The sequence below is a fragment of the Actinosynnema sp. NPDC037264 genome (assembly GCF_055603705.1).
Map to the genome: position 1 here is coordinate 1 of NZ_JBVJVK010000005.1, position 90,715 is coordinate 90,715.

Below are 90,715 nucleotides of genomic sequence, written 5' to 3' on the forward strand. Positions count from 1 at the left end.
CGCCTCATGATCGAAACGGTGTTATGAAGCAGATTCTATAAACGCCGCAAGGGTTTTCGACTGCGCCACTCGCGATTCCTCGTGGACGTACATCATGTGGCCCGCCGGGTAGTACGCGGCCTCGATGTTCGCGTGCAGCTCCCGGGGGATCTGCAGGTGCGCCACCACGTGCTCGGCCGCGTAGTACGGCGTCGCGCCGTCCAGGTAGCCGTACGCGACGTGCACCTTCAGGTGCGGGTTGGCGCGCATCGCCGACGCCAGCTTGTTCGCCACCGTCACGTGCGTGCCCTCGAACTCCTTGTACGACCACGGCCGCACGTTCATCGTCAGGATCTCGTACGGCAGGTCGTTCTCGTACTCCAGCTCCGCCCGCACGTAGTGGTTGAGCGCCGCCGTGTACGGGCCGAGGATCGCCGAGTACGACGGGTCCTCGCTGAAGTGCTCGCGGCCGTAGTCCGCGTCCGCGCCGGTGAACCGGGAGTCCAGCCGGCCGACGACCTTGCGCTGCGACCGCAGCAGCTCGGTGAAGAACCGCACGTGCTCGACCCGCAGGTCCACCCGGTCCACGTAGTCCTCGCTGAGCCCGGTCAACCCGGCCAGCCGCGCCACCGCCGCCGCGCGCTCCTCAGTGGACAGCCGGTTGCCGCGCGCCAGCGCCCACGGGTAGTCGCGGGAGGCGAAGTCCTCCGCGTCGGCCAGCACGTCCTCCAGCGAACGGTCGCCGTGCAGCCCGTGGTAGTGCGCGATCGCCGCGTAGGTCGGCAGGAACAGCGTGTGCGGCAGGTCGTTGCCCTCGCTGAAGTCCAGCGTGGTGAAGTCCAGCACGGACGAGATCAGCATCAGCCCGTTGAGGTACATGCCGTAGCGCGACTGGAGGTAGTCGGCCAGGCCGGCCGCGCGCGTGGTCCCGTACGACTCGCCGGCCAGGAACTTCGGCGACATCCACCGCCCGTTGCGCGAGGTCCACAGCCGGATCACCTCGCCGACCGACTCCAGGTCGCCCTGGAAGCCGTGGTACTGGCCGGGCTTCTCGCCCTTCACCGCCCGCGAGTAGCCGGTGGACACCGGGTCGATGAACACCAGGTCGCTGTGCGCGAGCAGCGTCTCGGTGTTGTCGACCAGGTCGTACGGCGGCGGCGTGAGGGCGCCGACGTCGCCGGAGACGACCCGGCGCGGTCCGAGCAGGCCCAGGTGCAGCCACACGCTCGACGAGCCGGGGCCGCCGTTGAACGCGAACGTCACCGGCCGCTTCGCCGGGTCGGCGCCGTCCAGCGTGTACGCGGTGACGAAGACCTCGGCCTTCGGCAGGTGCCCGTCGAACTTTCCCTCGGTCAGCACCTCCTGGCGCAGCACCACCCGACCGGTGGTCGTGGTGTAGTTCAGCTTGCGCCGCTTGACGGTGATGCTGTGCTGGGTGGTGACGAGGTCGTCGGCAGGGAGGTCCTTCTCGTCGCCGTTGTCCGCGGCGGCCTGCTCGTCGCCGTTGTCCTTGTCGGTCATGGTCGAACTCTACGATCGGAGTCGCCGCCGGTGCTCCCGCTTTCCGCTCTTGACGAACGGGTTACCAGTTGCCGGGCGTGCCCGCGGCTGGTGGCGTGGCGCGAGGAGGTGGCGCGGGTCAAGCGGGCGGCGTTCCGCGACCAGGAGTACTGGGGGCGTCCGGTGCCGGGGTTCGGGCCGGCGGACGCGTCGCTGGCGATCATCGGCCTGGCCCCGGCCGCGCACGGCGCCAACCGCACGGGCCGCATGTTCACCGGCGACCGCTCGGGCGACTTCCTGTACGCGGCGATGCACGCGGTGGGCCTGGCGACCCAGCCGACGGCCGCGCACCCGGGCGACGGGCTGGAGCTGATCGGCACCCGGATCACGGCGCCGGTGAAGTGCGCGCCGCCGGAGAACAAGCCGACCCCGGAGGAACGCGACAACTGCCGCCCGTGGCTGATCCGGGAGCTGGAGCTGCTGCGGCCGACGTTGCGCGCGGTGCTCGTGCTGGGCGCGTTCGGCTGGCAGGCGGCGCTGCCCGCGCTGGCCGCGTGCTGGCAGGTGCCGCGCCCGCGCCCGGTCTTCGGCCACGGCGTGCACCTGACCCTGCCCGCGCAGGACGGCGGCGAACCGCTGCACCTGCTCGGCTGCTACCACGTGAGCCCGCACAACACGTTCACGGGCAGGCTCACCGCACCCATGCTGCAAGACGTCCTGCGCGCCGCCGGGACCGCTGCCGGCGTCCTGTAGCCCGTGGGCAGCCGGGCCGACCACGCGATCGTCGGGCCCGACGGCTCCGAGCCTCTCGGCCCGGACGCGGTCACGACGCTCGTCGTCGGGGACGGCGCGGACCAGGCCGTTGACCCGGTTGGCCGTGTCGGGGTCAAACCACCCGCACCGGACGTGGCCGACAGGCATCCTTGGTCCATGAAGCCCCGGCTCGCGCTCGTCCTCGCGGTCGGGTCCGCGCTCGTCCTCATCGCGCTCGCGGCAGGCGGCACGTCGCCGGTGCGCTACCAGGACCGCCCGGCCGGTGGCGACGACGCCCCGCCGCCGACCGCCGACTCGAGCCCGCCGCTCGACACCGAGGTGGGACCCTCCGCGGCGGCCGGGTCGCTGCTGGTCCTCGTGATCGTCTTCATCGCGGTGGCGGTGGTCGGCGTGGTCTCGCTGCTCATCTCGCTCGGCGTGTTCCGGCGCCGACGGCGGCGGCGTGGCGTGGGCGCCGCGGTCGACGCGCCCGACCTGCCCGAGGCGCACGCGACGCCGCCGCCGATCCTCGTCCGCCGTGCCGCCGAGGCCCTCGAAGAGCTGCGCGAGGGCACGAGCGGACCGCCCGGCGACGCCGTGATCGCCGCCTGGCTCACCCTCGAACGGGCCGCGCAGGACAGCGGCGCGCCCCGCGAGGGCCACCAGACGGCCACCGAGTTCACCGGCGACCTGCTGCGCCGCTACCAGGTCGACGAGCACGCGACCGGCACGCTGCGCCGCGTCTACCAGCGGGCCCGGTTCGGCACGGCCGAGGTCACCGCGGCCGACGCCCGCACCGCCACCGAGGCGTTGGAGCACATCGTGCGGGACCTGCGGTGAACGCCCTCGTCGGCGGGATGGGACGCGCGGTCGTGCTGGCGGTGGCGGTCGCGGCCGTCACGGCGTTCGTGCTGGTCCGCGTGGGCGCGCCGTGGCTGTGGGCGGTGGTGCTCGCGCTGCCCGTCGGCGGGTTGGCGCTGCTCGTCGCACGCCTGCCGCGCGCGACGGACGTCGTGTGGGCGCAGCAGCCCGCCACCCTCTCCACCGCCACGTCCGTGCAGGCCAGTACTCTCGCGAGCCGCCTCGCCGAGGCCGCCGTCGACCAGGACCGGTTCACCGTCCGCGTCCAGCCCCGGCTGCGCAGGCTCGCCGAGGCACGGCTGCGGCAGGTGCACGGCATCCACGACCTCCACCACCCGCGAGCCCGCGAGGTGCTGGGCCCCGACCTGCACCGCCTGCTCACCGACCCGAAAGCGCCGCTGCCCGAGCCGTCGAAGCTCGCCGACCTGTTGGAGAACCTGTGACCGGAACCGACGTGGGCGTCGAGGCGATCGCGGCCGAGGCGAAGGCGGTGCTGGCCGCCGTCGGCACGGTGGTCGTGGGCCGGGAGCGGTCGCTGCGGCTCGCCCTGGCGGCGATCCTCGCGGGCGGGCACGTGCTGCTGGAGGACGTGCCGGGCCTGGGCAAGACGTTGATGGCGCGGTCGCTGGCGCAGGCGTTGAAGCTGGACTTCAAGCGCCTGCAGTGCACGCCCGACCTGCTGCCCGCCGACGTCACCGGCTCGTTCCTCTACAACCCGGGCGACCGCGAGTTCACCTTCCGCGAGGGTCCGCTGTTCACCGGCCTGCTGCTGGCCGACGAGATCAACCGCACCCCGCCGAAGACGCAGTCCGCGCTGCTGGAGGCCATGCAGGAGCGGCAGGTCACGGTCGAGGGCCGCACGTTCGCCCTGCCCCGCCCGTTCCACGTGCTGGCGACCGCGAACCCGGTGGAGTACGAGGGCACCTACCCGCTGCCGGAGGCTCAGCTGGACCGGTTCCTGCTGCGGCTGGACATCGGCTACCCGCCGCCCACCGAGGAGGTCGAGGTGCTGCGCCGCAGGCTCACCCGGCAACGCGAGGAGACCGAGGTCGAGCCCGTGCTGGACGCGGCCCGGCTGCGCCGGCTCCAGCACGGCGTCGAGCAGGTGTCGGTGGACGACGACGTGCTGCGGTACTGCGTGGACCTGGCCGCCGCGACCCGCGCGCACGGCGCCGTCGAGGTCGGCGCGTCACCACGCGGCGCGCAGGCGTTGGTGCTGGTCGGACGGGCTTTGGCGGTGCTGGACGGGCGGGACTTCGTGCTGCCCGAGGACGTCAAGGAGTGCGCCGTGCCCGCCCTCGCGCACCGGCTCACGCTGCGCCCGGAGACGTGGACGTCCGGCGTCACCGGCGTGGAGGTCGTGACCGAGCTGCTGGGCCGGGTGGCCGGGCCCGCGAGCGCCCGGTCGTGAGCCGGGCGCAACGGCTGCGCGCGGCGTTCACCAGCGGGCGCGGCGCGCACTGGCACCCGACCGACGCGTTGGTGCGCGGCCTCGCGCTGGGCGTCGGGATGGTGGTGCTCGGCGGCCTGCTGCACGAGGTCGAGCTGGTCCTGTTCGGCGCGCCGTTGCTGATCTCGACGCTGGTGGCCCTGGTCACGCCCGTCGTCGGCACGCCGCAGGTCCGGGTGCGCGGGTTGCCGCGCACCGGCGAGGTCGGCGCGGCCAAGTCGGTGGTGGAGGTCGACCCGGGCCAGGGCGCCGAGGTGATGGCGATCCGGCTGCCCGGTGTCGGCGAGGGCATCGGCCCGGTGCACCTGGTGGCCGCGTCGGCGCGGGAGATCGAGGTCGTGCTGCGCCGTGACGCGTGGGGCGAGGGCGTCGACCTGCGGCCGGACCACCTGGTGGCGGGGCCGGACGCGTTGTTCGTGCACGGTCCGGTGACGGCCCCCGAACGCGGTCGGGTGATCCTGCCGCCCGTCGAGGCGCTGCCCGCCGGCCTGCTGCCCGCACGGGCGGTCGGCCTGGTCGGCGCGCACCGGGCGCGGCGGCCGGGCGACTCGGTGGAGCTGCGCGACATCCGGGCGTTCCAGCCCGGCGACCGGCTGCGGCGCATCGACTGGCGGGTGTCGTTGCGCGCCGCCGGCATGGCCGGGTCGGCCGAGGGCACGAACCTGCACGTCCGCGAGCACCACGCGGAGGCGGACGCGGACGTCGTGCTGGCACTGGACACGCGGCAGGACGTCGGCGCGGAGCTGGGCGACTGGTCGTCGCCGGTGCGGGCGAGGGCGGGCCTCGTCTCCGGCCGGTCGCTCGGCGAGTGGTCGTTGACCTCGCGCGGCACGACGGCCCGGCCCGGCGGCAGCCTCGACCTGGCCGTGCGGGCGGCGGCGTCCCTGGCGGCGGGGTACCTGCGGCAGGGCGACCGGGTCGGCCTGGTCGACCTCGGCCGGCCGCAGCTCGGTGCGCGGCCGGGCGCGGGGCGGCGGCAGCTGCTGCGGCTGCGCAACCAGCTCGTGGTGTGCGCGCGGTCGGCCGGGTGGGCGCAGCGGCCCGTGCTGCGGCCCGAGCAGGTGCCGCACGGCGCGCTGGTGGTGGTGCTGTCGCCGTTCCTGGACGGCGAGGTGGTGGAGCTGGCCGTGCACGCGGCGCGGCGGGGCAACCTCGTGCTGGCGGTGGACGTGCTGCCGTCGCCGTTGCGCGCCGACGGTGAGACGCCGTGGGGCGAGGCGGTGCTGAAGGTGATCCGGCTGGAGCACGACGTGCGGCTGGAGGCGATGCGGCAGCACGGCGTGGCGGTGCTGCCGTGGGGCGCGCCGATCGCGGGCGTGCTGCGTGCCGCCCGGACCGCGAGGAGGGTGTCCCGGTGACGCGAACGTCGAACCCAGGCCCCGCGTCTCGAACGCCCAGGACGGCCGTGTCCTCCGTTCGGGTACCCCGAGTCGGACGCCCGGGACGGGGGAGCGGTGCGGGCTGAGCTGGGCGCCGGGCTGCCGGCGTGGGTGTTGCGGGCGTCGATCGTGCTCGTCGCGGGCGGTGTGGCGGCGGTACTCGCGGTGCACGGGGTCGAGTGGCCCGCGCTGGCGCTGTACGGCGCGCTGGTGGTCGTGGCGGCGGCCATACCGGCGTCCGCCGCGGTCGCGCTGGTCATCGGGTACCCGGCGGCGGCGATGGTGGTCACCACCGACGAGCCGTCGTGGCCCGGCGTGTTCGCGCTGGTCGTGCTGCTGCACCTGCTGCACGTCCTGTCCGCCTACGCGGCGGTCGTCCCGGCCGGCTCGCGCGTTCACCCGGATGCGCTCAAGGCCCCCGCGAAGAGGTTCGCCGCCGTGCAACTCTCCGTGCTCGCCCTCGGTGTCGTGGTACTCCTCCTGCCGGGCGGCCGAACGGACGCGGCGGTCGAGGTGGTCGGCCTCGTGTGCGCGGTCGGACTGGTCGTCGGAACGGTCCTGCTGATGCGTCGGAAAGGCTGAGAAACACCCCCTCCGGGCTCAGCGCGAGCTGACCGTCTGGATCGTTCCTCTCAGCACGTTCACCCAGCCGCGCAGGTCAGCGGCTGCGTGTCGGCAATCACGCGGCGACTGTGGTCACAACGGGCCTGCTCGATGCGCCGGAAAGCCCTGCCCGGTGCGACCATGTGTGTATGGCTGCTGTGAAGTCGCAACCCACACGGATCGTGATTGTCGGCGGTGGGTACGTCGGCATGTACACCGCGCTGGGATTGCAGAAGAAGCTGCGTTCCGGCGAGGCGTCCGTCACGGTGATCGACCCCCAGCCGCACATGACCTACCAGCCGTTCCTCCCCGAGGCGGCGGCCGGCTCCATCGAACCGCGCCACGTCGTCGTGCCGCTGCGCAAGGTCCTCAAGCGCTGCCACGTCGTCACCGGCCGCGCGACCCGCATCGAGCACGAGCGCAAGGCCGTCACGGTCGAGCTCGCCGACGGCCACGTCGAGGAGTTCGAGTACGACGTGCTGGTCTCGGCACTCGGCGCCATCTCGCGCACGCTGCCCATCCCGGGCCTGCCCGAGGTCGGCATCGGCATGAAGACCATCGGCGAGGCCATCTACCTGCGCAACCACGTGCTGTCGCGGCTCGACCAGGCCGCCAGCACGAACGACCCGGAGCTGCGCAAGCGGCTGCTGAGCTTCGTCGTCATCGGCGGCGGCTTCGCGGGCATCGAGACGCTGGCGGAGCTGGAGGACATGGCCCGCTACGCGCTGCGCTACTACGAGGGCCTCAAGCAGTCCGACATGCACTGGGTGCTGGTCGAGGCCACCGGCCGGATCATGCCCGAGGTGAGCGCGCGGCTCGGCGTCTACACCGTCGAGCAGCTCGAGAAGCGCGGCATCAAGTGCTACCTCGACACGCGCGTGAAGAGCATGGAGGGCGGCCACGTCGTCCTGGACGACGGCACCGAGTTCGACTCGGACACAATCATCTGGACCGCGGGCATGAAGGCGAACCCGATGCTGCGCAACACCGACCTGCCGCTCGACGAGCGCGGCCGGGTCCGGTGCACGGCGGCGATGCAGGTCGTCGGCCTGCCGGGCGTCTGGGCCGCGGGCGACTGCTCGGCCGTGCCGGACCTCTCGCGCACCGAGGAGGACCCGACGGCGACCTGCGTGCCCAACGCGCAGCACGCCATCCGGCAGTCCAAGCTGCTGGCCAAGAACATCATCGCTGCCCTGCGCGGCAAGCAGCCCAAGGACTACTTCCACAAGTACCTGGGCTCGGTCGCGGGCCTCGGCCTCTACAAGGGCGTGGCCGACGTGTTCGGCCTGCGGTTCAAGGGCGTCGTCGCCTGGTTCATGCACCGCAGCTACCACGTGATGTTCATGCCCACGGTCAACCGCAAGTTCCGGGTGTTCGTCGACTGGACCCAGGCGCTGTTCTCGGGCCGCGAGGTCGTCGCCCTCGGCCAGATCCACGAGCCGAAGGCCGAGTTCGACCGGGCCACCAAGAGCTGAGCGCGAACGGCCCCGCGCACGCTGCGCCGTTCGGGCGCGGCAGGCGTGGGGCCGTCTGGACCAGCCTTCTCACTTGAGCCCCCAGACGGGCTAACGCGCTGCGCGTCGCCTTGACATTGCGTAACGTGAACCCGAGAATACAGCTGGTGTATCGCCTGAATGTGTGATGCATCAGTGGGGAGAGAGGTGACCGCGATGTCTCTCGAGGAGCTGGCCGCACAGCTTCGCCGCGGTGAGATCGAGGATCGTGCGCTGGCGGAGTACTCCGCGGAGTACGCCACCGCCGAAAAGCGTTTTTGCAGCAAGAAAGACGACTGAGTCATGACCGTCTCCGGGTGGGGGAACGAGACCGTCCCCCCACCCGAGGCCGCCAGACCGGTGAAACCCACCCCGCTGTTGCTCCAAGGCCAGGACTACCTCTTCCGGTCGCAACCCAAGTGCCTGGACTTCCAGGAGCAGGTCCACCGCCTCGGCATGGTGGACGAGGGCGACGGCAGCCCCGTGCCCTGCGTGCTGGTCCTCGCCCGGGCCGCCGACATGGAGATGAACGAGCTCTCCATCGCGCTCGCCGAACGCGGCATCCGGATGGCCCGCATCGACGCCGACCGCTCGGTCGACCTCCCGCTCACCGTCTACACCGACCAGCCGCTGCTGGAGCTCGACCGCTGGCTGCTGCGCCCGCTGCTGGTGTGGCGCAGGCACTTCGAGCTGACCGCGCTGCCGCTGGAACCCGGCACGCTGGCCGGCGCGTACGCGGTGGACCAGTGGGGCGCGGTCGCCGACTGGCTCTCCAGCCGCGGCGACTGGGCGCACGTCAACCCCAGCCGCAACACCTCCCACCTCAACCGGCTCACCCAGCTCGCCGACGCCGCCTCGTTCGGCCTGAAGGTGCCGCGCACCACGGTCACCACCCGACCCGGCCGCACTCGGCCCGGCGGCGGGCGGTGCATCGTCAAGACCTCCGGCCGCCACCTGCTGGAACCGCGCCCGGGGATGCAGCACGGCCTGTTCCCGCGCCCGCTGGAGACCAGCCGCTCCGGTGACGTGCCGGAGTCCGCGCCGGTGATCGTGCAGGAGTACGTGCCCTCCGACACCGAGCTGCGCGTGTTCGTGGTCGGCGAGCGGTGCCTGGCGTTCCAGGTCGACAAGCTCGACCCGGCGCAGCTGTGGGTCGACCCCGAGGCGGTCCGCGTCACGCCCGTCGACGTGCCCGGCGGGCTGGCCGACCGGCTGCTCGCGCTGGCCAGGCACTGGCGGCTCCAGGTGGCCGCGTTCGACCTGCTCGTCTCCGGCGGGGACCACGTGTTCCTGGAGGTCAACGTCAACTGCGACTGGCGGTGGTTCGAGCACCGGGCGCAGGACTCGCGGGTGTCCGACGCCGTGCACGAGTGGGTCGCGGCGCGCTTCAAGGAGCTGCTGGGTGCGGGCAAAGGTCGCTGAGCACGCGACGCTCTTCTACTCCGACGGCGCCGTGGTGTGGGACGACTACCTCAACCACCGCCAGTTCGCCATCAGCGAGACCGCCGAGCTGCTGTGCCGCAAGTTCACCGGGTTCACCGACGTCGACGAGCTGCTCGCGCCGCTGGCCGAGGGCGATCAAGTCGCGCTGCGCAAGGTGATCGAGGAGCTCCTCGAAGCCGGGGTGCTGATCGTGGAGGGCTCGCCCGAGCACGAGCGGGAACGGCGGCTGCTCGCCGGGTGGCGCGACTGGGGCACGTCGGCCCGGCACTTCCACTTCGCCAGCCGCACCCTCGCCGACGCGCCGTACCAGGGCACGGAGGAGCACGACGCCGTGCTGGACGCCAAGCTGGCCGCCGAACCGCCGCCCGCGCCGTTCCGCCGCCTCGGCCGCACCGCCGTGCTGCTGCCGCGCCTGGACGGCACGTCGAGGTGGGCGTCGGAAGGGCTGCTCGACGTGCTGCTGGCCCGCCGCACGACCCGCGGGTTCGGGCCGGGGCCGATGTCATTGACGCGGGTCGCCGAGCTGCTGGCGGTGCTGGCGGGTCCGTCGCCCGCGCGACCGCGGATCGGGCGCTCCGGCACGGTGTTCAAGACCAGCCCGTCCGGCGGCGGGCGGCACCCGGTCGAGCTGTACGCGCACGTGGGGGTGGCCTCCACCGGAGGTGGCGATCAGGCGGTCGAGGCGCTGGAGCCGGGCTGGTACCACTACGACGGGCTCGCGCACGCGCTGGAGCCGATCGGGGTGACGTGGGGGCCCGCCGAGATGACCGCCGCGGCGGGTGACCAGGACTGGGTCGGGCAGGCGCCGTTGGTCCTCGCGTACACCGGAGTACTCGAACGGACTAGATGGCGTTACGACACGTCACGTGCTTACCGTGTTGTGCAAATGGACGTAGGACACCTGTCCCAAACGGCTTATCTGGTTGCTACGGCAATGGGTTTTGGTATCGGCTTCACCGCAGCATTGCGGGATGAGCTCGTCGAACAAGCACTCGGCTGTGATGCTTATCACGAAGTCGTACTCGGTCTGAGCGCCTTGGGGCCATTACCCGAATGAGCGCAATAGCGGATCGCATTGAGCCGTGCGGGCGACTTCTTCTGAAGTAGCCCCACGAACGCTCGGTAACCGCTTAGGCTCCCCGCTGCCCCCGTAGCCCAACCGGTAGAGGCAGGCTCCTTAAAAGAGTCACAGTACGGGTTCGAATCCCGTCGGGGGCACGTTCGGCGCCACAGCGACTTCACCCATCTGCCGGGTGAACCCAAAACGGTGCGTCGTGCCGGTCGACATCGAGTCGGCATCGCGTCACCCGATCGGACCCGCGAACGCGGTGCGGCGGCCGTGAACAGGCACACCACATCGGATGAGTCGCGGATGTCCGATCGGATGACGCGCGGGTTCAGCGGTCCCGCACCCATTCCGCGACGACGTCGGCCAGCACCGCCAGTGGCAGCGGCCCGCCGCCGAGCAGCACGTCGTGGAACGCGCGGATGTCGAAGCGCTCGCCCAACGCCTCCTCGGCCGCCGCCCGGATCCGCAGGATCTCCAGCCGGCCGACCATGTACGCCAGCGCCTGGCCCGGCGCGGCGAGGTAGCGGTCGACCTCGTTCTCGATCTCGACCAGCGCCAGCGGCGTGTTCTCCCTCAGGTACTCGACGGCACGCGCGCGGCTCCACCCGTGCGCGTGCAGACCGGTGTCCACCACGAGCCGGCCGGCGCGCATCGAGTCCATCGCCAGCATCCCGAGCCGCGCCACGTCGTCGGAGTACAGGCCCATCTCGTCGGCCAGCCGCTCGGTGTAGAGCCCCCAGCCCTCCAGGTACGCGGTGACGTGCGCGACCCGCCGCAGCACCGGCAGGTCGGTGAGCTGCTGCGCCAGCGTGATCTGGAAGTGGTGCCCCGGCACGGCCTCGTGGAACGCGATCGCCTCGGCCTGGTAGCGGAACCGCTCCTCGACCCGGTGGGTGTTCGCGTAGTAGACGCCGGGCCGCAGCCCGTCCGGCGTCGGCGGCGAGTAGTAGGCGATCGGCGCGCCGGGCGCGTCGGCCGCGGGCACCGGCTCGACCTGGCACCGCTGCTCGGGCACCCGGCCGAACCAGCGCGGCGCGGCCTGCTCCGCCCTGGTCACGGCCTCGCGGGCGGCGGTGATCAGCTCGTCCTCGGTGCTCCAGCGCAGGGCCGGGTCGGTGCGCATCCGCTCCAGCACCTCGGCCACGTCGGAGGTCCCGAACACCCGCTTGCCCAGCTCGGCGTACTCGTGGGCCAGGCCCGCCATCACGTCCAGGCCGGTCTGGTGCAGTTCCGCGGGCGTGCGGTCGGTCGTGGTCCGGGTCCGCGCGAGCGCCGCGTACATCGCCTCGCCGTTCGGCAGCCGGCTCAAGCCCGCCTGGTCGTCCGGGCGGCCCTGGATGCCCGCCACCACGTCCCGGTAGGCCGCGAACGCGGGCCGCACCACGTCGGCCAGCAGGCGCTCCCGCTCGGCGGCGAACGCCTCACCGCCGACCGGACGGGCCAGCGGGTCCTCGTCGGCGGCGAGGTAGCGGTCCAGGTGCGCCACGGAGGCGTCGACGAGGTGCTGAACGGGCGTGCGGCCCGCCGCCGCGCCCGCGAGGTGCCGTTCGGCGATCCGGCGCAGGAAGTCGGGCACCGCGGCGAGCCGCTCCAGGTAGGCCCGCTCGGACTCCGGCCCCGACAGCACGGTCGTCGGCATGACCGACAGCAGCTCGCCCGCGGGGGCGAAGAACGAGTCGGTGATCGTGTACTCGACGCCGAGCGCGTCGATCTCGTCCACGATCGCCTCGGCCTGCTGCACGATCACCGCACGCGTCACCGGGTCGTCGTCCGCGGGCAGAGCGCGCGCCCGGTCGGCGATGTCGACCGCCCGTGCCCGCGCGGATTCGTCGGTCTCCACCCGGCGGTCCGCGAGCAGGTGGTCGTATCCCGGCACGCCGTAGACGGTCGCGCTCAACGGCTCCCGCGAGAACATCAGGTCGAGCAGTTCGTCGGCCAACTCCGTCGTCGTGCCCATGCGCACCCCCTGGTCGTCGTGAAACCAAGATGGTACTTAGCCTAAGAAACGATTTACACCCGGTCCAAATAGGCCAGCACGGCGAGCACGCGCCGGTTGTCGTCCTCGGACATCGGCAGGTCCAACTTGCCGAAGATGTTCGCGATGTGTTTGCCGACCGCTTTCTCGGTGACGAACAGCCGGCCCGCGATCGCGCCGTTCGAACGGCCCTCCGCCATCAACGACAGCACTTCCCGCTCACGCGGCGTCAACGTGGTCAGCGGCTGGTCGCGCGCGCCGCGCGCGAGCAGTTGGTCGATGACCTCGGGGTCCATCGCGGTGCCGCCGGCGGCGACCCGGCGAATGGCGTCGACGAACTGCTTGACGTCCGACACCCGGTCCTTGAGCAGGTATCCCACCGCGCCGCCCCGGTCGGACAGCAGTTCGCGCGCGTAGAGCTGCTCCACGTACTGCGAGAGCACCAGCACCGGCAGCCCCGGCACCCGCTTGCGGGCCTCGATCGCGGCGCGCAGCCCCTCGTCGGTGAACGTCGGCGGCAGGCGCACGTCGACCACCGCCACGTCCGGGCGGTGGTCGACCAGGGCCTTGAGCAGGGCGGGACCGGAGTCGACCGCCTCCACCACGTCGAAGTCGTAGGCCTCCAGGAGCCGGATCAGCCCGTCCCGGAGGAGGACGAGGTCTTCACCGAGGACAACTCGCACGGCAGCTCCATGGTCACGATGGTCGGCCCGCCCACCGGGCTCGCGATGCCGAGTGTGCCGTCGAACGCCGCGAGCCGGCGCTCGATCCCGCGCAACCCACCGTTCTCCGACGGCTCCGCGCCGCCGCGCCCGTTGTCCCCGATCATCAACGACAACCGGCCGTCGTCGTGCCGCACCCGCACCCACGCGCTCGTCGCGCCGCTGTGCTTGGCCACGTTCGTCAACGTCTCGGCCACCGCGAAGTACGCGGCCGACTCGACCGGCGCCTCCGGCCGGCCGGTCAGCTCCAGGTCGACCTCCACCGGCAGCGGGTGCGCCAGCGCCAACGCGCGCAGCGCGCCGTCCAGCCCGCGGTCGGCCAGCACCGGCGGGTGGATGCCGCGCACCAGGTCCCGCAGCTCGGCCAACGCCTGGGAGGACGACTGGCGCGCCTCGGCCAGCAGCTCCTGCGCCGCCCGGGGGTCCTGGGCCAGCAGCTCCTCGGCCATGCCGAGGCTGAGCCCGAGCGCGACCAGCCTGGCCTGCGCGCCGTCGTGCAGGTCCCGTTCGATCCGGCGCAGCTCGGCGGCCTGCGCGTCGACCGTGTCGGCCCGCGAGTCGGCCAGCACGCGCACCCGGTCGGTGAGGGCGGCGGTCGCGCTGGGCGCGAGCAGCCGCCTGGCGACGGTCGCGTGCAGCCGGGCGGCGCGGGGCGTGGCCCACCACGCCAGCACCAGGAAGGCGATGCCCAGCAGCGGCGCGAGCACGAAGTTGCCCGGGGTGTCGCGGCCGATCGCGACGTACTCGACGTCCCCGCGGTCCAGCCAGATCAGCGGCACCGCGAAGCCCAGCACGCCGTTGATCCAGAACCCGACCGGCAGCACGCCGCAGAGCACCCCGGTGATCGCGTTGACGGGCAGGAACGCGAGGTCGCGCCACGTCGCCGGGTCGGTGGCGATGGTGCGGACCCTGGTCATCGGGCCGCGGTTCGCCGGCACCCGGTACGGCGCCGGGATCTCCACCTCCAGCACCCGCGAGGCCCACCAGCGGAAGAAGCCGGTGTAGCGGCGGGCCAGCGCGGTGAACACCAGCAGCAGCGGCACGCCGACGGTCACCAGGATCAGCGGGTAGGCGTAGAGCTGGAGCGGGATCAGCAGCAGCCCCGCCACGCACAGCGGCGTCCGGGCCAGCCCCAGTCCGGCCTGCGTCAGCCGGGTGCGGGCGGCTCGTACCAGGTCGCGGTCCGTCATGGCGCCGATTCTTCCGGCCGGCCCCCGGTAAATCGGTGGGTTTAACCCCCCAAAGCGATCTACAGATCGATCACGGTCCCGTCCGCGACGACCTCCACGCCCGCCTCGGCGATCTTCGCGTGCTCCGGCGACGCCGGGTCCAGCACCGGGTTGGTGTTGTTGAGGTGGGTGTAGATCCGCCGGGTCGCCGGGTGCCCGCGCAGCTCCGGCAGGCTGTGCGCGATCGGCAGGTGGCCCATCGCCGCCTGCCCGCTCGGCCTGCCGGTGGCCGCGCCCATCTCCGAGGGCGCGTAGAACGTGCCGTCCAGCAGCACCACGTCGGCCTCGGCCACCAGCGCGTCGAACCCGGGCGGCCAGGACGCCAGGCACGGCGCGTACAGCAGCACCCCGCCGGTGGCAGGGTCGCGGAACCGGTAGGCCACCACCCAGTGGCCCGCCACCGGCGAGTCGACGGCGTAGCGCGGGCGCTTGCCGCTCACCGGGAACGCGGTGACCTCCAGCCCGCCCACGAGCACCACCGCCTGCTCGGGCTCCACCTGCCGCCACGACCACTCGCCGTACGTGGCCAGGACGGCGCGCGTCGGCGCGAGCGCGTGCAGCACGGTCGCGGGCGCGTGCACGCGGAGCCCCGGCGCGCCCCGCAGCACCGCCAGGCCCAGCGTGTGGTCCAGCTCGGCGTCGGTGAAGAGCACCCCGCGCACCGGCGTGTCCCTCGGCCCGGGACCGGGCGCGAGGGCGGGCGTGGCGGCGAGCTGCGCGCCGACGTCCGGCGAGGCGTTGACCAACCACCACTCCGCCCCGTTCCCGCTGACCGCCAACGCGTCCTGCGTGCGCGCCGGCAACCGACCGGCCCGCACCGCCTCGCACGGCCCGCACGCGCAGTTCCACTGCGGCGCACCGCCGCCGGCGGCCGTCCCGAGCACGACCGCCCTCACCGCACCACCGCCCGGTGCTCCGCCTCGGCCGGCGGTCCCGCGAGGATCAGGTCGACCAGGCCCCGGTGCGGCGAGAGCGTGCACACCGGGTCCGTCGCCGACGCGTCGCCGGTCAGCTGGAACGCCTGGCAGCGGCACCCGCCGAAGTCCACCTCGCGCCGGGCGCACGAACGGCACGGGTCGCGCATCCAGTCGAAGCCCCGGAACGCGGTGAACGCGGGCGAGGTGTGCCAGATGTCGGCCAACGACCGGTCCTTCACGTTCTCCACGCCGAGCCCGTCGATCACCCCCGCCGCCGGGCACGGCAGCACGTCGCCGTTCGGCGCCACGGTCAGCTGCCGCGCGCCCCACCCGTGCATGCACGGCTTGGGGTGCGCCTCGTGGTAGTCGGCGATCACGTACACGATCTCCATCGCCGACCGCGCCTGCGCGGCGGCCACCACCTCGCCCGCCCGCGCCAACTGCTCCCTCGTCGGCAGCAGCGCGGCCCGGTTGCGCAGCGCCCAGCCGTAGTACTGGGTGTTGGCCAGCTCCAACCGGTCCGCGCCCATCCGCTCGGCGAGCGCGACGATCCCGCCGACGTGGTCGAGGTTGAGCCGGTGCAGCACCACGTTCACGGTCAGCGGCAGCCCCGCGTCCCGGATCGCCTCGGCCGCGCGGAGCTTCGGCTCGAACGCCTTCACCCCGGCGATCCGGTTCGCGCCCGCCTCGTCCGCGTCCTGCACGGACAGCTGCACGTGGTCGACACCGCGCAGCCCCGCGAGCCGCTCGGGGGTCAGCCCGAGCCCGCTGGTCACCAGGTTCACGTAGCAGCCGAGCCCGGCCGCGTGCTCGACCAGCTCCGGCAGGTCCTTGCGCGCCAACGGCTCGCCGCCGGACAGGTGGACCTGCAGCACGCCCAGCGCGCGGGCCTGGTCGAACACGTCGCGCCACCGCGCGGTGTCCAGCTCGTCGCCCCGCCCGACCAGGTCGACCGGGTTGGAGCAGTACCCGCAGCGCAGCGGGCACCGGTGGGTCAGCTCGGCGAGCAGCCCGAACGGCGCGTCCGCCCGAGGCGCCTCACCCATCGACGTCCACCACCCGGCGCGCCACCAGCCGTGCGACGAGCTCGGCCACGTCGTCCGCCTCCACCCCGTCGAACTCCTCGGTCAGCCGGCGCGCGATGCCCTCGACGGACGTGCGCCCGTCGCACAGCGCGACCACCGCCGCCGCGGTCTCGTTGAGCACCAGCACGCCTTCCGGGAACAGCACCACGTGGCTGTCCCGGGTCTCGTCGTACGCCGTCTTCACGCCCCGCCGCAGGCGCGGCACCGCGTCCAAGCCCGTCATGGTCGGCTCCGTCACGAGTAGTAGTCCACGGCGTCCAGCACCGCCCGCAGCACGTCGCACTTGAACGCCAGCGCGGCGACCGCCGCCTCCTGCTGCTCGCGCGTGCGGCAGTTGCGCACCACGATGTCCACAGTGGACTTCCCTTCGTCGGCGATCACCTTGAGCCGGGTGGTGAAGTAGGTGAAGCCCTCCTCCGCGATCCACGGGTAGTGCTCGCGCATGTCCACCAGCCGCCGCGCCATCAGCCCGCGGGAGAACATCTCGGTCAGCCCGGACGCCACCGCCTCCACCCACGGCCGCGTGCGGGCGAACGTCACGTAGGCGTCCACGGCGAACCGCACGCCCGGCAGCACGTGCCGCTCGTCCAGCACCTCCTCGCGGGTCAGCCCGACGGCCTCGGCCAGGCGCAGCCAGTTCTCCGCGCCACCGTCGCCGGGCCCGCGGCCGTCGTGCCAGACGATCCGCTCCCGCCACACCCGCCGGACCTCGACGTCCGGGCAGTTGGCCAGGATCGCGGCGTCCTTGCGCGGGATCGCCTGCTGGTAGTACCAGCGGTTGGCGGCCCAGAGCTGCAGCTCGTGCTTGCTCAACCGGCCCTCGTGCAGCCGCAGGTGGAAGGGGTGGCGGTCCCAGTAGAGGGGTGACAGGGCGCGCAGGCGCGCGGTGAACTCGTCCGGCGTCAACATCGGGGAGCCGGACGACTCGGGAGTGGGCACGGCGGCGGGCACCTCTCGGTACGCGGGCGCCGCGCCCCGCCGACGCGCGGCCGGCGGGGCGCGGCGGCGGGCTCAACTGCGAGCGGCGTAAGCGGTGACTTCCATGGGGGTGTCGACGTCCCGGAAATCGGGCTTGACCCAGGTGCGCTTCTCGGGCTCGGTGGTCATGCGCTCTACTCCTCGGATGCGTGGTGCTTCTCCGTGGGGCGGCGGTAACCCACCGTAGAGCTTGCGGCGGCTACCGCGCTAGTTCCAGTTCCGTGCGGCGGGTATGCGCCTCAACTGTTCCAGCACGACCGGATCTTGCAACTGCATCCACTGGATCACCTCTGTATAGGTGGCGCACACCGTTTCGGGCTTGACGCACACCTCGCCGAGGAACCCCTCCACCGCGTTGCTGAACGCGCCGCCCGCCCACTCGTTGAAGTGGTTGCCGATCACGATCGGCGCGCGGTTGCCGTTGACCGCGGACTGGTACACCGAGCGGTAGGTGTCCAGCACGATCCGGGTGTAGTCACCGGCCTTCTCGGGCTCCTCCTTGGCGCCGTTGAGCGCGTACCAGAGGTTGAAGTCCATCATCACGACCTGCTTGCCCAGCGCGGGCACGCGCACCTCCGGCATGGGGAACTCCCACAGGCCCTCGTGCACGAACGGCCACACCACCCCGAGGCTCACGTGGCTGGTGTCGTAGGCCAGGCCGTGACCGCGCATCGCCGGGAACGCCTGGCCCCACTGGCCCTCCAGGCAGGGCGTGCGCCCGCCGCGCACGGCCGTCGGGTCCAGCTTGAACCCGCGCTGCCGCGCCTTCTCCACGATCGCGAAGAACTGGTCGAGCTCCCGGTTCCACTGGTCGGTGTTCCAGGTGCCGACGTTCGGCTCGTCGCCGAGGCAGTAGTGGCCGTTGTAGTGCGTGCCGATCTCGTGGCCCGCGTCGATGGCCGCGTTGAGGTAGCCGATCCGCAGGTCCACGTCCGCGCGGCTGCCGCCGAACCCGATGGAGGAGTAGCCCGGCTGGTGCCCGGGGCCGGTGTAGGTGCCGCGGTCATCGGTCGGCACCAGGTACACGCCCGACAACAGGCCGGTGACGTGCGCGTTCGCCTGCGCGGCGATCGGCATGATCCGGTCCCAGTGCGGTTTGGACGCGGCGCCGTCGAACGAGAACAGCACGAACTGCGGCGGCTTCTCGCCGGGCTGCATGCGCCGCATCCACGCCGGGGGAGAGGCCGCGGCGGGCACGGCCGGCGCGGGGGCGGCGCTGGTGCCGCTGGTCGCGCGCGGCGCCATCGGCAGCGGCGCGGCCAGGTCGCCCACGTCGTTGCCCGGTCTGGATTCACGGGCTCCCAGGACGGCCAGCACCACCAGGGTGAGTGCCAGCGCGACGCCCGTGCTCAGCCAGCCCCATCGCTTCACAACCACAAGACGACGAGAAGTAGCGGGAGGTTGCCTCGCTGTGACAAGACCGCCGACCGCGCCCGGGTCAGGGCACGGGCGTCGCCGTCACGACCTGGTTCTCCTCGTAGCCGGTGTCGCCGCCGACCCACCGCCCGCCGCACGTCACCAGCACCAACCGGTGCCCGCCGCGCGGACCGAACAGCTCGACCGCCCGTGCCGGCAGGGCGTCCTTGCGGACCGCCTCGACCCGGCTGACCCGGAACCGGAACGCCCGGCCCGCCGTGTCGACCACGGTCACCTCCTGCCCGACCGCCATGCGCCACAGCTCGTCGAACGGCCCGGTCACGCCCTTCCAGTCCACGTGCCCGGCCAGCACCGTCGCGCCCTCGGCCGCGCCGAGGTCGACGCCCCACCACGTGGCCTCGCCGACGCCCTCCGGGATCGGCAGCGTGCCGTCCGCGGTGACCTCCTCGCGCACCAGGGTCGCCAACCCGCCCTCGGGCAGCCGCACCGTCCCCGGTTGCTGCTTGGGCGGTTCGGCGGGCGGCGGAGGAGTCGTGGTGGTCGTCGCCGGCGGCGGTGACGCGGGCGGGTTCGCGCCGGCCGGCATGCCCGCCAGGTCGACGCCGCGCCCGGAGCGCGCGCTGTCGCCCAACGGGTGCGGCACGACGGCGTCACCGGGGACCGGCCGGCCCGCGAGCACGACGTCCGGCGGCCGGGTGGAGACGAGCGCGGCGGAGGCGAGCAGAGCCGCCACCGCCGCGCCCGTCAGCAGAGCCTTCATCACGGACGCGGACCTCACCGGCGGGCGGTCGCCCGTCGCCGCACGAGCAGGCCGACCAGCGTCGCGCCGATCAGGACCACGCCGCCGAACCCGACCAGCGCGCCGGTCGACACCTCGGTGGTGTACGCGGCCCTCGCGACCACGCCCGCGCCCTGCGAACCGGCCTGGATCGTGATCGGGACGACCGGCTTGTCCGGCTTGTTGGTCAACGCGAGCGCCAGCGTCTGACCCGGTTCCACGGTCCCGCACACCTTGGGCGGCGCGTTGGGGTCGAAGAACTCCTCGTAGCCCTTGGCCGGCGCGACCTCGATCAGGCAGACCTCCTGCGGCGTGCGCAGGTCGGGCACGGTCGCGGTGCCGTCGGCGGCGGTCTGGAGCACGACCGGCGTGCCCTCGGGCCCGGTCAGCGCGGTGTCGTCCTGCCGCTTCGCGGGCTGCGAGCCGTCGGCCGCGGTGACCTTCAGCGCCACGCCCGCGATCGCCTTGCCGGTCTCCGCGTCGGTCTTGGCGACCTTCACCACGCCCGGCGGCGTCTTCGCGGTCGTCGACGCGTTCGCGGTCAGCTTCTTCTCGCCGCCGGTGGTGACGATCCGCTGCATGTCGTCGTCGGCGGGCACGTGGACCTTGGGCCGGTCGGCCGGGCTGTCCAGCTTCACCGTGAAGGACGGGTTCGGCCCGGTCGGCACGACCCGCACCGCCAGCGCCTTGCCGTCGGTGGAGGTGGTGAGCTCGCCGGTGGCGGCGCCGGACTCCAGCGTCGCGTCGGCCAGCTCCACGGTCACGGGCGCGCCGGCCACCTGCGCGCCGTCGGTCTTGGTGATGTCCACCACCCACGTGTCGGGGGTGCCGATGACCTGCGCCTTCTCGGGAGCGCTCACCTTGGCCGCCCACGGGCCGCGGTTGGCCGCCGCCTCGGCCTCCAGCCTGCCCACCGCCTGCTGGGCCTGGCCGAAGCGCCCGAGCTGCTGGAAGTGGAAGTCGGCGTGGTAGGCGATGTGCCGGAAGTCGCTGTTCGGGTCGAGGGAGATGCCGCGGGCCGGGTCCTCGTACGCGGTCCACGTGTGCAGCAGGTGCGCCAGCGCCGCGGCCTCGTCATCCGACCGGGTGTTCGCGTACCTCAACAGGAGGTACGAGATGCTGCCCGCGACGTCGTCGGCGAGCCGCGCGCCGCCCTTGGAGAGCAGCTCGTCGCCCTCCTTGTACTCCACCCTGCTGTCCGGCGCGAGCAGCGAGTACTGCACGCACCACACGAGCTGACCGCGCCACTTGTAGGCGCCGAGCCAGTCGCCGCCCGCCGGCTTGTCGCGGTACCCCTGCGCCTCGGTCTCGTGCCCCGGACCCTTCTCCACCACGGGCTGAGCCCCGGCCGAGGGCGCGGTCACGGGCGCCGCCAGCAGGGCCAGACCGGCCGCGAGCGCCGCGCCGGCGAGTCGTCTCCACACCATGTCGTCCTGAACCCCTCGGGCGCGCCGCTGGGCGTCGCCGGTCGGTGAGAGCTGCCGGGACTGAGCCTTACGGGTCCGAGATCACGTCGACAAGCCACCAGCGGGGTGGAACGGCGACTACGCTCCGCAGCGCGGGGTGTGGATTCGAGATCGACAGCCCGAGTAAAGTCGCTTTTACCCGACGGGAACCGATCGACTCGTGTGGTCGTTGAACCCCGTGACGGCGTCAGCACGCCACAGGAGGACGAGGTGCGTACCACCAGCAACCCCGCGTTCCGCAACCTGCCGACCAGCGGCGGTGGCGGTAACTACGCAGGCTTCGGCCAGCCCTACGAGGCGCAGCAGCACGGCGGCTACCAGGGCGCGCCGCCCACCACCGGCGAGCGCCCCATCACGATCGACGACGTGGTCACCAAGACCGCGACGACGCTCGGTGTGGCCATCCTCACCGGGTTCGTCTCGGCGTGGCTGGTGCTCTCCGGCCAGGTCGCGCCGTTCGCGCTCGCCGTGCCCGGCATGCTCATCGGGCTGGTCCTGGCCCTGATCATCATCTTCAAGCGCACGCCCAGCGGTCCGATGGTGCTCGCCTACTCGGCGGCGGAGGGCGTGTTCCTCGGCGCCATCACCGGTGTGTTCGAGGCGATCTTCCCGGGCATCGCCTGGCAGGCGATCCTGGGCACGTTCGGCGTCTTCGGCGCGATGCTCGTGGTCTACAAGACGGGCGCGATCCGCGTCACCCCGCGCCTGACCAAGTGGATCATCGGCGCCACCGTCGGCGCGGTCGTGCTCATGCTCGGCAACCTGGTCATGGGCATGTTCGGCGTGAACATGGGCCTGCGTGACGGCGGCACCCTGGCGATCATCTTCAGCCTGGTGGTCATCGGCATCGCGGCGTTCAGCTTCCTGCTGGACTTCGAGGCGGCTAACGAGATGATCCGCGGCGCGATGCCCGCCAAGTACGCCTGGCTCGCGGCGTTCGGCCTGATGACCACGCTCGTCTGGCTGTACCTGGAGATCCTGCGCCTGCTGTCGTACTTCCAGAACGACTAGCACCACCCGCGCACCCGAAGGGCGCCCCGGCCACCGCCGGCGGCGCCCTTCGCGCGTGTCGGGCGTTCAGTCGCCCCAGGCCGTTCAGCCGCGCCAGGTGTGGTCGTCCTCCATCGCCGAACCGACCTCGACCAGGCACGGCACGCACAACGTCTCGCTCCGCGACCGCAGCACGTGCTCCGGCGGCACGGAGTGGGCGCAGGCCGCCTCGAAGTACGCCTCCGAGGCCTGTTCCACGGCGAACGCGTGGCACAGCCGGTCGTACCCGCTGTGCCACCACACGTACGGCATCGTCACCCGACACCTCCCTACTCAAGGGTAGGACGACGGGTAACGGTAATCGTGACGCGGTTCAGCTCAACCGCTCGACGACCATCGCCATGCCCTGGCCACCGCCGACGCACATGGTCTCCAGGCCGAACTGCTTGTCGTGGAACTGCAGCGAGTTGATCAACGTCGTGGTGATCCGCGCGCCGGTCATCCCGAACGGGTGACCCACGGCGATCGCGCCGCCGTTGACGTTGAGCCGGTCCAGGTCGATGCCCAGGTCCCGGTAGGACGGGATGACCTGCGCCGCGAACGCCTCGTTGATCTCCACCAGGTCGATGTCCGAGATCGACATCCCGGCCAGCGCCAGCGCCCGCTTCGACGCCTCGACCGGCCCGAGCCCCATGATCTCCGGCGACAGCCCGGACACGCCGGTCGACACGATCCGCGCCAGCGGCGTGATGCCCAGCTCCTTCGCCTTCACGTCGCTCATGATCACCAGCGCCGCCGCGCCGTCGTTCAACGGGCAGCAGTTGCCCGCCGTCACCCGGCCGTCCGGCCGGAACACCGGCTTGAGCCCCGACACGCCCTCGATCGTCACGCCCGGCCGCGGGCCGTCGTCGGCCGACACGACCGTGCCGTCCGGCAGCGTCACGGGCGTGATCTCGCGCGCCCAGAAGCCGTTGGCGATGGCCTTCTCGGCGAGGTTCTGCGACCGCACGCCGAACTCGTCCATCTCCTGCCGCGTCACGCCCTTGGCCAGCGCCAGGTTCTCCGCCGTCTGGCCCATGGCGATGTAGATGTCGGGCACCTGCCCGTTGCGCCGCGGGTCGACCCACTCCGACGCGCCGGACTCCGCCACGGCCGCCGTGCGGGCCTCCGCGTCGGCGAACGCCGGGTTGTGCGTGCCCGGCCACGAGTCGGACGAGCCGCGCGCGAAGCTCGACACCGTCTCCACGCCGGCGCTGATGAACACGTCGCCCTCGCCGGCCTTGATCGCGTGCAGCGCCATCCGGGTCGTCTGCACGCTCGACGCGCAGTAACGGGTCACCGTCGTGCCGGGCACGTTGTCGTAGCCCGCCAGCACGGACACCACGCGGCCCATGTTGAAGCCCTGCTCGCCGCCGGGCAGGCCGCAGCCGAGCATGAGGTCGTCGATGTCGTTCGGGTCGAGCTGCGGCACCTTGGCCAGCGCGGCCTTGAGGACCTGCATGGTCAGGTCGTCGCCCCGCACGTCCTTGAGCGAGCCCTTGCCCGCGCGCCCGATGGGCGACCGGGCGGTGGAGACGATCACGGCCTCAGGCATTACGGAACTCCTTTGTTTCGCCGCAACGTGTGACGTGCAGCCTAGTTAACGCCCGTTCAGCGCGGCCACCACTCGTGACGAAGGACGCCGCACAGCGGCGCCAGCAGGATCGAGGTCGCCGCCTCGTACCCGGCCGCGCTCGGGTGGAACCGGTCCCGGCTGAAGTAGTCGGCGTGCCGCGCCCGGAACTCCGCCGCGAGCAGGTCGCCCATCGCGACCGCGACGCCGCCCGCCCGTTCCACCTCGACCCGCTGCGCCCGCGCCAACCGCCGCGACCACTCCCGCGCCACCGACCGCGCCGGTTCCGCGATCGGCCGCACCGTGCCCAGGTCAGGGCACGTGCCGACGACCACGCCGACCCCCGCCGCACGCAGCCGCCGCACCTGCGCGCCCAGCAACGCCGCCGACCCCGCGATCGACAGCCGCGTCGTCACGTCGTTCGCGCCGATGATCACCAGCGCCACGTCCGGCGGGTCGGCCACCACCCGGTCCACCTGCGCCGCCAGGTCGCGGGTCGTGGACCCGGAGATCGCGTACGTCTCCAGCCGCACGGGCACGCCCACCTCGTCGGCCATCCCGGTCGCCAGCACCACGCCCGGCAGCTCGGCCGGGTCGTCCACCCCGAGCCCGGCCGCCATCGAGTCGCCGAGCACGGCGAACCGCACCGGCGTCCCGTCGCCGTCCCCGTACACGGCGTCGGCGCGCAACGGCGGCTCGGCGGGCGCCCCGATCACCACCCGCGCCCGCCGCGACTGCTCGCTGACCAGCCCGTACGCCACTCCGGTCAACCCGCCCAACGCCCCCGCGACCACCGCGAGGAGCCGAAACCCCCGCATCGGACCCTCCGCTCTCCCGATGCCCATCGTCCACCGGGCCGGGCGCCGCGCCACCGATATACGCTCAGCGAGTCATCTCAAGAAGTGGAAGGTCCGTCGTGGAGTACGTCGAGAGCGTCGTAGACCTGGTCGGCAACACGCCGTTGGTGAAGCTGAACGCGGTGGCCGAGGGACGCCGGCCGCTCATCCTCGCCAAGGTCGAGTACCTCAACCCCGGCGGCAGCGTGAAGGACCGCATCGCGCTGCGCATGGTCGAGGCGGCCGAGCGCAGCGGCGAGCTCAAGCCCGGCGGCACGATCGTCGAGCCCACGTCGGGCAACACCGGCGTCGGCCTCGCGCTCGTGGCCCAGCAGAAGGGCTACAAGTGCGTCTTCGTCTGCCCGGACAAGGTCAGCGTGGACAAGCGCAACGTGCTCAAGGCCTACGGCGCCGAGGTCGTGGTGTGCCCGACCGCGGTCGCGCCGGAGCACCCCGACTCCTACTACAACGTCTCCGACCGCCTGGTCGCCGAGATCCCCGGCGCGTGGAAGCCCAACCAGTACGCCAACCCGGAGAACCCGGCCAGCCACTACCACGGCACGGGTCCGGAGGTGTGGCGGCAGACCGAGGGCCGGATCACGCACTTCGTCGCGGGCGTCGGCACCGGCGGCACGATCTCCGGCACGGGCCGCTACCTCAAGGAGGTCTCCGAGGGCCGGGTGAAGATCATCGGCGCGGACCCCGAGGGCTCGGTCTACTCCGGCGGCACGGGCCGGCCGTACCTGGTGGAGGGCGTCGGCGAGGACTTCTGGCCGGACGCCTACGACCGGGACGTGTGCGACGAGATCGTCGCGGTGAGCGACGGCGACTCGTTCGAGATCACCCGGCGCCTGGCCCGCGAGGAGGGGCTGCTCGTCGGCGGCTCGTGCGGCATGGCCGTCGCGGCGGCGTTGCGGGTGGCCGAGACCGCGGGCCCGGACGACGTGATCGTCGTGCTGCTGCCCGACGGCGGGCGCGGCTACCTGTCGAGCGTGTTCAACGACAAGTGGATGGCGCAGTACGGCTTCCTGTCGCCCGACACGTCCGGCGCGACGGTCGGCGACGTGTTGCGGCGCAAGGACGGCACGGTGCCCGACCTCGTGCACGGCCATCCGAATGAGACGGTCGCCGAGGCCGTCGCGATCATGCGCGAGTACGGCGTCTCCCAGATGCCGGTGGTCAACGCCGAGCCGCCCGTGATGGCGGCCGAGGTGGCGGGCGCGGTCAACGAGCGCGACCTGCTCGACGCGCTGTTCACCGGCAAGGCGCAGCTGACCGACCGGCTCGACCGGCACATGTCGTTGAAGCTGCCGACGATCGGCGCCGGCGAGTCGATCAGCTCCGCGATGTCGGCACTGTCCTCAGCGGACGGTGCGCTGGTGCTGGAGGACGGCAAGCCGGCCGGAGTCGTCACCCGGCAGGACATCCTGGGTTTCCTCGCCGGTCGCTGACCGGTTGCCGGCCGGCCCCCGGACGCGGTCGACGTGTCCCGTTCCTCATCGCGGATCGGGACAGGTTGACCGGTTGTGCGTGGCCGGGGGACCGGCATCCGCTAGCGTTGGCCACCGACTCATACACCTACGGCCCGTGCCAAGGGGGTTGGAAACTCCGATGAACGCTCCGCAGCCGCCAGGGAACCAGCAGTTCGGCGGTCAAAACCAGCAGGAGCAGGGGCAGGGTGCCCAGCCCCCGAACGCCGACGCGACGCAGGTCGTGCCAGGCGGCGGCCAGCCCCCTGCTTTCCCGCCGCCGGAGGCGACCCAGGTCGTGCCCTCCGGACCGCAGCAGCCCCAGTCGAACCCGGACGCGACCCAGGTCGTGCCGCCGGGCGCGACGCAGCAGCCCGGGTCCAACCCGTACGGTCAGCCGGCGCAGCAGCCCGGCTCCGGCGCGTTCCCGGCCCAGCAGCCGCCGCAGTACGGGCAGCAGCAGCCCGCCCAGTACGGCCAGCAGCAGGCGTACGGGCAGCAGCCGCCGTCGAACCCGTACGGCCAGCCGCAGCAGCCTCAGCAGTACGGCCAGCAGCAGCCCAACCCGTACGGCCAGGCGCCCGCGTCGAACCCGTACGGCCAGCCGCAGCAACAGCAGCAGGCGTGGGGCGCCCAGCAGGCGTACGCCGCGCAGCCCGCTTACGGTGCGCCGTCAGGGGGTTACGCGGAGTGGGGCAGCCGGGCGATCGGCGCGTTGATCGACTACGTCGCGCCGGGCGTGATCGTCGGCATCCTCGCCGGCATCGGCGCGGCGACCGGTGACCCGACGCTCGCGCTGATCCTCAGCGGCATCGGGTACGTCGGCCTCATCGGCTTCATGATCTACAACTCCTGGTACCTGGCCGGCACCACCGGCCAGTCGATGGGCAAGAAGGTCGCGAAGATCAAGCTCATCAAGGAGGAGACGGGGCAGCCGATCGGCTTCGGCAACGCCTTCGTGCGCCACCTGTGCCACTTCGTCGACTCGCTGCCCTGCTACGCGGGCTGGTTCGCGCCGTTGTGGGAAGCCAAGAAGCAGACGTGGGCCGACAAGATCCTGGGCACCATCGTGGTCAACGCCCCCGCGGGCGCGGCTCCCGGCGGCTACCCCGGCGGCTACGGCCAGCAGCAGGCCAACCCGTACGGCCAGGCGCCCGCGTCGAACCCGTACGGCCAGCCGCAGCAGCAGAACCCGTACGGCCAGCAGCCGCCGCAGCAGTGGTGACCTAGGTCGGACACCGATTCACCCGACCGCCCGTCGGCCTTCCGGCCGACGGGCGGTTGCGTTTTCCGCCGCCGTACCCTAGACGCATGACGGACACCGGCCACTACGGTTTCGCGACCAGGGCTATCCACGCCGGGCAGGACCCCGACCCGACCACGGGCTCGGTCATCGTGCCGATCCACGCCACGTCCACCTACGCCCAGGACGGCGTCGGCGGGCTGCGCGGCGGTTTCGAGTACTCCCGCACCGGCAACCCGACCCGTGCCGCGCTGGAGGAGTGCCTGGCGGCGCTCGAAGGCGGGCGGCACGCGCGCGCGTTCGCCTCCGGCATGGGCGCGACCGACGCGGCCCTGCGCGCGATGTGCCGCCCCGGCGACCACGTCGTCATCCCGAACGACGCGTACGGCGGCACGTTCCGGCTGATCGACAAGGTGCTGTCGCACTGGGGCGTCGAGCACACGCCGGCCGCGCTGTCCGACGTGGACGCGGTGCGCGCGGCGATCCGGCCGAACACCAAGGTCGTGTGGGTCGAGACGCCGACCAACCCGCTGCTCAACATCGCCGACATCGCGCTGCTCGCGCAGGTGGCGCACTCGGCGGGCGCGCTGCTCGTGGTCGACAACACGTTCGCCTCGCCGTACCTGCAGAGCCCGCTGGAGCTGGGCGCGGACGTCGTGCTGCACTCGACGACCAAGTACGTCGGCGGGCACTCGGACGTCGTCGGCGGGGCGTTGATCACGTCGGACGACGAGCTCGACGCGCAGTTCGGCTTCCTGCAGAACGGCGCGGGCGCCGTGCCGGGGCCGTTCGACGCGTGGTTGACGCTGCGGGGCATCAAGACGCTCGAAGTGCGCATGGAGAAGCACTCGGACAACGCCGAGAAGGTCGTCGAGGCCCTGGTCCGGCACCCGAAGGTGACCCGCGTGTACTACCCGGGCCTGCCCGAGCACCCCGGCCACGAGGTCGCGGCGAAGCAGATGCGCCGGTTCGGCGGGATGATCTCGTTCCGCGTGGCGGGCGGCGAGCAGGCGGCCCTCGACGTCTGCGCCCGCACCCGCCTGTTCACCCTGGCCGAGTCGCTGGGCGGCGTCGAGTCCCTGATCGAGCACCCGGGCCGGATGACCCACGCCAGCACCGCCGGCTCCCTGCTGGAGGTCCCCGCCGACCTGGTCCGCCTCTCGGTGGGCATCGAATCGGCCGACGACCTGGTCGCCGACCTCCTGGCCGCCCTCGACTGACCCGCGAGCCGAACCCCGCGTCCCGCGTGTCGAACCCTCAGCCCTCGCGAGGGTTCGACACGCGGGGTCAGCGGGGGCCGTAGCGGGCGGCGGAGCGTTCCTTCGCCTTGGCGGCCTCGACCTCGCGGTCGCGGGGCGGGGCCTGCGTGACCAGCGATTCGAGCAGCACGCGGGTGGCCTCGGCCACCGCCTCGACGGCCGCGTCGAACGCCGCCTGGTTCGCCGCCGACGGACGCGTGGACCCGCTCACCTTGCGCACGTACTGGACGGCCGCCGCGCGGACCTCGTCCTCGGTGGCGGGCGGTTCGAAGTTGTGGAGCACCCTGATGTTGCGACACATGGGTCCACTATCGCCCACGCGCCCGCGAACGTCAGGGCTTGACGTCGTACCGCGCGTTCTCCACCCGCGGCACGGCGGGCAGGTCGTGCCCGTCCACGCACCCGCCGACGAACTCCACCACGCCGTCGCGCTCCACGAACCGGCCCGTGTCCGCGCACCCCGCGTGGGCCACGGTGAAGAACGCCGCGCCGGTCAACGCCGCGGCGGTGGCCACCGCTCCGACGAGCGGGAGCACCGCGGTGACCCGTGCCGCGAGCGCCATGCCACCCTCCAGGTGAATGCTGTGTGAGACGACCCCGCACCGAGGGTACCGGTCCCGGCGCGTGCGGTACGGGCTTCGTCAGCGTTACGACAGGATCCGACGCGAACGGGCCGGCCGGGGGTGCCCGGACCGGCCCGTCGCCGTCACAACGCGAGGCGTCGCCCGGCGGTTCCCGCCGCGGCGGAGCCGAGGAGCTAGAGGTTGCCCCGGCGCTCCTGCTCGCGCTCGATCGCCTCGAACAGCGCCTTGAAGTTGCCCTTGCCGAAGCCGAGCGACCCGTGCCGCTCGATCAGCTCGTAGAACACGGTCGGCCGGTCGCCGATCGGCTTGGTGAAGATCTGGAGCAGGTAGCCGTCCTCGTCCCGGTCGACCAGGATCCGGTGCTCCTTGAGCACCTCGATCGGCACGCGCACCTCGCCGATGCGCGCCCGCAGCTCCGGGTCGTCGTAGTACGAGTCGGGCGTCTCCAGGAACTCCACGCCCGCCGCGCGCATCGCGGTCAACGTGGCCACGATGTCGTTGGTCGCCAGCGCGATGTGCTGCACACCGGCGCCCTCGTAGAACTCCAGGTACTCGTCGATCTGCGACTTGCGCTTGGCCACGGCGGGCTCGTTGAGCGGGAACTTCACCCGGTGGTTGCCGTTGGAGACGACCTTGCTCATCAACGCCGAGTAGTCGGTGGCGATGTCGTCGCCGATGAACTCCGCCATGTTCACGAAGCCCATCACCCGGTTGTAGAACTCCACCCAGTGGTCCATCCGGCCGAGCTCGACGTTGCCCACGCAGTGGTCGACCGCCTGGAACAACCGCTTCGGCGCGCCCGCCGGCCGCACGACCGTGCTCTCCCGCGCCTCGTACCCGGGCAGGTACGGCCCGCGGTAGCCCGACCGGTCGACCAGCGTGTGGCGGGTCTCGCCGTAGGTCGCGATGGCCGCGACCCGGACGGTGCCGTGCTCGTCGGTGAGGTCGTGCGGCTCTTCGAGGACGGTCGCGCCCTGGGCGCGCGCGTGCTCGATGCACCGGTCCACGTCGGCGACCTCCAGCGCGAGGTCCACCACGCCGTCACCGTGCTTGCGGTGGTGGTCGAGCAGCGGGCTGTCCGGCCGCACGCCGCCGTTGATCACGAACCGCGCCGAGCCGGACTTGAGCACGAAGGACTTGTGGTCCCGCTGCCCGGTCTCCGGCCCGGAGTACGCGACGAGCTGCATCCCGAAGGCGACCTGGTAGAACCACGCGGTCTGGGTCGCGTTGCCGACCACGAAGACCACGGCGTCCATAGAGCGGACGGGGAACGGGTCGCGCGTCCCGTCGTAGTCGACCAGGCCCACGAGTTGGCGGAGCTGGTCGTAGCTCACGTCGTCAAGCTGCTGCGTCATATCTCACAGCATGTGGAATGCTGGTCAGGGTGCGCAACAGTCCAGTGTTCTGCTGGTCATCTTGTACAGTGGTTCATGCCTTCGGACCCGCAAGCTGAACACTCTGACCAGGCCGTCGACGCTCTGGACGCACGGCTGTTGCTGCTGCTCACCGACGAGCCCAGGCTGGGCGTGCTGGAGTGCTCACGGCGCCTCGGCGTGGCCCGCGGCACGGTGCAGGCCCGGCTGGACCGGCTGGTGGCGCGCGGCGTGCTGACGGGCTTCCCGCCCGCGCTCGACCTGGCCGCGATGGGCTACGGGCTGACCGCGTTCGCCGTGCTGGAGATCGCCCAGGGCCGGCGGCACGAGGTGTCGCAGGGGCTGGCCGCGATCAACGAGGTGTGCGAGGTGCACGCGACGACTGGGCCGGGCGACCTGTTCGCGCGGGTCGTGGCCCGGTCCAACGCCGACCTGCAACGGGTGATCGACTCGATCGTGGACGTGCCGGGCGTGCAGCGGCTGTCCACGTCGATCGCGCTCTCCACCCCGGTCCCGCCCCGCGTGCGGCCCCTGCTGGAACGCGTCACGTGACCGGATCAGGTGACGGACAGTAGAAGGGCGGCCACCCCGCGTGGTGGCCGCCCTCCCGGTGTCCTGGGGGTCAGCCGGCGTACGGCACGGCCTTGATCAGCGTGACTTTCATCGTGCTGCCGTTGGGCAGCTCGTACTGACGAGCCTCGCCCTCCTTCGCGCCGAGCAGCGCCTTGCCCAGCGGCGACGACGGGGAGTAGACCTCGAGGGCGCCGTGCGCGCCCTCTTCACGGGTGGCGAGCAGGAACTCCTCCGTCTCGTCATCACCGTCGTAACGCACAGTGAGCACCATGCCGGGCGCCGCGACGCCCGTCACCGTGGGCGCCTCGCCGACCTTGGCGACCCTCAGCAGCTCCTGCAGCTGGCGGATGCGGGCCTCCTGCTTGCCCTGCTCCTCGCGGGCCGCGTGGTACCCGCCGTTCTCGCGGAGGTCACCCTCCTCGCGACGCGCGTTGATCTCCGCAGCAATGACCGGGCGATTCTCGATCATCTCGTCCAGCTCCCCCTTGAGCCGGTCGTAGGCCTCCTGGGTCAGCCAGGTCACCTCAGTGTCGCTCACGGTCACCAACTCCTCGTCTTGCTCCGGCCCACGGCGTGGGCTGGCAGTTCCCGGGCGCACCAGCCCGGAACGGAAAAACACGGCCCGCGTCGGGGCCGTGCTGAAAGGCCAGAGTAACAGACCCAGAACGTTCGGCGACGGCGTTTTGTTCCCGGATCCGCCCCTAAAGCCGCAGATCACCCGCTTGGCCGCTACCTCGTGGACAGGTACGCCGGAACCTGGTAGGAGCAGCCGAAGACCTCGCCGGTGACCGGTGGTTTGGACGTCCGCAGCACGGTCGTCGCCCGCACGGTGTCGGCTCCCGGCGCGACCAGGACCTCCCGCCGGCCGGCCTCGTCGCCGTCCTGGGAACGCGCGCGCACGATGCACACCACGGGCTGCTCCGGGGTCTGCCTGACCACCTCGAACGTGATCTCGACCGTGCTGTCGTCGACCACGGTGAACGCGGTCTGCTTGGCCTCGACGGGCATCGTGCCGAGGTTGCGGTAGCCGACCCACGCGACGACCCCGCCGACCAGCACCGCGATCACGGGGAGTGACCACCGCGCCCACCTGGGCAGGGACCTGCGCGGTGTGCCGTACCGACCCTCCGGCAGTGCCACTGTCCGAAACCTTCCCGCCCGTGGGGAACAATGTCCCTCGACCACCGCGTTGAGTGTCGCAGGGGCCGGACCAGACAGGTTCGGCAGGGGCGAGGAGGAGCACCACCGTCATGGTTGAGAAGCTGCGCCTGATGGCGGTGCACGCGCACCCCGACGACGAGTCCAGCAAGGGCGCCGCCACGATGGCCCGCTACGTGGCCGAGGGCCACGAGGTCATGGTCGTGACCTGCACGGGCGGTGAGGCGGGCAGCATCCTCAACCCCGCCATGGACCGCCCGGACGTGCTGGAGAACATCGCCGAGATCCGCCGCGGGGAGATGGCCCGCGCCGCCGAGATCCTGGGCGTGCAGCACCGCTGGCTGGGCTTCGTCGACTCGGGCCTGCCCGAGGGCGACCCGCTGCCGCCGCTGCCCGAGGGCTGCTTCGCGCTCGTGCCGCTGGAGGAGTCCACGCCGCCGCTGGTCGAGGTGATCCGCGAGTTCCGCCCGCACGTGATCGTCACCTACGACGAGAACGGCGGCTACCCGCACCCCGACCACATCCGCTGCCACGAGGTGTCGGTCGCCGCGTTCGACGCGGCCGGCGACCCCGAGCGCTACCCCGAGCTGGGCGAGCCGTGGCAGCCGCTGAAGCTGTACTACTCGCACGGGTTCTCCCGCGCGAAGCTGATGGCGTTCCACGAGGCCCTGATCGCGGTGGGCGAGGAGTCCCCGTACGCCGAGTGGCTGGCGGGCTGGGACGCCGACAAGCCGGACGTGATCGAGCGGGTCACCACCCGCGTCGAGTGCGCCGACTACTTCCCGGTGCGCGACGAGGCCCTCAAGGCCCACGCCACCCAGATCGACCCTGAGAGCCGCTGGTTCGCCGTGCCGCTGGAGATGCAGCGCTCGGTGTGGCCGACGGAGGAGTACGAGTTGGCGCGGTCGCTGGTCGACAGCACCGTGCCCGAGGACGACCTGTTCGCGGGCGTCCGGGAGAGGGTGACCGCGTGACCTCGTTCGACCCGATCCCGTGGGAGCAGACCACGGCGGTCGTCCTGGCCCAGCAGCCGTCCACGGACAAGGACCCGGGCGGCCAGCAGGAGGACTTCGGCAAGTCCTCCCCGCTGGGCCTGCTGGTGCTGGTGCTGTTCTTCATCGCCGTGGTCTTCCTGGTGAAGTCGATGAGCAAGCACCTGAAGAAGCTGCCCGCGTCGTTCGACGAGCCCGAGTCCGGGGCCAAGTCCGAGCCGGAGGCCAAGCCCGAGGCGAAGGCGGGCAACGGCAACGGCGGCGCGAAGAAGGACGACTAGCCGAAGTCGAACCGGAGCACCCCGGAGGGGCACCACACCACGAGCGTGCCGTCCGGGTGCCAGATCAGGTCGGTCACCGGCGAGTCCAGGTCGACCGCCGCGAGGGTGCGGGCCGGGCCACCGGACGGGCAGGACCACACGACCACCGTCCCGCCGTCGTCGCCGATCGCGACGAACGCCCGACCGCCGCGCAACGCCGTCGCCGCCTTGGTGCTCGGCCCGGCGACCCCCGCCCACGGTGGCGCCCACGGCGTCAGGTCGTCGCCGGTCCACGTGTACAACGCAAGCCGGGCGGTGACCGGGATCCAGGCGGGGTCGGCGGCGGCGAAGTCGACGCGCTCCGCCAGGGGGACGAGCTCGCGCGGCCGGTCGTGGTCGGACAGGGCGAACAGCCGGAGTTCCGGCCCGCCGCGGTGCGAGCGCGGCCGTACGACGTCTCGTCGCGTGAACCGCCGCCACGACGCCGTGCGCAGCGGCGGCAGCCCCGGCTCGGCCAGGACGGCGTGCGAACCGTCCCACCAGGGGGTCGGCGCCGCCGCGACCCGTCCGTCGTCGGTCGTGAAGAGCACCACCGATGGGAGCATCGCCGTCGGCGGCAGGGGAGAGCGGCGCTCGTCCGGCTCCGGTGGGTCGTCGTCCACTTCCCATAGGTGGACCCGGTGGTCCGCGTCCACCGACAGCACCACGGGACGTCCGCCCGGTCCGAGGCCGGCCGCGATCTTGCCGACGCTGATCGCGTCGTTGCGCCAGACGGGGCCAACCTGGCTCAGGTCGTCGCCCAGCGCCCAGACCGAGATGGCGCCGAACTCGTCCCGGATCGCCACGACCACCCGCCCGTCGGCCAACCGCGCGTCGGCGAACTCGCCCGCGAACAGCCGTCGGACCACCGATTCGCGGATCAGGCCTCGGTCGCCGACCCCGTAGCAGGTCACGCGCGCCTCTCCCGCCCACAGGAGCAGCAGGCGACCGTCGGGACGGGTGACGAACCGCAGCGGGTACGGCTGCCACGTGCTGTCGAGCGGCTCCCCGACCGGCGTCAGCCGGTCGTCCACCACCCGGTACAACCGCAGCGCGGTGTCGCCCTGGTGCGCCACGAACACCGCGCCGTCCTGTACATCCATCGCGACGAGCCCGGACACCGCGTCGCGGACGACGACCCGGTCCACGACGACCGGCGCGTCGGCGGTCCAGTCGACCAGGAGCACCTCCTCCCGCTCGGCGACGACCGCGAGCAGCCTGTCGCCCGAGCAGACCGCGGCCAGGCTCCGCACGCGCACGGCGTCCAGCGAGCCGTTCACCCGCAGGCCGCCGGTGAACGACCACTTGCGCAGCTCTCCGCTGAAGGAGGCCGTCAGGGCGAACTCCGCCCCGTCCTCGCGCACCACGTGAGCGGTCGCGTGGGGCAGGACGCCGACGTGCGCGGGCGCTTCCGACACCGGGACCAGCCGGTGATCGCGGAACCGGTGGAGCACCGCGCGGTCGCGGTGGAGGGTGAACGCGGCCGGCTCACCGGAAGCGTCGAGCCACAGCACGACGTCGTCGGCGGCCGGCAACCGGGCGAGCACCTGCTGGGAGCCCTCGTCCTCCCACCCGAGCACGTCCGCCCGCCACGGCGGCTCGAACCGCGCCACGAGCCGGTCGGCGAACCGCCCGTACCCCAGCTGCCGGGCCGTCAACGCGAGGCGTGCCGCGCGCTCGCGCGGGTCGAGGTCGGCGAGGTGGTGACTGGCCTTGCGGTAGACGCGCCCGTGCACGCGCGCACGCTCGGAGGTCACGCGCGCCAGGTGCGGCACGAGTCGTTCCGGCGGCGCGACGACCAGGAACCCGGGGTCCTCCACCAGTTCGTCCAGCCGACCGGCGGCGGCGGCGTGCTGGACCAGGTGCGTCCGCACGTACTCGGGCGCGTCCTCCCACTCGGTGACCTGCGCGCGCAGCGTCCGGTAGACCACCGGCTCCACGCCCGGCCGCTCGGCGCGGAACGCGTCGTCCAATGCCTGGTGGAACAGCCGGTACGAGCCACCCGCCTGCTCCACCAGGTAGCTCGCCGCCGAGGTCAGCACGGCACGCAGGTCGCGGGGCGTGTAGTCGGCCCCACTCAGCGCAGTGGCCAGCGCCAACCACAGCGGACCTTCGGGCAGGCCGCCGCCCTCGGCGTGGGCGAGGGGCAGCAGCAGGTCGCGCGCCACCCGAGGCTCCTCGAACCGCACGGTCAGGTAGTCGTCCACGGCCGCGCCGACGCTGGTCGGCAGCCGGTCCGAGTCGGTCAGGCACGCCAGTTGCGCGATCAGGAAGTTGCCGCCCGCGTGCGCCGCGATCGCCGCCGCGCGCACCGGGTCGCCGACCCGCCGTTGCGCGTAGGCGACCACGTCCCGGTGGTCTAGGTAGGTCTCGGAGTCGAGGTCGAGCACCACCGGGTTGCCGAGCCTGGCCTGCAACGCGTGCGACGCCGACCCCCGCGCGCCCACCCGCGTACCGACGACGACGTGCCGCCCGGGGTGCGCGGCCAGCCGGTTCAGCAGGGTGGCGATGGCCATCGGCGCGTCGCCCGCCGCCTCGTCCAGCGCGTCGACCACGACCGAGACCGGTCCGCAGCGCTGGAGCAGCTGGGCCGCGTCGACGGCCTCCACCTCGGCCGCGTCGGCGATCGCCCGCACCACGTCGGCCACCGTCCTGCCGCGCGCGTGCACGGCCACCGTCACGCTGCCCACCGGCGGCAGCGCGACGTCGGGCGGCAGGCTGTCCGGCGGCACGAGGGGCCGGCCCGCGCGGTCGGCCAGGACGACGGTCCGGGCGAGCACGGCGCTCTTGCCGCTGCCCGGGCTCCCGACCACCGCCCGCACCCGGCCGTCGGCCGGTCCGCCCAGGTAGGACGCCAGCTCGGTCAACGCCCGGCGCCGGCCGACGAAGTGCCACGCGTCCGTCGCCTCGTGCGGCTCGACGCCCCGCGCCCGCGGCAGCCAGTGCGTGTCGAAGGCGTCGTCCAGGTCGACCCGCCAGCCGGTGAACCCCGCGCCGGGCGGCCACCTCCGGGTGATCTCCTCGACCGGGATCATGGCGCCGCCGCCCACGGCCTGGTGCGCGGTCACCACGATGCCGACCACGGCCCGCAGCACGTCGTCCCACACCGGCGCGCCCGAGAAGCCCCGGTCGATGCGGTGGCCGGAGGTGTGTTCCAGCTGCGCCCAACCGGGACCGACCCGGCCGCCCAGCCGCCCGCGCGACTCGGTGTGGTGACCGCCCGCGAACCCCTGCACCACGTACGGGTGGTCGCTCAACGCGGGCGGCGCGCGCAGGGGCGCGCACACGGCGTCCACCGGCCGGTCCAGGCGCAGCACGGCCAGGTCGCCGTCGTCGTCCCGGAACTCGACCGACGCGGCGACCGTCACCCCGGCGTGGACCAGCGTCACGTCCACCCGGTGGTGCGGCACGACGTGCGAGCACGTGAGCACCAGCTCCGGCGCGACGAGCACGCCGGCACCGGTGTCACCCACCCGGCCCAACCAGGGCGGGCGTTCCCGGTAGCTCGCGCGCACCCCGTCGACCCTACTGCTCGTACCAGGTCCGACGGGCGGGCACGGAGACCAGTTCGCGTTCGGGGTAGCGCAGCGCGGTGAGCCGGCCGCCGAACACGCAGCCGGTGTCCAGGCACAGGGTTCCGTTCACCCACCCCGGTTCCTCGACCGGCGTGTGTCCATAGAGGACCATGGCGGCGCCGCGGTAGTCCTGCGCCCACGGGTAGCGGACGGGGAAGCCGCGCGCGTCGCGCTCGCCCGTGCTGACGCCCCACAGCGCCAGCGACCGCATCCGCTCCGACTGGCGGCCGTGGTAGCGCTCGGGCAGCCCGGCGTGGGCGATGACGAGCTTGCCGCCGTCCAGGACGTAGTGCGGCACCAGGGCGTCGCAGAACGCCAGCACCTCGGCCCGGAACCGCGCGGTCTCGCGGGCGAGTTGGTCCAACGAGTGCTCCAGGCCGTGGCTGACCTGGACCTGGCGCCCCTGCAACGCCCGCACCAGCTTCTCCTCGTGGTTGCCGCGCACGCAGACGGCGTTGCCCGCCGCCACCATGGCCATCACGAGCCGCAGCACGCCCGGCGTGTCCGGGCCCCGGTCCACGAGGTCGCCGAGGAACGCCACCTTGCGCCCCTCCGGGTGCGCCCCTTCGGCGGAGTAGCCCAGTTCGCCCAGCAGGTCGACGAGCTCCTCGCGGCACCCGTGCACGTCGCCGACCACGTCGAACGGCCCGGTCTCGTGGCGCAGGTCGTGCGGCAGTGGCTCGGCGGAAGGCTCCATGACCCCAGTCTGATCGACGAGTCCGGCGGTTGTCCGGGAATTACTGTGGAGCCATGACGAACCGGCTCGCGTCCTCGACCAGCCCGTACCTCCTGCAGCACGCCGACAACCCGGTGCACTGGCGCCCGTGGTCGCCGGAGGCGTTCGAGGAGGCGCGCGAGCGGGACGTGCCGGTGCTGCTCTCGATCGGGTACGCGGCGTGCCACTGGTGCCACGTGATGGCGCACGAGTCGTTCGAGGACGAGGCCACCGCGGCGTACATGAACGAGCACTTCGTGAACGTGAAGGTGGACCGCGAGGAGCGGCCGGACGTGGACGCGGTCTACATGGCCGTCACGCAGGCGCTCAGCGGGCACGGCGGCTGGCCCATGACGTGCTTCCTCACGCCCGACGGCGAGCCGTTCTACGCGGGCACGTACTACCCGCCGACGCCGCGCCAGGGCATGCCGTCGTTCCGCCAGGTGCTGGAGGCCATCGAGCACGCGTGGCGCGAGCAGGGCGACGAGGTGCGCGAGTCGGCGGCGGGGATCGTGGCGCAGTTGGCGTTCAAGCCGCTCCCGCAGTCCACAGTGGACGAAGAGGTGCTGGCCGGTGCGGTGGTGTCGCTGCTCGGGCACTTCGACCGGACCAACGCCGGTTTCGGCGGCGCGCCGAAGTTCCCGCCGTCGATGGTGCTGGAGTTCCTGCTGCGCCACCACGAGCGGACCGGGTCGGTCGAGGCGCTGTCGATGGCGCGGACGACGTGCGACGCGATGGCGGACGGCGGGTTGTACGACCAGCTCGCGGGCGGGTTCGCGCGGTACAGCGTGGACGCGGCGTGGGTCGTGCCGCACTTCGAGAAGATGTTGTACGACAACGCTTTGCTGCTGCGCGCGTACACGCACCTGAGCCGCCGTGACGACAACCCCCGGTACCGCCAGGTCGTCCGCGGGACGGCCGAGTTCCTGATCCGCGACCTCGGCACGGCCGAGGGCGGGTTCGCGGCGTCGTTGGACGCGGACACCGAGGGCGTCGAGGGTTCGACGTACGTGTGGACGCCCGCGCAGCTGGTCCAGGTGCTGGGGTTGGCGACCGGAGCGCGCGCCGCCGAGCTGTACGGCGTGACGGACGAGGGCACGTTCGAGCACGGCACGTCCACGTTGCGGATGCTCGGCACGCCGGACGACGAGATCGCGGCGAAGCTGCTGGAGGCGCGCGACCGCAGGCCGCAGCCGGGACGTGACGACAAGGTCGTGACGGCGTGGAACGGCATGGCGATCGTGGCGCTGGCGGAGGCGGGGGCGGTGTTCGGCGAGCCGCGGTGGGTGGAGGCGGCCGTGCGGGCGGCGTCGCTGGTCCTGGACCTGCACCTGGTCGGCGGTCGGCTGCTGCGCACGTCGCGCAACGGCGTGGCGGGCACGGCGGCGGGCGTGCTGGAGGACTACGGCTGCTTCGCCGACGGCCTGCTCGCCCTGCACCAGGCGACCGGCGACGTCAAGTGGTTCACCGCCGCCTGTGGACTGCTGGACACCGCGCTGGCCCGGTTCGCGGGGGAGGAGGCCGGGGTCTACTACGACACGGCGGACGACGCCGAGGCGTTGGTGCAGCGGCCGTCGGACCCGTCGGACAACGCGAGCCCGTCCGGCGCGTCGGCGCTGGCCTCGGCGCTCGTGACGGCGTCCGTGCTGGGCGGGCCGTCGACCTACCGCGACGCGGCCGAGGCGGCACTGGGCCGGGCCGGCCTGCTGGCCGCCCGGGAGCCCCGCTTCGCCGGGCACTGGCTCAGCGTCGCCGAGGCGTTGGCGCTCGGGCCCGTGCAGGTCGCCGTGGTCGGTGACGCGTCGGAGCTGGTCAGCGCCGCGTGGAGGGGTGTGCACGGCGGCGGCGTGGTGGTGGCGGGGTCGCCGGACTCCGCGCCGCTGCTGGCCGACCGGCCGCTGGTGGACGGCCGTGCGGCGGCCTACGTCTGCCGGGGGTACGTGTGCGACCGGCCCGTGACGTCGGTGGCCGAGCTGACGGAGGCCCTGGCTGTCCACCGCTAGCGAACCGCCCACCGGTGCGGTTGTGGTCGGCGTAACGTCGGCATCGTCGTAATCATGTAATCGAGGTGGTGCGAGATGCGACGTGGATGGGGAGGAAGGGGCGGCTGGCAGCAGGCCGAGCAGCCGCCCGCGGACGACGCGGCGGGCTGGTTCGGCGGCAGGCTGCCCGACGGCTGGTTCACCGGGGCGCCGGTCGTGACGGTGGACCGGGAGGAGATCCTGGTCGTCGGCACGCTGCCGCCGTTGGAGGGCACGTTCGCGGACGACGCCGAGCGCACGGCGGCCGAGTCGGGCCGCATCAGCCGCTTCCGCGAGCAGACGAGGGACGAGCGGATCGAAATCGCCCGCCAAGCCGAACACCGCTACCGGCGCAAGGTCGCGTGGGGTGCCAGGATCGGAAATACGGAAGAACTGTTCACCACCCTCTCGGTGCCGGTGATGACGCGGCTGCGGCAGCCCGAGCGGATGGTGCTGGACACTCTCGTCGCGGCGGGCGTGGCGCGTTCACGTTCCGAGGCCCTGGCGTGGGCCGTGCGCCTGGTGGGCGAGCACGCGGACTCGTGGCTGACCGAACTGCGCGCCGCGATGACCCGCGTGGACGACCTACGAGCCCAAGGCCCCGACCTGGCGTGAGAACCACCCGTTTCCCGGCGAACCCGGGAAACGGGTGTCCACGAATCCGCCTCCACCGGGCGTCTCGACGCCCCAGAGCTGCCGGGTCGAGATCGTCAGCACCTCTTGTCACGTGGTGCCCGTTCACATGCCTGCGCCTGGTGTTCCCAGCCGTGCAGTCTCGCGTTGGCGAAGGCCGCGCCTCGGTGTCCGGAGCAGTCCGAGCCAAGCCATTTCAGCAGGTCGCCGGCCCGCGACCGTTCACGGTGGTTCGACGCGGCACGCGCCCGTTGCTACACCGGTCGCTACACCTGCGTAGCGCGGCTCTGCCCGTCCTCGATGGCTCGCTCCTCGGCGGTCAAGGCTCGCTCCACCCAGTCGAGGAACGCGGGAAGCTGCCGGTCATCGCTGAAGCAGTCCCGCTCCGTGCCCGCGATCTCGTGCTGAAGGTGCGGCCACTCCAGCCGTAGGGCGTTGTAGTGGGCCTGTCCCGTCCGCTCCTCGGGGTGGCTGCGCATGTAGTCGTTCACCAGGTCGAGGTACCGGCTGATCAAGTCCATGACACCCCCTCGCCCGGAACGCTAGCCGCTCCACCTAGCCGTGCCCAGCTCGGTCAAGCCGCGGAACCGCGCGACCGTCGCCGCCAAGGGGACGGCCATCGCGGAGGTCAACACGGGGCCCGGTCGGATTCACCACAAAACCGCCGGTCAGGAGTAGATCGCGAACCAGATGGCGATGATCTGGTCACCGGTCGGACGGCTCGTGCCTGGCAAGCCTGGAAGTAGCCTCTGACCAGGCCAAACGTCACTCGTCATTTCTCACCTGTTCTTGCTGTCTCCTGACGTCCGACGGCCTGGAGACGGCCTGGCCTCGACTCGTTCGCACTCGGGCACCACCTTGGCACACGCGCCGGGGTGGTGCCCTCTTCGTGTCGTGGGCCTGGCGCTCCTCGCCGGGTGGCCTCCCGATGGCAAGGCGGCGTCAGCCGTCGCGGCAGCCGATCGCCGTGCCCAGCCCGACCAAGCCGCATAACCGCGCGATCGTCCCGCCCTGCGCCCCTGCCGAGCTGCTTCCCGTCGCGCCTCCAGCCTGGCCGCGCGCCGCCACTCGACCACGTGCACCGACTCCGCGCCCGGCCGACGGGCGAAGCGGAGCGGGAGCCCGGCGTGCCGGGATGCGGGGAGTCGGTGCCAACGTGAGTCGGACCTGGCCGCGCGCCGCCGCAGGCGGCGCGCCTTGATCTCATACAGCACAATTCGGCAAGTTGTTACACAGGTGGCTGGATGGTTTGTAGATCTGGGCTGAACTCACTGCCGTGGTTGGCGGCAAGGAGCATCTGTGTAAGCCGGTGAACATGCTGGCGAAGTTCCTCTGGCCAATTCTTTTTATCCCAATTCGCGCAAACACCTCTGGCGGCGCGTATCTTGTCCGCTTCTTTGTCGGGCGCGTCGATAAACTTGAGCGGATTGGCCCAACGGTTTGCGGTGCCGACAACCTCTCTGCCTCTGTGGTTCTTTCTGCATACTTCTTTCAGGAGTTGGTCAGGGACGTAACTCTCGATCGTGTACCAGTCTGTCACCCAGGCGAAAGATGAAGGGTCATCACCGGAAAGTGCGTCTACCATCCGCTGTTTCGTAGAGTTTATCTTCGCGTCAGAAGACTTCTTGTCCGAGTCGATCAGAATTGCCACATTCCTGTTTAGTCGACGTAGCGAGATGAAATCGTCAACGTCGACAGGGTCATCCGCCGTCAAGGCGTTAAGCAGTTTGCCGCCGTAGAACATAATCGAGTAGTGAATACCCTCTATGAGTCGGTTTTCACTCTCAGAGTCGATCCAGTGGCGAACATAAACCCGATCCGAGGGGCCCTCCACCCATACGGCCGCGTTGGTTTGCAGCAAGTCGGATGGTCGGTAACCCAGGTCCACGCAGACGTTGGACACTTGAGCCGCTGTCTGAGCTGTCTCGACCCGACTTCCTGCGCCAGCAGTCCGCTGCACTGAAAAAACCGAGGAGCGCTCGTAGTCAAGCATGTGTGCGGAATGAGTGGCGATCAGATACTGATTGTTAGTCTTCGTTCGGAGATAATGGAGCAGCTTTCGTTGCAAGATGGGATGGAGGTTTACTTCTGGCTCTTCAATGCATACCAAATGCTGATCGAGTATAGTCGCCGCAGCGGCAATGACGATTACCTGATGTATTCCCGTGCCATAGTGCTCGAGTGGCAGCATCTCGTCGTTGCGGGATATGTTAATGGTGGACAAATTGTGTGGTATCTCGATCTGTGCATCGCGATCCTCGAAAACGGTCTGCACGAATCGGTTAATTTCCGCGAATTTCGTACGATCGTGCCGTCGTTCGGCCGTCGGGCTCTGAAGCTTTTGTAGCGAAGCGATGAGTCCGCTGCCGTCGTAAACGGGTGTATCCAGTTCGCGATTGTCGGCTCGGCGAAATGCGCCGATGGTTTCTACCGGCGGTAACCACTTGCGGGCATCGAGGAAGTTGATGATTCTCTGCGCATCTGCGGCTTCTCCGCCTCCGGAGGTCTGGGTCAAAACGTTCGACAAGTGTTGGACAGCCGATATGCCAACTTGGTTAGTCAACTCCCTGCATTGGTCAAGGCTCACCGCTTGTCCGTTTGTGCCTGGGGATGACATATCCATCCGAACCCATATCAGGTTATCTGACGTAACCCTGAACTGCGGAGCCTTCAGCAAGTTTATGAGTGCTTCACCCGCGCCGGAGCGCCGTTGATTGGCGTTCTCGATTTTTTCGGCTATCCGTGGATCGTCATCCCGGATCGCTATAGCATAGGATAGCGTCGACGTATCTCCATCAGAACGTTGAGGTACGTCCAGTCCTACGGGTGCAGGTGTACTTATCTTGTGGTTGAGGTAACGATAGGCGAAAGTCAGAAGGTTCGACTTTCCCGAGTTGTTTTGACCAGCAAGGAGTGAGATTTTGCTGAGTGGTGACACCGAAGCTTGAGGCGTTCCGTAAAGGCTCCGAAAGCCTGAGACGGCGAAGCCGGCGAGTAGGACCGGGTCATCTTCCATGTCATTCCTATGGTGAGTCTAAGTGTATTGATTTTATGGCCTTATGCGCGGGTATCGAGTAGATTGATGCCGTCGTGCGGCCTACTCTGTGCTCGGTCGAGAAATGCATCCATCACTCGCACGCTATATGCGGCTGACATACTGGATTTGACCTCTTCAATGGTCATCCAGCGGATTTCTGTGGCCTCTTCGGTGAATCGCTGAGGCATGTTGACCGGTGTGCAAAAGTAGACAAGGGCGACAATTCCCCTCGTCATGTTTTTGTATACTCCGGTCAACTGGTGGACATGGACTCGAACTCCAGTCTCCTCGAAGACCTCCCGCTGCACTCCATCCTCGAAGGTCTCTTGTAGTTCGAGCACGCCGCCTGGTGGTTCCCACTGTCCGTTGTCTCGGCGGCGGATGACGAGGACTTCGCCTGCCTCGTTCACGACGATTCCGGCGACGCTGACCGAATGGCGCGGCGTGTCTGTCATTGGTCCGCTTTCGTTCGTGAGGCCACTGTGGGACGATGTACACGTCTAGTCGTCTGTGGGAGTAGGAGACCATGCTCGATCTAGGGACTATAGACAGAACGGTGGATCGTCCGCCGTATCGGCAGATCGCTGACATCCTGCGTCAGCACATCGAGCGCGGTCGCCTGGCTCCTGGTGAGCAGTTGCCGTCCGAGGCCGTGATGATCGAGCACTACGGCGTGGCTCGGATGACGGTTCGTGAGGCCATCAAGGAGCTGCGAACCGAGGGCCTGGTGGTGGCGCAGCACGGTAAGGGCGTGTTCGTGCGATCGGCTCCGCCGGTGCGTCGGTTGGCGTCGGACCGGTTCGCGCGGCGGCATCGGCAGGAGGGGAAGTCGGCCTTCCTGGCTGAGGCTGAGGCGGCTGGGCATGTGCCGGGGGTCGATCAGATCCGGGTGACCAACGAAGCGGCGTCGGCTGAGGTGGCGGAGCGGTTGGGGTTGAAGCCTCGGGAGCGGGTGATCGTGAGGTCGCGGCGGTACCTGGCGGACGGACGGCCGGTGGAGGTGGCCACGTCGTACATCCCGGAGTCGATCGCCAAGGGGACGGCTATCGCGGAGGTGAACACGGGGCCTGGTGGCATCTACGCGCGGATCGAGGAGGCTGGCCACGAGCTGGCGCGGTTCACCGAGGAGGTGTCGGCGCGGATGCCTACGCCGGATGAGCGCAAGGCGTTGGAGATCGGGTCGGGGTCGCCGGTGTTGACGTTGGTGCGCACGGCGTTCGACACCGAGGGGCGGCCGGTGGAGGTCTGCGACACGGTCAAGGTGGCCACGTCGTTCGTGTTGGAGTACGACGTCCCGGCCAGGTAAGGCACGTTGCAAAAGCGAAGAAAGGAGCGGACTGGTTGAACTCCTCTAGACAACTAGCTACCGTGAACTTGTCTAGAGGACTAGGTGAGCTGATCGGCTCCGGTCAAGGAGCCCAACGGAAGATCGAGAAAGGTCTAACGATGGCTATTGCTGCTGGTCACAGGTTTCCGATCACCTTCGACGAGCTGTTCCCGCAAGGGTTCTTCGTGCTGAAGGTGGAGCGGGCGCAGGAGTTCAACGAGGGCAAGGCACCGCACCCGGCCAACGACAAGGTGACGGGCCTGCCGGTGTGGACGGTGCAGGGCACTGACCCGTCGGCGCGGGGGAAGAACACCGGGGCGGTGGTGAAGATCGCGTCGGAGTACCAGCCGGTTCCGCCGGAGGTGCTGCCCGGTACGCCGTTCCGCCCGGCGGTGTTCACGGGGTTGAAGGTGTCGCCGTACGTCCGGGACGGCTGGGTGAACTACACGATCTGGGCCGAGGAGATGGTGTCGCCGCAGGAGGCAGCGGCGAAGGGGCGTCGGGGCAACGGCAAGTCGGACTCGTCGGCGGGCGCTCCGCCGGTTGCGGCCTGAGAGGGGGCGGATCGTGGAGATCGAAGGACTGTTGACGCCTGGCCCGAGCGCCAAGCCGGAAGTGGTCACCAAGCCGGGTACGGACTGGTACGGGCTGCGGCTGGTGATGGACCCCGGTGAGGTCGTGTTGGGGCTGCCGGAGGACGAGGACGGGCGAGCGAGGCTGGCGACCTTCCTGACCGAGCTGGGCAGGGCCGCGTACTTCCTCGCCGGAGTGCTCGATCCGTCGCCGAACCACGTGTTGATGCCGGGAAGCGGCACGGTGTGGTCGGACGCCTCGATCTACGGGGACTCGGGGCCGGGGAGTCGGCCGCGATGACCGCTGCCGCCGGGGCAAGGCCGAAGTACGCGGTCTTCTTACGGGCCAACTCCTTCGGGCGGGCCATGGCGTTGGCGGGTTTCCGTTCCGATTACGCGCTGGCCAAGGCGATGGGGCTCAATCGGTCGACGGTGAAGCGGGTGCGGACCGGTGAACTGATGCCGGGGCCGGGGTTCATCGCAGGTGCGCTGAAGGCGCTTGCTCCGATGGCGTTCGAAGACCTGTTCGTGGTCGACGTCAGCGAGGAGTGACCGTGCCTGCGGGTGCGTGACAACCGAACAGATCGCGGCTGGTCGGTGTGGTCGCGGGGAGACAGTCCAAGTCTTGGCGGGCTCCGGCTGTCTCCCTGCGATTCACCTGACTGGCTTCGCCATGCACTTTTGTTGACACACAAGGGATTCCAGTCATGCAGAGGGTATCTCGTCGCCGGGGACGTGCGTCAAGTCGGGCCGTCGCCCCGTCAGGGTGGAAGCTGTCCAACGGTTCGAAGTGCCAGCGGTGCAAGCGGTTCGGTGTGTTTGCGCCCGGACAGCTCGCCTGCTGCGCCTGTCTGGGGTGGCTCGCGCTGATCTTCGCCCCGGCAAGGGGTGTGGCCTGATGGCGCGATGGGTTGATCCGGCTCCGTTCGAGGGTGCTCGGCCTCGGGTGCCGTGGTGGGCGTTGGTGCCGGGCAAGCTGAAGTGGCTGGCGCTGATGGTGGCCGTGGTGTGGCTCCTCCTGATCGGCATCGTGCGCCTGGTGCTCGTCGTGGTCCGGTACCCGGTGGTCACGCTGGTGCCGTTGACGGCGGCCTGGTGCTGGCTGCGGTTCGGGCTGGCGCCGCTGGTCCTGGCCTTGCTGAGCCTGACGGCAGGGCTCGCGGTCTGGGCTGGCCTGGATCGGGCGTCGTTCCTGCGGCACGTGTGGTTCCGGCTGGTCACCGAGTACCGGCGGGCGACGGTGTACGTACCGCGTTGGCGCACCACCATGCGCCTGGCTGAGCTGGCCAAGGACAACCGGGGACGCGAGTACCGGCCCAAGCTGCGGCGCGTCCGGTCCGAGGGATGGCGTGACCGGGTTCGGGTGCGGATGATCCCGGCGCAGGCACCGGAGGCGTGGGAGCTGCGCCGTGACGGCCTGGCGCACTCGTTCGGGGCGCAGTCGTGCCGGGTGCGGGTGCTGAGGCCGAAGGTGATCGAACTCGACCTCATCCACTCCGACCCGTTGGCTCGGTCGCTGCCGGTGCCATCCCTGGCCGACGATGCGGACGCGGTCGATCTGAAGCGGGTAGTGGTCGGCCGCACGGAGACCGGTAAGCCGTGGCGGATTCGCTTGCAGGGCAACCAAGTCCTCGGCGTCGGCGTGCAGGGTGCGGGCAAGGGGTCGGTGCTGTGGTCGATCATCTGGAACCTTGCCCCGGCGGTGCGGGCCGGTCTCGTGCGCCTGGTGGGCATCGACCCTAAGGGCGGTATGGAGCTGGGGCAGTGCCCGGATGCCTTCACACGGCTCGTGTTCGACAACGGTCGTGAGGCGGTCGAGCTGCTGGAGGAGCTGGCGGCGGAGGTCAAGGAACGTGCTGCCCGGTACCGGGGTGTCCGGCGGCTGTGGGCTCGGTCGAACGGTGAGCCGTTCACGGTGCTGGTGGTTGACGAGCTGGCGGACTTGATCGCCTACCAGCCGGACAAGGGCCTGCGGGAGCGGGCCACCCGCGCCATCCAGACCATCACCTCACAGGGCCGCGCTCCTGGCTTCTGCGTCCTGGGCTTGGTGCAGGACCCGCGTAAGGAGGTCGTGGGCTTCCGGCACCTGTTCGGTACTCGCGTGGCGCTGCGCCTGGACGAGTCGGCGCAGGTGGACATGGTCCTTGGTGACGGTGCGCGTGCCCGTGGCGCTGCGGCGCACGAGATCAGCGAGCAGACACCCGGCGTGGCCTGGGTGAAGACCGATGGGCGCGGTGAGCCGGAGCGCGTGCGGGCCTTCCACGTCACAGACGCGGACCTGGTCGAGCTGGGTGTCTACCTGGCTGATGCCACGGTGCACGACTTCCCGACTCGGCCGGATGGCAGTGGGGAGGTGGCAGCGTGAACACCCCTGTCGTCCCTGCGGTGCCGCTCGACGTGGCGGGCATGACCTCGGCCGAACGTGCCCGGTTGCCGCTGTCCCTCGACGTGGTCAAGGCGGCGGCCGAACAGCACGGCGTCTGCACTCGGCCCGTGCTGAGGGAAGTCGTGGACCTGGACACCGGAGAGGTGCGGATCGTCGGCATCCGCTGCAACTCCACCCAGGCGTCCAAGTGCCCGACCTGCGCCGAGCGCAACCGTCGCTCCCGCATGGCCCAGTGCCGAGAGGGCTGGCACCTCGACCACGAGCCCGTGGCCGAACGGCACGCGCCCACGGCCGACCAAGTCGAGCTGGTCACCTACCGCTCGGACCTGACCGCCGAGTACCGCCGTGCCGTGGGTGAGGGCGCGGTCGATCAGGTGGAAGACCTGCGCGAGGGCATCCGGGAGGCGGACGCGGACCTGAAGCGGGAGGGAGTCCGCGGGAACCTCCCCAACGTCGAGCGGCCTGGGCGAGCGGCGCCAGTCAGGTCGACTCGTCGCAGGCAGGACGCGCCCAACCTGCCTCGGCGGAAGGTCGCCAAGCGCACGGTGGGGCGGGAGTTCGCGGGCAAGTACCGGCCCTCGACCTTCGTCACGCTCACGCTCGACTCGTACGGCAAGGTCGGGCCGGACGGTTCCTCAGTCGACCCGGACACCTACGACTACCGGCGGGCGGCTCGGGACGCGGTGCACTTCGCCTCCCTGGTCGACCGGTGGTGGCAGAACCTCCGCCGGGTCGTCGGCTGGGACGTCCAGTACTTCGGCACGGTCGAGCCGCAGCGCCGGATCACGCCTCACGCGCACTTCGCCGTACGCGGCTCGATCCCGCACAAGGTCGTCCGCCAGGTCACGGCGGCCACGTACTTGCAGGTCTGGTGGCCACAGCACGACCGGATGATCTACGGCGGTGACCGGCTGCCGGTCTGGGACATGCGCACCAAGGGCTTCGTGGACCCGGACACCGAACAGCCGTTGACCACCTGGGCCGACGCCGTGGCGAACCTCGACGCACCCGCCCACGTGGTCGAGTTCGGCCGCCAGGTGCACTCCAAGGGCATCCTCGGCGGCACCGAGGAGTCCGGGCGACACATCGGTTACCTGACCAAGTACCTCACCAAGTCCATCACCGAAGTGGTCGACGCCGACACCTCACCACGCCTGGCCGACCACGCCGACCGCCTGGCCGCCGAGCTGGCCGTCACCCCGTGCTCCGAGCGCTGCTCCGTCTGGCTGCTCTACGGCGTCCAACCCAAGGGCGTCACGTCCAAGACCACGCCCGGCCACTGCAAGGGCAAGGCGCACCGCCGAGACACCCTCGGCCTGCCCGGCCGCCGTGTCCTCGTCTCCCGGCGCTGGTCCGGCAAGACGCTGGCTGAGCACAAGGCGGACCGGGCCACGTTCGTCCGCGAAGCGCTCAAAGCCGCTGGCATCGCCAAGCCGGAGGACGAACGCGCCCGACTTCAGTGGGGACCGGTCCGGCCCGGTGACCCACACGCCCCGTCCCGAACCGAGCTGCTGATGCACATGATCGCCCAGCGGCTCGCCTGGCAGGCCGAGTACCAGCAGGCACAAGCGGCGCTGGCACCTCCGCCGGAAGTTTCAGCAATCGCAGCTTGATCAAGGGGGAGTCGTGGGGGAGATCGAACCGCTGTGGGGAGTGGAAGAGGTCTCGGCGTTCCTGGGAGTGCCGGTCAAGACGCTCTACCAGTGGAAATGGCGTCGTTACGGGCCGCCGGTGCGGAAGGTCGGCAAGCACCTCCGCTACGTGCCTGCACAAGTCCGTCGATGGGTCGAAGACCTCGCCGCCTAGCTGTTTCAGCAGTTCAACCGACAGGAGGAGTTTGCCGTGGGTCACATCCAAGATCGCTGGTGGAAGGAGGAGCGCGACCCCGTGACGCAGCAGGTCACGCGGGTCAAGACCTCCTCGTACGGCAAGGGCCTGCGTTACAAGGTCCGCTACCTCGACCCGCAGGGCACCGAGAAGAGCAAGAGCTTCCCGGACAGGCAGAAGAAGCGGGCGGAGGACTTCCTGCTGGCGGTCGAGTCGGACAAGCGGGAAGGCAAGTACGTCGACCCGAAAGCCGGAGAGATCAAGTTCTCCAAGTACGTCGAGACCTGGTACGGCGGCCAGTCCCAGGACGCCGCCACGCAGGAGAACCTGCGCAGCCAGGTGGACAAGCGACTGGTCCCCTTCTTCGGCGGGATGGCCATGAAGTCGATCACCATCCCGAGGGTCCGGGAGTGGTTGGGCTCGATGGGTGAGGCCGGTCTGAGTCTCCGCTACCAGCAACTTCTGTTCGACCGGCTGTCCTCGATCCTGAACGCGGCGGTGGAGGAGAAGATCATCACTGGCAACCCGTGCAAGGCCCGGAGCGTGCAGCGGCCGTCACCGCCGGAGCGGCGCATCAAACCCTGGCCGGAGGCACGGATGCGGGCCATCCAGCTCGCCTTGCCGGTTGAGTACAAGATCGCCTTGGTGCTCGCTGCGGGCACCGGGCTGCGCCAAGGGGAGATCTTCGGCCTGGGCGTGGACGAGATCGACCGGGACGCGCGTGAGCTGCACGTCGTCCGTCAAGTCCGGATCGTCGGCAACCAGCTCGTCTACGCCTTGCCCAAGAGCAAGAAGGCACGGACCGTGCCGCTCGGTGACGGCGTCCTGGACGCGCTGGACGACCACATGGCGGCTCACCCGCCGGTTGACGTCACCCTGCCGTGGGACCGGCCTGGAGGTGATCCGGTGACCGTGCGCTTGGTGCTCACGATGGACGGCGGGGCGGTCAGACGCCAGGTGTTCAACATGGGCATCTGGCGTCCGGCCTTCACCACAGCGGGCCTGGAGTACCGGCAGCAGGAAGACGGGATGCACGGACTCCGGCACCTCTACGCGTCCAGCCAGCTGGAGAACGGCGTCTCCATCAAGGCCCTGTCCGCCCACCTCGGCCACCACGATCCGGGCTTCACGCTCCGGACCTACACGCACCTGATGCCGACCAGCCACGACAAGAGCCGCAAGGCCGCCAACCGCCTCTTCAAGCCCAAGAAGCGACGTGACGGCCTGGAGACGGCCTGATCATCGAAAACGACTACCGCCCGACCACAAAACCGCTGGTCAGGAGTAGATCGCGAACCAGATGGCGATGTAGTGGCACAGCGCCGCCAGCACGGTGGCCGCGTGGAAGAACTCGTGGTAGCCGAAGACTTCCGGCCAGGGATTCGGCCAGCGGGAGGCGTAGAAGACGGCGCCCACGGTGTAGAGCAGGCCGCCCACCAGCAGCAGGACCAAGGCCGCCACGCCGACGTGGTGCAGCAGGTCGGGCAGGACGAAGACCGCCACCCAGCCCAGGGCGATGTAGATCGGCACCCCGAGCCACCTCGGGGCGTGTGGCCAGGCCAGTTTCAGCGTCACGCCGCCCAGCGCGCCGAGCCAGACCACGAGCAGCACGACGTTGCCCGTGTCCGGCGGCATGGCCAGCAGCGCGAACGGGGTGTAGGTGCCGGCGATGAAGACGAAGATCATCGAGTGGTCGAGGCGCTTCATCCACGTCCGCGCCCGCACGCTGACCCAGTTCACCCGGTGGTACAGGGCGCTCACGCCGAACAGGCCGAGCACGGTCGCCCCGTACACCGACGTCGCCAGCGCCGCCTTCGCCGACACGGTGGCCGCGGCCAGGGCGATCAGCGTCGCGCCCGTCGCCACGGACACCACGAACGACCAGAGGTGCAGCCACCCCCGCAGGCGGGGCCGCAGCGCGGCCTGCGGGCTATGAGTCGACGTGGTCACGCCCTGAGGTTACGGGAGCGTAGGTGACCCGGTCAGCACACGACGGCGTGACCGCGCCCACCCGGCGTACGCTCTTCCAGCGTGGGTCTTCGCGAACAGGTCAAGAGCGTCCTGCTCAAGGGTTACGAGTTCCGCCTCAACCGATGGCTCGACGGCAAGCAACGACCACGCCACGTCGGCGTGGTGCTCGACGGCAACCGCCGGTGGGCCCGGGAGGCGGGCTTCGACGACGTCGCGCACGGCCACCGGGCCGGCGCGCGCAAGATCCTCGAACTGCTGAGCTGGTGCCGCGAGGCCGAGGTCGAGGTCGTCACGCTGTGGATGCTGTCCACCGACAACCTCAACCGGCCGGCCGAGGAACTGGACCCGCTGCTCGGCATCATCGCCGACATCGTCGACGAGCTCGCCGAGCCCGGTAACCCGTGGCGCATCCGGCACGTCGGCGCGCTGGACCTGCTGCCGACCGAGACCGCCGCCCGGCTGTCCGCGGCGGCACTGCGCACCAAGGGCCGCACGGGCCTGGAGGTCAACGTCGCGGTCGGCTACGGCGGCCGGCAGGAGATCGCCGACGCGGTCCGCAAGCTGCTGCAGAAGCACGCCGAGTCCGGCGGCACGATCGAGGAGCTCGCCGAGGTCCTGGACGTCGACCACATCGCCGAACACCTCTACACGTCCGGTCAGCCCGACCCCGACCTGCTCATCCGCACCTCGGGCGAGCAGCGGCTGTCGGGCTTCATGCTGTGGCAGTCCGCGCACTCGGAGTTCTGGTTCACCGAGGCCTACTGGCCCGAGTTCCGCCGCACCGACTTCCTGCGCGCCCTGCGCGACTACGCCGTCCGGCACCGCCGCTTCGGCTCCTGACGCCGGGCCGGGTGACGGCCGGTCGCCCATCGCCGGGGAACGCCCGAGGGCGGCACCCCCCGACCGGGAAGTGCCGCCCTCGAGAACATCAGGCCGGGCTCAGTCCTCCGAGTGGTTGTCCCCGGCGTCTTCCGAGTCGTTGTCGTCGTTGTCCGTCGCGATGCAGTAGCTCTCGTCGTTGTTCGAGAGGATCGGGATCGCGAGGACGTTGACCTCGACCTCGCAGATGTTGACCTGGCTCAGCAGGTCGGAGTCGTTGCCGAAGTTGATGAGGCCGAACTGGTCGGCGACCGTGTCCTCGTCCGAGTCGTCCTCGAAGTACTGCTGGTTGTGGTACTCGCCGACAGCGGTGTAGTGGCCGTCGTCGTAGTCACCGTGCGGCGTCGCGAACGCGGGGGAGCCCAACAGCATGAGACCGGCCGCGGCGATGGCGACGGCACCTGCCTTCTTGAACATGTAAACACACTCCTCTAGTGGGGAATTGATGTGACGCCCATAACCTTGCTCGCGCGTTCCGAGCATTCGGGGAGTCTGCGGCTCAGGCGGTTTGCCCTCGCTCCGGTAATTTACTTGCTGGCGTTGTGGATTGCACCCGGATGAACACCATCGTGTGAACGATGTATATTCGGCATGGCTCTCGGGGTAGAAATCCGGACATCGCGCCCACGTACTCGCGTCGTCATATCCAACGGTATTGCGCGCTATCCGGTTATTCGGCGGTGCGCACGTCCTCGGTCGTCGTTCGGCGACCTCGGCGCGCCCGTCGGCCTGGCGGAGGGGAGGGACCTCAGTTGCCGTCGTCGTCCGCGACGGCGCACAGGCTCTCGTCGTTGTTCGACAGGATCGGGATGCCCAGGACGGCGTTGACCTCGATCTCGCAGACGTTCAGGCCGCTCGCGACATCGGAGTCGTTGCCGAAGTTGAGCAGGCCGAACTGGTCGACGACGTTCCCGCTGCCGTCGTCGTCGTTCACGAGGGTGAAGCCCTGTTCGGATCCGTGGCCGTTCTCCTCCTCGTGGGGTTCGCCGCTCACGGCGAACGCCGGGGCGCCGATCAGCGTCAGTCCGGCCACGATCGCGGCGAGCGTACCTGCCTTCTTCAGCACTTCACACTCCTCTTTGCGGGTTTCCCCGGACGATCCGGCGCGGCCCGGAAGCCGGACCTGCCGTCTGATCGGCAAACTACCGAACATCCGCCCCCGTGTGGATCTCGATAACACGATTGTGTGATCCGCCGAACGTGGGCGTCCCCCATTGTGGTGTCTTTTCGGGTCTGAATTCGTCCGCGCGGTTCGGCTGTGGTAAACCGGGCGGTCATCTCGTATGGTCTTCAGTCCGTGGACGGCGACCGGATCGTGCGTGAGTACCTGCTGCTCGGGCTGAGGCTGGACCGGCTGTCGCCGGGGCTGGTCGACTCGTTCACCGGCGACCGCGCGCTGCGCCGGGCCGTCGACGTGGAGCCGAGGCCGTACCCCGTGGCGTTGACCGAGCGGGCCGCGCTGCTGCGCCGCGAGCTGCCCGGCGCCGACCTGGAGCCCGAGCGCAAGCGCTTCCTGGACGCCCACCTGGTGGCCGCCGAGACCATCGCGCGCAAGCTCGCCGGGGTGCGTGTCGGCTTCGTGGAGGAGGTGCGCGCGTACTTCCAGGTCGACATCCGCCCAGGTCACACGGACACCTACCGCCGCGCGCACGCCGCGCTGGACGCCCTGCTGCCCGGCTCCGGCTCGCTGGCCGAACGGCTCGCCGACCACCGCGCGCTCGACGAGGTGCCGCCGCGTCGGCTCAAGGACACGGTGCACGCGCTGTCCAGCGCGCTGCGCGACCGCGTGCGGCAGCGGTTCGAGCTGCCCGCGAACGAGGTGGTGGAGTACGAGGTCGTCACCGACAAGCCGTGGAGCGGCTTCAACTACTACCTGGGCGGCTTCCGCTCGCGCGTGGCGATCAACGCCGACCTCGGCCACCGGATGTCGAACCTGCCGCACCTGGTCGCCCACGAGTCCTACCCCGGCCACCACACCGAGCACTGCCGCAAGGAGGTGGGCCTGGTCGGCAAGCGCGGGCACGCCGAGCAGGCGTTGTTCCTGATCAACACCCCGCAGTGCCTGATGGCCGAGGGCATGGCCGAGCTCGGCCTGCACGCCGTGGTCGGCGCCGGCTGGGGCCGCTGGGCCGAGGAGATCATGGCCGACCTCGGCCTCCGGATGGACGGCGAGCTGGCCGAACGGGTGGAGAACGCCCTCTCCGGGCTGCTCACCGTGCGTCAGGACGCCGCCCTGATGCTGCACGACCGGCGTGCCCATCCGGATGACGTGGTGGACTTCCTGTGCCGGTGGCTGCTGGTTCCCGAACGCCGTGCCCGCCACATGCTGCGGTTCCTCGGTGACCCTCTGTGGCGGGCGTACACGACGACGTACGTCGAGGGTGTGCGCCTGGTCCGCGCGTGGCTCGACCTCCGCGCCCGGACGGACACCTTGAGCGACCGCTACCTGAGACTTCTTGACGAACCACTGGTGCCGGCGACGTTGGCGGCAGAGGTCTCGGCCGGGGTGCCCTGGTTGTCCCGCGACCCTGGGTGACGGACCGCGCCACGTCCGGCCGCACGTGCCCTGAGCTGCGTGGACGACGTCGGATTGCGCCGATGTGACGGCCCCGGGTCCTCCGCGCGCACCCTCCGCGGCCGTCTTTCGCCAGTTTGCGGCGGGGTGACGAATTGACGAATCACCTGTGTGGCTGCCTGCATAAGAGGGACCTGCGGAGGTAACTTCCGGTTGGCGGGACGCGTCCACTGCGGACCGCGCAGGGAGGCCCTGATCGTGGCTGTCGTCGTATCGCCGGTTCCGCCGGCGGTGATGAGCGCGAGGGGGCCGGCACCCGGCCCTCGTGACCGGCGCGCCTCCAGCTAGCGGAGGCGGTCCGGTCGATCGGGGTGGTGCCTGGCCCAGCGAGGAGCGGACGCGGGTGCCGCGTTCGTGAGGGAGTTGCCGTGAACGCACGACGACCCGCGAGCCGTTCCTCAGGCTCATCGCGCAGCACTTCCCGGCGCCGTGGCGCGCCGACGACCAACACGTACGTGGTGGACACGTCCGTGCTGCTCTCCGACCCCCTGGCCACCACGCGGTTCGCCGAGCACGAGGTCGTGCTGCCGCTCGTGGTGATCAGCGAGCTGGAGGGCAAGCGGCACCACCCGGAGCTGGGTTGGTTCGCCAGGGAGGCGTTGCGCCTGCTCGACGACCTGCGACTGCGCCACGGCCGGCTGGACCACCCGGTCCCGATCGGCGAGGACGGCGGCACGTTGCGCGTCGAGCTCAACCACTCCGACCCGGAGGTGCTGCCCGCGGGTTTCCGCACGGACTCCAACGACGCCCGCATACTGGCCTGCGCGCTCAACCTCGCGGCCGAGGGCAACGCCGTCACGCTGGTCACCAAGGACATGCCGCTGCGGGTCAAGGCGGGCGCGGTCGGCCTGGCCGCCGAGGAGTACCGGGCGCACGACGTCACGTTGTCCGGCTACTCCGGGATGTCCGACGTGGACGTCGACCAGACCGTGGTGGACGCGCTCTACCGCGACACCGTGATCGACCCGGCGCTGTTCGACCTCGCGCACGTGGCCGAGCTGCCGTGCCACAGCGGGTTGCGGCTGCTGGCGGGCACGTCGAGCGCGTTGGGCCGGGTCACGCCGGACAAGCAGCTGCGGCTGGTGCGCGGCGACCGCGAGGCGTTCGGGCTGCACGGTCGGTCGGCCGAGCAGCGCGTGGCGCTGGACCTGCTGCTCGACACCGAGGTCGGCATCGTCTCGCTGGGCGGACGGGCCGGCACCGGCAAGTCGGCGCTCGCGCTGTGCGCGGGCCTGGAGGCGGTCATGGAACGCCGCCAGCACCGCAAGGTCGTGGTCTTCCGCCCGCTGTACGCGGTGGGCGGCCAGGAACTGGGCTACCTGCCCGGTTCCGAGAGCGAGAAGATGCAGCCGTGGGCGCAGGCGGTGTTCGACACCCTCGGCGCGCTGGTCAGCCAGGACGTCGTCGAGGAGATCATGGACCGCGGCATGCTGGAGGTCATGCCGCTGACCCACATCCGCGGCCGGTCCCTGCACGACTCGTTCGTGATCGTGGACGAGGCGCAGTCGCTGGAGCGCAACGTGCTGCTGACCGTGCTGTCGCGGTTGGGTGCCAACTCGCGGGTGGTGCTCACGCACGACGTGGCGCAGCGTGACAACCTGCGCGTCGGGCGGCACGACGGCGTGGCGGCGGTCATCGAGAAGCTGAAGGGCCACCCGCTGTTCGCGCACGTCACGTTGACGAGGTCGGAGCGCTCGCCGATCGCCGCGCTGGTCACCGAGATGCTGGAGGACTACGCCTCCTGACGGTCCGACGCCGAGGCCGCCCCGGTCGCCGTGACCGGGGCGGCCTTCAGCTTGTGGTCGACGAGCGCCGCGAGCCAGGCCAGGACCGCGGCGGCGACCAGCACGAGCAGGGCGTTGCGCAGGGCGGCGGCGAAGCCGAGCTCGGTGGCGTCGAGGAACGGGTACGGGTACCAGTCGGTGATCGCGCCGTGGGCGAACGTGTAGGCGATCCACAGGACGGGCCAGACGAGCAGCGCCTGGGCGACGGTGGCGCGGTCGACCCGCGGTCGGGGGCCGAACAGCAGCCAGCCGAGCACCGCCAGCACCGGCGACAGCTGGTGGAAGCCGAGGTTCACCCACCAGGCGATGCCGACGGGGTCGTCCACCAGCGGCGCGATCACGAGGGCGAACACGACGCCGGTGATCGTGATGCCGAGGAGCGCGTCGAGGCGGGCCACCCGCCAGCCGCGGCCGTCCCGGGCCGGGTCCAAGACCAGGGTGATCGCGACGACGAGCACGAACAGGTTGCTCTGGATGGTGAAGTAGCTGAACAGGCGGACGAGACGGACACCCAGCGTCACGTGGGCCGTGGTGTCGCCGGTGTTGACGTCCGCCCCACCGGTGAACAGCAACACCAGTTGGGTGATCAGGGACGCGGCGATCACGGCCGCCAGCACGCCGTGCCACACCCGTGAGCCGGTGTGCCGGGTGGTGGGGCGCGGTGCGGTGCTCATCGCCCGATCATCGGGTCGGGGCACCGGTCCTGCTAGTCGAGCCGCTTCCCACCAGGGCCGCGCCGGGCGTCGGCGGGGCCCTGGTGGGAAGCCGTGCGCCGCGGTGGTCGTCCACGGCGGTCGATCGGGTGTGGCGGGATCACCAGCCCGAGGGGAGCGGGCGGCCTTCGGCGAAACCGGCCGCGCTCTGCACGCCGACGGTCGCCTTGGCGTGGAACTCCTCCAGGGTCTGCGCGCCGGCGTAGGTGCAGGAGCTGCGGACGCCCGCCGTGATGGCGTCGAGCAGGTCCTCCACGCCGGGGCTGTTCGGGTCCAGGCGCATGCGCGAGGTGGAGATGCCCTCCTCGAACAGGCCCTTCTTGGCGCGGTCGAACGCGTTGTCGGTGCGGGTGCGGGCGGACACGGCGCGCTTGGACGCCATGCCGAACGACTCCTTGAAGAGGCGGCCCTGCTCGTCGCGCTGGAGGTCGCCGGGCGACTCGTAGGTGCCGGCGAACCAGGAGCCGATCATGGCGCTGGACGCGCCGGCGGCGAGGGCGAGGGCGACGTCGCGCGGGTGGCGGATGCCGCCGTCGGCCCAGACGTGCTTGCCGAGCCTGCGTGCTTCGGCGGCGCACTCGGCGACGGAGGAGAACTGCGGGCGGCCGACGCCGGTCATCATGCGGGTGGTGCACATCGCGCCCGGGCCGACGCCGACCTTGACGATGTCCGCGCCCGCTTCGACCAGGTCGCGGACGCCTTCGGCGGTGACGACGTTGCCGGCGACGACCGGGACGGTGGGACGTGCCTCGCGGACGGCCTTGAGGGCGGCGAGCATCTTCTCCTGGTGGCCGTGGGCGGTGTCGACGACGAGCGTGTCGACGCCGGCTTGGAGGAGGTGCTCGGCCTTGGCGGTGACGTCGCCGTTCACGCCGATGGCGGCGGCGACGCGGAGCTTGTTCGCGTGGTCGAGGGCGGGTTGGTAGACGTCGGCGCGCAGGGCGCCCAGGCTGGTCATCACGCCGCGGAGGCGTCCGTCGGCGTCGACGCCGAGCGCGACCCGCTGGGTGCCGCCGTGGAGCCGGTCGAAGACTTCACGCGGAGGGGTGTCCAACGGAAGGGTGACGATGCGGTCGTCGGCCACGTCGTGCAACCGGGTGAACCGGTCGACGCCCGCGCACGCCGCCTCGTCCACGACGCCCGTGGGGCGGCCGTCGTCGTCGATCACGACCACCGCGCCGTGCGCCCGTTTGTGGAGGAGGTTGACCGCGTCGGCGACCGAGTCGCCGGGGTGCAACGTCAGCGGGGTGTCCCACACGGTGTGCCGTGCCTTGACCCACTGGACGATCTCCGCGACCGCTTCCGGCGCCACGTCCTGCGGGAGGACCACCAGCCCGCCGCGTCGCGCCACGGTTTCCGCCATCCGGCGTCCCGCCACCGCGGTCATGTTCGCGACCACGATCGGGATCGTCGCCCCCGTTCCGTCGGAGGTCGACAAGTCGACGCCGAACCTCGAGTCGACGGCCGATCGGCCGGGCACGAGGAAGACGTCGTCATAGGTCAGGTCGTAGCTGGGCCGATGCCCTTCGATGAACCGCACGAGAACTTAACGGTACTCGCGTCGGGGGGAGTTCGCCCTGGTTGTACGCACCATCGGGGGGATCGTTACGGGTCTGCGGTTGTAGCTTCCTCCAACCCGCAATCCTGCGGCCGTCCCGCCGCCTGCCGGTGGGCACACGAACGGCGTACGCCCACTGCGGCTGTCCCGGCTGTGCGCAGTGTGCGGCCCAAGTCATCGGCGGCAGGCCCGGCCACGTCGGGCTCGCGGCAGGCGCGGCCACGTCGGGCTCGATGTGCTGGGTGGGCTGCGTGACGTGGCGGGTTGGGCCTGGCGGCGCGGTGGGCTAGGCCGGGTCTGTGCGGCTGGGCGGGGCGGCTGGGCGGGGCGGCTGGGCGGGGCGGCTGGGTGGGGTGGCGGAGTGGTCGGAGGCTGGGTTGGCGGGGTGTGCTGTGGTCGCTGGTCGCTGGTCGCTGGTCGCTGGTCGCTGGTCGGGTTGGCGGGTGGCCGGTGGGTGGGTGGTCGAGGGGTCGGGGGGTGGATGGCCGGGGGTCGGGTTAGTGGGTGGTCGGGGGTCGGGGGTTGGGTTGGTGGGGGTTGCGGCGCGTGCCGGGGTTGGTTGGTTTCCTCCTCGTTTCAACCGAGGGCCGGTAACAGTGTTTCCGTACATTTTCCGGCCATGATCACTCGATCGTGTTTGGTCGGGTGGGTCTGGTCTGTCGCGTGGGTCGGGTCTGCGGGGTGGGTCTGGTCTGGGGAAGCAGGGCGCGGACGGCGTCGATCGTGTCCGCTTCGCCGGCGTCCTTGTCCGGCCGGTAGCGGAGGACGCGGGCGAAGCGCAGGGCCACGCCGCCCGGGTACCTGGGGCTGACCTGGACGCCGTCCAGCTCGATCTCGATCACCAGCTCCGGCCTCACCATCACCACCCAGTCGGTCTTCTCCGTCGCGATCGCCATCAACTCACGCGTCTGCCACGCCAGCAACTCGTCCGTCAGCCCCTTGAACGTCTTGCCGACCATGATCGGCGCACCCCCGTCGGGATCACGCGCGCCCAGGTGCAGGTTCGACAGCAGCCCCCGCCGCCGACCGCTGCCCCACTCGACCCCGAGCACCACCAGGTCGAGCGTGTGCACCGGCTTCACCTTCTGCCACGCCCGCCCGCGCCGACCAGCCGCGTAGACCGACTCGAGCGACTTCACCATCACGCCCTCGTGCCCGCCGGCCAGCGCCTCGTCCAGCACCCGCGCCGCGACCTCCTCCGAAGCCGGCGACACCACCCCCGGGATGACGTGCGGCCCCGCCACCCGGCGCAACGCGTCCAGCCGCACGGCCAGCGGCTCGTCCAGCAGATCCACGCCGTCCACGTGCAGGCAGTCGAAGAAGAACGGGCTGAGCAGCAGCTCCCGGACGTCCTGCGCCCCGAACCGGCTCATCGTCTCCTGGAACGGCCGGGGTTTGCCGTCGTCGTTCAGCGCCAGCGTCTCGCCGTCGAGCACCACCGACGTGCACGGCAGCGCCCGCACCAGCTCCACCAGCTCCGGCACGGTGCCGGTGATCTCGCGCAACGTCCGCGTGAAGACCCGCACCTCGTCACCCGACCGGTGCACCTGGATCCGCGCGCCGTCCAGCTTGTGCTCCACCACGCACGACCCCAGCTCCGCCAACGCCGAGGACAGCGACTCCGCCGGCGACGCGAGCATCGGCCGCACCGGCCGCCCCACCTCCAGCCGGAACGCGGCCAGCGCCGCCGACGCGCCCTCACCGCTCATCGCCGCCACCGCCGTCCCCGGCAGCGATCCCGACAGCATGAACGCCCGCCGCACCACCTCGCCGGGCACGTCACCGGCCCGCGCGATCGCGTCCAGCATCACCCCTTCGAGGGCGCCTTGACGCAGCTCACCCGTCAGCAGCCGGCGCAGGAAATCCTGCTCGGCCGCCGTGGCCCGGCCGAACAGCGAGGTCAGCGCCTCCGCCCGCCGAGCGGCGGACCCCTTCCCGCCGATCGACGCGAACGCGCCCAGCGCCGCGTCCACCTCGGACACCGTCAGCGAAGGCTCCGGCGCGGGCGGGACGTCCAGGTCGAACACGGTGCGCCACCCCGCGCCGATCCGACCCTGGCTGGGCACGCCGACGAGGAACGACACCACCGCGGGCGTGCTCATCCGGCGCACCAGCTCGGCCAGGGCGGCGACCTTGGCCAAACGGGAGCGCGTCGCCGCCACGGCGGCGGACGTCTCGACGACTTCGGCGAACAGCACGGTGACCATGGTGCACCCGAGCACCGACAAAAACCGGTCAGCCGGCCGCGCGCAGCTCCGCGACGGCCTCCCGCAGCCGGTCCGGCGTCAACGCCGCGTACCCGAGCACCAGCCCCGGGAACGTCGGCGTGCGCGCGTAGTCGGCCAACGCCGGCGCGTTCACCCCGCGCCGCGCCAGCCGCTCCCGCAACGCCACGTCGTCCGTCCCGTCGGGCAGCCGCACGACCACGTGCAGCCCGGCCGCCACCCCGATCGGCTCCCACCCCGGCAGCACGGCCCGCAGCGCCGCCAGCAGCGCGTCCCGCCGCGCCCGGTACAGCTGGCGGGTGCGCCGCAGGTGCCGGTCGTACCCGCCGGCGCCGAGCAGCCGGGCGAACGCCGCCTGGTGCAACGTCCCCGTGCCCAGGTCGTCCAACCGCTTGCGGTCCACCACGACGTCGCGCAACGCGGGCGGCAGCACCAGCCACCCCAGCCGCAACGCGGGCGCGAGCACCTTGCTCGCACTGCCCTGGTACACCACCCGCGTCGGGTCGAGCGCCTGCATCGCGCCCAGGGCCGGCCGGTCGTAGCGGTGCTCGGCGTCGTAGTCGTCCTCCACCACCAACCCGTCGCACGCGCGCGCCCACGCCAACAGCGCGCGCCGCCGTTCCGGATGCAGCACGACGCCCAACGGGAACTGGTGCGCCGCCGTGACGAACACCGCGCGGCAGTCCGTTGTGGACAGCACGTCGACGCGCAACCCGTCCGAGTCGACGGGGATCGGCCGGATCGCCAGCCCGTGCGACGCGAGCATCTCCGAGGCCCCGAAGTGGCTGGGGTCCTCGACGGCGACGCTGCGGTGCCCGGCCGCGTGCAGGACCCGGCCCAGCAACGAGATTCCCTCCGCCGCGCCGTTGGTGACGACCACTTCGGACGGTCGCGCCGCCACCGCGCGCACCCGGCCGAGGTAGTCCGCCAGCTCGCGGCGCAGGGGGCCGAAACCGGCCGGGTCGGGGTAGCCGAGGTCGTCGGTGGACAGGTCCGCCAACGCCGTCTTCTGCGCCTGCGACCACTCGTCGCGGGGGAACGCGCTCAGCGCGGGCACGCCGGGCTTCAGGTCGTAGCGGAACCTCGGCGCGGGCTCGGTGTCGGCGGCGGCGTCCGGCCACGTGACGGTGGCCGTCACGGTGGTGCCGGAGCCGCGCCGCGCGGTCAGGTAGCCCTCGCCGATGAGCTGGGCGTAGGCGGAGGTGACCGTGCCGCGGGCGACGCCGAGCTGGGCGGCCAGGTCGCGGCTGGACGGCAGGCGGGTGCCCGGCGCGAGCCGCCCGTCGCGCACGGCGCGGCGCAGCTCGGACTCCACCGCGCGCCTGCCGTTCGGGGCGGGGAGGAGGAGCTCGCGGTAAGTGGTCCAGTTGGCAGCCATTGAAGTGGAGCTTAAGCCTGGACCACTGGTCGGCGAGAGTCCTGGTCATGGGAAAAGGTGGAACCGCGATCGCGGCGGGTGCGCTGTCGTCGGTGATCGTGGGCGCGTCCGTGCCGGTGACGGGCATGCTCCAGGCGTATCCGCTGCTCACGGGGCAGGCGATGCGGTACGCGCTGGGCGGGGTGGCGCTGCTCGGGTGGATCTGGCTGCGGGGCGGGCGGCTGCCGGTGCCGGGGCGGCGGGACTGGCCGGCGCTGATCGGGCTGGTCACGACCGGGATGCTCGGGTTCAACGCGTGCGTGCTGTACGCGCAGCGGTACGCCGAGCCGGGGTTCGTCGCGGCGGTGCTGGGGGCGAGCCCGCTGGTGCTGGCTCTGGTGGCGCCGCTGCTGGCGGGGCGGAAGCCGGCCGCGGCGGCGGTGGTGGGCGCGGTGGTCGTGGTCGGCGGGGTGGTGGTGCTGTCGGGCGGTGGGTCGTGGCACGGGCCGGGGTTGCTGCTGGCGTTGTTGACGATGGCGGGTGAGGCGTCGTTCACGCTGTTCGCGGTGGGTGTCGTGCGGCGGATGGGCGGGCTGGCGGTGGCGACGTGGTGCTGCCTGGTCGCGGCCGGGGCCGGCGCGGTGCTGGGGACGGTGTTCGGCGGGTGGCAGGTCCCGACGGTGCGCGAGGGCGTGGCGCTGGTGGTGCTGGGGGTCGTGCTGACGGCGGTGGCGTTCGGGCTCTGGTACTTCGCGGTGGCGCGGTTGGGCGCGGACCGGGCCGGTGTGCTGATCGGGCTGATGCCGGTGGCCGGGCTGGTGGCGTCGGTGGCGCTGGGGGCGCAGGCGTTGACCGCGGTGGGGTTGGCGGGTGCGGTCGCCGTGGCGGCGGGGTGCGTGGTCGGGCTGCGGGGGCGGGCGGCCGACGTCGACCACCCGCCCCTGGTCGAGCCGAACGCCCGGGTCGTGCGAGCCCAGGGGTCCTGAACGCGGGACGCGGCCGGTCAGTGGGGGTTGGCCATGCGGAGGACGTCGAGGGCGCGGTCCAGGTCGGCTTCGGAGAGCTTCGAGGGGACGTGGCCGCGCTCCAGGACGACCTCGCGGATCGTCTTGCGCTCGCGGAGGGACTGCTTGGCGATCGAGGCCGCTTCCTCGTAGCCCAGGTAGCGGTTGAGGGGGGTCACGATGGACGGCGACGACTCCGCGTACTCGCGCATCCGGTCGATCTGCGGTTCCGCGCCGGTCAGGACCTTGTCGGCCAGCAGGCGGGCGACGGCGGCCAGGAGGCGGGACGATTCCAGGACGTTGCGGGCGATCACGGGCAGCATCACGTTCAGCTGGAAGTTGCCCTGCGACCCGGCGAACGCCACCGCCGCGTCGTTGCCGACGACCTGCGCGACCACCATCATCGTGGCCTCGGAGATCACCGGGTTCACCTTGCCCGGCATGATCGACGAGCCGGGCTGGAGGTCGGGCAGCGCCAGTTCGCCGAGCCCGGCGCGCGGGCCGGAGCCCAGCCAGCGCAGGTCGTTCGCGATCTTGTAGAGCCCCACGGCGGTGGCCCGCAGCTGCCCGGAGATCTCCACCACGCCGTCCTGCGTGGCCTGCGCCTCGAAGTGGTCGCGGGCCTCGGTCAGCGGCAGGCCGGTGACGGCGGCCAGCTCCGCGGAGACGGCCGCGCCGAAGCCGGCGGGCGCGTTCAGGCCGCTGCCCACCGCCGTGCCGCCGATCGGCAGTTCCGCCAGGCGGGGCAGTGACGAGGTGAGGCGCTCGACGCCGTAGCGGACCTGGGTGGCCCACGCGCCCGCCTCCTGGCCCAGGGTGATCGGCACGGCGTCCATCAGGTGCGTGCGGCCCGACTTGACCAGGGAGGTCCAGTCGGCGGCACGGGCCTCCAGCACCGAGAGCAGGTGCTCCAGGGCCGGGATGACGTCGCGCGCCACGGCCTCGGTCGCCGCGACCCGCAGCGTGGTCGGGAACGTGTCGTTGGACGACTGCGAGGCGTTGACGTGGTCGTTCGGGTGCACCTCGCGGCCCAGCGCGCGGGTGGCGAGGGTGGCGATGACCTCGTTGGCGTTCATGTTCGACGACGTGCCGGAGCCGGTCTGGAACACGTCGACCGGGAAGTGCTCGTCGTGCTCGCCCGCCGCGACGGCGTCGGCGGCCGAGGCGATGGCCGCGGCGACTTCGGGTTCCAGTACCCCCAGCCGCTCGTTCACCCGCGCCGCGGCGGCCTTGAGCAGGCCGAGCGCCCGGATCTGGGCGCGCTCCAGGCCGCGCCCGGAGATCGGGAAGTTCTCCACCGCGCGCTGGGTCTGCGCACGCCACAGCGCGTCGACCGGCACCCTGACCTCGCCCATCGTGTCGTGCTCGACGCGGTACTCCTGTTCAGCCATACCACCGAGTTTGGACCGCCTTTCCTTACTGGGCACAGTGGCCTGGAACACCTATGGTCGAAGGATGGAGCTTGAGGTCGACCTGCTGATCGTCGGTGCGGGCCCCACGGGCCTGTTCGCGGCCTACTACGCGGGGTTCCGGGACCTGTCCGTCGCGCTGGTCGACGCGCTGCCGGAGGCGGGCGGCCAGATCACCGCGATGTACCCGGAAAAGATGATCTTCGACGTGGCCGGGTTCCCGGCGGTGCGCGGGCGTGAGCTGGTGACCGCGCTCGTGCAGCAGGCGGACCAGTGGCAGCCGACGTACCTGCTCGGCCGCCAGGCCCGCACCTTGTCCGATGTGGACGGTCGGCTGGAGGTCGGGCTGGCCGACGGCGGCGTGGTGCGCGCCGGCGCGGTGCTGATCACGGCGGGCATCGGCGAGTTCAAGCCGCGGCCGCTGCCCGCGGGCGACGGCTGGCTGGACCGGGGCATGGTGCACTTCGTGCCCAAGCTCAACGTGCACACCGGCCAGGACGTGGTGGTCGTGGGCGGCGGCGACTCGGCGTTCGACTGGGCGCTCGCGCTGCACCCGATCGCGGCCAGCGTCACGCTGGTGCACCGCCGCGCGACGTTCCGGGCGCACCCGCCGACCGTGCGGCAGGTCCGCGAGCTGGGCGTGGAGATCATCACCGACGCCGAGGTGCTCGAGTTGCGCGGCGACCCGGACCTGGCCGAGGTGGAGCTGGGGCTCAAGGGCGGCGACCGCAAGGTGCTGCCGGCGCAGGCCGTGGTGGCGGCGCTGGGCTTCACCGCGGACCTGGGGCCGATCGAGTCGTGGGGCCTGGAGCTGGACCACCGGGCGGTGCTGGTGGACACCACCATGCGCACCGCCCGGGATCGGGTCTACGCGGCGGGCGACGTCGCCCAGTACCCCGGCAAGGTGAAGCTGATCGCCACCGGGTTCGGCGAGGCCGCCACCGCGGTCAACAACATCGCCGTGCTGCTCAACCCCGAGGCCCACTTGTTCCCCGGGCACTCCAGCAACGCGAGTTAAGCGACTACTTGGACCTGTTCCCCCGGGAACAGGTTGTCGTAGAACACCAACGACTCCTGCGGGCCCAGGCGCACGCAGCCGTGCGACTGCGTGTTCGTGTCGCCCTGGTGGAACGCGATGCCGTTCGTGGTGAAGTACACCGCGTTCGGCATCGGCCCGTTGTAGGGCACGCTCCAGTCGTCCTTCACCTTGCGCAGCACGGGATAGGTGCCGACGGGCGTCGCGTAGCCGGGCATCCCGTGGGACACCCGGACCGGCCCGTAGCTGGCGTTCCCGTTGTAGATCAGCCACGCCTCGTTGGTGGACAACCGCACGCACGCGCCGTTCTGCACGGAGCACGGCGTGCCGGTCGCAGCGGAGGCGGGAGCGGGAGTCGCGAGGCCGAGGGTCAAGGCCGCCGCGGCTAACGCCGTCGTGCCGAGCGTCTTCCTCATCGCTATCACTCCTCGGTGTCAGGATTACCCACCGAGGAGTGATCCGACACACCGCGTTACGCGGTCACCTGGACCTGGTCACCCACTCGGAGGGTGTGGAAGTACTTCGCCGCCGCTTCGCGTGACAGGTGGATGCAGCCGTGCGACGGATCCGTGAGGCTGCCCTCGTGGAACGCGATGCCGTTGCTCACGAAGTAGGTGGAGTACGGCATCTCGGCCATGCCGAAGTCGCGGCTGTAGTCCAGCTCGACCTTCCACAGCACCGAGTGGTAGCCGACGGGCGTCTCGTAGCCGGCCATCCCGGACGTCGTCGGCACCGGCCCGTAGCTGATCTTGCCGCCGCTGATCAGCCACGACTCGTTGGTCGACAGCCGCACGCACGCGCCCTCGGTGATGTCGCAGGGCGTGCCGGGCACGGTCACCGGCGGGGGCGGCGGCGCGGGCTGCGGGTCCGGCGTCGTCTCCGTGGTCTCGGTCGCAGGCGCGGGCGTGGAGGCCGGGGCGGGGGAGGACGGCTCCGACGTCCGTGAGGCGGAGGAAACCGACGAGGAAACCGACGAGGCCGCCGAAGACGGGGCCGCGGCCGGGCCCGAGGCCTCGGACGTCCCGCAAGCCGTTGCCAGGAATGCGATTGCCACCAGTGCTGCCTTGCGCATCGCGCAAACCCCCCAGAGATCGTGCTGTGTGCTGACCCTGGAGACGCCGTCCCGGAGGTTGTGGTTGCAGGCCGCCCGGTAACGAATTGGGAAGGGCCGCCCCACCCGGAGGAGGGACGGCCCTTCGAACGCGAGGACGAGCGGCCTAGACCGCGCCCGCGTACTGGCTGATCCACGAGCGGAACGCCGGCACGTCCATGTAGATCGACGGGCCGGTGGCGCAGGTGGAGCTGTTGTTGCCCGCGCGGCTGGTGGCGCCGACGAGCTGCCACACGCCGTTCACGGACTTGACCTGCGGGCCGCCCGAGTCGCCGTAGCAGGCGCCCGAGTTGCCGTTCGGGTTGTTCGTGCAGATCTCCACCGAGCCGTAGATGCCCAGGCAGCGGCTGTCCTCCACGATCGAGGTGTTCAGCTCCTGCAGGGTGATCGGCGCGCCGCAGCCGCCGCGCGGGGCGCACGTCTGGCCCCAGCCGATGATGCGGGTGGCCGTGCCGACCGGACCCGACGTCGACGCCACCGCGATCGGCGTCTGGCCCACCGAGGTGGACAGGCGCACCAGCGCGATGTCGTAGGACGAGTGGGTCACGACCTGGGCGCCGGACGCGACCGTGCCGCCGCTGGTGCGGTTGGTCGTGCCGATGCGCGCCCGGATGGAGGACGCCGACCGGCCTTGCACGCAGTGCTTGGCGGTGACGACCCAGTTGGCCTTGATCAGCGAGCCGCCGCAGAAGTGGCTGCCCGTGGTGCTCTGCAGGGAGACCATCCACGAGTAGGTCTGCGTGGCGTTGCCGCCGCCCACGATGAACGGGGTGACGCCGCCGTCGGTCGCCGGGGCCGCCGCCGCCCCGGCCGCCGAGGCGAGTGCCGCGCCGACCGCCACCGCGAAGGCGGTGAACAGGGTACGAACCTTCATCGCTTCCTCTCCGTCCCCGGCGCAGGGTGCTCGGGGACGGATCGGAAACTAGGGATGAACGCGGCGTGATCACTACAGCCGATCGGCCGGTAACGCTGGGTTCACAGTTGACAGCGCTGGGTCGCGAACGGCAGCGGTGGGTCGCGAACGGCAGCGGCGAACGCGCTAGGGGAGCGGCGGGAGGGCGTCCTCGCCGGTCGACGGGATGTCGAAGTCGACCGACGAGTACTCGCGCAGCTTGGTCAGCCGGTGGAAGCCGTCGATCATCCGCACCGTGCCGGACTTCGAGCGCATCACGATCGACTGGGTCGTGCAGCCGCCCGCCCGGTAGTGCACGCCGCGCACCAGGTCGCCGTCCGTCACGCCGGTGGCGCAGAAGAACACGTTGTCGCCGCGCACCAGGTCGTCGGTCAGCAGCACGCGGTCCAGGTCGTGGCCCGCGTCCAGCGCCTTCTGCCGCTCCTCGTCGTCCTTGGGCCACAGCTTGGCCTGGATCGCGCCGCCCATGCACTTCAGCGCCGCCGCCGCGATGATCCCCTCCGGCGTGCCGCCGATGCCGACCAGCAGGTCGATGCCGGTGTTCGGCCGGGCCGCCGAGATCGCGCCCGCCACGTCGCCGTCGGAGATGAAGTGGATCCGGGCGCCCGCCGCGCGCACGTCGGCGACCAGCGACTCGTGCCGCGGCCGGTCCAGGACGCACACCGTCACGTCGGAGGCGTCGCTGTGCTTGGCCCGCGCCACCCGGCGGATGTTCTCCGCGATCGGCGCGGTGATGTCGATGACGTCCGCCGCCTCCGGCCCGGTGGCGAGCTTCTCCATGTAGAACACGGCCGACGGGTCGAACATCGCGCCCCGCTCGGCCACCGCGAGCACCGCGAGGGCGTTCGGCATGCCCTTGGCCATCAACGTGGTGCCGTCGATCGGGTCGACCGCCACGTCGCACTCGGGGCCGTTGCCGTCGCCCACCTCCTCGCCGTTGAACAGCATGGGCGCCTCGTCCTTCTCGCCCTCGCCGATCACCACGACGCCGCGCATGGACACGGTGCCGATCAGCTTGCGCATGGCGTCCACCGCCGCGCCGTCGCCGCCGTTCTTGTCGCCGCGGCCAACCCAGCGCCCGGCGGCCATCGCGGCCGCCTCGGTCACCCGGACGAGCTCCAGCGCGAGGTTCCGATCGGGTGCTTCGCGACGACGCTCGGACGGGCTGCTGGCTGTGACCATGAGGTTCCTCCTGCGACTGCGATTACCGGCCGGTAGACCAATCCTCGCACGTCATCACGCCTCGGCCACGTCCTCCTCGGTCACACTGAGTGCTTGATCGATCCGTTCCCGGGCGCCCGCGAGCTGCCGCTCGCAGGTCTTCGCCAAGGCCTCGCCGCGTTCCCACAGCGCCAGCGACTCCTCCAGCGACAGGCCGCCCGCCTCCAGCCTGCGGACCACCTCCACCAACTCGTCCCTGGCCTGCTCGTAGCCCGGCTCGCTCACGTGGACAACTTCCCCAATCGGTTCTGGACGTGCACCACGACGGTCGCGACCGCCTGGTCGTACCCGATGAACGCCTCGGCGAACTCCGCGCCGTCGCCTTCGCGCACGGCGTCGTCGATGCGGTGCTCGGCGGCGGCGACGCGCTTGCGGTGCACCGAGCCGTGGCCCAGCCACCACCGCATCCCGGCGTAGCCGGAGGTCGCCTCGGACAGGTCGTGTAAGCGGTTGATCAACGTCTGCCTGCCCGACGTGCAGCCGGCCACCAGGGACAGCCAGCAGTCGGCGGCGGCCTGGTCGGCCGACACGGCGCGGCTGCGCACGGCGCTCGCGCCCTCGTCGTCGGCTTCGCCCGCGGCGGCCACCGTCAAGGGCAGGAACGTGGGCTCACGTGCGGGGTTCGGCACCACCGCCTCCTTCTTGGGCCGCATTGCCGTCTCCGCCGGCGTGCGCCTCGGCGCCGTCCCCGTCGGAGGTGACGACCGCGTGCACCGCGCCGTCGGCCACGCGCACCCTCAGCCGGGTGCCCGCGGGAGCTTGGGAGGTCGAGCGGAGCACACCGTCGACCCCGTCCGGGGTGACGAGCTGGACCACCGCGTACCCCCGCGCCAGCGTGGCGGCAGGCCCGAGGGTCGTCAAGCGCGCCGTGGTGGCGACCAGCCCGGCCGTCTCCGAGTCGAGCCGGTTCCGCACCGCGCGCCGGGCGCGTTCCCGCAGCCGGTCGACGTCCTCCGCGCGCCGGTCCAGCGGACCGTGCGGGTCCGAGAGCGCGGGACGGGTGCGCAGCGCCGCGAGCAGCTTCCGCTCCCGGTCCACCCAGCCGTGCAGGGCGCGCCTGCTGCGGTCGCGCAGCTGGCGGATCCGCTCGCCCTCCTCCGCGACGTCCGGCACCACCCGCTTGCCCGCGTCGGTCGGCGTGGAGCACCGCAGGTCCGCCACGTGGTCCACCAGCGGTGTGTCCGGCTCGTGCCCGATCGCGGACAGCACCGGCGTGCGGCACTGCGCCACCGCCCGGCACAGCGCCTCGTCCGAGAACGGCAGCAGGTCCTCCACGCTGCCGCCGCCGCGGGCCAGCACGATGACGTCCACTTCGGCGTCGCGGTCCAGAGTCGACAGTGCGGTGAGGATCTGCGGCACCGCCAAGGCCCCTTGCACCGCAACGTTGACCACCCGGAACCGGGCGCCCGGCCAGCGGGCCTGCGCGTTGGTCAGCACGTCCCGCTCGGCGGCCGACGCGCGCCCCGTGACGAGGCCGATCTTGTTCGGCAGGAACGGCGGCTTGCGCTTGCGACGCGGGTCGAAGAGGCCCTCGGCGTTGAGCAGCTTGCGCAGGCGTTCGATCCGGGCCAGCAGCTCGCCGATGCCGACCTGCCGGATCTCGTCCACGCGCAGGCTCAGCGTGCCGCGGTTGGGGAAGAAGTTGGGCTTGCCGTGCACCACCACCCGGCTGCCCTCGGACAGCTGCAGCTCGCGCACCATGCCGACGGGCGCGGTCAGCTGCATCGACATGTCCACGGACGGGTCGCGGAGGGTGAGGAACGCCGTCGCCGTGCCCGGACGCGCGCTCAGCTGCGTGACCTGGCCCTCCACCCACACGTCGCCGAGCCGGTTGATCCAGTCGAAGATCTTGCGCGCGACCGTGCGCACCGGCCACGGGTTCTCCGGGCTCGACCTGTCGACCTGGGGTTTCTCGGTGCTCGTCCGCTCGGGGTTCACTGGTTCTTGAGGTTCGCGATGCGGCGGGTGAGCATGCCGGTGAACTCGGGGCGGGCGGCGTGCGTGCGCTCGTGCGCCAGCAGCTCCTCGAGGTCCTCCGCGGTCAGGGTGCGCAGACGTGCCCTGAGCTGCGCCAACGACAGCTCGTCGTAGTTCGGCAGCACGGCGGGCGGCTCGGCGGCCAGGGCCTGCTCCTCCACCGCCCACGGGTCGTCGGCGTCGAGGTCGGTCTCGTCGCCGGTGGTCGGCGCGGCGATGCCCTCGTCCTCGTCGAACGTCGCCCACTCGGGCTCCTGCTCCACCGGCCGCAGCACGGACAGCACGTCGTCGCCCTTGATTGCGAGTTCCGTCACCCGCTGCTGGAGCCGCATGGACAGCTGCAGGGCCTCACTGACCACGGTGACCGGGAGGCCCGCGAGTTGCCCCGGGAGCTTCCGGGCCTGCTCGACGGCGGTGACCGCCAGTCCCGCGGCGAGGCGGACGGTCAGGGGCAGTGGCTTCATGCCCTACAGCCTGCCGCAGTCGGCCGTCGGATGCCTACATCCGGCACGCCGTACCCTGGTCGTCATGGACAAGCGAGTGCTCCTGGCCAAGCCGCGTGGCTACTGCGCCGGGGTGGACCGTGCCGTCGTGACCGTGGAGAAGGCGCTCGAGCAGTACGGCGCGCCGGTCTACGTGCGCAAGGAGATCGTCCACAACAAGCACGTCGTGGAGACGCTGTCCCGGCGTGGCGCGATCTTCGTCGACGAGACCGACGAGGTGCCCGAGGGCGCGCTCGTGGTGTTCTCGGCGCACGGCGTGTCGCCCGCCGTGCACGAGGAGGCCGCCTCGCGGCAGCTGCGCACGATCGACGCCACCTGCCCGCTGGTGACGAAGGTCCACAACGAGGCGAAGCGGTTCGCCCGCGAGGACTACGACATCCTGCTCATCGGCCACGAGGGGCACGAGGAGGTCGAGGGCACGTACGGCGAGGCGCCCTCGCACATCCAGCTCGTCGACACCGCCGAGGACGTCGACAAGGTCGTCGTGCGCGATCCGTCCAAGGTGGTGTGGCTCTCGCAGACCACGCTCTCGGTGGACGAGACGATGGTGCGGGTGCGGCAGTTGCAGGAGCGGTTCCCGGACCTGCAGGAGCCGCCGTCGGACGACATCTGCTACGCGACGTCCAACCGGCAGACCGCGGTGAAGACGATGGCGCCGGAGTGCGACCTGGTGCTGGTGGTCGGGTCGAAGAACTCGTCCAACTCGGTGCGGCTGGTCGAGGTGGCGCTGCAGGCGGGCGCGCGGGCGTCGTACCTGATCGACTACGCGCGCGAGGTCGACCCGGCGTGGCTGGAGGGCGTGACGACGGTCGGCGTGACGTCCGGCGCGTCGGTGCCGGACATCCTGGTGATGGAGCTGCTGGAGTACCTGGCGACCCAGGGCTACGGCGACGTCGAGGAGATCACCACGGCGAACGAGAAGATCGCCTTCGCCCTGCCGCGCGAACTGCGCAAGGACATGGTCCGCTAGGACGTGCCGGTGGCACCGGGACGTCCGGCTCCAGGGACGTCCCGGTGATCCGTGGGTCCAGGCGTTGCCGACGTCGCGGCCGGTGCGGTTCGGTGAGGCCGTGGGAGCACGAAGTCCGCGTTGCGGTGCCGCTGCGGTGCGGCCGGTCGGGTTCGGCCAGGTCGGCGATCGGGGGGTGCGCTCGGGTCGGTGGCGGTGAAGCCCCGGCCGAGGGGAGCCCTTTCTCATCCTGCCGGCGGGGTCTGACAATTCTGGCTCCCCGAAGCACTGAGCTGCGCTGACGGCGTAAGCGGTTGGCGCGGGGGTGAAGTTCGCGTTTCCTGGAACGATGAGCAGCGTGCTGATCGGGGTGGAGAACGTCGCCACCCCCAAGTGGGCCCGTCGTCGTGGTGGGACGTCGGTGAGCTTGGGCAAGGCCCTCAAGAGCCTGCCGTCGGCGGTGGCGATGGTGGTTCGGCTCGCCTGGCGCACGTCGCCCCGGCTCACGGTGGCGGCGGGCGTGGTGCACGTGCTGTCCGGTTGCGTGACCGCGTTCGGGCTGCTCGCCACGGCCGACGTGTTCTCCGCGCTGCTGCGTGACGGCCCGACGCCGGAGCGCGTGACGCAGGCGCTGCCCGCGTTGGCGGTGGTGGTCGGGTCGTTCGTGCTCCGCGCGTTGCTCGACACGGCGGTCGCGGCGGTGCAGAGTTCGCTCCGGCCTAGGGTCACGCGTGAGGCGAACGACGAGGTCACCGCCATCCTGGTCCGCGCCCAGCTCCTCGCCTTCGAGGACGCCGACTTCCGCGAGCTGGCCCGCCAGGGCGGCCGGCGTGGCGTCCGCTCGCTGGAGAGCAGCCTGCGGTACCTGGCGGACCTGCTCTCCGGCGGCATCTCGCTGACCGCGGCCGTGGTCACGGTCGGGTTCCTCAACCCGTGGCTGGCGCCGGCGCTGCTGCTGGCCGCGTTCGCGAACGCCTGGGCGTCGGCGCGGGCGTCCAAGCTGCGCTACGAGCACTTCCTCGACTCGGTGACCCGCAACACGCGCAAGGGCGTGGTGGAGGAGGTCGCCACCGACCGCGACTTCGCGCTGGAACGGCACGCGCTGACGTTGCAGGAACGCCTGCTCGGCGAGCACCGGCGCATCGCGGAGAGCCTCATGGCCGACGAGATCCGGATGGCGCACCGCACGAACATGGTGCGGTTGACCGGACGCGCGCTGGCCGGCGTCGGCACCGCGATCGCCTACGTCGTGCTGGGCTTCCTGCTGCACACCGGCGGCATGGAGCTGGCGCTGGCGGGCACGGCGGTGCTGGCCATGCGCACCGGCTTCTCGTCGCTGGCGTCGACGACCCGGGCGGTCAACTCGCTCTACGAGGACTCGTTCTACATCGACTTCTACCGCAAGCTGCTGGTCGAAGGCGCGGAACGGGCCCAGGGCAGCTCGCCGGTGAAGGCGCCGGAGGACCCGGAGGAGATCACGCTGACGGACGTCTCGTTCACCTACCCGGGCGCGCCGAAGCCCGCGTTGCGGGAGGTGAACCTGACCGTGGCGCGCGGCGAGGTCATCGCGCTGGTGGGGGAGAACGGGTCGGGCAAGACGACCCTCGGCAAGGTGCTGACCGGCCTGTACCCGGCGTCGTCGGGCACGGTCGCGTGGGACGGCGTCGACCTGGCCGAGGCGGACCCGCACTCGGTGCACTCGTCCATCGCGGTGATCGCGCAGGACCCGGCGCAGTGGCCGATGACCGCCCGGCACAACGTGACGGTCGGGCGGCTGGAGCGCGAGGACGACGAGGCGTGGCAGGAGGCGGTGGCGAAGTCGGGCGCGGACGAGGTCCTGGCGAGCCTGCCCGCGGGGCCGGACACCGTGCTGTCGCGGCAGTTCAACGACGGGCAGGACCTGTCCGGCGGGCAGTGGCAGCGGATGGGCATCGCGCGCGGCATGTACCGGGACGCGGCGGTGCTCGTGGCCGACGAGCCGACGGCCGCGCTGGACGCCAAGGCGGAGGCGAGGGTGTTCGAGGGCCTGCGCGAGGCGACCGCGCGGCGCACCACGATCCTGGTGACGCACCGGCTGGCGAACATCCGCAACGCCGACCGGATCGTCGTGCTCGACCAGGGCCGGGTCGTCGAGCAGGGCACGCACGAGCAGCTGATGGCGTTGCGGGGGCACTACTTCGAGCTGTTCGAGCTGCAGGCCTCCGCGTACCGGGGCGGGCTGCTCGCGTCCTAGCCGGGGGTGCGCGGCGGTCGTGACCGGGCGGCGGGTGGAGGGTGCCGCCCGGCGCCCGCCGCCCGGTCAGCTCGTGGCCGTGGCCCTCCCCCCAGCGAAGGTCACGGCCGGCGAACCGCGCGGTCGAGCCTGGCGCACGCCGGTACAGCGGCGGTACAGCGACGGTCTACGACCGGGGTCCGGTGTGCGCTACCTTCGGTGCCGCCTCGGCCGTGGGGAGCCGGGGCGCAGGGAGTGTGCCGAGTGCTGTTCCGGGTCCTGGGCGCGGTCGACGTCGTGCGGTCCGACGGTGTGCGGGTGCCCGTCGACGCCCGGAAACCGCGGGTGCTGCTGGCCACGCTCCTGCTGCACGCGGACGAGTGGGTGAGCGTCGAGCGGCTGGTCGAGGCCCTCTGGCCGGAGGGCGCGCCCGCGTCGGCGGAGAAGAACACCAAGACCTACGTCTGGCAGCTGCGCCGGCTGCTCGCCGGCGAGTGGATCGACGGCGGTCGGGCCGGCTACCGGGTCCGGGTGGCGGAGGGCGGACTCGACGCGCACCGGTTCGAGGACCTGGTCCGCGCGGGACGGCGGCACGGTGACGCGGGCTCGCACCGGCAGGCCGTGGCGGCGTTCGCCGAGGCGTTGGAGCTGTGGCGCGGCGACCCGTTCCGCGACCTGGCCGGCCCCGACGCGGACGCCGTCAAGGCCCGGCTGGTCGAGCGCAGGCTGACGGCGCTGGAAGGGCACGCGGCGGCGTTGTCGGCGCTGGGGTCGCACGAGGAGGCGGCGGTCGCGCTGACCGGGTTGGTCGCGCGGCACCCGTTCCGGGAACGGTTGCGCGGCGCGCTGATGACCGCGCTGTACCGGGCGGGCCGCCAGGCGGAGGCGCTGGACGTCTACGACGAGGGCCGCGCGCTGCTCGACCGGGAACTGGGCCTGCGGCCGGGCGAGGAGCTGCGCCGGCTGCACCTCGACATCCTCAACCAGGACCCGAACCTGGCGGTCGGGCGGGAGGCGGCCCCGGCCGGGGTGTGCCCCGCGCAGGTGCCGGCCGCCGTCGCCGGGTTCACCGGACGTGCCGAGCACGTGGAGCGGCTCGACGGCCTGCTGGTGCGCGCCGACGACCGGCAGCCGCCGCCGATCGCGGTCGTCACCGGCACCGGCGGGGTCGGCAAGACCTCCTTGGCGCTGCACTGGGCGCAGCGTGTGCGCGACCGGTTCCCCGACGGGCAGCTCTACGTCAACCTCCGCGGCTACGACCCGGACCTGCCGGTCGGCCCGGGTGACGCCCTGTCCGGCTTCCTGCGCGCGCTGGGCGTCGACTCCCGGGACATCCCGCAGGACCTGGCCGAGCGGTCCGCGGCCTTCCGGTCCCGGCTGGCGGGCAGGCGGGTGCTCGTGGTGCTCGACAACGCCCGCACGGCCGCCCAGGTCCGGCCGCTGCTGCCCGGGTCGCCGGGCTGCGCGGTGCTGGTGACCAGCCGCGACTCGATGCGCGGGCTGATCGCCAAGGACGGCGCGACCCGCCTGCGGCTCGACCTCCTGCCCGCCGACGAGGCGGGCGACCTGCTGCGCGCGTTGATCGGCGACCGCGCGTCGGCGGACCCGCGCGCGGTGGACGTCCTGGTGGAGCTGTGCGCGAGGTTGCCGCTGGCGCTGCGCCTGGCCGCCGAACTGGCCACCGGCCGCCCCGCGGCCTCGCTGGCCGACCTCGCCGGCGAGCTGACCCGCGAACAGGACCGGCTGGACCGGCTGGACGACGACGCCGACCCCCACGCGGCGCTGCGGTCGGCGTTCTCGTGGTCCTACCGGCACCTCCCGCCCGCGGTCGCGCGGGTGTTCCGGCTGCTGGGCGCGCACCCGTGCCGGGAACTCGGCGTCGCCGCGATCGCCGCGCTGACCGGCTCGGACGACGCGGCGGCCCGGCGGCACGTCGACGCCCTGGTCCAGTCGCACCTCGTGGAGCGCACGGCCGACGGCCGGTTCCAGATGCACGACCTGCTGCGCACCTACGCCCGCGGCCTCGCCGCCGAGGTGGACGGCGACGACGGGCGGGACGCGGCCGTGCGGGCCCTGGCGGAGCACTACGTGCGCGTGGCGGCGGTCGCGATGGGGCTGTTCGACCCCGCCGACCACGCCGGGCGGCCGTCCGCGCCGGCGCCGCCCTGCCTGCGCACCCGGGCCGACGCGGTGGGGTGGCTGGAGGCCGAGCGGGCGAACCTCCTCGCGGTCGCCGAGCACGCGGCCCGGCACGGCGACGCCGAGCACGCCGAGGCGCTGACCGCCACCCTGTGGCCCTACTTCCACGTCCGCGGCCACCACGACGAGTCCCTCGCCCTGCACACGCACGCCCTCGTGGCCGGCCGCAGGCGCGCGGACCGGGCCGCCGAGGGCGCCGCGCTCACCGGCTTCGGCGTGGCGTGCGAGCGGCTGGGTCGTTACGAGGAGGCGTTGCGCCACCACGAGCAGGCGGTCGCGGTCGGGCGGGAGACCGGTGACGTGAGCTTCACCGGTCGCGTGCTGAAGCACCTGGGTGTCGTGCTGCGCCGCCTCGGTCGGCACGAGGAGGCGGAGCGGACCTTCCAGGAGGCGCTGTCCATCGCCAGGGCCATCGGCAACCGGCGCGGCGAGGCGGCCGTGCTGTGCAGCCTGGCGCTGGTGCACGAGGCGTCGGGGCGGCACGAGGAGGCGTTGCGGCACATGGACCGGGCGGTGGCGGCCGTGCCGGACGTCGACAACGACCACGCGCTGGTGGGCCACCTGCAGGCGAACCTGGGGCTGGTCCACCTCCGGCTCGGCCGGTGGGAGATCGCCGCGAAGCACCTGGCCGAGGCGCTCGCGGGCGCACGCGCGACCGGCAACCGGGACCTGGAGGCCGAGGTGCTCGACACCCTGGGCGAGCTGGCGACCGCCGGCGGCGACCCCGGGCGCGCCGTCGAGCACCACCACGAGGCGTTGGCGCTGACCCGCCGCACGGGCGACCGGCACGAGGAGGCACGCGCCCACGACGGCCTCGCCCGCGCCTACGCGGCCTGGGACCGGCCGGACGACGCCCGCCGGCACCGGCTGCTCGCGACGCGCCGTGCGCCCGGCGCACGTCCGGTCGACGGCTCCCAGGTGAAAGTCGATCGTCGGGGTTAAGGGCGAACGCCGGCTCCCTTCCCCGGCGTGCGGGAAAGGGAGCGGTTCTCACGGGCGATGTTCAGCCGTGCTCAGTACCACGCTTTGTGGTAGACGTGGTTGTTCGTGCCCTCGACGAAGACGTCGATGCGGTTCGGCCCCCACGAGACGGCCGCCGGGTTGTGCAGGAAAACACCGCCGAGGTTTTCCCAGCCCGACCACGACGACCCGTTCCACCACTTGTGCCAGAGCTGGTTGTCGGTGCCCTTGGCGAACACGTCGAGCCGGTTGGCCGACCACGACGACACCGCCGGGCCCGCGGTGATCACGCCGCCGAGGTCTTCCCAGCCGGACCAGGACGAGCCGTTCCACCACTTGTGCCACAGGTGGTTGTTCAGGCCCTCGACGAAGACGTCGATGCGGTTCGCGCCCCACGACACCGCTGCCGGGTTGTCGATGAACACGCCGCCGAGGCTCTCCCAGCCCGACCACGACGACCCGTTCCACCACTTGTGCCACAACGCGCCGTCCGAACCCCTGACGAACACGTCCAGCCGGTTGGCCGACCACGACGACACGGCCGGACCTGCGGTGATGATGCCGCCGAGGTCCTCCCAGCCGGACCAGGACGAGCCGTTCCACCACTTGTGCCACAGGTGGTTGTCCGTGCCGCGGCCGAACAGGTCGATGCGGTTGGGGCCCCACGAGACGGCCGCCGGGTTGTCGATGATGTTGCCGCCGAGGCTTTCCCAGCCCGACCACGACGACCCGTTCCACCACCGGTGCCAGACGGCCGAGTCGGTGCCGCGGGCGAACACGTCGAGCCGGTTCTCCGACCACGACGACACGGCCGGGCCCGCGGTGACCACGCCGCCGAGGTCGGTCCAGCCCGACCACTGTCTGTCCGCCGCCGCTTCGGGTTCCGCGGCGGCCGCGGTGGCACTCGTCGAGAACAGCGCCAAGAGCACGACGAACAACATCCTGGTGAATGAGATATTCATCGGAAGATCTCCTCAGAGTTCGATGTTTAAAACTCCGAACAGGAGGGAATCTAGCACGGGGCAGTGGTTTCCCAATGGTTGAAAAACCGTTGGTCCACCACGGTTCGAGATCTCCGCATAAATTGTGCTTCACTCAGCCGAGTGGTCACTCGACGTCAATTTCCCGAAGCACGTAATACTGCCGGGCGACCCTCGATCGTGAATCAGGCCGTGAGTTCCAGCGAGGAGCCCTCGCGGGCCTTGCGGACTCGCAACCGGGTCGGGATGCGCTGCCGCAGCTCCTCCACGTGGGAGACGAGGCCGACGACCCGGCCGCCGGCGCGCAGCTCGTCCAGCGTGGTCATCACCAGCTCCAGGGTCTCGGCGTCGAGCGTGCCGAAGCCCTCGTCGATGAACAGCGTGTCCAGCACGGCGCCCGCCGCGACCACGTCGGCCAGGCCCAGGGCCAGCGACAGGGACGCCAGGAACGACTCGCCACCGGACAGCGTCTTCGCCGGTCGCTGCTGCCCCGAGTAGTCGTCCATGACGTCGAGGCCCAGCCCACCCCGGGTGCCGCGCGGACCGGCCTCGATCGAGTGCACGAACCGGTAGCGGCCCTGGCTCATCCGCTCCAGCCGGGCGCTGGCCGCCACCGCGACCTCCTCCAGCCGGGCGGCCAGCACGTACGTGCGCAGGGTCATGCTCTTGGTGTTCTGCCCGGACCCGTTGATCACGTCGGTCAACGCGTCCAGCTCGGCGAACTCGGCCTCCACGGGCTCCAGTCGCAACCACGCGTCCCGGAGCCGCTCGGCCAGGTCGGCGGCGCGCGCGGCCCTCGTGCGGGCGTTCGTCAACGCCGTCGCGGCCTCGGTCGCGGCGTCGCTCGCCACCCGGAACCGCTCCTCCGCGCCCGCCACGTCGACCTCGTCGTCCGGGTCGGTGTCGGGCAGCTCGGCCAACGTGCTCTCGGCCGCGGTCCGGGTCTTCTCGACGTCGCGGATCCGGGTCTCCAGCTCGGCGACGGCGGTGGCCGGGCGTGCCGCGGCCAGGGCGTCGGCCACGTCGGCGAACCCGGCGAGCGAGGCCAGCCGCGCCACCTCCAGCCGCTGGTCGGCCAGGCGCTCCTCGTGCTCGGCCACGGCGGCGCGACGCGCGGCCAGCTCGGTGAGCGCGTCGGCCAGGTCGCCGAGGTGCGCCCGGCGCGTGCCGACGTCCGGGAAGTCGCCGCGGGCCTCCTCCAGCCGCGCGCCACGCTCCTCGACGGCCTCCACCAGCTGCGCCCGCTGCGCGCCCGCCTCGGCCAGTTCCCGTTCCAGCGCGCCACGCTGGTCGAGCGCGCGCTGCACCTTGGTCTCCAGCTCGGCCAGCTCGGCCTGCCTGCTCTCCCACTGCTCGGCGCACGCCACCACGGACCGGTGCTCGCGCTCCAGCTCGGCCGGCGGCCGGTCGCCCAGCTGCTCGCGCAGCAACGCCAGCCGTTCGCCCAGCCGGTGCGCCTCCTGCTCGGCCCGCTGCCGCCGGTCCAGGGCGCGCTGGTCCTCGTCGGCGGCGCCGTCCTCGTCCAGGGCCGTCACCGCGGCCGGCATCGGCTGCGCCGGCGACGGGTGCTCGGCCGACCCGCACACCGGGCACTCGTGGCCCGCGCGCAGCCGGCCGGCCAGCTCGACCGCCATCCCGTCCAGCCGTTCCCGGCGGATCCGGAGCAGCTTCTCGCGGGCCTTCTGCTGCGCGTCCACCGCGTCCCGCCGCGCCTCGTCCGCCTCCCGGAACGCCCGCTCCACGCGCGGCAGCTCGGCCGCGGCGGCGGCCAGCCCCGACACCTGCGGCAGCCGGGCCGCGGCCTCCGCCGCCTCCTCGACCGCGCCCCGCGCGGCGGCCAGCCGGTGCGGCACCTCGTCCAGCTGGGTGACCAGGGCGGCCAGCCGCTGGGACGTGGTGGCGACGTCGCGGTCCAGCTGTGCGATCCGCCGCTGGTCGACGCGCTGCCGCTCGGCTTCGGCGGCCAGGCTCGTGAGCCCGCCCGCCTCCTCGCGCAGGCGTTCGGCGTCGCCGCGCAGGTCGGAGCCCTCGTAGCCGAGGGCGGACACGGCCGCGGCCGCCGCCCGCTCCTGGGCGACGGCGGCGTCGAGCTCGCGCGCCAGCTTCACCGCGCGGTCCTGCGCGGGCGCCACGACCGCCGCCTGCCGGGCCGCGTCGCGTTCGGCGACCCACGCCCGCAGGCTCGGCTCCACCTCGGCGAACCGGTCGAGGTGGCGGCGCGCGTCGCGCACCCGGCGGACCCGCTCGTGCCGCGCCCGCGCCTCCTGCCACTCCCGCTCGGCCGCGGCGCGCCGCCCGGAGGCCTCGGCCGAGAGCCGCTCGGCGTCGCGCTCGTCCTCGTCCAGCCGCTTGAGCAGGGAGCTGAGCCACTCCTGGTCGCCGCCGCCCTCGGGCAGCTCCTCCAGCGCGACCTCGGCGACCTTCAGCGTCAGGTCGCGGTGCTCCTGGCCGAGCTGCGCGACCTCGCGCCTGCGTTCGGCGCGGCGTTCCCGGAACCACTTCTCCACGTCCAGGAACCGCTCCGTGCCGAACAGCTTCTCCAGCAGCTTCTCCCGCTCGGCCGTCTCCGCGCGCAGGAACCGGGCGAACTCGCCCTGCGGCAGCAGCACCACCTGGAAGAACTGCTCGGCCGTCATCCCGAGCAGGCCCTCGACCTCGCGGGCCACGTCGTCGATGCGGCTGTGCCCCTCGCCGGTCCACCCGCTGACCCACGTCAGCGACACCTGCGCCTGCTGCCGGGTCGCGCCGTCGCCGCGCTTCTTCGGCCGCTCGTACTCGGGGCTGCGCTTGATCCGGAACCGCCTGCCGCGCACGGTCAGCTCCAGCTCCACGTACGTGGGGGTGTCGCGGTCGGCATAGTCGCAGCGCAGCCGCTTCACGTCGCCGCGCGCGCCGGGGACCTTGCCGAACAGCGCGAACGCCACCGCGTCGAGCAGCGTCGTCTTGCCCGCGCCCGTGTCGCCGTGCAGGAGGAACAGGCCGTCCGCGCCGAGCAGGTCGAAGTCGACCTCCTCGAGCCGCGCGTACGGGCCGAACCCGCTGACCGCCAACCGGTGCAGCTTCACGACTCGTCCTCCCGGGCAGCCGCGGCGAACGCCTCGCGCAGCAGGTCCAGCTCGCGCGGGCCGGGCTGGTCGCCGCGCACGTCCTCGACGAAGCAGCAGGCGATCTCCTCGTCGCCGCGGCCGCGCACCCGTTCGGCGAACCGCAGCTCGCCGGTCCGCCCGCCCTCCGGCCGCCACTCCACGTGCACCGCGTGCGGGAACCGCTTCTGCAAGCGGCGCAACGCGTCCAGCGGGCGCACCCGGTCGGTCAGCGTGACCGAGAGGAAGTGGTCCTCGACCGGCTCGTGGTCCGGGTCGAGCAGCAGGTCGTCGAGCGAGCCGCTCACCGCCGACAGCGCGCGGGGCACCGGCAGCGACCTCCGCTGCACCCCGGCCAGTCCGCCCGCGCCCAGCTCGACCAGCCACACCGACTTGTGGTGCCGCGCCTCGGAGAACGAGTACGCCACCGGGCTGCCCGAGTACCGCAGGTGCTCGGCCAACGTCTGCTGGCCGTGCAGGTGGCCCAGCGCCACGTAGTCGACCCCGGCGAACACCGCGCCCGACACGTCCTGCACGCCGCCCACCGCGATCGTGCGCTCCGACTCGCACGGCTCGCCGCCGGTCACGAACGCGTGCGCCATCACCACCGACCGGGTGCCCGGTCGGGCCGCGAGGTCCAGCTTGATCCGCCGCATCGCCTCGGTGAGCACGCCGCCGTGGCCCTTGGCCTCCACGCCGAGCGTGTGCCGCGCCGTCTCCGGTTCCAGGAACGGGATCCCGTAGACCGCCACCGGACCGTGCTCGTCGGCGAACAGCACCGGGTCGTGCAGCTCGGCCACCCGCGTGCGCAGGTGCAGGCCGCCCGCCTCGGCGAACGCGCCGAGGAAGCCCAGCCGGGCCGCCGAGTCGTGGTTGCCCGGCGTGATCACGATCTTCGCGCCCGCCTCGCGGAGTCGCTTGAGCACCCGGGAGCACACCGCGACGGCTTCCGCGTTCGGCACGGCCCGGTCGAACAGGTCCCCCGCCACGACGACCGCGTCGACCCGTTCGTCCGACACCGTGTCGGCGAGGCCGCTGAGCACCGCTTCCTGCTCTTGCAGCAGGTCACGGCCGTGGAAGGTGCGCCCCACGTGCCAGTCGGACGTGTGCAGGATCAACACGTCGGCCACGCTAGGGCCGGCGGGCCCTCTGATCGTCCAACCCGCTCGGCGTGTCGCTCGAACGTGTGGTCGGACACCTGTGCGCGATGATCGGGGGATGACGGCGGTCCTCAGCACGGCGGCGGTGGTCGTGGCGCTCCTGCTCGCGGGTGCGTTGGTGTTCCTGTGGCGGCTCTACCAGGACAGCGTGCGGCGCACCGACGCCGCGCTGGCCGCGGTGCGGGCCGAACGGGAACGCGGCGACGCGCAGTGGGCGGCGTTGCAGCGCTACGAGGTGGCGTTCTCCTCGGTCAGCGGACGCGGCGAGCTCGGCGAGAAGGTGCTGGTGGAGACGGCGCGGGTGCTCGGCCTGCGCGAGGGGATCCACTTCGACCTGCAGGTGGACGTGGCGGGCGGCGGTTCGGTGCGGCCGGACCTGGTGCTCAACGTCGGCGGCGGTCGGCGGGTGCCGGTGGACGCGAAGATGAGCATGGCCACGTGGGCGGAGGCGGTGGAGACCGACGACGCGACCGAGCGCGTCGACGCGCTGCGCGTGCACGTGCGCAACATCCGGGCGCGGGCCGCGGAGCTGGCGGGCAAGGGCTACCAGCGGTGGGCCGACGCCATCTACGGCACGATCATGTTCGTGCCGAACGACGGCGCGGTGGTCGCGGCCCTGGACACGGACCCCGAGCTGCTGCGGTGGCTGCTCGACCGGCGGGTGTTCCTGTGCGGGCCGACCGGGTTCGCGGTGATCGCGTCGGCGGCGATGTTCGCGGTGACCGACCGCGCGCTGGCCGACGACGTCGAGCAGGTCAGGGCGGCGGCGTCGCGGGCGCACCGGGCGGCCGACGGCGCCATCGACGCGGTGAACCTGTCGAGCACGCACCTGCAGCGGTTCCTGTCGGCGCGGCGGCGCGAGCTGGACGCGTTGGAGGGTTTCCGGGCGGCCGTCGAGCCGTTGAGCAACGCGTCGTCCGACGTCACACCCCTGCCGCTGGTGCGGCGGACGGACGAGGCGGGCCTCGGTGCACCCTTGGACGCCCGGGAGGCGTAATAGAGTGTGTCGGGACTGAGCCGAACGAGGAGTGTGCGTGACCGCTGCAATGCGTGACGACTCGCGCAGCGAGCCGGAGGACGACGAGTACACCGCCGTCCGCTGGAACGACCGCGCCATGTTCGGCAGCTTCCGGGGTCTGCCCTGGTGGGCCGCGGTGCTCATCGCGTTCGTGGTGGCCATCGTCGGCACGTTCGTCGACGTCAACTCGGCCGCGCACACCGTGGGCTGGGTGTTCGCCGTCACGTTCTTCGTGGGCTGCGTCGGCGCGGTGGTGTTCGTCGAGCGGCGCTCGATGTTCGGCCCGGTCGTCCAGCCGCCGCTGGTGCTGGCGATCGTGGTGCCGGTCCTGGTGATGCTGACGCAGGGCATGCCCGGTGGCGGGCTGGCGGCGGTCGGCCTGGCGCTGGGCAAGCCGTTGATCGACGGTTTCCCGGCGATGGCGATCACGACGGCGTGCACGGTGATCATCGGCATCGTCCGCGTGACGACGCAGAAGGACCCGAACCGGCCGACCAAGGACGAGAAGCGGGAGGCGAAGCGGAAGCCGGACAAGCCCCGCCGCGCCGACCGCCAGGACCGCCCCGACCGCCCGGCCCGCGCCGAGAAGCCGGAGCCGGAGGACCGCCCGAAGAAGCGCCCCCGCGCCGACCGCGGCGAAGCGCCCGCGGACCGCCGCCGCCCGGCCACCGACGAGGACCGCCCCCAGCGCCCCCGCCCGCCGGCCGGCTCCCCGGACCGCCCCCGGCGCCCGGCCCCGCCGCGTGACGGCGCCCGGCCGCCTCGCCGTCCCCGCCCCCCGCGCGACGAGGCCTGACGGGCGTCACCGACCGGGCGCGACCGGCCACTTCCAGGCGAGGCGGACGATGACGGCGACCAGCGCCACCTCCACGGCGCTGCCGACGAGGTAGTAGACCCACGTCTCGCCGACGCACGACGCGATCAGGGTGATCGCGTAGAGCACGCCGACGACGATGGTGACGATCCGGTTGACCCGTGCCTCGAGCACGAGCGACAGGACCACCATCAGGATCGGCGGCAGGAGGTAGATCAAGGTCGAGACCAGGAACACCTGGTCGACCGCGAACGGCGTGCCCGCCACCTCGCCGTCGAGCGCGGCGTCGAGGACGTCGGCGCGGTAGAACCCGAAGATGTCGACGTAGGCGAACGTGAACAGCACCGCCGTCCACAGCGCGCCGAGCACGAGCTTCACGTCGACCGGGGTGTCCCGGTACTGCTTCCCAGGTGTCGTCCGCACGGCCATCCGCTCCTCCTGTGGGGGCTCCGGAGGTCCAGCGTGATCGTGCCGGGCGCGGACCACATCGGGCTCTCGGCCGACGTCCTCCCGGCCGGTCGGCCAATGCCCGAGCGGTACTTCCGGTCAGGACTCGTGGGCGAGCAGCCAGCGCTTCACGTCCGCGCCCCAGCGGAAGTTGCCGATCGCGCCGCCGGTGCGGATCACCCGGTGGCACGGCACGAACAGGGTGGCCGCGTTGCGGGCGCACGCGGTCGCGGCGGCGCGCACCGCGGACGGCCTGCCCGCGAGCAGGGCGTAGTCGGCGTAGCTGACCGGCTTGCCCGCCGCGACGGTTCGCAGCGCCTCCCACGCCTGCTGCATGAACTCGCCCCCGCGCTGCCGGACCGGGACGTCGGCGATCGCGTCCAGGTCGCCCGCGTGGTAGGCGCGCACGGCCCTGGTCACCGCGCCCAGGTCGCGGCGGTGCGCGAGGGTCGTCGGGCGCAGTGACGGCGAGACCTGGGGCAGCAGCTCGTCCACGTCCGCGGTCCACCCGCTGGCCAGGACGGCGCCGTCCATGGCGACGACGGTGGTGAAAGGGCTGATCGGGGTGTCGACGGTCGACACGTGGCCGGTGCTCACGCGGTCCTCCTCAAGTGCATCGCGGCGTACGAGCGCCACGGGCGCCACGCGATGTTGTCGCTGGTCAAAGGGATGTCAGGGGCGCCGAGCACGCGCATCACCACGTACGAGGCGACCTCGCGGCCGACGCCGGGGAACGCCGACAGCTCGGCGTGCAGCTCGTCCGCGTCACGGCCGACGTCGACCCGCAACGTGCCGTCGGCCAAGGCCCGCGCCACCGGCGAGTCGATCGCCGAGGGCGCCGGGTACAGGTGTGTCACCGGACCGTCGGGTTGTTCCAACGGCTCGCCCGGCGCGTCGTGGCCGAGCGCCCTGAGCAGGGTCTCCGCGCCGTCGACGCTCCCCGGCAGCCGCACGCCCGGCCGGGCGACGACCGACGGCCGCAACGCCGGGTCGGCGGCCAGGAAGTCGTCCACCGCCACCGGGTCGGCGTCCAGGTCCAGCAGCCGCCGCACCCGGCTCACCGCGCTGCCCAGGTCGCGCAGGTCGGTCAACCGCAACGAGCACGACACGTGCCCCGCCGCGGGCTCCAGCAGCACGGTCGCCTGGCCGTGCGGCAGGCGCAACGACCGCGCGTAGCAGCGGTCCGTCACGTGCTCGACGCCCGGGATCGCGTGCGCCCGGAAGTACGCCAGCAGCCCCGCCGCGTCGAACGGCGGCCGGTACGGCAGGCGCAGCGTGATGCGGCCCGGCGTGGTCGACGCGGCACGGGTCGAGCGCATCGCCGACGGCGTGGCCGCGAACACCGCCCGGATCGTGTCGTTGAACTGCCGCACGCTGGCGAAACCGGCCGCGAACGCGATGTCCGCGAACGACAGGTCCGTCGTCTCGATCAGCAGCCTCGCGGAGTGCGCGCGGTGCGCACGTGCCAGCGCCAGCGGTCCGGCGCCCAGCTCGGCGGTCAGCACGCGGGTCAGGTGGCGCTCGGAGTAGCCCAGGCGCGCCGCGAGCCCCGGCACGCCCTCCCGCTCCACCACGCCGTCGGAGATCAGGCGCATGGCGCGGGCGGCCAGGTCGGCGCGCAGGTTCCACTCCGGCGAGCCGGGCACGGCGTCGGGCAGGCACCGCCGGCACGCCCGGTAGCCGGCGGACTGCGCCGCCGCCGCGGTCGGGTAGAACTCGGCGTTGCGGCGCTTCGGCGTCACGGCGGGGCAGGACGGCCGGCAGTAGATCCGGGTCGTGCGCACCGCGAGGATGAAGCACCCGTCGAAGCGGGCGTCGCGGGCGGCGACGGCCCGGTAGGCGCGTTCGTCGTCGAGGAGCATGCGACCCACTCTGCCAGGGGCGGGACGTGGGGTCTCGCGGGAATCGGACACGGCGTTGGGGGCGCGTAGACTCACCCACCGTGAGTTTGACCCTCGGTATCGTCGGCCTGCCCAACGTCGGCAAGTCCACCCTGTTCAACGCCCTCACGCGCAACGACGTGCTGGCGGCGAACTACCCGTTCGCGACCATCGAGCCGAACGTCGGCGTGGTGCCGCTGCCGGACGCCCGCCTGGCGAAGTTGGCGGACATCTTCGGCTCCGAGCGCGAAGTGCCGGCGGTGGTGTCGTTCGTCGACATCGCGGGCATCGTGAAGGGGGCGTCCGAAGGCGCGGGGTTGGGGAACAAGTTCCTCGCCAACATCCGCGAGGCGAACGCGATCTGCCAGGTCATCCGGGTCTTCGACGACTCCGACGTGATCCACGTCGACGGTCGCGTCGACGCGGCCGCCGACATCGAGACGATCAACACCGAGTTGATCCTGGCCGACCTCCAGACCCTGGAGCGGGCCATCCCGAGGCTCGAGAAGGAAGCCCGCACGCAGAAGGACCGCCGTCCCGCGCTGGAGGCGGCGCAGAAGGCGCGCGAGGTCCTCGACGGCGGGCGCACGCTGTTCGCCGCGCAGTCCGAAGTGGACGGTGAGCTGCTGCGCGAGCTGAGCCTGCTGACCTCGAAGCCGTTCCTGTACGTGTTCAACGCCGACGAGGCCGTGCTCACCGACGAGGCGAAGCTCAAGGAGCTGCGCGAGCTGGTGGCGCCCGCGGACGCGGTGTTCCTCGACGCCAAGGTCGAGGCGGAGCTGCTGGAGCTGGACGAGGAGTCCGCGCGCGAGCTGCTGGAGTCGATCGGGCAGCACGAGCCGGGCCTGTACTCGTTGGCGCGGGCGGGCTTCCACACCCTGGGCCTGCAGACCTACCTGACCGCGGGTCCGAAGGAGTCGCGGGCCTGGACGATCCCGAAGGGCGCGACCGCGCCGCAGGCGGCCGGGGTGATCCACACGGACTTCGAGCGCGGCTTCATCAAGGCCGAGGTGGTCTCGTTCACCGACCTGGTGGAGGCGGGCTCCATGGCCGCCGCGAAGGCCGCCGGCAAGGTCCGCATCGAGGGCAAGGACTACGTCATGGTCGACGGCGACGTGGTGGAGTTCCGCTTCAACGTCTGACCGGTTGATCGAAGGAGGTCGGACAGCTCGTCCGGCCTCCTCGGCATGCCCCACCGTCCTCCCGGGTGGTTCGATATCCGGTACCAGAGAAGAGGGGTGCCCGTCGTGTCCATCACCGCGAGCGAGGCCCGTAGAGACCTGTTTCCCCTGATCAAGAGGGTCAACGAGGACCACGACGCCGTCGAGATCGTGTCCAAGCACGGAAACGCCGTGCTGGTTTCCGCCCAGGACTACGCCGCCCTGCGCGAAGGCTCCTACCTCCTGCGCTCGCCCGCGAACGCTCGTCGGCTGCTCAAGGCCTACGAGAACGCGTTGAGCCGGATCAACTTCTCCGAGCGCGCGCTGATCGCCCCGGATGCGGCAGACGCGGACAAGGGTGGCGAGTGAGGCTCTTCTTCGAAGAGCACGGCCGGGAGGACTGCACGTCCTGGCTCAAGAACGACCGCAAGACGCTCGCCCGGATCGACAAGCTCATCGAGGACGTCCTCCGCGACCCGTTCACCGGGATCGGCAAGCCCGAACCGCTCAAGCACCACCTCCCGGGTGCTTGGTCGCGGCGGATCGATGACGAGCACCGGCTGGTCTACCTCGTCGTCAACGACGAGATCGTCATCCTCGCGGCCCGTTATCACTACTGATCGAGGGAGAGTTGCCCGGAGCCGGCGTACCCGGGAACTGCGACCGGATCTTGCTACCACATTGGTGGCATCACGGCATGGCGATGACGTTGCGGCTGTCCGACGAGCAGGAACGCGCGCTCGCCCTGCTCGCCGAGGCGGACGGGGTGAGCAAGCGCGAGGCCGTGGTGCGCGCGATCGCCGACGCCGCCGCACGCCGGGTCCGCCAGGACCGTGTACGAGGCCTCTCCGCTGAGGGGCGCGCGCGGTACGCGGGGCTGCTCGACCGGCTCGCGCAGTGACCGTGGAGTACCTGACCCTGGAGGACCTGCTGGCGCTCGCGGACGACTTGGGCGTGCCCCAGGTCCGCGACGTGGGCCTGCTGGACTCCGCCGCCCACCGGCCGCGGTCGTCGCTGATGGGGCAGGACGCGTACGAGGGCGTGCACGAGAAGGCCGCCGTGCTGCTGGAGTCGGTCCTGCGCAACCACCCGTTGATCGACGGGAACAAGCGGCTGGGGTGGATGTCGGCGTTCGTCTTCTACGGCCTCAACGGGATCGACCTGGACGCGCCGGAGGACGACGCCTACGACCTGGTGATCGCGCTCGCGACCAGTGGGATCGGCCACCCGGAAGCCGCCGCGCGCCTGGCCGGCTGGACCAAGCCCGACCCGACGCCTCCCCGCGCCGCGCCGGAGTTCCGGTTCACCGACCCGGCATGAGCTTGGCCAGGTCGAGGTCGATCTCGAACGGCACGGTGAGGTGCAGCGAGTCGCGGAACACGCCGGTGGGCGCGTAGGACTTGGTCGGCTCGTCCAGCTCGTAGACGTGCACGACCGGGCCGCCGGCCTCGTCCTCGACCAGCCAGTAGTGCCGGATGCCGGCCGCCGCGTACTTGCGCAGCTTCACCGTGCGGTCGCGGAAGGCGGACTCGGCTGAGACGACCTCTGCCACCAGCAGCACGTCGACGGGCTCGAACCACGTCTGGTCGGGGTCGTAGGGCGAGGACGTCACGATGACGTCGGCTTCCGGGCGGTTCCGGGCGTCGAGTCGCACGGTCATCCCCTGCACGGCCTCGATGCCGCGGGGTGCCACGTCGTCGAGCGCACGGGTGAGCTCGGAGAGGAGGCGGCTGTGCCACGACCGCTGCGGGTAGATCCGGAAGACGAGCGTTCCGTCGATCAGTTCGGTGTGGCGGGGAGCGTCGGTCAGGAGGTCCAGGTCTTCGGCGAACCAGCCTTCCTCCCGTGGCGGGCACATCCAACCGGGCAAGGTGTTCATGGCGGTGGACGCTAGGTCGTGAGCAGGTGCCCTGGTAGTCGCACGATGGCATGGCGCGACCACGACGACGGACCGGTGGGGCGGAGCACCGAGCCGTGAACAGACCTCGGGGGGGGGGGGGGGGGGGGGGGCCCCCCCCCCCGACCGCTCGTCTGAGAAGCTCGACGCCCCCTCTTTTTCCTTCGTCTGGCCAGGCGCAA

At 71.7% G+C, this 90,715-nt stretch carries 90 protein-coding genes, 1 tRNA gene and 1 pseudogene; 44 read left to right on the forward strand and 48 right to left on the reverse strand.

What is annotated here, in order from left to right; all coding sequences use genetic code 11:
• Positions 1-21: 21 nt before the first annotated feature.
• On the reverse strand, positions 22-1,500 hold the full coding sequence (locus tag ACZ7GX_RS07930) for a S10 family peptidase (protein WP_498774105.1): 1,479 nt from the start codon (positions 1,498-1,500) through the stop codon (positions 22-24).
• Positions 1,501-1,530: 30 nt separating this feature from the next.
• Here ACZ7GX_RS07930 and ACZ7GX_RS07935 point away from each other — a divergent pair, with 30 nt between their 5' ends.
• The 11 genes from ACZ7GX_RS07935 to ACZ7GX_RS07985 all read left to right on the forward strand — a co-directional run bounded on the left by ACZ7GX_RS07935 (position 1,531) and on the right by ACZ7GX_RS07985 (position 10,679).
• Positions 1,531-2,232 carry a uracil-DNA glycosylase gene (locus ACZ7GX_RS07935; protein ID WP_498774107.1) on the forward strand — a complete coding sequence of 234 codons (702 nt, stop codon included), beginning with the start codon at positions 1,531-1,533 and terminating at the stop codon, positions 2,230-2,232.
• A 177-nt stretch (positions 2,233-2,409) separates the two neighbouring features.
• Entirely contained in the window at positions 2,410-3,072 is a 663-nt protein-coding gene (locus ACZ7GX_RS07940; RefSeq protein ID WP_498774109.1) for a DUF4129 domain-containing protein, read from the forward strand.
• Positions 3,069-3,536, forward strand: a complete 468-nt coding sequence (locus ACZ7GX_RS07945; protein ID WP_498774111.1) for a hypothetical protein — start codon at positions 3,069-3,071, stop codon at positions 3,534-3,536. Before ACZ7GX_RS07940 ends, ACZ7GX_RS07945 begins: the two co-directional genes overlap by 4 nt.
• Entirely contained in the window at positions 3,533-4,504 is a 972-nt protein-coding gene (locus ACZ7GX_RS07950; RefSeq protein WP_498774113.1) for an AAA family ATPase, read from the forward strand. Before ACZ7GX_RS07945 ends, ACZ7GX_RS07950 begins: the two co-directional genes overlap by 4 nt.
• A complete protein-coding gene (locus tag ACZ7GX_RS07955; protein ID WP_498774115.1) occupies positions 4,501-5,901 on the forward strand; it encodes a DUF58 domain-containing protein in 1,401 nt (466 codons plus the stop codon). The genes ACZ7GX_RS07950 and ACZ7GX_RS07955 overlap by 4 nt, the downstream gene beginning before the upstream one ends.
• Positions 5,902-5,997: 96 nt before the next feature.
• Positions 5,998-6,504 (forward strand): hypothetical protein, encoded by a 507-nt coding sequence (locus ACZ7GX_RS07960; protein ID WP_498774117.1) that lies wholly within the window; start codon positions 5,998-6,000, stop codon positions 6,502-6,504.
• A 170-nt stretch (positions 6,505-6,674) separates the two neighbouring features.
• Positions 6,675-8,000, forward strand: coding sequence for an NAD(P)/FAD-dependent oxidoreductase (locus ACZ7GX_RS07965; protein WP_498774119.1), 1,326 nt, complete (start codon positions 6,675-6,677; stop codon positions 7,998-8,000).
• Positions 8,001-8,195: 195 nt separating this feature from the next.
• Complete coding sequence (locus tag ACZ7GX_RS07970; RefSeq protein ID WP_267935188.1) at positions 8,196-8,318, forward strand: hypothetical protein; 123 nt, start codon at positions 8,196-8,198, stop codon at positions 8,316-8,318.
• Between the two features lie 3 nt (positions 8,319-8,321).
• Positions 8,322-9,440: an ATP-grasp domain-containing protein gene (locus ACZ7GX_RS07975; protein ID WP_498774121.1), complete on the forward strand. Its 1,119-nt coding sequence runs from the start codon at positions 8,322-8,324 to the stop codon at positions 9,438-9,440.
• The gene (locus ACZ7GX_RS07980) at positions 9,421-10,518 is read left to right on the forward strand and encodes a SagB family peptide dehydrogenase (protein WP_498774123.1); all 1,098 of its coding nucleotides are present in this window, start codon (positions 9,421-9,423) and stop codon (positions 10,516-10,518) included. The genes ACZ7GX_RS07975 and ACZ7GX_RS07980 overlap by 20 nt, the downstream gene beginning before the upstream one ends.
• A gap of 87 nt (positions 10,519-10,605) precedes the next feature.
• Positions 10,606-10,679: transfer RNA gene (locus ACZ7GX_RS07985), tRNA-Leu, on the forward strand.
• A gap of 179 nt (positions 10,680-10,858) precedes the next feature.
• On the opposite strand, the gene ACZ7GX_RS07990 is transcribed toward ACZ7GX_RS07985, so the two are convergent.
• The 11 genes from ACZ7GX_RS07990 to ACZ7GX_RS08040 form a co-directional block, all read right to left on the reverse strand.
• Positions 10,859-12,487, reverse strand: a complete 1,629-nt coding sequence (locus ACZ7GX_RS07990; protein ID WP_498774125.1) for a DUF885 domain-containing protein — start codon at positions 12,485-12,487, stop codon at positions 10,859-10,861.
• A 53-nt stretch (positions 12,488-12,540) separates the two neighbouring features.
• Positions 12,541-13,188, reverse strand: a complete 648-nt coding sequence (locus ACZ7GX_RS07995; RefSeq protein WP_230567391.1) for a LuxR C-terminal-related transcriptional regulator — start codon at positions 13,186-13,188, stop codon at positions 12,541-12,543.
• Positions 13,140-14,417 (reverse strand): sensor histidine kinase, encoded by a 1,278-nt coding sequence (locus ACZ7GX_RS08000; RefSeq protein ID WP_498774128.1) that lies wholly within the window; start codon positions 14,415-14,417, stop codon positions 13,140-13,142. Before ACZ7GX_RS08000 ends, ACZ7GX_RS07995 begins: the two co-directional genes overlap by 49 nt.
• Before the next feature lie 59 nt (positions 14,418-14,476).
• Complete coding sequence (gene pqqB / locus ACZ7GX_RS08005) at positions 14,477-15,352, reverse strand: pyrroloquinoline quinone biosynthesis protein PqqB (protein ID WP_498774130.1); 876 nt, start codon at positions 15,350-15,352, stop codon at positions 14,477-14,479.
• Complete coding sequence (pqqE, locus tag ACZ7GX_RS08010) at positions 15,349-16,419, reverse strand: pyrroloquinoline quinone biosynthesis protein PqqE (protein WP_498774132.1); 1,071 nt, start codon at positions 16,417-16,419, stop codon at positions 15,349-15,351. The genes pqqB and pqqE overlap by 4 nt, the downstream gene beginning before the upstream one ends.
• The gene (gene pqqD, locus ACZ7GX_RS08015) at positions 16,412-16,681 is read right to left on the reverse strand and encodes a pyrroloquinoline quinone biosynthesis peptide chaperone PqqD (protein ID WP_498774134.1); all 270 of its coding nucleotides are present in this window, start codon (positions 16,679-16,681) and stop codon (positions 16,412-16,414) included. The genes pqqE and pqqD overlap by 8 nt, the downstream gene beginning before the upstream one ends.
• 11 nt (positions 16,682-16,692) lie before the next feature.
• On the reverse strand, positions 16,693-17,367 hold the full coding sequence (gene pqqC, locus ACZ7GX_RS08020) for a pyrroloquinoline-quinone synthase PqqC (RefSeq protein ID WP_498774640.1): 675 nt from the start codon (positions 17,365-17,367) through the stop codon (positions 16,693-16,695).
• Between the two features lie 102 nt (positions 17,368-17,469).
• Positions 17,470-17,565, reverse strand: coding sequence for a pyrroloquinoline quinone precursor peptide PqqA (gene pqqA / locus ACZ7GX_RS08025; protein WP_077008179.1), 96 nt, complete (start codon positions 17,563-17,565; stop codon positions 17,470-17,472).
• Between the two features lie 78 nt (positions 17,566-17,643).
• A complete protein-coding gene (locus tag ACZ7GX_RS08030; RefSeq protein WP_498774136.1) occupies positions 17,644-18,807 on the reverse strand; it encodes a polysaccharide deacetylase family protein in 1,164 nt (387 codons plus the stop codon).
• Positions 18,808-18,874: 67 nt separating this feature from the next.
• Entirely contained in the window at positions 18,875-19,573 is a 699-nt protein-coding gene (locus ACZ7GX_RS08035) for a class F sortase (RefSeq protein ID WP_498774138.1), read from the reverse strand.
• Between the two features lie 14 nt (positions 19,574-19,587).
• On the reverse strand, positions 19,588-21,018 hold the full coding sequence (locus tag ACZ7GX_RS08040; RefSeq protein WP_498774140.1) for an MSCRAMM family protein: 1,431 nt from the start codon (positions 21,016-21,018) through the stop codon (positions 19,588-19,590).
• A gap of 249 nt (positions 21,019-21,267) precedes the next feature.
• On the opposite strand from ACZ7GX_RS08040, the gene ACZ7GX_RS08045 reads away from it, so the two are divergent.
• Positions 21,268-22,068 (forward strand): Bax inhibitor-1/YccA family protein, encoded by an 801-nt coding sequence (locus tag ACZ7GX_RS08045; RefSeq protein WP_498774142.1) that lies wholly within the window; start codon positions 21,268-21,270, stop codon positions 22,066-22,068.
• A gap of 84 nt (positions 22,069-22,152) precedes the next feature.
• Here the strand turns inward: ACZ7GX_RS08045 and ACZ7GX_RS08050 are convergent, their stop codons facing one another.
• The 3 genes from ACZ7GX_RS08050 to ACZ7GX_RS08060 are packed head-to-tail and all read right to left on the reverse strand — an operon-like array spanning position 22,153 to position 24,477.
• A complete protein-coding gene (locus ACZ7GX_RS08050) occupies positions 22,153-22,365 on the reverse strand; it encodes a hypothetical protein (RefSeq protein WP_498774144.1) in 213 nt (70 codons plus the stop codon).
• Positions 22,366-22,420: 55 nt separating this feature from the next.
• Entirely contained in the window at positions 22,421-23,641 is a 1,221-nt protein-coding gene (locus ACZ7GX_RS08055) for an acetyl-CoA C-acetyltransferase (protein WP_498774146.1), read from the reverse strand.
• A 56-nt stretch (positions 23,642-23,697) separates the two neighbouring features.
• Entirely contained in the window at positions 23,698-24,477 is a 780-nt protein-coding gene (locus tag ACZ7GX_RS08060; protein WP_498774147.1) for an SGNH/GDSL hydrolase family protein, read from the reverse strand.
• Positions 24,478-24,575: 98 nt separating this feature from the next.
• On the opposite strand from ACZ7GX_RS08060, the gene ACZ7GX_RS08065 reads away from it, so the two are divergent.
• From ACZ7GX_RS08065 to ACZ7GX_RS08075, 3 genes are all read left to right on the forward strand, one after another.
• Entirely contained in the window at positions 24,576-25,946 is a 1,371-nt protein-coding gene (locus ACZ7GX_RS08065) for a cystathionine beta-synthase (protein WP_498774148.1), read from the forward strand.
• Between the two features lie 160 nt (positions 25,947-26,106).
• Complete coding sequence (locus ACZ7GX_RS08070) at positions 26,107-27,189, forward strand: RDD family protein (protein ID WP_498774149.1); 1,083 nt, start codon at positions 26,107-26,109, stop codon at positions 27,187-27,189.
• 86 nt (positions 27,190-27,275) lie between these two features.
• Entirely contained in the window at positions 27,276-28,427 is a 1,152-nt protein-coding gene (locus ACZ7GX_RS08075) for a cystathionine gamma-synthase (RefSeq protein WP_498774151.1), read from the forward strand.
• A 67-nt stretch (positions 28,428-28,494) separates the two neighbouring features.
• Here ACZ7GX_RS08075 and ACZ7GX_RS08080 read toward each other — a convergent pair whose 3' ends face one another.
• The 3 genes from ACZ7GX_RS08080 to hppD form a co-directional block, all read right to left on the reverse strand.
• Positions 28,495-28,767: a DUF2277 domain-containing protein gene (locus tag ACZ7GX_RS08080; protein WP_498774153.1), complete on the reverse strand. Its 273-nt coding sequence runs from the start codon at positions 28,765-28,767 to the stop codon at positions 28,495-28,497.
• A gap of 31 nt (positions 28,768-28,798) precedes the next feature.
• The gene (locus ACZ7GX_RS08085; RefSeq protein WP_498774155.1) at positions 28,799-29,029 is read right to left on the reverse strand and encodes a hypothetical protein; all 231 of its coding nucleotides are present in this window, start codon (positions 29,027-29,029) and stop codon (positions 28,799-28,801) included.
• 194 nt (positions 29,030-29,223) lie between these two features.
• The gene (gene hppD / locus ACZ7GX_RS08090) at positions 29,224-30,405 is read right to left on the reverse strand and encodes a 4-hydroxyphenylpyruvate dioxygenase (RefSeq protein ID WP_498774157.1); all 1,182 of its coding nucleotides are present in this window, start codon (positions 30,403-30,405) and stop codon (positions 29,224-29,226) included.
• Between the two features lie 75 nt (positions 30,406-30,480).
• Between hppD and ACZ7GX_RS08095 the strand changes: the two genes are divergently transcribed.
• A complete protein-coding gene (locus ACZ7GX_RS08095; RefSeq protein WP_053719386.1) occupies positions 30,481-30,975 on the forward strand; it encodes an Lrp/AsnC family transcriptional regulator in 495 nt (164 codons plus the stop codon).
• Positions 30,976-31,045: 70 nt separating this feature from the next.
• Here the strand turns inward: ACZ7GX_RS08095 and greA are convergent, their stop codons facing one another.
• Together greA and ACZ7GX_RS08105 are read right to left on the reverse strand one after the other, a co-directional pair.
• Positions 31,046-31,540 (reverse strand): transcription elongation factor GreA, encoded by a 495-nt coding sequence (greA, locus tag ACZ7GX_RS08100; RefSeq protein WP_053719387.1) that lies wholly within the window; start codon positions 31,538-31,540, stop codon positions 31,046-31,048.
• Between the two features lie 185 nt (positions 31,541-31,725).
• Positions 31,726-32,136, reverse strand: coding sequence for a DUF4307 domain-containing protein (locus ACZ7GX_RS08105; protein WP_498774159.1), 411 nt, complete (start codon positions 32,134-32,136; stop codon positions 31,726-31,728).
• Positions 32,137-32,246: 110 nt separating this feature from the next.
• On the opposite strand from ACZ7GX_RS08105, the gene mca reads away from it, so the two are divergent.
• Both mca and ACZ7GX_RS08115 read left to right on the forward strand, forming a co-directional pair.
• The gene (gene mca / locus ACZ7GX_RS08110; protein WP_498774161.1) at positions 32,247-33,128 is read left to right on the forward strand and encodes a mycothiol conjugate amidase Mca; all 882 of its coding nucleotides are present in this window, start codon (positions 32,247-32,249) and stop codon (positions 33,126-33,128) included.
• Positions 33,125-33,427, forward strand: coding sequence for a hypothetical protein (locus ACZ7GX_RS08115; RefSeq protein WP_498774163.1), 303 nt, complete (start codon positions 33,125-33,127; stop codon positions 33,425-33,427). Before mca ends, ACZ7GX_RS08115 begins: the two co-directional genes overlap by 4 nt.
• On the opposite strand, the gene ACZ7GX_RS08120 is transcribed toward ACZ7GX_RS08115, so the two are convergent.
• Together ACZ7GX_RS08120 and ACZ7GX_RS08125 are read right to left on the reverse strand one after the other, a co-directional pair.
• Positions 33,424-36,960 carry a serine protease gene (locus ACZ7GX_RS08120; protein WP_498774165.1) on the reverse strand — a complete coding sequence of 1,179 codons (3,537 nt, stop codon included), beginning with the start codon at positions 36,958-36,960 and terminating at the stop codon, positions 33,424-33,426. The two genes, ACZ7GX_RS08115 and ACZ7GX_RS08120, sit on opposite strands and share 4 nt — an antisense overlap.
• 16 nt (positions 36,961-36,976) lie before the next feature.
• Positions 36,977-37,702, reverse strand: a pseudogene (locus tag ACZ7GX_RS08125) (metallophosphoesterase); the annotation flags it as partial.
• Between the two features lie 68 nt (positions 37,703-37,770).
• Between ACZ7GX_RS08125 and ACZ7GX_RS08130 the strand changes: the two are divergent.
• Positions 37,771-39,738, forward strand: a complete 1,968-nt coding sequence (locus ACZ7GX_RS08130; RefSeq protein WP_498774167.1) for a thioredoxin domain-containing protein — start codon at positions 37,771-37,773, stop codon at positions 39,736-39,738.
• Positions 39,739-39,813: 75 nt separating this feature from the next.
• Positions 39,814-40,371, forward strand: coding sequence for an ATP-binding transcription factor AbmR (gene abmR, locus ACZ7GX_RS08135; RefSeq protein WP_498774169.1), 558 nt, complete (start codon positions 39,814-39,816; stop codon positions 40,369-40,371).
• Between the two features lie 284 nt (positions 40,372-40,655).
• Here the strand turns inward: abmR and ACZ7GX_RS08140 are convergent, their stop codons facing one another.
• From ACZ7GX_RS08140 to ACZ7GX_RS08150, 3 genes are all read right to left on the reverse strand, one after another.
• Entirely contained in the window at positions 40,656-40,910 is a 255-nt protein-coding gene (locus ACZ7GX_RS08140) for a hypothetical protein (RefSeq protein ID WP_498774170.1), read from the reverse strand.
• A 707-nt stretch (positions 40,911-41,617) separates the two neighbouring features.
• Positions 41,618-43,405, reverse strand: coding sequence for an AAA family ATPase (locus ACZ7GX_RS08145; protein ID WP_498774172.1), 1,788 nt, complete (start codon positions 43,403-43,405; stop codon positions 41,618-41,620).
• A 41-nt stretch (positions 43,406-43,446) separates the two neighbouring features.
• Positions 43,447-43,881 (reverse strand): NUDIX hydrolase, encoded by a 435-nt coding sequence (locus ACZ7GX_RS08150; RefSeq protein WP_498774174.1) that lies wholly within the window; start codon positions 43,879-43,881, stop codon positions 43,447-43,449.
• Positions 43,882-43,982: 101 nt separating this feature from the next.
• On the opposite strand from ACZ7GX_RS08150, the gene ACZ7GX_RS08155 reads away from it, so the two are divergent.
• The 8 genes from ACZ7GX_RS08155 (at position 43,983) to ACZ7GX_RS08190 (ending at position 50,777) form a co-directional block, all read left to right on the forward strand.
• The gene (locus ACZ7GX_RS08155; protein WP_498774176.1) at positions 43,983-44,732 is read left to right on the forward strand and encodes a GntR family transcriptional regulator; all 750 of its coding nucleotides are present in this window, start codon (positions 43,983-43,985) and stop codon (positions 44,730-44,732) included.
• A 140-nt stretch (positions 44,733-44,872) separates the two neighbouring features.
• Positions 44,873-45,307, forward strand: coding sequence for a hypothetical protein (locus ACZ7GX_RS08160; protein ID WP_498774178.1), 435 nt, complete (start codon positions 44,873-44,875; stop codon positions 45,305-45,307).
• A 13-nt stretch (positions 45,308-45,320) separates the two neighbouring features.
• Positions 45,321-45,626, forward strand: a complete 306-nt coding sequence (locus tag ACZ7GX_RS08165) for a hypothetical protein (RefSeq protein WP_498774180.1) — start codon at positions 45,321-45,323, stop codon at positions 45,624-45,626.
• Complete coding sequence (locus ACZ7GX_RS08170) at positions 45,623-45,877, forward strand: transcriptional regulator (protein WP_498774182.1); 255 nt, start codon at positions 45,623-45,625, stop codon at positions 45,875-45,877. Before ACZ7GX_RS08165 ends, ACZ7GX_RS08170 begins: the two co-directional genes overlap by 4 nt.
• Before the next feature lie 346 nt (positions 45,878-46,223).
• Positions 46,224-47,690 (forward strand): FtsK/SpoIIIE domain-containing protein, encoded by a 1,467-nt coding sequence (locus tag ACZ7GX_RS08175; RefSeq protein WP_498774184.1) that lies wholly within the window; start codon positions 46,224-46,226, stop codon positions 47,688-47,690.
• A gap of 41 nt (positions 47,691-47,731) precedes the next feature.
• Complete coding sequence (locus tag ACZ7GX_RS08180; protein ID WP_498774642.1) at positions 47,732-49,324, forward strand: replication initiator; 1,593 nt, start codon at positions 47,732-47,734, stop codon at positions 49,322-49,324.
• Positions 49,325-49,337: 13 nt separating this feature from the next.
• Positions 49,338-49,517, forward strand: a complete 180-nt coding sequence (locus ACZ7GX_RS08185; RefSeq protein ID WP_073895785.1) for a helix-turn-helix transcriptional regulator — start codon at positions 49,338-49,340, stop codon at positions 49,515-49,517.
• 36 nt (positions 49,518-49,553) lie between these two features.
• Positions 49,554-50,777, forward strand: a complete 1,224-nt coding sequence (locus ACZ7GX_RS08190; RefSeq protein WP_498774187.1) for a site-specific integrase — start codon at positions 49,554-49,556, stop codon at positions 50,775-50,777.
• A 39-nt stretch (positions 50,778-50,816) separates the two neighbouring features.
• On the opposite strand, the gene trhA is transcribed toward ACZ7GX_RS08190, so the two are convergent.
• Complete coding sequence (gene trhA / locus ACZ7GX_RS08195; protein WP_498774189.1) at positions 50,817-51,488, reverse strand: PAQR family membrane homeostasis protein TrhA; 672 nt, start codon at positions 51,486-51,488, stop codon at positions 50,817-50,819.
• Positions 51,489-51,569: 81 nt separating this feature from the next.
• Between trhA and ACZ7GX_RS08200 the strand changes: the two genes are divergently transcribed.
• Positions 51,570-52,349: an isoprenyl transferase gene (locus ACZ7GX_RS08200; protein ID WP_498774191.1), complete on the forward strand. Its 780-nt coding sequence runs from the start codon at positions 51,570-51,572 to the stop codon at positions 52,347-52,349.
• A 99-nt stretch (positions 52,350-52,448) separates the two neighbouring features.
• On the opposite strand, the gene ACZ7GX_RS08205 is transcribed toward ACZ7GX_RS08200, so the two are convergent.
• Positions 52,449-52,805, reverse strand: a complete 357-nt coding sequence (locus ACZ7GX_RS08205; RefSeq protein WP_498774193.1) for a hypothetical protein — start codon at positions 52,803-52,805, stop codon at positions 52,449-52,451.
• Between the two features lie 331 nt (positions 52,806-53,136).
• Entirely contained in the window at positions 53,137-53,454 is a 318-nt protein-coding gene (locus tag ACZ7GX_RS08210; RefSeq protein WP_498774195.1) for a hypothetical protein, read from the reverse strand.
• A 231-nt stretch (positions 53,455-53,685) separates the two neighbouring features.
• Here ACZ7GX_RS08210 and ACZ7GX_RS08215 point away from each other — a divergent pair, with 231 nt between their 5' ends.
• Together ACZ7GX_RS08215 and phoH2 are read left to right on the forward strand one after the other, a co-directional pair.
• A complete protein-coding gene (locus tag ACZ7GX_RS08215; protein WP_498774197.1) occupies positions 53,686-54,924 on the forward strand; it encodes a DUF885 domain-containing protein in 1,239 nt (412 codons plus the stop codon).
• Between the two features lie 494 nt (positions 54,925-55,418).
• Positions 55,419-56,708, forward strand: coding sequence for an RNA 5'-3' helicase PhoH2 (gene phoH2 / locus ACZ7GX_RS08220; RefSeq protein WP_498774199.1), 1,290 nt, complete (start codon positions 55,419-55,421; stop codon positions 56,706-56,708).
• Here phoH2 and ACZ7GX_RS08225 read toward each other — a convergent pair.
• The 4 genes from ACZ7GX_RS08225 to pdxR form a co-directional block, all read right to left on the reverse strand.
• Positions 56,696-57,421, reverse strand: coding sequence for a Pr6Pr family membrane protein (locus ACZ7GX_RS08225; RefSeq protein WP_498774201.1), 726 nt, complete (start codon positions 57,419-57,421; stop codon positions 56,696-56,698). The two genes, phoH2 and ACZ7GX_RS08225, sit on opposite strands and share 13 nt — an antisense overlap.
• A 139-nt stretch (positions 57,422-57,560) precedes the next feature.
• Complete coding sequence (locus ACZ7GX_RS08230; protein ID WP_498774203.1) at positions 57,561-59,000, reverse strand: GuaB1 family IMP dehydrogenase-related protein; 1,440 nt, start codon at positions 58,998-59,000, stop codon at positions 57,561-57,563.
• A gap of 641 nt (positions 59,001-59,641) precedes the next feature.
• Entirely contained in the window at positions 59,642-61,216 is a 1,575-nt protein-coding gene (locus ACZ7GX_RS08235; RefSeq protein ID WP_498774205.1) for an ATP-dependent DNA ligase, read from the reverse strand.
• Between the two features lie 37 nt (positions 61,217-61,253).
• Positions 61,254-62,621, reverse strand: a complete 1,368-nt coding sequence (pdxR, locus tag ACZ7GX_RS08240) for a MocR-like pyridoxine biosynthesis transcription factor PdxR (protein ID WP_498774207.1) — start codon at positions 62,619-62,621, stop codon at positions 61,254-61,256.
• Positions 62,622-62,668: 47 nt separating this feature from the next.
• On the opposite strand from pdxR, the gene ACZ7GX_RS08245 reads away from it, so the two are divergent.
• Positions 62,669-63,586: a DMT family transporter gene (locus ACZ7GX_RS08245; protein WP_498774209.1), complete on the forward strand. Its 918-nt coding sequence runs from the start codon at positions 62,669-62,671 to the stop codon at positions 63,584-63,586.
• Between the two features lie 17 nt (positions 63,587-63,603).
• Here the strand turns inward: ACZ7GX_RS08245 and ACZ7GX_RS08250 are convergent, their stop codons facing one another.
• Positions 63,604-64,995 carry a class II fumarate hydratase gene (locus tag ACZ7GX_RS08250; RefSeq protein WP_498774211.1) on the reverse strand — a complete coding sequence of 464 codons (1,392 nt, stop codon included), beginning with the start codon at positions 64,993-64,995 and terminating at the stop codon, positions 63,604-63,606.
• 64 nt (positions 64,996-65,059) lie between these two features.
• Between ACZ7GX_RS08250 and ACZ7GX_RS08255 the strand changes: the two genes are divergently transcribed.
• Positions 65,060-66,031 carry an NAD(P)/FAD-dependent oxidoreductase gene (locus tag ACZ7GX_RS08255; RefSeq protein ID WP_498774213.1) on the forward strand — a complete coding sequence of 324 codons (972 nt, stop codon included), beginning with the start codon at positions 65,060-65,062 and terminating at the stop codon, positions 66,029-66,031.
• On the opposite strand, the gene ACZ7GX_RS08260 is transcribed toward ACZ7GX_RS08255, so the two are convergent.
• Entirely contained in the window at positions 66,028-66,465 is a 438-nt protein-coding gene (locus ACZ7GX_RS08260) for a L,D-transpeptidase (protein ID WP_498774215.1), read from the reverse strand. The genes ACZ7GX_RS08255 and ACZ7GX_RS08260 overlap by 4 nt on opposite strands.
• Positions 66,466-66,521: 56 nt before the next feature.
• Complete coding sequence (locus ACZ7GX_RS08265; RefSeq protein WP_498774217.1) at positions 66,522-66,881, reverse strand: L,D-transpeptidase; 360 nt, start codon at positions 66,879-66,881, stop codon at positions 66,522-66,524.
• Between ACZ7GX_RS08265 and ACZ7GX_RS08270 the strand changes: the two genes are divergently transcribed.
• Positions 66,871-67,203 (forward strand): hypothetical protein, encoded by a 333-nt coding sequence (locus ACZ7GX_RS08270; protein ID WP_498774219.1) that lies wholly within the window; start codon positions 66,871-66,873, stop codon positions 67,201-67,203. The genes ACZ7GX_RS08265 and ACZ7GX_RS08270 overlap by 11 nt on opposite strands.
• Before the next feature lie 63 nt (positions 67,204-67,266).
• Here ACZ7GX_RS08270 and ACZ7GX_RS08275 read toward each other — a convergent pair whose 3' ends face one another.
• The 6 genes from ACZ7GX_RS08275 to ACZ7GX_RS08300 form a co-directional block, all read right to left on the reverse strand.
• Positions 67,267-68,034, reverse strand: coding sequence for a S1 family peptidase (locus ACZ7GX_RS08275; protein ID WP_498774221.1), 768 nt, complete (start codon positions 68,032-68,034; stop codon positions 67,267-67,269).
• Between the two features lie 165 nt (positions 68,035-68,199).
• Positions 68,200-69,255, reverse strand: coding sequence for a class II fructose-bisphosphatase (gene glpX, locus ACZ7GX_RS08280; protein WP_498774223.1), 1,056 nt, complete (start codon positions 69,253-69,255; stop codon positions 68,200-68,202).
• A 54-nt stretch (positions 69,256-69,309) separates the two neighbouring features.
• Positions 69,310-69,519: an exodeoxyribonuclease VII small subunit gene (locus tag ACZ7GX_RS08285; RefSeq protein ID WP_053719410.1), complete on the reverse strand. Its 210-nt coding sequence runs from the start codon at positions 69,517-69,519 to the stop codon at positions 69,310-69,312.
• Positions 69,516-69,947, reverse strand: coding sequence for a sugar ABC transporter substrate-binding protein (locus ACZ7GX_RS08290; RefSeq protein WP_498774226.1), 432 nt, complete (start codon positions 69,945-69,947; stop codon positions 69,516-69,518). Before ACZ7GX_RS08290 ends, ACZ7GX_RS08285 begins: the two co-directional genes overlap by 4 nt.
• Positions 69,904-71,232, reverse strand: coding sequence for an exodeoxyribonuclease VII large subunit (gene xseA, locus ACZ7GX_RS08295; protein WP_498774228.1), 1,329 nt, complete (start codon positions 71,230-71,232; stop codon positions 69,904-69,906). Before xseA ends, ACZ7GX_RS08290 begins: the two co-directional genes overlap by 44 nt.
• Positions 71,229-71,735 (reverse strand): lipid droplet-associated protein, encoded by a 507-nt coding sequence (locus ACZ7GX_RS08300; protein ID WP_498774230.1) that lies wholly within the window; start codon positions 71,733-71,735, stop codon positions 71,229-71,231. The genes xseA and ACZ7GX_RS08300 overlap by 4 nt, the downstream gene beginning before the upstream one ends.
• Positions 71,736-71,799: 64 nt before the next feature.
• Between ACZ7GX_RS08300 and ACZ7GX_RS08305 the strand changes: the two genes are divergently transcribed.
• The 3 genes from ACZ7GX_RS08305 (at position 71,800) to ACZ7GX_RS08315 (ending at position 78,076) form a co-directional block, all read left to right on the forward strand.
• Entirely contained in the window at positions 71,800-72,744 is a 945-nt protein-coding gene (locus ACZ7GX_RS08305) for a 4-hydroxy-3-methylbut-2-enyl diphosphate reductase (protein WP_498774232.1), read from the forward strand.
• Between the two features lie 328 nt (positions 72,745-73,072).
• On the forward strand, positions 73,073-74,956 hold the full coding sequence (locus tag ACZ7GX_RS08310; RefSeq protein ID WP_498774234.1) for an ABC transporter ATP-binding protein: 1,884 nt from the start codon (positions 73,073-73,075) through the stop codon (positions 74,954-74,956).
• A gap of 243 nt (positions 74,957-75,199) precedes the next feature.
• Positions 75,200-78,076 (forward strand): AfsR/SARP family transcriptional regulator, encoded by a 2,877-nt coding sequence (locus ACZ7GX_RS08315; protein ID WP_498774236.1) that lies wholly within the window; start codon positions 75,200-75,202, stop codon positions 78,074-78,076.
• A 71-nt stretch (positions 78,077-78,147) separates the two neighbouring features.
• Here the strand turns inward: ACZ7GX_RS08315 and ACZ7GX_RS08320 are convergent, their stop codons facing one another.
• The 3 genes from ACZ7GX_RS08320 to ACZ7GX_RS08330 form a co-directional block, all read right to left on the reverse strand.
• Positions 78,148-79,056, reverse strand: a complete 909-nt coding sequence (locus tag ACZ7GX_RS08320; RefSeq protein WP_498774238.1) for a PLL family lectin — start codon at positions 79,054-79,056, stop codon at positions 78,148-78,150.
• A 203-nt stretch (positions 79,057-79,259) separates the two neighbouring features.
• A complete protein-coding gene (locus ACZ7GX_RS08325; protein WP_498774240.1) occupies positions 79,260-82,139 on the reverse strand; it encodes an AAA family ATPase in 2,880 nt (959 codons plus the stop codon).
• Positions 82,136-83,278, reverse strand: a complete 1,143-nt coding sequence (locus ACZ7GX_RS08330) for a metallophosphoesterase family protein (RefSeq protein WP_498774242.1) — start codon at positions 83,276-83,278, stop codon at positions 82,136-82,138. The genes ACZ7GX_RS08325 and ACZ7GX_RS08330 overlap by 4 nt, the downstream gene beginning before the upstream one ends.
• A gap of 97 nt (positions 83,279-83,375) precedes the next feature.
• On the opposite strand from ACZ7GX_RS08330, the gene ACZ7GX_RS08335 reads away from it, so the two are divergent.
• Together ACZ7GX_RS08335 and ACZ7GX_RS08340 are read left to right on the forward strand one after the other, a co-directional pair.
• Positions 83,376-84,314, forward strand: a complete 939-nt coding sequence (locus ACZ7GX_RS08335; RefSeq protein ID WP_498774244.1) for a DNA recombination protein RmuC — start codon at positions 83,376-83,378, stop codon at positions 84,312-84,314.
• Between the two features lie 37 nt (positions 84,315-84,351).
• Entirely contained in the window at positions 84,352-85,131 is a 780-nt protein-coding gene (locus ACZ7GX_RS08340) for a DUF6542 domain-containing protein (protein ID WP_498774246.1), read from the forward strand.
• Between the two features lie 6 nt (positions 85,132-85,137).
• Here the strand turns inward: ACZ7GX_RS08340 and ACZ7GX_RS08345 are convergent, their stop codons facing one another.
• The 3 genes from ACZ7GX_RS08345 to ACZ7GX_RS08355 all read right to left on the reverse strand — a co-directional run bounded on the left by ACZ7GX_RS08345 (position 85,138) and on the right by ACZ7GX_RS08355 (position 87,458).
• Positions 85,138-85,578 (reverse strand): DUF6326 family protein, encoded by a 441-nt coding sequence (locus tag ACZ7GX_RS08345; protein ID WP_498774248.1) that lies wholly within the window; start codon positions 85,576-85,578, stop codon positions 85,138-85,140.
• A gap of 117 nt (positions 85,579-85,695) precedes the next feature.
• On the reverse strand, positions 85,696-86,193 hold the full coding sequence (locus ACZ7GX_RS08350) for a methylated-DNA--[protein]-cysteine S-methyltransferase (RefSeq protein ID WP_498774250.1): 498 nt from the start codon (positions 86,191-86,193) through the stop codon (positions 85,696-85,698).
• Positions 86,190-87,458: a bifunctional transcriptional activator/DNA repair enzyme AdaA gene (locus tag ACZ7GX_RS08355; RefSeq protein ID WP_498774252.1), complete on the reverse strand. Its 1,269-nt coding sequence runs from the start codon at positions 87,456-87,458 to the stop codon at positions 86,190-86,192. Before ACZ7GX_RS08355 ends, ACZ7GX_RS08350 begins: the two co-directional genes overlap by 4 nt.
• A gap of 80 nt (positions 87,459-87,538) precedes the next feature.
• Here ACZ7GX_RS08355 and ychF point away from each other — a divergent pair, with 80 nt between their 5' ends.
• From ychF to ACZ7GX_RS08380, 5 genes are all read left to right on the forward strand, one after another.
• Positions 87,539-88,618 carry a redox-regulated ATPase YchF gene (ychF, locus tag ACZ7GX_RS08360; RefSeq protein WP_498774254.1) on the forward strand — a complete coding sequence of 360 codons (1,080 nt, stop codon included), beginning with the start codon at positions 87,539-87,541 and terminating at the stop codon, positions 88,616-88,618.
• A 105-nt stretch (positions 88,619-88,723) separates the two neighbouring features.
• Positions 88,724-89,005 (forward strand): type II toxin-antitoxin system Phd/YefM family antitoxin, encoded by a 282-nt coding sequence (locus ACZ7GX_RS08365; RefSeq protein ID WP_498774256.1) that lies wholly within the window; start codon positions 88,724-88,726, stop codon positions 89,003-89,005.
• The gene (locus ACZ7GX_RS08370) at positions 89,002-89,256 is read left to right on the forward strand and encodes a Txe/YoeB family addiction module toxin (protein WP_498774258.1); all 255 of its coding nucleotides are present in this window, start codon (positions 89,002-89,004) and stop codon (positions 89,254-89,256) included. The genes ACZ7GX_RS08365 and ACZ7GX_RS08370 overlap by 4 nt, the downstream gene beginning before the upstream one ends.
• Before the next feature lie 77 nt (positions 89,257-89,333).
• Positions 89,334-89,537, forward strand: a complete 204-nt coding sequence (locus tag ACZ7GX_RS08375; RefSeq protein ID WP_498774260.1) for a CopG family transcriptional regulator — start codon at positions 89,334-89,336, stop codon at positions 89,535-89,537.
• On the forward strand, positions 89,534-89,956 hold the full coding sequence (locus tag ACZ7GX_RS08380) for a type II toxin-antitoxin system death-on-curing family toxin (RefSeq protein WP_498774262.1): 423 nt from the start codon (positions 89,534-89,536) through the stop codon (positions 89,954-89,956). Before ACZ7GX_RS08375 ends, ACZ7GX_RS08380 begins: the two co-directional genes overlap by 4 nt.
• Here the strand turns inward: ACZ7GX_RS08380 and ACZ7GX_RS08385 are convergent.
• Positions 89,940-90,515: a Uma2 family endonuclease gene (locus tag ACZ7GX_RS08385; RefSeq protein ID WP_498774264.1), complete on the reverse strand. Its 576-nt coding sequence runs from the start codon at positions 90,513-90,515 to the stop codon at positions 89,940-89,942. The two genes, ACZ7GX_RS08380 and ACZ7GX_RS08385, sit on opposite strands and share 17 nt — an antisense overlap.
• Positions 90,516-90,715 lie beyond the last annotated feature (200 nt).

Bases quoted from the DNA above. Each gene is read 5' to 3' on its own strand.
- ACZ7GX_RS08275 (WP_498774221.1), bottom strand. From the start codon at position 68,034: ATGAAGGTTCGTACCCTGTTCACCGCCTTCGCGGTGGCGGTCGGCGCG.
- ACZ7GX_RS08150 (WP_498774174.1), bottom strand. From the start codon at position 43,881: ATGACAGACACGCCGCGCCATTCGGTCAGCGTCGCCGGAATCGTCGTG.
- ACZ7GX_RS08260 (WP_498774215.1), bottom strand. From the start codon at position 66,465: ATGAGGAAGACGCTCGGCACGACGGCGTTAGCCGCGGCGGCCTTGACC.
- ACZ7GX_RS08355 (WP_498774252.1), bottom strand. From the start codon at position 87,458: ATGCTCCTCGACGACGAACGCGCCTACCGGGCCGTCGCCGCCCGCGAC.
- ACZ7GX_RS07970 (WP_267935188.1), top strand. From the start codon at position 8,196: ATGTCTCTCGAGGAGCTGGCCGCACAGCTTCGCCGCGGTGAGATCGAG.
- ACZ7GX_RS08300 (WP_498774230.1), bottom strand. From the start codon at position 71,735: ATGAAGCCACTGCCCCTGACCGTCCGCCTCGCCGCGGGACTGGCGGTC.
- ACZ7GX_RS08225 (WP_498774201.1), bottom strand. From the start codon at position 57,421: ATGAGCACCGCACCGCGCCCCACCACCCGGCACACCGGCTCACGGGTG.
- ACZ7GX_RS08035 (WP_498774138.1), bottom strand. From the start codon at position 19,573: ATGAAGGCTCTGCTGACGGGCGCGGCGGTGGCGGCTCTGCTCGCCTCC.
- pqqD (WP_498774134.1), bottom strand. From the start codon at position 16,681: ATGACGGGCTTGGACGCGGTGCCGCGCCTGCGGCGGGGCGTGAAGACG.
- ACZ7GX_RS08250 (WP_498774211.1), bottom strand. From the start codon at position 64,995: ATGGCTGAACAGGAGTACCGCGTCGAGCACGACACGATGGGCGAGGTC.
- ACZ7GX_RS08075 (WP_498774151.1), top strand. From the start codon at position 27,276: ATGACGGACACCGGCCACTACGGTTTCGCGACCAGGGCTATCCACGCC.
- ACZ7GX_RS08255 (WP_498774213.1), top strand. From the start codon at position 65,060: ATGGAGCTTGAGGTCGACCTGCTGATCGTCGGTGCGGGCCCCACGGGC.
- pqqC (WP_498774640.1), bottom strand. From the start codon at position 17,367: ATGTTGACGCCGGACGAGTTCACCGCGCGCCTGCGCGCCCTGTCACCC.
- hppD (WP_498774157.1), bottom strand. From the start codon at position 30,405: ATGACGCAGCAGCTTGACGACGTGAGCTACGACCAGCTCCGCCAACTC.
- ACZ7GX_RS08180 (WP_498774642.1), top strand. From the start codon at position 47,732: ATGACCTCGGCCGAACGTGCCCGGTTGCCGCTGTCCCTCGACGTGGTC.
- ACZ7GX_RS08375 (WP_498774260.1), top strand. From the start codon at position 89,334: ATGGCGATGACGTTGCGGCTGTCCGACGAGCAGGAACGCGCGCTCGCC.
- ACZ7GX_RS08175 (WP_498774184.1), top strand. From the start codon at position 46,224: ATGGCGCGATGGGTTGATCCGGCTCCGTTCGAGGGTGCTCGGCCTCGG.
- ACZ7GX_RS08310 (WP_498774234.1), top strand. From the start codon at position 73,073: ATGAGCAGCGTGCTGATCGGGGTGGAGAACGTCGCCACCCCCAAGTGG.
- ACZ7GX_RS08290 (WP_498774226.1), bottom strand. From the start codon at position 69,947: ATGCGGCCCAAGAAGGAGGCGGTGGTGCCGAACCCCGCACGTGAGCCC.
- ACZ7GX_RS08385 (WP_498774264.1), bottom strand. From the start codon at position 90,515: ATGAACACCTTGCCCGGTTGGATGTGCCCGCCACGGGAGGAAGGCTGG.
- ACZ7GX_RS07940 (WP_498774109.1), top strand. From the start codon at position 2,410: ATGAAGCCCCGGCTCGCGCTCGTCCTCGCGGTCGGGTCCGCGCTCGTC.
- ACZ7GX_RS08160 (WP_498774178.1), top strand. From the start codon at position 44,873: ATGGCTATTGCTGCTGGTCACAGGTTTCCGATCACCTTCGACGAGCTG.
- ACZ7GX_RS08145 (WP_498774172.1), bottom strand. From the start codon at position 43,405: ATGGAAGATGACCCGGTCCTACTCGCCGGCTTCGCCGTCTCAGGCTTT.
- ACZ7GX_RS08085 (WP_498774155.1), bottom strand. From the start codon at position 29,029: ATGGCGCTCGCGGCACGGGTCACCGCGGTGCTCCCGCTCGTCGGAGCG.
- pqqA (WP_077008179.1), bottom strand. From the start codon at position 17,565: ATGACCACCGAGCCCGAGAAGCGCACCTGGGTCAAGCCCGATTTCCGG.
- ACZ7GX_RS07930 (WP_498774105.1), bottom strand. From the start codon at position 1,500: ATGACCGACAAGGACAACGGCGACGAGCAGGCCGCCGCGGACAACGGC.
- ACZ7GX_RS08170 (WP_498774182.1), top strand. From the start codon at position 45,623: ATGACCGCTGCCGCCGGGGCAAGGCCGAAGTACGCGGTCTTCTTACGG.
- ACZ7GX_RS07990 (WP_498774125.1), bottom strand. From the start codon at position 12,487: ATGGGCACGACGACGGAGTTGGCCGACGAACTGCTCGACCTGATGTTC.
- mca (WP_498774161.1), top strand. From the start codon at position 32,247: ATGGTTGAGAAGCTGCGCCTGATGGCGGTGCACGCGCACCCCGACGAC.
- ACZ7GX_RS08245 (WP_498774209.1), top strand. From the start codon at position 62,669: ATGGGAAAAGGTGGAACCGCGATCGCGGCGGGTGCGCTGTCGTCGGTG.
- ACZ7GX_RS08335 (WP_498774244.1), top strand. From the start codon at position 83,376: ATGACGGCGGTCCTCAGCACGGCGGCGGTGGTCGTGGCGCTCCTGCTC.
- ACZ7GX_RS08055 (WP_498774146.1), bottom strand. From the start codon at position 23,641: ATGCCTGAGGCCGTGATCGTCTCCACCGCCCGGTCGCCCATCGGGCGC.
- pdxR (WP_498774207.1), bottom strand. From the start codon at position 62,621: ATGGCTGCCAACTGGACCACTTACCGCGAGCTCCTCCTCCCCGCCCCG.
- ACZ7GX_RS08130 (WP_498774167.1), top strand. From the start codon at position 37,771: ATGACGAACCGGCTCGCGTCCTCGACCAGCCCGTACCTCCTGCAGCAC.
- ACZ7GX_RS08140 (WP_498774170.1), bottom strand. From the start codon at position 40,910: ATGGACTTGATCAGCCGGTACCTCGACCTGGTGAACGACTACATGCGC.
- ACZ7GX_RS08345 (WP_498774248.1), bottom strand. From the start codon at position 85,578: ATGGCCGTGCGGACGACACCTGGGAAGCAGTACCGGGACACCCCGGTC.
- ACZ7GX_RS08095 (WP_053719386.1), top strand. From the start codon at position 30,481: ATGCCTTCGGACCCGCAAGCTGAACACTCTGACCAGGCCGTCGACGCT.
- ACZ7GX_RS08305 (WP_498774232.1), top strand. From the start codon at position 71,800: ATGGACAAGCGAGTGCTCCTGGCCAAGCCGCGTGGCTACTGCGCCGGG.
- abmR (WP_498774169.1), top strand. From the start codon at position 39,814: ATGCGACGTGGATGGGGAGGAAGGGGCGGCTGGCAGCAGGCCGAGCAG.
- ACZ7GX_RS08000 (WP_498774128.1), bottom strand. From the start codon at position 14,417: ATGACGGACCGCGACCTGGTACGAGCCGCCCGCACCCGGCTGACGCAG.
- ACZ7GX_RS08320 (WP_498774238.1), bottom strand. From the start codon at position 79,056: ATGAATATCTCATTCACCAGGATGTTGTTCGTCGTGCTCTTGGCGCTG.
- pqqE (WP_498774132.1), bottom strand. From the start codon at position 16,419: ATGGGTGAGGCGCCTCGGGCGGACGCGCCGTTCGGGCTGCTCGCCGAG.
- ACZ7GX_RS08060 (WP_498774147.1), bottom strand. From the start codon at position 24,477: ATGCGGGGGTTTCGGCTCCTCGCGGTGGTCGCGGGGGCGTTGGGCGGG.
- glpX (WP_498774223.1), bottom strand. From the start codon at position 69,255: ATGGTCACAGCCAGCAGCCCGTCCGAGCGTCGTCGCGAAGCACCCGAT.
- ACZ7GX_RS08040 (WP_498774140.1), bottom strand. From the start codon at position 21,018: ATGGTGTGGAGACGACTCGCCGGCGCGGCGCTCGCGGCCGGTCTGGCC.
- ACZ7GX_RS08080 (WP_498774153.1), bottom strand. From the start codon at position 28,767: ATGTGTCGCAACATCAGGGTGCTCCACAACTTCGAACCGCCCGCCACC.
- ACZ7GX_RS08205 (WP_498774193.1), bottom strand. From the start codon at position 52,805: ATGTTCAAGAAGGCAGGTGCCGTCGCCATCGCCGCGGCCGGTCTCATG.
- ACZ7GX_RS07975 (WP_498774121.1), top strand. From the start codon at position 8,322: ATGACCGTCTCCGGGTGGGGGAACGAGACCGTCCCCCCACCCGAGGCC.
- ACZ7GX_RS07965 (WP_498774119.1), top strand. From the start codon at position 6,675: ATGGCTGCTGTGAAGTCGCAACCCACACGGATCGTGATTGTCGGCGGT.
- ACZ7GX_RS08070 (WP_498774149.1), top strand. From the start codon at position 26,107: ATGAACGCTCCGCAGCCGCCAGGGAACCAGCAGTTCGGCGGTCAAAAC.